Origin of the sequence: Flammeovirga sp. MY04, from assembly GCF_001682195.2 — a bacterium.
Classification (GTDB): Bacteria; Bacteroidota; Bacteroidia; order Cytophagales; family Flammeovirgaceae; genus Flammeovirga; species Flammeovirga yaeyamensis.
Window position 1 is genome coordinate 3,395,858 of sequence record NZ_CP003560.2, and the last position, 115,343, is coordinate 3,511,200.

General features: G+C 33.9%; 87 protein-coding genes, 7 tRNA genes, 1 other RNA gene and 1 riboswitch (2 of these 96 running past the window's edge). Of the genes, 53 read left to right on the forward strand and 42 right to left on the reverse strand.

Annotated features, from left to right (window positions below; translation table 11 throughout):
• Both MY04_RS13540 and dusB read right to left on the reverse strand, forming a co-directional pair.
• Positions 1–167: the 5' portion of a DUF6377 domain-containing protein gene (locus tag MY04_RS13540; RefSeq protein ID WP_066210343.1), read on the reverse strand. It extends 1,492 nt beyond the left edge of the window; only the first 167 of its 1,659 coding nucleotides appear in the window; its start codon is at positions 165–167; its stop codon lies beyond the left edge, outside the window.
• Positions 168–357: 190 nt separating this feature from the next.
• Complete coding sequence (gene dusB / locus MY04_RS13545) at positions 358–1,350, reverse strand: tRNA dihydrouridine synthase DusB (protein WP_066210345.1); 993 nt, start codon at positions 1,348–1,350, stop codon at positions 358–360.
• 188 nt (positions 1,351–1,538) lie between these two features.
• On the opposite strand from dusB, the gene MY04_RS13550 reads away from it, so the two are divergent.
• The 5 genes from MY04_RS13550 to MY04_RS13570 all read left to right on the forward strand — a co-directional run bounded on the left by MY04_RS13550 (position 1,539) and on the right by MY04_RS13570 (position 3,938).
• Complete coding sequence (locus MY04_RS13550) at positions 1,539–2,462, forward strand: CPBP family intramembrane glutamic endopeptidase (protein ID WP_066210348.1); 924 nt, start codon at positions 1,539–1,541, stop codon at positions 2,460–2,462.
• A 13-nt stretch (positions 2,463–2,475) separates the two neighbouring features.
• Positions 2,476–2,685, forward strand: a complete 210-nt coding sequence (locus MY04_RS13555; RefSeq protein WP_066210352.1) for a putative signal transducing protein — start codon at positions 2,476–2,478, stop codon at positions 2,683–2,685.
• On the forward strand, positions 2,669–3,508 hold the full coding sequence (locus MY04_RS13560; protein WP_066210355.1) for a phosphatidate cytidylyltransferase: 840 nt from the start codon (positions 2,669–2,671) through the stop codon (positions 3,506–3,508). Before MY04_RS13555 ends, MY04_RS13560 begins: the two co-directional genes overlap by 17 nt.
• 76 nt (positions 3,509–3,584) lie before the next feature.
• Positions 3,585–3,669, forward strand: a tRNA-Ser gene (locus MY04_RS13565).
• A 184-nt stretch (positions 3,670–3,853) separates the two neighbouring features.
• Positions 3,854–3,938: transfer RNA gene (locus MY04_RS13570), tRNA-Ser, on the forward strand.
• A gap of 576 nt (positions 3,939–4,514) precedes the next feature.
• On the opposite strand, the gene recG is transcribed toward MY04_RS13570, so the two are convergent.
• Positions 4,515–6,620 (reverse strand): ATP-dependent DNA helicase RecG, encoded by a 2,106-nt coding sequence (recG, locus tag MY04_RS13575; protein WP_084005879.1) that lies wholly within the window; start codon positions 6,618–6,620, stop codon positions 4,515–4,517.
• Positions 6,621–6,842: 222 nt separating this feature from the next.
• On the opposite strand from recG, the gene MY04_RS13580 reads away from it, so the two are divergent.
• Positions 6,843–12,143, forward strand: coding sequence for a C25 family cysteine peptidase (locus MY04_RS13580; protein ID WP_066210359.1), 5,301 nt, complete (start codon positions 6,843–6,845; stop codon positions 12,141–12,143).
• Here MY04_RS13580 and MY04_RS13585 read toward each other — a convergent pair.
• The gene (locus MY04_RS13585) at positions 12,132–13,283 is read right to left on the reverse strand and encodes a hypothetical protein (protein WP_169055535.1); all 1,152 of its coding nucleotides are present in this window, start codon (positions 13,281–13,283) and stop codon (positions 12,132–12,134) included. The two genes, MY04_RS13580 and MY04_RS13585, sit on opposite strands and share 12 nt — an antisense overlap.
• Before the next feature lie 165 nt (positions 13,284–13,448).
• Between MY04_RS13585 and MY04_RS13590 the strand changes: the two genes are divergently transcribed.
• Positions 13,449–15,521, forward strand: coding sequence for a hypothetical protein (locus tag MY04_RS13590; RefSeq protein WP_066210364.1), 2,073 nt, complete (start codon positions 13,449–13,451; stop codon positions 15,519–15,521).
• Between the two features lie 47 nt (positions 15,522–15,568).
• On the opposite strand, the gene MY04_RS13595 is transcribed toward MY04_RS13590, so the two are convergent.
• Positions 15,569–18,733: a tetratricopeptide repeat protein gene (locus tag MY04_RS13595; RefSeq protein ID WP_183363982.1), complete on the reverse strand. Its 3,165-nt coding sequence runs from the start codon at positions 18,731–18,733 to the stop codon at positions 15,569–15,571.
• Between the two features lie 191 nt (positions 18,734–18,924).
• Entirely contained in the window at positions 18,925–20,370 is a 1,446-nt protein-coding gene (gene dacB, locus MY04_RS13600) for a D-alanyl-D-alanine carboxypeptidase/D-alanyl-D-alanine endopeptidase (RefSeq protein WP_066210368.1), read from the reverse strand.
• Between the two features lie 170 nt (positions 20,371–20,540).
• Here dacB and MY04_RS13605 point away from each other — a divergent pair, with 170 nt between their 5' ends.
• The 6 genes from MY04_RS13605 to hpf all read left to right on the forward strand — a co-directional run bounded on the left by MY04_RS13605 (position 20,541) and on the right by hpf (position 25,233).
• Positions 20,541–21,527: a PhoH family protein gene (locus MY04_RS13605; protein WP_066210371.1), complete on the forward strand. Its 987-nt coding sequence runs from the start codon at positions 20,541–20,543 to the stop codon at positions 21,525–21,527.
• Positions 21,514–22,182 carry a rhomboid family intramembrane serine protease gene (locus MY04_RS13610; RefSeq protein WP_158297700.1) on the forward strand — a complete coding sequence of 223 codons (669 nt, stop codon included), beginning with the start codon at positions 21,514–21,516 and terminating at the stop codon, positions 22,180–22,182. Before MY04_RS13605 ends, MY04_RS13610 begins: the two co-directional genes overlap by 14 nt.
• A 4-nt stretch (positions 22,183–22,186) precedes the next feature.
• The gene (locus MY04_RS13615; RefSeq protein WP_066210375.1) at positions 22,187–23,275 is read left to right on the forward strand and encodes a potassium channel family protein; all 1,089 of its coding nucleotides are present in this window, start codon (positions 22,187–22,189) and stop codon (positions 23,273–23,275) included.
• Positions 23,276–23,398: 123 nt separating this feature from the next.
• On the forward strand, positions 23,399–23,593 hold the full coding sequence (gene rpsU / locus MY04_RS13620) for a 30S ribosomal protein S21 (protein WP_066210377.1): 195 nt from the start codon (positions 23,399–23,401) through the stop codon (positions 23,591–23,593).
• Between the two features lie 240 nt (positions 23,594–23,833).
• Positions 23,834–24,727 carry a tyrosine-type recombinase/integrase gene (locus MY04_RS13625; protein ID WP_066210379.1) on the forward strand — a complete coding sequence of 298 codons (894 nt, stop codon included), beginning with the start codon at positions 23,834–23,836 and terminating at the stop codon, positions 24,725–24,727.
• A gap of 191 nt (positions 24,728–24,918) precedes the next feature.
• The gene (gene hpf / locus MY04_RS13630) at positions 24,919–25,233 is read left to right on the forward strand and encodes a ribosome hibernation-promoting factor, HPF/YfiA family (RefSeq protein WP_066210380.1); all 315 of its coding nucleotides are present in this window, start codon (positions 24,919–24,921) and stop codon (positions 25,231–25,233) included.
• Between the two features lie 382 nt (positions 25,234–25,615).
• Here the strand turns inward: hpf and gldB are convergent, their stop codons facing one another.
• The 3 genes from gldB to MY04_RS13645 all read right to left on the reverse strand — a co-directional run bounded on the left by gldB (position 25,616) and on the right by MY04_RS13645 (position 31,409).
• The gene (gene gldB / locus MY04_RS13635; RefSeq protein WP_084005880.1) at positions 25,616–26,638 is read right to left on the reverse strand and encodes a gliding motility lipoprotein GldB; all 1,023 of its coding nucleotides are present in this window, start codon (positions 26,636–26,638) and stop codon (positions 25,616–25,618) included.
• A gap of 276 nt (positions 26,639–26,914) precedes the next feature.
• Positions 26,915–28,378: a sodium:proton antiporter gene (locus MY04_RS13640; RefSeq protein ID WP_442899788.1), complete on the reverse strand. Its 1,464-nt coding sequence runs from the start codon at positions 28,376–28,378 to the stop codon at positions 26,915–26,917.
• A gap of 400 nt (positions 28,379–28,778) precedes the next feature.
• Positions 28,779–31,409 (reverse strand): WG repeat-containing protein, encoded by a 2,631-nt coding sequence (locus MY04_RS13645; RefSeq protein WP_066210384.1) that lies wholly within the window; start codon positions 31,407–31,409, stop codon positions 28,779–28,781.
• A 348-nt stretch (positions 31,410–31,757) separates the two neighbouring features.
• Between MY04_RS13645 and MY04_RS13650 the strand changes: the two genes are divergently transcribed.
• From MY04_RS13650 to MY04_RS13685, 8 genes are all read left to right on the forward strand, one after another.
• Complete coding sequence (locus MY04_RS13650; RefSeq protein WP_084005881.1) at positions 31,758–33,134, forward strand: ABC transporter permease; 1,377 nt, start codon at positions 31,758–31,760, stop codon at positions 33,132–33,134.
• Positions 33,135–33,258: 124 nt separating this feature from the next.
• Positions 33,259–34,449 (forward strand): M20 metallopeptidase family protein, encoded by a 1,191-nt coding sequence (locus MY04_RS13655; protein ID WP_066210385.1) that lies wholly within the window; start codon positions 33,259–33,261, stop codon positions 34,447–34,449.
• A gap of 277 nt (positions 34,450–34,726) precedes the next feature.
• A complete protein-coding gene (locus tag MY04_RS13660; protein ID WP_066210387.1) occupies positions 34,727–35,329 on the forward strand; it encodes a nucleotide exchange factor GrpE in 603 nt (200 codons plus the stop codon).
• Between the two features lie 14 nt (positions 35,330–35,343).
• Positions 35,344–36,510: a molecular chaperone DnaJ gene (gene dnaJ / locus MY04_RS13665; RefSeq protein WP_066210389.1), complete on the forward strand. Its 1,167-nt coding sequence runs from the start codon at positions 35,344–35,346 to the stop codon at positions 36,508–36,510.
• 268 nt (positions 36,511–36,778) lie between these two features.
• The gene (locus MY04_RS13670; RefSeq protein ID WP_066210391.1) at positions 36,779–37,201 is read left to right on the forward strand and encodes an acyl-CoA thioesterase; all 423 of its coding nucleotides are present in this window, start codon (positions 36,779–36,781) and stop codon (positions 37,199–37,201) included.
• Positions 37,202–38,152 carry a YihY/virulence factor BrkB family protein gene (locus tag MY04_RS13675; protein WP_066210392.1) on the forward strand — a complete coding sequence of 317 codons (951 nt, stop codon included), beginning with the start codon at positions 37,202–37,204 and terminating at the stop codon, positions 38,150–38,152.
• Between the two features lie 88 nt (positions 38,153–38,240).
• A tRNA-Ser gene (locus MY04_RS13680) sits at positions 38,241–38,325 on the forward strand.
• A 208-nt stretch (positions 38,326–38,533) separates the two neighbouring features.
• A complete protein-coding gene (locus MY04_RS13685; protein WP_066210394.1) occupies positions 38,534–38,731 on the forward strand; it encodes a PspC domain-containing protein in 198 nt (65 codons plus the stop codon).
• 160 nt (positions 38,732–38,891) lie between these two features.
• On the opposite strand, the gene MY04_RS13690 is transcribed toward MY04_RS13685, so the two are convergent.
• Positions 38,892–40,031 carry an acyl-CoA dehydrogenase family protein gene (locus tag MY04_RS13690; RefSeq protein WP_066210395.1) on the reverse strand — a complete coding sequence of 380 codons (1,140 nt, stop codon included), beginning with the start codon at positions 40,029–40,031 and terminating at the stop codon, positions 38,892–38,894.
• A gap of 206 nt (positions 40,032–40,237) precedes the next feature.
• Between MY04_RS13690 and MY04_RS13695 the strand changes: the two genes are divergently transcribed.
• From MY04_RS13695 to MY04_RS13735, 9 genes are all read left to right on the forward strand, one after another.
• A complete protein-coding gene (locus tag MY04_RS13695) occupies positions 40,238–41,470 on the forward strand; it encodes a M28 family metallopeptidase (RefSeq protein WP_066210397.1) in 1,233 nt (410 codons plus the stop codon).
• Between the two features lie 103 nt (positions 41,471–41,573).
• Positions 41,574–42,176 (forward strand): hypothetical protein, encoded by a 603-nt coding sequence (locus MY04_RS13700; protein ID WP_158297701.1) that lies wholly within the window; start codon positions 41,574–41,576, stop codon positions 42,174–42,176.
• 143 nt (positions 42,177–42,319) lie between these two features.
• On the forward strand, positions 42,320–43,111 hold the full coding sequence (gene rlmB / locus MY04_RS13705; protein WP_066210400.1) for a 23S rRNA (guanosine(2251)-2'-O)-methyltransferase RlmB: 792 nt from the start codon (positions 42,320–42,322) through the stop codon (positions 43,109–43,111).
• A gap of 50 nt (positions 43,112–43,161) precedes the next feature.
• Positions 43,162–43,770: a DUF4254 domain-containing protein gene (locus MY04_RS13710; RefSeq protein WP_066210402.1), complete on the forward strand. Its 609-nt coding sequence runs from the start codon at positions 43,162–43,164 to the stop codon at positions 43,768–43,770.
• 165 nt (positions 43,771–43,935) lie between these two features.
• Positions 43,936–44,979, forward strand: coding sequence for a glycosyltransferase family 9 protein (locus tag MY04_RS13715; RefSeq protein ID WP_066213301.1), 1,044 nt, complete (start codon positions 43,936–43,938; stop codon positions 44,977–44,979).
• 11 nt (positions 44,980–44,990) lie between these two features.
• Positions 44,991–45,593 (forward strand): trimeric intracellular cation channel family protein, encoded by a 603-nt coding sequence (locus MY04_RS13720; RefSeq protein ID WP_066210404.1) that lies wholly within the window; start codon positions 44,991–44,993, stop codon positions 45,591–45,593.
• Positions 45,594–45,803: 210 nt separating this feature from the next.
• Positions 45,804–46,007: a hypothetical protein gene (locus MY04_RS13725; protein ID WP_066210406.1), complete on the forward strand. Its 204-nt coding sequence runs from the start codon at positions 45,804–45,806 to the stop codon at positions 46,005–46,007.
• A 220-nt stretch (positions 46,008–46,227) separates the two neighbouring features.
• On the forward strand, positions 46,228–47,589 hold the full coding sequence (locus tag MY04_RS13730; protein WP_066210408.1) for an MFS transporter: 1,362 nt from the start codon (positions 46,228–46,230) through the stop codon (positions 47,587–47,589).
• A gap of 231 nt (positions 47,590–47,820) precedes the next feature.
• Positions 47,821–49,764: a GAF domain-containing protein gene (locus MY04_RS13735; RefSeq protein WP_066210411.1), complete on the forward strand. Its 1,944-nt coding sequence runs from the start codon at positions 47,821–47,823 to the stop codon at positions 49,762–49,764.
• Between the two features lie 154 nt (positions 49,765–49,918).
• Here the strand turns inward: MY04_RS13735 and MY04_RS13740 are convergent, their stop codons facing one another.
• On the reverse strand, positions 49,919–50,647 hold the full coding sequence (locus MY04_RS13740) for an SH3 domain-containing protein (RefSeq protein ID WP_066210414.1): 729 nt from the start codon (positions 50,645–50,647) through the stop codon (positions 49,919–49,921).
• A 126-nt stretch (positions 50,648–50,773) separates the two neighbouring features.
• On the opposite strand from MY04_RS13740, the gene MY04_RS13745 reads away from it, so the two are divergent.
• A tRNA-Lys gene (locus MY04_RS13745) sits at positions 50,774–50,849 on the forward strand.
• 117 nt (positions 50,850–50,966) lie between these two features.
• Entirely contained in the window at positions 50,967–51,395 is a 429-nt protein-coding gene (locus MY04_RS13750) for a T9SS type A sorting domain-containing protein (RefSeq protein ID WP_066210417.1), read from the forward strand.
• 65 nt (positions 51,396–51,460) lie between these two features.
• Here the strand turns inward: MY04_RS13750 and MY04_RS13755 are convergent, their stop codons facing one another.
• From MY04_RS13755 to rsfS, 4 genes are all read right to left on the reverse strand, one after another.
• On the reverse strand, positions 51,461–51,919 hold the full coding sequence (locus MY04_RS13755; protein WP_066210420.1) for a MarR family winged helix-turn-helix transcriptional regulator: 459 nt from the start codon (positions 51,917–51,919) through the stop codon (positions 51,461–51,463).
• A gap of 141 nt (positions 51,920–52,060) precedes the next feature.
• Positions 52,061–53,278, reverse strand: a complete 1,218-nt coding sequence (locus tag MY04_RS13760) for a DUF418 domain-containing protein (RefSeq protein ID WP_066210422.1) — start codon at positions 53,276–53,278, stop codon at positions 52,061–52,063.
• Positions 53,279–53,424: 146 nt separating this feature from the next.
• Positions 53,425–55,479: an ATP-dependent zinc metalloprotease FtsH gene (ftsH, locus tag MY04_RS13765; protein WP_066210424.1), complete on the reverse strand. Its 2,055-nt coding sequence runs from the start codon at positions 55,477–55,479 to the stop codon at positions 53,425–53,427.
• 33 nt (positions 55,480–55,512) lie between these two features.
• Positions 55,513–55,881, reverse strand: coding sequence for a ribosome silencing factor (gene rsfS / locus MY04_RS13770; protein WP_066210426.1), 369 nt, complete (start codon positions 55,879–55,881; stop codon positions 55,513–55,515).
• Positions 55,882–56,047: 166 nt separating this feature from the next.
• Here rsfS and MY04_RS13775 point away from each other — a divergent pair, with 166 nt between their 5' ends.
• Positions 56,048–56,830 (forward strand): biotin--[acetyl-CoA-carboxylase] ligase, encoded by a 783-nt coding sequence (locus MY04_RS13775; protein WP_066210428.1) that lies wholly within the window; start codon positions 56,048–56,050, stop codon positions 56,828–56,830.
• On the opposite strand, the gene MY04_RS13780 is transcribed toward MY04_RS13775, so the two are convergent.
• Positions 56,827–58,140: a PDZ domain-containing protein gene (locus MY04_RS13780; RefSeq protein WP_066210430.1), complete on the reverse strand. Its 1,314-nt coding sequence runs from the start codon at positions 58,138–58,140 to the stop codon at positions 56,827–56,829. The two genes, MY04_RS13775 and MY04_RS13780, sit on opposite strands and share 4 nt — an antisense overlap.
• 375 nt (positions 58,141–58,515) lie before the next feature.
• Here MY04_RS13780 and udk point away from each other — a divergent pair, with 375 nt between their 5' ends.
• The 3 genes from udk (at position 58,516) to MY04_RS13795 (ending at position 60,886) form a co-directional block, all read left to right on the forward strand.
• Entirely contained in the window at positions 58,516–59,130 is a 615-nt protein-coding gene (gene udk, locus MY04_RS13785; protein WP_066210432.1) for a uridine kinase, read from the forward strand.
• 40 nt (positions 59,131–59,170) lie between these two features.
• Complete coding sequence (locus MY04_RS13790; RefSeq protein ID WP_066210434.1) at positions 59,171–59,872, forward strand: potassium channel family protein; 702 nt, start codon at positions 59,171–59,173, stop codon at positions 59,870–59,872.
• Positions 59,873–59,938: 66 nt separating this feature from the next.
• Entirely contained in the window at positions 59,939–60,886 is a 948-nt protein-coding gene (locus MY04_RS13795; RefSeq protein ID WP_066210436.1) for an NAD-dependent epimerase/dehydratase family protein, read from the forward strand.
• Between the two features lie 66 nt (positions 60,887–60,952).
• Here MY04_RS13795 and MY04_RS13800 read toward each other — a convergent pair whose 3' ends face one another.
• The 8 genes from MY04_RS13800 to MY04_RS13835 all read right to left on the reverse strand — a co-directional run bounded on the left by MY04_RS13800 (position 60,953) and on the right by MY04_RS13835 (position 71,481).
• Positions 60,953–61,222, reverse strand: a complete 270-nt coding sequence (locus MY04_RS13800; RefSeq protein WP_158297702.1) for a hypothetical protein — start codon at positions 61,220–61,222, stop codon at positions 60,953–60,955.
• Positions 61,223–61,356: 134 nt separating this feature from the next.
• Positions 61,357–61,881: an RNA polymerase sigma factor SigZ gene (gene sigZ / locus MY04_RS13805; RefSeq protein ID WP_084005883.1), complete on the reverse strand. Its 525-nt coding sequence runs from the start codon at positions 61,879–61,881 to the stop codon at positions 61,357–61,359.
• Positions 61,882–62,062: 181 nt separating this feature from the next.
• Entirely contained in the window at positions 62,063–63,235 is a 1,173-nt protein-coding gene (locus MY04_RS13810) for a LamG domain-containing protein (protein WP_084005884.1), read from the reverse strand.
• 287 nt (positions 63,236–63,522) lie between these two features.
• Positions 63,523–66,987, reverse strand: a complete 3,465-nt coding sequence (locus MY04_RS13815; RefSeq protein ID WP_066213307.1) for an efflux RND transporter permease subunit — start codon at positions 66,985–66,987, stop codon at positions 63,523–63,525.
• A 14-nt stretch (positions 66,988–67,001) separates the two neighbouring features.
• Positions 67,002–68,162 carry an efflux RND transporter periplasmic adaptor subunit gene (locus tag MY04_RS13820; protein WP_066210440.1) on the reverse strand — a complete coding sequence of 387 codons (1,161 nt, stop codon included), beginning with the start codon at positions 68,160–68,162 and terminating at the stop codon, positions 67,002–67,004.
• Between the two features lie 21 nt (positions 68,163–68,183).
• Entirely contained in the window at positions 68,184–69,605 is a 1,422-nt protein-coding gene (locus MY04_RS13825; protein WP_066210443.1) for a TolC family protein, read from the reverse strand.
• Positions 69,602–70,246, reverse strand: a complete 645-nt coding sequence (locus MY04_RS13830; protein ID WP_066210445.1) for a TetR/AcrR family transcriptional regulator — start codon at positions 70,244–70,246, stop codon at positions 69,602–69,604. Before MY04_RS13830 ends, MY04_RS13825 begins: the two co-directional genes overlap by 4 nt.
• Before the next feature lie 287 nt (positions 70,247–70,533).
• On the reverse strand, positions 70,534–71,481 hold the full coding sequence (locus MY04_RS13835; RefSeq protein WP_066213310.1) for a peptidylprolyl isomerase: 948 nt from the start codon (positions 71,479–71,481) through the stop codon (positions 70,534–70,536).
• Between the two features lie 76 nt (positions 71,482–71,557).
• Here MY04_RS13835 and MY04_RS13840 point away from each other — a divergent pair, with 76 nt between their 5' ends.
• The gene (locus MY04_RS13840; RefSeq protein WP_158297703.1) at positions 71,558–71,950 is read left to right on the forward strand and encodes a response regulator; all 393 of its coding nucleotides are present in this window, start codon (positions 71,558–71,560) and stop codon (positions 71,948–71,950) included.
• A gap of 60 nt (positions 71,951–72,010) precedes the next feature.
• Here MY04_RS13840 and fabD read toward each other — a convergent pair whose 3' ends face one another.
• Positions 72,011–72,880, reverse strand: coding sequence for an ACP S-malonyltransferase (fabD, locus tag MY04_RS13845; RefSeq protein ID WP_066210449.1), 870 nt, complete (start codon positions 72,878–72,880; stop codon positions 72,011–72,013).
• 263 nt (positions 72,881–73,143) lie between these two features.
• Between fabD and yihA the strand changes: the two genes are divergently transcribed.
• From yihA to MY04_RS13875, 6 genes are all read left to right on the forward strand, one after another.
• The gene (yihA, locus tag MY04_RS13850) at positions 73,144–73,749 is read left to right on the forward strand and encodes a ribosome biogenesis GTP-binding protein YihA/YsxC (RefSeq protein WP_066210451.1); all 606 of its coding nucleotides are present in this window, start codon (positions 73,144–73,146) and stop codon (positions 73,747–73,749) included.
• Positions 73,750–73,898: 149 nt separating this feature from the next.
• A tRNA-Asn gene (locus MY04_RS13855) sits at positions 73,899–73,972 on the forward strand.
• A gap of 23 nt (positions 73,973–73,995) precedes the next feature.
• Positions 73,996–74,069, forward strand: a tRNA-Asn gene (locus MY04_RS13860).
• Positions 74,070–74,082: 13 nt separating this feature from the next.
• Positions 74,083–74,156 (forward strand) — tRNA-Asn (locus tag MY04_RS13865).
• Positions 74,157–74,506: 350 nt separating this feature from the next.
• Positions 74,507–74,900, forward strand: an RNA gene (gene rnpB / locus MY04_RS13870) — RNase P RNA component class A.
• A 61-nt stretch (positions 74,901–74,961) separates the two neighbouring features.
• Complete coding sequence (locus MY04_RS13875) at positions 74,962–75,825, forward strand: glycerophosphodiester phosphodiesterase family protein (protein ID WP_066210453.1); 864 nt, start codon at positions 74,962–74,964, stop codon at positions 75,823–75,825.
• An 83-nt stretch (positions 75,826–75,908) separates the two neighbouring features.
• Here MY04_RS13875 and MY04_RS13880 read toward each other — a convergent pair whose 3' ends face one another.
• Entirely contained in the window at positions 75,909–77,945 is a 2,037-nt protein-coding gene (locus tag MY04_RS13880) for a hypothetical protein (protein ID WP_158297704.1), read from the reverse strand.
• Positions 77,946–78,475: 530 nt separating this feature from the next.
• Between MY04_RS13880 and MY04_RS13885 the strand changes: the two genes are divergently transcribed.
• Positions 78,476–80,791 carry a hypothetical protein gene (locus MY04_RS13885; protein ID WP_066210456.1) on the forward strand — a complete coding sequence of 772 codons (2,316 nt, stop codon included), beginning with the start codon at positions 78,476–78,478 and terminating at the stop codon, positions 80,789–80,791.
• A gap of 93 nt (positions 80,792–80,884) precedes the next feature.
• Here the strand turns inward: MY04_RS13885 and MY04_RS13890 are convergent, their stop codons facing one another.
• The 6 genes from MY04_RS13890 to MY04_RS13915 form a co-directional block, all read right to left on the reverse strand.
• Complete coding sequence (locus MY04_RS13890) at positions 80,885–82,054, reverse strand: T9SS type A sorting domain-containing protein (protein ID WP_066210458.1); 1,170 nt, start codon at positions 82,052–82,054, stop codon at positions 80,885–80,887.
• A 253-nt stretch (positions 82,055–82,307) separates the two neighbouring features.
• Positions 82,308–83,381, reverse strand: a complete 1,074-nt coding sequence (locus MY04_RS13895) for a T9SS type A sorting domain-containing protein (RefSeq protein WP_066210459.1) — start codon at positions 83,379–83,381, stop codon at positions 82,308–82,310.
• Positions 83,382–83,954: 573 nt separating this feature from the next.
• Positions 83,955–85,193 (reverse strand): hypothetical protein, encoded by a 1,239-nt coding sequence (locus MY04_RS13900; protein ID WP_158297705.1) that lies wholly within the window; start codon positions 85,191–85,193, stop codon positions 83,955–83,957.
• Positions 85,194–85,377: 184 nt separating this feature from the next.
• A complete protein-coding gene (locus tag MY04_RS13905) occupies positions 85,378–85,824 on the reverse strand; it encodes a DUF4199 family protein (protein ID WP_066210463.1) in 447 nt (148 codons plus the stop codon).
• A gap of 88 nt (positions 85,825–85,912) precedes the next feature.
• A complete protein-coding gene (locus MY04_RS13910; RefSeq protein ID WP_066210465.1) occupies positions 85,913–86,947 on the reverse strand; it encodes a threonine aldolase family protein in 1,035 nt (344 codons plus the stop codon).
• A 169-nt stretch (positions 86,948–87,116) separates the two neighbouring features.
• Positions 87,117–90,254: a PAS domain S-box protein gene (locus MY04_RS13915; RefSeq protein WP_066210467.1), complete on the reverse strand. Its 3,138-nt coding sequence runs from the start codon at positions 90,252–90,254 to the stop codon at positions 87,117–87,119.
• A gap of 166 nt (positions 90,255–90,420) precedes the next feature.
• Between MY04_RS13915 and MY04_RS13920 the strand changes: the two genes are divergently transcribed.
• Both MY04_RS13920 and MY04_RS13925 read left to right on the forward strand, forming a co-directional pair.
• Positions 90,421–92,226 carry an SLC13 family permease gene (locus MY04_RS13920; RefSeq protein ID WP_066210470.1) on the forward strand — a complete coding sequence of 602 codons (1,806 nt, stop codon included), beginning with the start codon at positions 90,421–90,423 and terminating at the stop codon, positions 92,224–92,226.
• Positions 92,227–92,230: 4 nt separating this feature from the next.
• The gene (locus MY04_RS13925) at positions 92,231–93,001 is read left to right on the forward strand and encodes a sulfite exporter TauE/SafE family protein (RefSeq protein ID WP_084005886.1); all 771 of its coding nucleotides are present in this window, start codon (positions 92,231–92,233) and stop codon (positions 92,999–93,001) included.
• Here MY04_RS13925 and MY04_RS13930 read toward each other — a convergent pair.
• From MY04_RS13930 to MY04_RS13950, 5 genes are all read right to left on the reverse strand, one after another.
• Positions 92,998–94,065, reverse strand: a complete 1,068-nt coding sequence (locus tag MY04_RS13930; protein WP_066210474.1) for a hypothetical protein — start codon at positions 94,063–94,065, stop codon at positions 92,998–93,000. The genes MY04_RS13925 and MY04_RS13930 overlap by 4 nt on opposite strands.
• On the reverse strand, positions 94,065–95,063 hold the full coding sequence (locus tag MY04_RS13935) for a hypothetical protein (RefSeq protein WP_066210476.1): 999 nt from the start codon (positions 95,061–95,063) through the stop codon (positions 94,065–94,067). Before MY04_RS13935 ends, MY04_RS13930 begins: the two co-directional genes overlap by 1 nt.
• 145 nt (positions 95,064–95,208) lie before the next feature.
• On the reverse strand, positions 95,209–96,636 hold the full coding sequence (locus MY04_RS13940; protein WP_066210479.1) for a T9SS type A sorting domain-containing protein: 1,428 nt from the start codon (positions 96,634–96,636) through the stop codon (positions 95,209–95,211).
• A gap of 155 nt (positions 96,637–96,791) precedes the next feature.
• Positions 96,792–98,462: a hypothetical protein gene (locus tag MY04_RS13945; RefSeq protein ID WP_158297706.1), complete on the reverse strand. Its 1,671-nt coding sequence runs from the start codon at positions 98,460–98,462 to the stop codon at positions 96,792–96,794.
• 91 nt (positions 98,463–98,553) lie between these two features.
• Complete coding sequence (locus MY04_RS13950; protein WP_066210482.1) at positions 98,554–99,831, reverse strand: anthranilate synthase component I family protein; 1,278 nt, start codon at positions 99,829–99,831, stop codon at positions 98,554–98,556.
• Between the two features lie 235 nt (positions 99,832–100,066).
• Here MY04_RS13950 and MY04_RS13955 point away from each other — a divergent pair, with 235 nt between their 5' ends.
• Positions 100,067–101,341, forward strand: a complete 1,275-nt coding sequence (locus MY04_RS13955; RefSeq protein WP_066210484.1) for an MFS transporter — start codon at positions 100,067–100,069, stop codon at positions 101,339–101,341.
• Positions 101,342–101,417: 76 nt separating this feature from the next.
• On the opposite strand, the gene MY04_RS13960 is transcribed toward MY04_RS13955, so the two are convergent.
• From MY04_RS13960 to MY04_RS13980, 5 genes are all read right to left on the reverse strand, one after another.
• Positions 101,418–103,223: a hypothetical protein gene (locus MY04_RS13960; protein WP_066210486.1), complete on the reverse strand. Its 1,806-nt coding sequence runs from the start codon at positions 103,221–103,223 to the stop codon at positions 101,418–101,420.
• A gap of 126 nt (positions 103,224–103,349) precedes the next feature.
• Entirely contained in the window at positions 103,350–105,140 is a 1,791-nt protein-coding gene (locus tag MY04_RS13965) for a hypothetical protein (RefSeq protein ID WP_066210487.1), read from the reverse strand.
• A gap of 4 nt (positions 105,141–105,144) precedes the next feature.
• Entirely contained in the window at positions 105,145–107,931 is a 2,787-nt protein-coding gene (locus tag MY04_RS13970; protein WP_066210489.1) for a hypothetical protein, read from the reverse strand.
• Between the two features lie 28 nt (positions 107,932–107,959).
• Complete coding sequence (locus tag MY04_RS13975) at positions 107,960–109,381, reverse strand: ATP-binding protein (protein WP_066210491.1); 1,422 nt, start codon at positions 109,379–109,381, stop codon at positions 107,960–107,962.
• Positions 109,382–109,582: 201 nt separating this feature from the next.
• Positions 109,583–110,197 carry a tRNA-(ms[2]io[6]A)-hydroxylase gene (locus MY04_RS13980; RefSeq protein ID WP_236941074.1) on the reverse strand — a complete coding sequence of 205 codons (615 nt, stop codon included), beginning with the start codon at positions 110,195–110,197 and terminating at the stop codon, positions 109,583–109,585.
• 585 nt (positions 110,198–110,782) lie between these two features.
• Positions 110,783–110,877, forward strand: a riboswitch (TPP riboswitch).
• A 101-nt stretch (positions 110,878–110,978) separates the two neighbouring features.
• Here MY04_RS13980 and thiS point away from each other — a divergent pair.
• From thiS to MY04_RS14010, 6 genes are all read left to right on the forward strand, one after another.
• A complete protein-coding gene (gene thiS / locus MY04_RS13985) occupies positions 110,979–111,185 on the forward strand; it encodes a sulfur carrier protein ThiS (RefSeq protein WP_066210493.1) in 207 nt (68 codons plus the stop codon).
• A 264-nt stretch (positions 111,186–111,449) separates the two neighbouring features.
• Entirely contained in the window at positions 111,450–113,294 is a 1,845-nt protein-coding gene (gene thiC, locus MY04_RS13990) for a phosphomethylpyrimidine synthase ThiC (RefSeq protein WP_066210495.1), read from the forward strand.
• 8 nt (positions 113,295–113,302) lie between these two features.
• Positions 113,303–113,920: a thiamine phosphate synthase gene (locus MY04_RS13995; RefSeq protein WP_066210497.1), complete on the forward strand. Its 618-nt coding sequence runs from the start codon at positions 113,303–113,305 to the stop codon at positions 113,918–113,920.
• Positions 113,893–114,660, forward strand: coding sequence for a hydroxymethylpyrimidine/phosphomethylpyrimidine kinase (locus MY04_RS14000; protein WP_066210499.1), 768 nt, complete (start codon positions 113,893–113,895; stop codon positions 114,658–114,660). The genes MY04_RS13995 and MY04_RS14000 overlap by 28 nt, the downstream gene beginning before the upstream one ends.
• On the forward strand, positions 114,653–115,276 hold the full coding sequence (locus MY04_RS14005; protein WP_066210501.1) for a thiamine phosphate synthase: 624 nt from the start codon (positions 114,653–114,655) through the stop codon (positions 115,274–115,276). The genes MY04_RS14000 and MY04_RS14005 overlap by 8 nt, the downstream gene beginning before the upstream one ends.
• A 15-nt stretch (positions 115,277–115,291) precedes the next feature.
• Positions 115,292–115,343: the 5' portion of a thiazole synthase gene (locus tag MY04_RS14010; RefSeq protein WP_066210502.1), read on the forward strand. 722 nt of this gene lie beyond the right edge of the window; only the first 52 of its 774 coding nucleotides appear in the window; its start codon is at positions 115,292–115,294; its stop codon lies off the right edge, out of view.

Here is a 115,343-nt window from a genome sequence, read left to right on the forward strand (position 1 = left end):
AAATCCTTAATCTTTTCCTCCCTTTTGTTTTTTAAAGAAGGACGTAACTCGATCGCTTTATCAAGTTCTCTAAATAGAGAATCAATTTCTTTATTTTGAGAATATGAAAAGTGAATTTGAAAAAAAAGAAAGGTAAAAAAGGCTAGTTTATTTAATTGATAACTCATCTATATCATAAAGACTAAAAAAGTGGAAGAAGCATAAAAGATATGGTCTTTTATACTTGCTGATTATTTGATGACAATTTAGGAGAAATCATTTTGAATAATACTTTTTCAAAGTCATAACTTTTGTCAAAATCAAAAAAAACAGATAGAATTCACTCCCACCTGTCTTTAATATCATATGATTTAACGATTAAAGAATTACTTCTTTGTCGTAATGTTCTTCTACATCAGAAAGAATATTTAATACTTCTTCGTGAGTCATCGCTTCCACCAAACGTGTTCTGAATGGTTTGAAGTGTGTGATTCCTTTGAAGTAAGCAGTATAGTGTCTTCTCATTTCGAAGATACCCGTACGATCACCTTTCCACTCTACGGAGAAGTTCAAGTGACGTTTTAAAGTATTAATTCTTTCTTCTAATGTTGGAGCATCTAAAATCTCTCCTGTTTCCATGAAATGTTTGATCTCGCGGAAGATCCAAGGATAACCAATCGATGCACGACCGATCATGATACCATCAACATCATATTTATTTTTGTACTCCAAAGCTTTTTGGGGTGAATCGATATCACCATTACCGAAAATTGGAATATGAATGTCAGGGTGATTTTTCACCTCAGCAATTTTCGTCCAATCGGCCACTCCTTTATACATTTGCTGACGAGTTCTACCGTGAATCGTTAACGCTTGTACACCCACATCTTGAAGACGTTTGGCTACTTCAACAATTCTAATAGTACTATCGTCCCAACCTAATCTAGTTTTTACAGTGACTGGCTTGTTTACTTGCTTCACAATTTCCTCTGTCATGCTCTGCATCTTGTCGATATCCAACAAAATACCAGCACCAGCACCTTTTCCAGCTACTTTTTTTACAGGACATCCGTAATTGATATCGATCATTTCTGGATTTGCTTCTTCTGCAATCGCTGCAGCTTCACGCATAGATTCTATCTTTTCCCCAAAAATCTGAATACCAATGGGACGTTCGTAATCGTATATATCTAATTTTTGACGGCTTTTTGCTGCATCACGAATCAACCCTTCGGCAGAGATGAATTCTGTGTACATCAAATCTGCTCCATTTTCTTTACAAACTGCTCTAAATGGAGGATCACTTACATCTTCCATTGGAGCCAGTAGCAAAGGAAAGTTTTTTATTTCTACGTCACCTATTTTTACCACGAGATGAAATCAATTTAAATGTTTAGCAATTATTGTAGTAAATACTCTTAAAGAAAAAAGTATCTTTGCTACAATATACAACTAGTTTTATACAACGCAGGTTCGTAAATCACTCTTAATAAGGCTGTTTGCTAACAACTATTAGGAAGTTACCCTGCTGTTGATAACTGCAAAGTTACATAAAGTTAATGATAGAGCATACAAATCAGCCTTCACAATTAAGTTCCCTTATCAAGTTATTGGGTATTTTTGTAGCAATTCTCTGTTTTACCTTAATTGGTCAAGCAGCAGTTGTGGCACTTTTAGCACCATTACATAATTACGATGCAATGGATGCTATCAATAGTTTACAAAGATTTGATAACCGTTTTGAACTACTTTTAGCTCAAGGAATTTCTGCCATTTTTACTTTTATTTTGGGACCTTTAGCCTTTGGGTGGAAATTTGATCGATCTTATATCAAACAATTAAGACGACCATCAATCGATAAGCAACAATATTTATTAGCCATCATTATAATGGCGATATTTCTACCACTAGGTGGATTGATATTGTATTGGAATCAAAATATTCAATTTCCAGAATCAATGTCTGCTCTAGAAGGTTGGTTCAAATCCAAAGAAATACATTTGGCTGAAGTCACTGCATATATTGTAGATTTTGATAGTTTTTGGGAATTCTTATTTGGATTAGTAGTTATAGCACTATTAGCTGGTATTGGAGAGGAGATCGTTTTTAGAGGTTTTATTCAAAGGTATTTTGAGGGAATATTCCAAAATGTCCATGCGGGCATTTGGTTATCTGCCTTCTTTTTTTCTTTTATACATTTACAATTTTATGGCTTCTTTGTGAGATTGCTGATGGGGGTATTACTAGGATATTTATTCCTTTGGTCAGGTAGAAGTTTATATCCTTGTATATTAGCACATATTACTAATAACGCAATTACAGTAATTAGTGTATATTTGAACAAAGAAGAGTATCTTCCCGAAATGAGAGATCCTTTTTCTGCAGAAGCACCAGAATGGTATATAGTAGCCATATTCACAGTCCTGGCTTTTGGGCTTTTGTATTATTATAAAAATATTGGAAGTAAATTACGAAACACATAAAAACCTATAGTATATGTCAAAGTGGGTAAAAGTATATTCGACTGATCAAGTCTATAAAGCTGAGATCGTAAAATCAACTTTAGAAGATAGAGGTGTCCCTGCTGTTATATTAGATAAAAGAGATTCGTCTTACAACGATTTCGGATTAAGAGAAGTAATGGTAGACGAGTCGAAGAAAGAAGAAGCTGAAACTATAATAAAACAAGATGTTGAACTTAAATAAACGATCTGAACTTACACAAAGAGTTATTGTAGGATTTTTAGGAGGTGTAGGTATGATCGGAGCAATCTATTATGGAGCATGGACGTACTTTGCCTTGTTCTTAGTAATTAGTATTGCCACAATTTTAGAATTCTATAAACTTTTAAGATTAGAGGAACACCTACCTTTAAGAACTTACGGTACTTCATTAGGTATTTTAATCTACTGTCTTACATTCTTTATCGAACTTGATATTATTTCGATGAAATGGATGTATTTAGTTTTTGTCGGATTTACTTCGGCATATCTGATTAAGCTTTACAATAAAGCAGACAAACAACCTTTTAAAAATCTTGCGTATACATTCCTTGGGGTAATGTATTGCTCTGTCCCTTTTGCATTAATCCATACCTACGTATTTTTTGATACACAGTACCACTATGAGATCTTGATAGGTGCTATGCTTATCTTATGGGCCAACGATTCTGGTGCGTACTTTTCAGGAAAAACATTTGGTCGTAGAAAATTATTCGAAAGAATCTCACCAAAGAAAACTTGGGAAGGTAGTATTGGCGGTGCAGCTTTAGCAGTAACTGTTAGTTTGGTATTCTCTCACTTCTATACCTCTTTAGAAGCATGGAGATGGGTAACTATAGCCATTATAATTGTGGTGACAGGTACTTACGGTGATCTTGTAGAATCCCTATTCAAAAGAAGTATGAGCATCAAAGATTCAGGTACAACATTACCTGGTCATGGTGGTTTTCTAGATAGATTTGATGGTTTATTATTATCTGCTCCATTTATTGCAGCATTTTTAAGAATATTTCCACCAAATTTTTAAAATTTATCGCCAAATATTTGGAAGTAATAAAACATTCCTACATATTTGCACCCGCTATCACAAACAGATAGCACATAGAGAGTTGGCAGAGTGGTCGAATGCGGTGGTCTTGAAAACCATTGTACCGCGAGGTACCGGGGGTTCGAATCCCTCACTCTCTGCAAACAATAAGGCTTCAGAATTTCTTCTGAAGCCTTTTTTGTTACGCTATATTTAACCTAAAATATTTTAATCTAACTAAATATCAATTGATTACAATAAACTTTAAAAATAATCCATAAATTACTTGTACTGTAAGATAAAATCCCACATATTTGCACCCGCTATCACGAACAGATAGCACATAGAGAGTTGGCAGAGTGGTCGAATGCGGTGGTCTTGAAAACCATTGTACCGCGAGGTACCGGGGGTTCGAATCCCTCACTCTCTGCAAACAATAAGGCTTCAGAATTTCTTCTGAAGCCTTTTTTGTTATATCAAGTATTATAGTGTGATACCTCACCAAAACATATCATTATGCAATAATTTTGACTTTCGAAATTAAGTACAGTTTAAATCAATTCATGATTAACAAAAACTCTACATACTCACTAATTCTCACTTTTTTTTAAATTCTTTTAAAAAGAAAACTGTTAGCGTAATAGTTATAGTTACACTGATAAATGAGAAAAGAGTATGCCAATTACATTCATTACTAAATTTGATAAATATCAATACGATAACTACACTGAACAGTATCATGATTACAATTGGAAGATTATTTTTCATATTCGTATTTTATCAATAGTTTGTACTCATTTTGATCAACATATGTCATCTTAATCACTTTTAAATACTATATACAAATTGATTTTTAACTAGAATACTTCAAAAAAATACATGTACCATTAAATGAATCTTAGGGTACTCAGTGGTACACATCCTATTAAATGATTGATTAATAATGTATTATAATTTCATGGAATGGTACATATTTTTTGATATCCTCATTAAAAAAACGGTAACATTAACTAATTCTACTCCAATTCGTTACCGACTTTTTCACCAACAAGGATTGTTGATGTTTAATAATCTGATGTTTCTCTTTCGAAAGATCAGGATCTTCGTCTAATATCTTTTCAGCCAATCCTCTTACATATTGTAATAAAGCAGCATCTTGACCAATATCTGCATGTCTTAAATCAAGTACTCCACTTTGTTGTGTGCCCTCGATATCACCTGGTCCGCGAAGTTTTAAATCAGCATCCGCTATTTTAAAGCCGTCTGTGGTATCTACCATGGTTTGAATCCTCACTTTACCATCCTTAGAAAGCTTATCCTTTGTCATTAAGACGCAATAAGACTGTTCAGCTCCTCTACCCACACGACCTCTTAACTGATGCAATTGTGCTAACCCAAATTTTTCTGCATTTTCAATCACCATAATAGACGCATTAGGAACGTTCACACCTACCTCAATTACAGTGGTAGCCACCATAATTTGAGTTTTATTATCGGCAAAACGTTGCATCTCTGCATCTTTATCAGCTGGTTTCATGCGACCATGAACTATGCTTACTTTATAATCGGGAAATGCTCTTGAAACAGCTTCATAACCTTCTTCCAGATTTTTATAATCCAAGGTTTCCGATTCTTCAATCAATGGATAAACAATATAGGCTTGTCTTCCCAACTCAACTTGCTCTCTGATAAAGCCGAATACTCTCAATCTTCCCTTATCAAACTTATGCCATGTGATAATAGGTTTACGTCCTGCGGGCAATTGATCAATAATTGATACCTCTAAATCACCATACACCGTCATGGCCAATGTTCTTGGAATCGGTGTAGCTGTCATCACCAACATATGAGGCTTGGCTTTACTTTTCTTTTTCCACAAGGCGGCCCTTTGTGCTACTCCAAAGCGATGTTGTTCATCGATGACACAAAGACCTAGGTTATGGAAATCCACTTTATCTTCAATTAAAGCATGGGTACCCACTATAATTTTAAGAGAACCATCTCTAAGGGTTTCGTCAATACGTCTACGATCCTTTGTTTTTGATGATCCTGTAAGTAATTCTATGGTGACACCCATCGCATCTGCAAAAGGCTTGAGGCCATTGTAATGTTGCTGAGAAAGAATTTCTGTTGGTGCCATTAATGCAGACTGTGCATCATTATCTAAGGCCATCAACATACACATAAAAGCCACAATGGTTTTGCCAGAACCTACATCTCCTTGAAGAAGACGATTCATCTGGAAACCACTTTTCATATCATTATAGATCTCTCGAACCACTCTTTTCTGAGCATCGGTAAGATCAAAAGGCAAATGTTCTTTATAGAATATATTGAAGGTAGGAATCTGACCAAAAACCTGTCCCTTAAACTTGTCTGTTTTTTTTCCGACTTTTGAGGCGATGATTTTTAACTGAAGGAAGAACAACTCCTCAAATTTCAATCGTTTTTTGGCTTGCTCTAATGTATTTGGATCTTTTGGAAAGTGGGTCCAAGCTACAGCCAATCCTTTTGATATCAATTGATTTTCTTCTATCAAATAATGGGGTAGTGTTTCTGATATATCGTGATATACTTTTTCGAGAAGTGTGCGGGTAATTTTAGCCAACATTCGGCTATCAATCCCTTTGTTCTTCATTTTATCGGTAGTATGATATACAGGCTGTAAACCACCTGTTTTAGGTTTAGCTGCACTAGGATCGTATTCCTCCATTTCAGGATGTGCAATCGACAACTTGTAACCATATCGCTGAGGTTTCCCATAGATAACATACCACGCCCCAATTTTCAGTTTCTTCTCAATCCATTTTGCACCTTTGAACCAAACCAATTCTAGTTCTCCGGTTTCATCAGAAATAAACCCAGCCAAACGTTTTGACCGACCATCTCCAACACTTTGCAAATTTGTTAGTCTTCCTATTATTTGAACGTAAGTAGAATCGTCAATCACTTCATTGATTTTATAAAAACGAGTTCGATCCTCATGTCGAAAGGGATATTGTTCCAATAAATCACCAAAAGTGTACACTCCTAACTCTTTATTTAGAAGCTCAGCCCTCATGGCTCCTACCCCTTTTAAGTACTCAATTTTAGTATCAAAAATATTTTTCACTGAAAATGATTAAATTTTTATATATTTTATTCGATAGTCAATATCCCGAAATTAGTGTATTCTGATGAATTCTATTAATTTTAAAAAAAGGCTTTTTAAAAGAGTTCCCAAGAAATATTAATTTTAGATAAATTATTGCTTCAAAACTTCAGTTTTTGGCAAAAATTAAAGCACCCTTTAATTTTCTTATAACTCATATTCATCCAATATACTGTTCTAAATATGCGACAAGCTATTGTCTTCATACTAATTACATTATTTTTTTTCAGTCAAAATATCTATTCACAAACTCCTGAATTAGATAGTTGGAGAGAAAAAACTCGTTCTACTGTTTTTTATAAAATGGAAGTAAGAGAGCGTGGAATTTACAGGGTAAGTAGTGATATTTTACAAGCTGCTGGCTATCCTGTTAGTTCTGTAAACCCAGATGATATTAGAATATATAGAAGAGGTGTAGAGATAGCTATTCATGTAGTTAAATCGGGTAATCAATTAAATTACGTTGAATTTTATGGTGATAGAAATGATGGTGGGTCAGACGCTGATTTCTTTTTAGATCCCAATGACCATATCAACCCCTACGAACCTATTTATTCTAGAACAGCTGTTTATTTTATATCTGCTGGTGATGTTCCATCAGAAACGACTCCTCCCAAAAGAATTGCAACTTCTACATATACTAACGCAGGAGCTACGATACCTACCAATCATTATTATACTGAAACTTATAGAGGAGTACCTGTAAACGGAAGTCCGGTACAAGTACCTTTCGGATCACTAAGAACTTCCTATTGTAGGGGTCATTCGGCTGATAATTTTTCTTTTAGTGATAATCGAAATAAATTCAATTCCAATTTTGACTCTCCACGTTCTTGGACCACTTATAATAACAATAATGTCACTGGTATCATGTCTTTTCAGTTACCGACAGTTGATTTAGCTGACTCGTTTAATGATGCTACTATTGAGATGCGTATTATTAATTATGCTACTCGAAGTGCCAATATCAATATTACCACAGATAATGGAGATGGCAATATCACTACTAAACAAAATAATATTGGTGTAAATCGTTATGAGGCAACAGGAGTACTTTCTTACACTTTAACAGACAGTGAGTTTGGATCGAGTAACTTCACTAGAATAGAACTACAAGATTCTAGAGAAGGATCAAATAATACGGATAGAAATCAGTTGGGGATGGCGTATATTAATTTAACCTATCCTCAAAAACATGATCAAATAAATAGCACAGAAGATAGGGTATTCCATTTATTCACTACTCAAGATTATAAATTATCAGTTGATGAAAATACCAACGGACGTTTTTATGACATCACTGATAATTATACTCCAATCCTTCTTCGAACAACTACTTCAAGCGGTAAAACAGAAGCGACACTTCAAGCCAATAGTGGAGCAAAAAAAGAAATTATTTTTTCTGCTGGAACAAGTGTACCTACTAATATAAGTGAGGCTGAATTTGAGTTTACAAACAACAATTTGAGTTCTAATTACCTCATGATCACTCATAGTGATTTAAACTCTGCTGCCTCTACTTACGCTAACTATAGAAGATCTCCTGAAGGTGGTAGTAACTCCGTTTCATTGGTAGATATTGATAAATTATACAATACGTTTTCTTGGGGAGAACAAAGTCCTTTGGCTATAAGAAATTGTATCAAACTGCTGCATCAAAACAACTTAGAGTTCATCCTTCTTTTAGGAAAGGGGTTAGATTTAAATTATGATCCTTATGAAACATCAAACATTAGTGGAGAAAGAGCAGTACATTATATTCCTGCTTATGGTTTCCCAGGTTCTGATGTGGCCTATACCATGAATTTAGAAGATGAAAATGATGTTGTTCAAACCTATCCACAAATACCAATCGGCAGGATGTCGGCTATCAATAATCAACAACTTCTTGATTACCTCAACAAGGTTATTGAACACGAAAGTTTAAATTTTGATGTTCTTTGGCGAAAAAAAGCATTGCATTTAAGTGGTGGTGCTACTCAAAGTCAGCAAATAGATTTTAAAGAAATTGTCAATCGATATGCTTCTATTTTTGTCGACACTCTAGAAGGAGGTACAGTAGAAACAATAAGTAGAGAAACAGATGGTTCTATCGAGTTTATTGATGTTTCAGACATTGTTAATGAAGGAATTGGTTTAATGACTTTCTTTGGACACTCTTCTTCAGAATCTGCAGATATTGATATTGGAGAAGCAAGTGATCCAACAAAAGGATATGAAAATCAAGGTAAATATCCATTTATTGTAATGAGTGGCTGTGGAGGAGGAAACTACCTTACTCACAGTAAATCTTGGGGGGAAGATTGGATAGAAACACCTAATAAAGGCGGAATAGGCTTTATGGCCAAGTCTGGCATTGGTAGTGCCAATGAATTAGAAGATTATGGTGATCAGTTCTATATTAATAGCTTTCAAAAATCGATCGGAGATCATATTGGAGTTCATATAAATAAAGTGCAAAAAGCTTTATTAGAGGAATATTCAAATAGATTAAGGCTTTCACATATAGAGCAATTCGATATGCAAGGCGATCCTTATGTTAAGATTGCTCCTGCTCAAGTAGATTTTGCAGTTTCATCAGAAGAAATCTCTATCATTCCAGAAAGTAATACACTTAATGAAAGTGATGATTTTTATAAACTCAGAATTAAGGTAAATAATTTTGGTAGGACTTCTGACAAAGAAAACATTTATATTCAAGTCAACAGGAGATATGCCAACGGTCAATTATCAAATAATGTTTTTGTAAGCGAAGCAATTCAAGCACCTAAAAACAATACAGAAGTACTCATTACCGTAACCAACTCAGCAGAAGATAAAATACTTGGCTTTGGTAATAATGAAATCATTGTTACAGTTGGTGATTCTATAGGAGCTGATGGATCAGTTTTAATTACTCAAAACGAAATCTCTGAAATAAATAACACAGCGACGCTTAGTGCTCAGTTTTATGCTAATAAAGTCAACTTTATCTATCCTCAAAAGTTATCTGTATCGCATGAAAATAATGTAAATCTTTATGCTTACGACTATAGCTTGGATAAGCAACAAAGAGGAGTAAGATTCCAAGCATCTTTAGATAGTGGTTTTACAATGGTATTTGCTGAAGAAATTGTAGAGGATAGACAATTATTTAAATGGAATTTGCCTGTTGCTTCATTAGCCGATTCAGCCGTGGTTTATGTTAGAATTAGACCTTCTGCCAACTCCAATGAAATATGGGATATCATGTCTTTTACAAAAATAAGTAATAGTAGTGGACATGGATGGATGCAAAGCTCTATTTACCAAATGGAACAAAATAATATCTCTGGAGTTACTTTAACTGGAAACGAAAAGGATTTAACATGGACATACCCTACCGATGATGTTATTGTAAATGTACAAGCCGGTGGAGGAACTTATAACAGTGGTGAATTTTATCAAGTATCTGTCAATGGACAAACTTACTTAGTTGAAGGAGAATGTGTAAGAAGTGGAGAGGGAGGAGACAAGCTATTATTCTTAGTTTTTGATCAAAATAGCGGTGAATTTAAAGGGGCTCAAGAACGAAATTGGGGAACTTTACAATGTGGTTCTGGTACGCCTGCCGTTGCCGTAATGTTTAATTCTACAGATTTTAGAGGTGGTAATATTTGCTGTGGAGATCCATATACTCGAAACGGTCCTCATGCATTATTCATTGACCCAACTTATAAATTTGAGTCAATTGAACCTGGAGATTATGTTCTAACAATAATGGCCGGATCATTTGATTTCCAAACGAATAATATACCTGCTGATGGTACTCCTCAAAAAGATGCATACGATCTACACCTTACCGCATTTACTGAAATAGGATTAGACCTTACAGAAATGCAAAGTAGTTTAACTCAGCCCGGCTTAGCTTTTATTGGTTGGAGTAGATTCCAAATGGCTAGTACTACTTCTCAGACGTTTTATGCAACTGCAACAAATCAATTGTTAAATGAATCTTTTACTATAAGAAGAAATATTAGTACTGCAACAGTATTGACTCCACCAATAGGACCTTCATCTTTGTTTTCTAGATATTGGTTAAATGTAGAAACAGATGCCAATGATATTATATCAACTACCGTATTTGGTTTAACAAGAGATGCTAATAACCAAATTATTTCAACAGATTCTATTTACAATTATGCTGGAGTTTCACCATCAAATGGCTTTGATTTATCAAGAATTGCTGCCATTAAAAATTATGAGGAGATTTCATTGAAATTAGAAATGACAGATGCAAGTGCTACCCCTACTTCAGCACAACTACGAAATTGGAGGGTAGCTTATGAACCAAGCCCTGAAGGAGTTTTATTATTGACTGATAATCTCACAAAGAAAGAGATTCAACAAGGAGAAATACTCACCTATAATTATGAGTTTCATAATGTAAGTACTAGCCCATTCAAGGATAGTATTATGGTAGAAATTGAATTTTCCCCTCTAAATAATCAATTTTCTACTTTCAGAGATACTATCGGAATCCAACAATTACCAGGAAACTCTTCTCAACCAATAAGTTTAGAAATTGATACTTGGAATAGAGACAATCCAAGTAAACGATTTAGTGGAGAAACAGAAATATCAACTCACGTTAACCCAGATAGGTCTACTCACGAAATTATCTACAGTAATAACAATGCAAATGAAAGAGTCAATGTATTAAAGGACTCCTTAAACCCGCTCATCGAAATATTATTTGATGGTGCAAGAATCATAAGTGGAGATATTGTGAGTCCTAGTTCTAAAGTAAATATTAGTCTTCAAGACGAGAATAACCACATTAATCTAAATGATAACTTCTTTAGGTATAATGGCACCGATACAACTACTTTACTCCAAGCATTTATACAAAAGCAAGGAGAAGATCAAACCTATACCATCAATTTAAACACTATTGGTTTCGATAATGTAGGAAGTAGTAACCATATTATGACAGACTTTAATATTAATGATGTTGTAGACCCCACTCTTTTAGATACAGATGGGACTTTATCTTCTGGTAGATATACTATTGAAGTATTTGGATCTGATCCAACAGGCAATGGATCTGGATATGATAGAACAGATGAACAAGGGTATAAATTAAGAGTTGATTTCGAAATTGTAAAAGAAGCAGCAATTACCAACTTCTATCCTTACCCTAATCCATTTTCTGATGCTGTTCGTTTTGTTTTCCAAATTACAGGTACTTCAGTTCCTGAAGATTTAAAAATTCAAATCATGACTGTGACAGGTAGAGTTGTTAAAGAAATCTTCAAAGACGAATTAGGGCCTATAAGAATAGGTACTAATATTTCGGATTATGCCTGGGATGGGAGAGATGAATTTGGAGATCAATTAGCCAATGGAGTGTATCTGTATAGAGTGATCATTCCACAAAAGGACAATGGAGACTTTAAACATTTAGAGAGAAATGGTGATAACTTGTTCAAACATCAAATTGGTAAATTATATTTACTGAAGTAAAAAATCACAAGGAATATTCACTCCTGTTTTTTGAGGGAGTTGATGATATAATTTGCTGTTTTTTATAGCTCTTGAACAAGGATAAAGCATCCATAAACTTAAAATAGATATAAAAAATATTTTCCTTTTATTCTTTATTTGTAGATCTATTCTTCGGAATAAATAGCACATAATAAAACAAAAAACAGGATACAAAGGTGTTAGAAAACGTTCCATTTCTTGGTGTCCATCACCTGCTTTTTTTAAGAATATTGTCACTATATATAATATCACATATCCTATGAAAACAAAAGAAAAAAGCTTGATCTTTTGTTCTCCTTTAATCAATCCAAAATAGAAAATAACAAATAATAGAATTACTCCAGCCAATAAAAAAGAATCATGAAAAACAGGAAGAAGGTACCTGCTTGTCACCAAAAAGTAATCGTAAAGAACAGTTCCTAAAAAGGATATATCAAATGTAGCTTCCTCTCTTTCTGACATTCCTCCTAGAGATTGAGAGAACCACAAAACAAATGGTAGCAACCCAATCAAACAATGCACTAAAAGTTTTTTATAATTTTTAATCACCACATCAATATAAAAAAGAACGCTACCTGATAATATTAAAATAATAATGTATAAACCTGCTATTCTTTGCAATGGCAAAAGAGCAGCTGATATAGTTGCTATTATCAAATAATTATTTTTTGATGTACTCAAAAACTTTAAGTAATTAATAAGTAAAAGGCTCGTAAGAAATACAAACACACATTCTGACCACACAAATTTCTCGCACAATAAAAAACCTGTTGATGTCGAAAGTAAAATACTTAATACAATAGTAAATTTAATTTCAGAGTAAGTAGATCTAAATATTCTTATCCACAATATGATACTTCCTAAAATAGAGAAATAGTGTAAAAGAATAATATTTAGTTCATTTAAACCTACCCATGATAAAATAACAGAATATAGAGGTGGCCAAATTGTATTTTCATTACCAAAGACATCTAAAAAAACACCTTTTGACTCCCAACTTATTGCAGAAGCTAAATATGTACAGGAGTCATTTGTTAATGACACACCTGTTTGTAATGCTATAATAAATAGAGGTGTAAAAAATAGAATTGCCGTTATGGCTCCTATATTTTTTTTCAAAAAGTTTTCTATCATTAAAAAAATGTTTGTCCTTTATCACCTAGATTGCTCTATGGATACAAAAATATAATCATTCAATTCTTATTATTAAGGCAATCTACTAATTTTGTAAATAACAACACTTTTTCATCTCCAAATAGTAACTAGGGAATCCAACATTTTTTAATGAATTTACTAAACAAAAACAGTTTCGGTACTGACCTAAAAATACAATTAGGAGGGTTTATCTTCCTGATACTATTTCTTTTCCTAAATTTTCATCAGATTATTTTTCACCCGAATAACTTCTTACTATGTGACATTGGAGTTGATGGTATAAAAAATTATTATTTATATGCTTGGGTCGCAAAATTTGGCAATGCTAATGCCATGAACTATCCTTTTGGAGAAGTAATCTTATTTAGTGATTCTGTGCCCATATTATCTTACAGTATTTATCTATTAAAATCTATAGGAATAGACCTAAACACCTATTCTGTTGGCATCTTACACTATAGCATGCTGATATGTTTCCCAATCTGTTATTTTGGTTGTATCAAATTGTTTAAGCACTTCAATTGTGATCCCATAATTAGTGTATTAGGGGCATTACTTATTACTTTAGGCAACCCCGTAAACAGTAGAATACTTCTACATTTTGGCTTATTCTACATTATCATTTCTCCCCTACTTATTTATTTTATTTTTAAATATACTTCTACGGCCCACTGGAAATATTTGATATACATTTCCCTATTCAATTTAATAGGATATTTTGCTCATGGATATACTGGAACACTTTGGGCAGCAACAACATTATGTATTTTTCTAGGTTTATTTATTCTCTCCAACTATTCAAAAAAGACAATTGCTATTGGTTTTACTTCATTTTTAATTCCTACAATTATTTATTATTTCTCTGTTCGTTTATCAGATGATCATTTATGGAGAACGAAACACTTTACGATTCTATATGATTTTGCCATATCATCAAAAAATATTTTTGATAAACTACTTTTCAAAAACCTTTATCTATTTGATAGTCTTCAGTTAAGGTTTTATTTCTGGATTTTTTTAGCAATAAGTCTAATCCTATTTATTAGAAATCTTTATATCAAAAAAGAGATTGATGTTTCTGTTTATATTTTAACAATTAGCAGTCTTCTCTTTTTCGGATATGGACTTACTTTATTTATTAGATTTGATTTCTTATTTAAAATATTACCACCACTAGAACAAATTAGAGATTTGTTACGTTTTGGCTGGATTTTCTATATTCTTATTCTATTAGGGATGCTTATTTTCCTACATCAAAATCTCAATAAATGGATTATATATTCAATTTTAATCTTAGGCATTTCTGAATGTTATTTTTATCATAAAGATATTATGAAAGAAAGCTTGATGAAGGAAAATATATTTTCAGAAAATAAATATGAACTTGATACAGAAAATATTGAAGTCTTATACGCTGTTTTCAATAGTAACAGTATAAGTGATAAAGATCCAAAAAACCGATTTGCAAGAGAATTATTATACTCTCTTTCTTATCATTTTGGTATTCCAAGCTTAAATACCTATTACTCCCGTTTATCGTTTGAAGAGGCTCATTATACCGACCAATTACTTTTACCTTCCATAGAATATAGTGAGCAATTGTTTTCAAAAATCAATTGGAAAAAGAATGTACTCGTCATCACTGTGGATTCTTTATTTGCACCTCATTGGAAAAATATTTCATCAGTTAAGACCGATTTAATGTACACTGTTCCAATAAGTGACTTTTTACCTCCAAAATCTTCTTTAAATCAACTTAGAGAGAATAGTATTCTCACTCTTAAAAAAGTAGATTCTCTTTTCATCGAAAATAACGAACAATTGATAATCGCGACAAAAGCAAATCAAGATTTAATGACTATAGAAATCGATTCTCTAGTTCTTGGACAAAATTACGAAATGAGTATCTGGAGTTATAACTACCATCAAGACAGTTTAAATTATAATCGATTAAAAATATATCAAAAAGATAAAATGATAGGCTATAATGGTAGTCCTGAGAGATATTCGGTTTTAGCGAATAAATGGGGTGTGCTAAACATTCCTTTTACACCAATTGATAACTCCAAGATTGTATTAAAAGTGACAAGGCCTATTAGTAAATCTCCTTACTACTATGATAAACTATTTCACATCACTTATGAACAAAAAGATAGAGAACAACCGCTAATATTCTCTGAAATCAATATATACAAAAAATGAGGTAAGCCGACTAACAACTTACCTCATTCATTTATCTATTAATGGTATTATAACCTCACTCCTAGAACTGTAATATCGTCCCTTTGAGGAATATCTCCCATATGCTCATTCAATGCATTTTCTAAAGCTGATTTTTGCTCTAGCATCGGTTTATCCGCATTTTCTAAAAGTAAATCTGTCAATTTTACTTTACCGAATTTCTTACCATCTTTATTGTTTTGATCTTGAAGACCGTCGGTAGTTAGATAAATAGATGAACCTGCTTTTGCTTCTACTTCTTTATTCGTGAAACTTACTTTTGATGATTTTCTTCTATGTACACCACCAATCGATTTGTTATCACCTTTTACTTCGATTAATTCAGTTCCTCCTGGCTCTTTGATGAACAACGATCGTTTCGCTCCAGAGAAGATCAATTTAGTTTCGCCTGAGATACTCTTCTCAATCATCACTAAACAAACGTCCATACCATCGTCATTACTCTTGTTTTCTTGGTGAAGGGCGTCGATTACACCTTCGTTTAGCATATCAAGAATTTTGGCAGGATCGTAAATACCTTTCTGGTTAATGATCTCGTTCAATAATGTGTTACCAATCATCGACATGAAACCACCCGGTACACCGTGTCCAGTACAGTCTAAAGCTGCAATAAATATTCTTTCTTCTATATCCGTTTTACTGAACGATAACTTATTCAGTTTCTCATCGATCTTAGTAAACCAGAAGAAATCTCCCGATACAATATCTTTAGGCTTAAAGAATACAAAGTTTTCCAATAGACCTGTCTGAATCTTCGCATTGGAAGGAAGAATGGCTCTCTGGATCGTTTGTGCATATCGAATGGAGTCGGTAATACTCTTGTTCTTGTTATCAATCTCTTGATAAGCGTTGGCGTTGGTTAAGGCAATTGCACAGTAAGAAGCAAGTGTTCTCAAGATGTTCAACTCGTTTCTTGTATATGCATGCTTGTTATAACTCTGTACCGTTAAAACACCTAAGTTTTTCTCCGTGATTAGTGGCAAGTACACCAACGAGTTTGGACGTTGAGAAGTTCTGAATTCCGGTTCTTGTCTCAAGTAATTATCAATCTCATATTCATAATCGTTGATCACAATTTCCTCACTCGTTTTATAACAAAGAGTAGTTAAACTATTTTTTGCTGATAAATCAGTACTAAATAGAGGAAGAGTTAAACCATTTTCCAAGAAATTGATATACTCGATTTTATCATAATTCTCACGGTAAATACCAATACCAAACACCGCTGCATCCATTAAGGTATTGATGTATGCATAAGCTGTCCAGTTAATTGATTCCAAATCAAGAATCGCGGTAATTTTCTGACCGAAGTCCGATAGTACCTGAATGTTATCGTAAGCTTTTTCAATTTGTGAGTTGGCCGCAGATAATTCGTCTCTTTGTTTTTCAATCTCCACATTCTGACCTAAAATCTCCTCGTTTTTAGAGGCTAATTTCAAGTTCTTTCTACGGTTTTGGAAGTAACCAATGATAATCAAGACCATCACGATGAATAACAAACCAAACATGCCAAGGTAGATTCTCTTGTTTTCTTCCTGCTGCTTAATTTTGTTATCACGGATTTGCTTATCTCGTTCAAGGAGTTCTAATTCTCTTTGCTTACGTTTCGCATCCGTTTCGTTTTCCTTAATCTTTAATTCGTTTACCTTCTTAATTCTTTGAAGTTGAGAGTTTTCTTTGGCAATCTGCTCAGCTTCTAAGGCTGTCATGGTTAACTGAAGTTCCTGTTGTTGCCTCTTTTGCTCAAGTTCTTTCTGAATAAGTTCTTGTTCCTTAATGTATTGCTCACGCTGCATGATCTCAAGATCTTTGGCCTTACGAGCATTCTGTTCTTCCAAACTTTTCATGGTCGCTTCATTCACCTTTTGGTTCATGATAAGAAGGTCAATTTCTTTTTCCTTTTTCTGAGCTGCTAAACGGTTTTCAGTGATTTTCTTAAGCTTAATACTCTCTATTCGAATCAAACTATCTTTTAAAGAAAGTCTTCTTGATAATGTATTATAGGCTCTCTTGTAGTCATTCATCGAACGGTAGATATCTGAAATGTGTTTCAAACTTTTTTCCACACCCGAAATATCTCCTGCTTGCTGTGCCATTTTACCACTTTTTTCGTAGTACTTAATGGCCTCTTGAAGGTTGCCTCTACCTGTGTGTACAGAAGCGATATAAGAATAAACTACTGCAATTTCTTTAGGTTTTCCTCCTGCTAATCTAATTTTTAATACATCGTTGTAGGCCTTAAGTGCTTCACCATATCTTCTTGACTGATTGGCCTGTGTACCAATGTTCATCAATAGAGTAGCACTTTTTTCTTCTGGCTTACCTAGTTTTCTGTTAATTTCTAAGGCCTTCTTAAAATATTGTAAGGCTTTTTCTGGCTTATGTAAACGTACGTAACATACACCGATATCATTCAGAGGTACAAATTTACCCTCTTCATCACCTAGTTTTTCTTTGTTAGCAAGAATTTCTTCGTTGATATTTTTTACAGTCTCGTAGTTTTTTCTTGCCATTTCGATACTGGCAATCTGAGCTAAAGCTGTGTTATAGGCCTGCAAATCGTTTGGATCGTGGTAATATGCCTCTCTTTCTTTCAGATAATCTGCCCCTTTTCTGAAATAAAATAATGCACGGTCATAATTTGCTAATCGCTGATAGGCATTACCCAATAAACTCCATATCTCTTGCTGACGTTTTTTATCATTCATTCTTTCGGCCACTCCCAATGCTTTGACCATGTATTCAATTGCATTTTCGTAAATACCCCAGTCTTGGTATAAGAAACAGATATCAGAATAGGCATCATATAAAGAAACGTCATCATTCACCACCTCAAAAATCTTAATCGAGTTAATACCGTACTCAATGGCGGTATTAAAGTCTCTTTTAAGTTTATACATGGTAGATTTTAAAAGTAAAGCATTTGCTTCTCCCAAACGGTATCCAATTTTTTGAGAGATGTTGTAAGCTCGATCCGTTGTGATTTTCATCGCATCGAAATTACTCTGCTCCAGCTCTATTCTAGAAAGCTCAATAAGTTTATCTACCTTCAATTTTCCATCAGGTAGTGATTTTATCTTTGTCTTCAGTTCATTTGTGTTTTGTGCATGGGTTTGATTAGTAAACGCAAGAAGACTGATGAGGACAAATGTTGTAGTAATTAATTTCTTCAAAAACATAGGCTTACCGTGAATTCGGGACAAAAGTTGAGGCCATTGATTAAAAAATGGTATATCAATCTGAAAATCAGACTCATTCCACCTCACACTTACAATTTAAACATGATTATATAATCATTCCAATTATTAGTATGATTTTATGTGCAAAAATCATGACGAAACATGATTTGATCATCAAAAAAATTCTATTTACTTAATTCTTCCATAAGAGGTTCTAAAGCCTTACGTAGGGTTTTATGATTACATGAAAAATTATTTATGATTATCGTAAATACTAAAACGTCATTATTTGTTTTAATATAACCTGCATAACTTCTCACTCTTCTCATAGATCCACTCTTTCCTAAAATCTTTCCTTTTGCCCCATTATAGCGACAAAAATACTTTAAGGTACCTGATTGACCTGTTTTAGCAAGAGATTTTTCAAAGTCTTCAAAGTAGTCTTTTTCTTTAATTCCAATTAAAAAATCGACCATATGACTAGCAGAAAATGCACCAAAAGGTGACAAACCACTACCATCTTCAAGAAATATTCCTTTAGAACTACCACCCAGAGAGCTCACAAAATCTATAACGCTTTTTGTTACACTATCAGGTAGAATAGAATTCTTTTCTTTTATAGTAACGGTCTTTGCTAGCGCTTCCGCATATAGATTGATACTTTTTTTATTTGTTTTATCAATAATTTTAGAAATTGGTATGGATTTCACCGATGTCAACTCATGTAAATCAGTAAGTTTACTTTTATGATAAATCACTTCAATACACCCTTCACCAATAGATACGCCCCTTTCTACTAAAGTGGTTTTCAACATATAAATTGCATGATAATCAGGATCCGTCACACCGCCTTTTACCTTAAAGTTTTTACGATTAGGAGGTAAAGTTCCTCTAATAATATGACTATTTGAATAAGGAGAAGAGAAAATAAACGAATTGTCACCCGTTCCTTGTTCTCCCGATAAAACATCAGCTTCTACGGTTAAATAAGGCGTTTTAGGTGTTATCGAAACGATTTCAGCTTTTTCTCCAGTATTACCCGTATTCAAATAAATATTATAGATATTATCATCAATATTTAAGCTATTGACACCTGCTCCATAATAGTTTCCTAAATCTTCCCAAACCCATTTATAAGGAGTGGTTTGTTTACCATATAGGGTAGCATCTGCCACAATTTTTCCTGTAATCTTTTTCAGATCGGGTAAACTTGCAGCAATAGCACTATCCAATTGAGCCAATCTTAAGGTCGGATCTCCACTACCATGAATAATTAAATTACCATCTAATACACCATTTTGATAACTCCCTGAATAAGAAATTTTAGTTTCGTACCTATAATTACTCCCCAATTTATCAAGTGCATTCGCTGTGGAAAATAACTTAGTAATGGATGCTGGTGTTAAAGAAATATTGGATTGATAGTCATAATCGAAATTCTTATTTTTTATTGAAGTTACTTTAAACGATACCGAGGCACCTTGCATCCATTCTTTGGAAAGCAATAGTTTCAATTCTTTATCAACTAATTGATGTTTATTTTGAGCAAAACTTTGAACAAAACAGAAAAAGAGGCCAAAGAATATCAGTTTAGTAGAATCTATATTCCTATTAATATAATTATTCATCATAGATCTAAAGATAAATTCGTTTATAATACAAAATCTCGGTAAATTTGAGCCTACAATTTCATATATTGTTAGCCGTATGTTTGCCTACATAAAAAGTAACCATTAATGTTCCAAACATACCCGAAATAATAATAAATTAGAAACAAGATTAAATTTAAAACACAAAACGCTTGATAGAAAAAGTAATTCCATTAGAAGATGTTGCCTTAGTAGATTTTTTAGGGGTAGATAATAGCAACATCAAAGAGTTATCAACTGCATTTCCAAACAGTAAAATAATTGCGAGAGGTAGTGAAATTAGAATTCAAGGAACAAGTGCCGAGATTATTAAGGTACATAAGGCCATCAACGAACTTCTTATTCATTATAGAAAATTTGGAAAGGTAACCGTTGATAATATCCTTGATTATGTAGAGATGAATGCCGACTTACAGGATGCAGATGTTAAAGATGAAATTCTGTTGTACGGTGCAAAAGGAATTGCCATTCGTCCTAAAACAAGTAATCAACAAAAATTAGTTGACGCAGTAAAGAAAAATGACTTAGTTTTTGCTTTGGGACCTGCAGGTACCGGTAAAACTTATGTGGCTACTGCATTAGCTGTGAAAGCGTTAAAAAATAAACAAGTAAAAAGGATTATTATTTCCCGTCCAGCAGTAGAAGCAGGGGAAAGTTTAGGTTTCCTTCCAGGTGATCTAAAAGATAAAGTTGATCCTTATTTACGACCTATTTATGATGCTCTTGATGATATGATTCCATCAGAAAAACTTAAATTCTACATGGAAAACAGGGTCATCGAAATTGCACCTCTTGCTTATATGAGGGGTAGAACCTTAAGTAATGCTTTTGTATTGTTGGATGAGGCTCAAAACACCACAGAAATGCAAATGAAAATGTTACTGACTCGTCTTGGCTTAGATTCTAAGATGATTATCACTGGTGATATTTCTCAAATTGATTTGCCTCCAAGACAAAAATCGGGTTTGGTTACAGCATCAAGAATTCTGGAGAATGTACAAGGCATTAAAGTACTTCACTTAAGTCAGAAAGATGTGGTAAGACACCGATTAGTTAAGAATATCATCTCTGCGTACAAACGTTTTGATGATAAAAAGAAAGAACAAAAAGAAGAAATCAAAAAAGATGCTCAGAAATAAAGAAGTACGCATACCGTTACTTCTCATCTCCATAGCATGGTTTCTCTATGCCTTGGAGTTATCTTTAAACATACAACTTTTCCATCTTGGTATATACCCAAGAGAAAGGTTAGGGTTTATTGGTATATTTCTTCATCCTTTCATACATGGTGGTTTTAACCACATATTCAGTAATACCATTTCTTTTGGGATATTAAGTTTTGCACTTTATTATTTTATCCCAAAGGTGGCCGACAAAATATTAATACAACTTACTATTTATAGCGGTTTTATGGTATGGCTATTCGCACGACCTTCTTTTCATGTTGGGGCAAGTGGTATTATTTATGGCATAGCTTCGTTTTTGTTTTTTATAGGGTTATTCCAAAAAAATCCAAGATCATTAATTGTCTCATTATGTGTCGCTGTATTATATCACGGCATGTTAACAGGATTGGTACCTAACGAAAAAGGAATTTCATGGGAGTCACATTTATCAGGCAGTATTGTTGGTTTTTTTCTAGCCTTTTTTTACAGACACGTAGAAACCACTTTCTCCCAAAAAGTGCATACAGACTTACAACACGATTTATACAAAGAAGGCTATCAGCCTTTGGAAAACGAGAACATAAAGTATCATTATACTGAAATAGATAAAAAGAAAACTAAACAATAAAAATATGATCCTTAATCTAATCAAAAGGTTTAGGGTACACAAAGAAGCTGAACCACTCATTTGGCTTAAAAAAGTGTTCTTCTATACCATAGGGATTAATCTATTGTTTGCCATACTTTTTAAATACATCGAATCCGTAACTTGGAACGAGGCAATATGGCAAACATGGCAAACTGCCACTACTGTAGGCTATGGTAATGCACCTGCTGAAACACTCGCAGGAAGAATAATTACAATGCTATTAAGTACAGTAAGTATTGCTTTTGTTGGTGCGTTATTTAGCGCCGCTTTCGATTACAAAGAATTTTACAAGACTCAAAAAAAATTAGGCTTTATGAAAAATCCACATAAAGACGGATATATCATTTTTAACTTTCCGGGGAATAATGTAGCAAAACATTTTATCGATGAACTAAGAGTAGTTGAAAAGTCGGTGGGGATTTGTTTTGTTGATGACAATATCAATGAGTTACCTGAAGAAATAGCACACTTACCTAATATACATTTTATTAAAGGGTGTCCTCTTCAAAAAGAAACGTATCAAAAAGCCGAAGTTCAAAATAACAAAACAGTAATTGTATTCCCTGTGGATGCTTCAAAATCTAATTCTGATGGAAGCACGAAAGTCACTTTAGATTTACTTGAACGTTTTGTAGATACTTCTAAAACGAGACTATTATATATTCTTGTTGACATGGCGAATCTTTGGATGTTCGAAAAGAACAAAGCCACTTATATCAGCTCTGATTTATCGGTATTGGCCATAGTACAAGAATGTCAAGATCCATATAGTGCTTTAGTCATCGAAGATTTACTCTATAATACGCAAGGTGCCAACCCTATGACGGTAACTGTCGACAAGATTGCTGGCATTTCTTGGAAAGAGTTACAACTATCTTTATTTCAAGTTTTAGAAGGTACAAAACACAGTTGTAACCTTTTAGCTATCATCAGAGATGGTCAAAGTAATTCGTGTCCAGAAGCTTCTGAAGTACTCAAAAAAGGGGATTTATTATCTTTAGCAACCTATTTGGACTTCCCATGGGAAGAGATCGAAGCGAAAATTCAAGCCTTAACTATTGATAGTCAATAAGAATCATTTAGAAATCAATTTAATTATTTTTGGAAATCATTTTCGTTTTATATAATTCTTGATTATATTTGCGATCCGAAATAGGAATAGAATTTGAAAATACCTTATTAAAAGGAGAATATAATGATCGAAATTAAAGTAAAAGACAACGAGTCTATCGACCGTGCTCTTAAGCGTTTCAAAAAGAAATTTGAAAGAACAAAAGTACTTCGCGAATTACGTGGACGTGCGTACTACGAGAAAGAATCTGTTGCAAACAGAAAGAAAAACATTAAGACTGCTTACAAGATCAAAATGAGAACTGAAGCAGGTGCTTAATTAGTACTGTTCTATTAAAAGCCTATCATATCTTTATATGATAGGCTTTTTTTGTTTGTTTGATTTTCAAATCAACAAGAAATATATTATTTTGAAGAAGAGATAGAATGAACCACCGCTGGGTTAATTTAAAATTTTGATTTAGACCATTTTACTATCTCCTACTTTTTGATTTTGGGAATGATGCCTTTCTAGGTAGGATTTCCCTCTTAACAATAATAACGTTTAGTTTATCGTCAAATGAACAAATCACTACAATCTTTCTTAGCGTATTTACAGTATGAAAAGAAAGTGAGTGAGCATACTTTAACAGCTTACACTATCGATTTAACCCAATTTGAAGATTACTTAACCAAGGAACAAGAGGACTTTCAAATAGATCGTGCTAATAAATCAGAAATTAGGCTATGGATTGCTTCTTTAATGGATCAGAAACTTAGCGCTAAAAGCGTTAACCGAAAAATCGCATCTTTAAAAAGCTTTTTCAAATACTTGCGTAAAATCAATATCATTGATGTAGACCCTGCCAAAAGTGTACATTCTATCAAAACTCCCAAACGTTTGCCACAATTCGTAAAAGCAAGCGAGATGGAGTCCCTCTTCAATAAGGATACTTTTGATACATCTTTCGAGGGAATTAGAGATAAATTAATTTTAGAATTCCTTTATGGAACTGGTTTAAGAGCTTCTGAGTTATTAAGTATAGAAGTGAATGATATCCATTTCAGCAGCCACTCGCTCAAAGTGATGGGGAAACGAAATAAAGAAAGGATAGTACCACTACATCAAGTTTTAATTGAACAGCTCAAAAACTATTTAAAAGAAAGAAATTCATTTGATACAACTGCATTATTCGTCAATAACAAGGGTACCGCCTTGAACTACCCTCAACTATATCAATTAGTAAAAAAGTATTTGAGTCTACACACGACAACAAGTAAAAAAAGTCCTCATGTACTTCGACATTCTTTCGCGACAAGTATGCTGGAGAATGGTGCTCAACTAAATGATATAAAAGAACTCCTTGGGCATTCGAATTTATCTGCTACTCAGATTTACACTCATTCTACTCTAAAAAGAATGAAAAACATTCACGCTCAGGCACATCCAAGAGGAGGACAAAAAAAGTCTTAAATCTGATCAAAATATCTTGAAAAAATACAACTAATGTGAATGAAAACCGTTATATTAAATATTAATAAACGGACGATAATTCACTTTAAGGACAAGGTATTTATTATCAATAAATTGCGTTTTTAAGGTAATGAAGGCATCTTTTGGTTTATAAATAAAATTTTTCACAACACATTTTAAACTGTAAGAATATGAAACTCGACATCCAATCAATACATTTCACAGCAGACCAAAAGTTAATCGATTTTATTCAACAAAAAGTAGACAAATTGGAGACTTTTTACGATCGATTCGTAGACGGGGAAGTATTCCTAAGAGTACAAAAAAATAGTGACAATAGTCGAGACAATAAAGTTGTGGAAATTAAGCTTCGCATTCCAGGTGATACACTTGTTGCTAAAAAACATGGCGTATCTTTCGAAGCTGCTACTGATGAAGCAACAGAGTCTTTAAGACGTCAAGTAAAGAAATATAAAGAGAAAATATTAGACAAATCAGGCGCTTAGTCCTGATAAAAACGCATAAATCCTTAAAGTTGTAAAAAGATGCCGAAGAGGTTGTTTCAAAAAAATTGAAGCAACCTCTTTCTTTTTGCAAACCTTTGAAAGTTTGGAAAACAAAAACCTCCACATCTCGAATATCAAGATGGGAGGCTCAGTAAACGAGGATATAAATAATACCTTTACAGTATCGGTTATTATACATTATAATATCCTGAGTACTGAATAAATTCTTATCTGCCTAAGTTCTACGAACTCAGGCTATAACCTTGTTTGAAGATCAATTTTGATGACCAATATTAACCATAAATACTGGAGTTCTCACTATCCTTTAAGAGGATTTAATATAGTCTAATATTTGTTTAGCTTTCTACAGAAAGTATTAAATTTATTTACGATTATTTGGCTTATACTTAGACTTTTGCAGAATTTTCCGAGCATCTTTTTCCTTCATCAAAGAGACGAAATCTTGCTCCTTGTTATTCCTTAAATAACTTTCTACAATTTGCCAACCTAACCATCGACCTAATCTACCGGGACTATCGCCAGAAATCTCTGATGTCGTAGGTCGATCATCTACATATCTTTTTACTGTCATTCGTTCTGACTTGTACAACAACTCGTTTTCTACGAAATGACTCCATATATATCCTTCATTGTATTGAACTTCGTAAAGCTCTCTTTTACTATACCCTGCCTTTATGGTATCAGGTAGGTATGGCATTGCTCTATCCACGAACTCGTAAGCTTTACCCCAGGCAACCATCTGAGCCAAAACCGTTCTATCTCTATCATTTACCTGATTAAAACGATTTGATAATATCTGTACAGTAAAAGGGACAATATACTCTGGTGTATAACGCTTTAAAATGTATCCTGGCGTTTCTGGAACTGTAAAAGTAGCTGTTGGTCCCGTGAAGTAATCAATACCTAACACAATCATGTCTCCGAAATCAAGAACATCTCCACCAAAACCCCAATTTCCAAATCCTGATACACTTGTATATACCTTAGGAACCTTAAATTCTGGATAGTAATACTTTATATACTTAAAAGCATCTTCTAATTGCTTTCTTTCCTTTTCAAAATCGCCATAAACGTTTTTAGCATCCATTCTTAACGTATCGTTTTCTGGCTTGGATAAGAAGTCGTATAATGCTTCTACTAATACTTCTCTTGTAGGATACAATCTTGCTTGAAGGAAATACTTTTGCTCAATTTCTGGATTTTCCACTAGATATTTCACAATCTGATCTCTAGTTTCTAAAGCGAAAAGTTCGTCTTCAAGGTGACGTACTTCGACATTCACTTCAATAGATGAAACATCTGGAATCGTTTCTTCATTATCAGTGCTACAACTATAGAATGATAATGTAAAAAGTAAAATAAGTAGGTAAGTATATTTGTACATTTTTATTCTCAAAGTGCTAACACCCACGATTGAAATCATGGGTTGGTGATAAATTGATTTTGACAACACTAAAGTATTGTCAAAATTAGGTTAAAACTCAAATTTATCTCGACTTCAGTCGATATATATTCAACCTTTATTAACCCATGATTTCAATCATGGGCTTAGAAGAACTTGTTTCTAAAATAAACCCTTTAAAAATCTATAATCAAAAGTTATACAAAAAAACCTCTTGCATGGAATACAAGAGGTTTTTTTTGAATATTTTAAACTCGCTTACACAAAAGCAAAGAATACTAACCAAACTACAATTAAGATACTAAATAAGATTGGTAAAGAGTATCTTAAAATGTATCCAAAGAATGATGGCATCTCAACGCCTGATTGCTCTGCAATTGATTTCACCATAAAGTTTGGACCGTTACCAATATAAGTCATCGCTCCGAAGAATACTGCTGCAACAGAAATCGCTAATAACTCTAATTGTGCTTCATGATTCGGTGCTCCATTGACGATACCATTCGTAAAGTCTAATACTTGCTGTGCACTGTTAATGTCTGCTCCTTTAGAAGCCATTGCAGCGGTTAAGAAGTTCAAGTATGTTGGTGCGTTATCAAGAATTCCAGATAATGAACCTGTTGCCCAATACAGTGTATTGTGTGTAATTAGAGGTGCTCCTGCATCAGATGCTGCAAATCCACCGACTAATTCTAAGGCTGGCATCATTGTACCGAAAATACCGATAAAGATAAATGCTACTTCTCTAATTGGTTCGAAGTTGAATTCGTTACCTTTAATCGCTTTTTGATCAGCAAATTTATAGGATAAATATGCTACTGAAAGCATAATAATTTCTCTGATGAATGAGAATAATGTTGCTCCTTCATGGTGTTGTAAATCACTTAAGAAACCAATTGACATTCCTTCGTGTGTTTGAAGAATACCTGGTAACCAAGAGATTTTTGATGGATCGAAGAATACTGCTGCTACTAAAACTGCTAACCAAGCAAAGTTCTTAGAACCAGTAATCGTGATTTTATTTGAGTATGTTTTCTCTGTTTCTTCATCAAAAAGCAAGTTCTTTTTGTTGACAAAACGTCTATCGAAGAAGAAGAAAACTACCGCCAACATTGCAATTGTAAATGCCCACATTGGTACTGAGTGAATCAAAGTCCACTCAAACGGCACTCCTTTAAGGAAACCTAAAAACAATGGAGGATCACCAATTGGAGTTAAAGCACCACCTACGTTACTTACAATAAAGATAAAGAATACTACATGATAAGGTTGGATTCTTTCTTGATTCAGACGCATAAACGGACGAATCAATAACATAGATGCACCTGTTGTACCGATAATGTTAGAAATAACAGCACCGAATACCAGTAATATTGTATTAGCTAGTGGTGTTCCTTTTCTATCTACATTAATCATAATACCGCCTGAGGCGATATATAAACCAGATAAAAGTGCAATAAATTGGAAATATTCAAAGAAAGCATGAATAGGACCATGTGTATTGTGCAATCCAAAAATGTAATAACCAACTACAATAGCAGCTAGTCCAACGGCAACTTTTGGATAATTGTGATGCCAAAACTTTTCGTAAAATAAAGGACCTGTTGCGATCATAATCAATAAAGCCGCAAAAGGGATTACCGACCATGGAGCAGCTTCCGGATGTCCACCTCCAGATGCAAACACAGGTGACACTCCTACTGTCAACCCTAAACCGAGCATAACAAAAAGAAGTAATATTTTCTTTTTCATAATCTTAACTTAATTCTTAACTACCTATTCTCTTGGTGTAATTAGTCCAAGAGACCTATTTGAATGTTAGTTTGTACTAATTTAATTGTTCGTTAATTTTCCGCCCTCATTGAAAATCATACACACACTTATAGTACTGACATTTAATTGATGTATCCGAAAACCCATATAAATATTGGCTCCCGGTTTCTTAACGCTATTTAGGAAATATTACTCTCATAAAACAATGATAAAATTCAGCATATTTTTTTTTGCTTATAAATTTACTGACTATTAACATATTTTTTTGAGAAATTAATAAGACCCTATCTTACATTTTAAATTATTTCACATTTTATCGGCATCTTGTTTACATATCTCTAATATCACTTTATTGACACTTAATTTTATTATATCCCTCTTCGTTCAACATTGAGGTAAAAATCACCTCTCCTTTAGTGTTAATGTACATGACAATATGTAAGCGAGCTTGATGAATGTATTGCTGAACCTTAAATAATGGTGCTTTTAACGTACCTATATTATCTATCTCCTCAAACTCCGGATAAATGATATCACCATATAAAGAGTGATACGCCCCGTATTTATTTCCTTTTTTATATTTCAACCAAAAAGAATCTTTATCCTTTTCTATAATCTGATATTCCTCGCAAGTCATCTGAATATCATTTTTCGATACATCCAACAACTTCCACTGTTCATCCTCTAATACAAATACTTTTGAGGAATCTAATTGTAGCAACTGCATATCATCATAATAGAAAGAAGCTTTTTTTACATTGTTGATATCAAACAGCCCTTTCTTTCCTCCTTTTTGACCTAGCCATAAAGCCACCCCTTTCTTTCTTAAAGTAGTCGCGACAATGGCTTCATCAAACATAGGTGCTATTTGATGTTGGTTTCGAGTATTATAATATCCAAACTTCTTTTTAAGTCGTAAACTCAGCTCATTTCCATCACCTTCAATTGCATCGAAACCTTGACTGAGTATTCTTTTTCCTTCTAAATTATAGAGATACATCAAGTTGCCATATTTGGCTACCACTGCATTTTCTACAATCCTCATCGAAGAAAACTGCGGAGTCATCACCTGATGTCCTTTTTCATTAAGCAATGCGTATTTTCCATTTTTCTTAGATTTTGCCACAATAAATGGAACTTCAACCGAATCTTGTGGAACATAAGTCACATTCCACTCATTGTATTTATCGAGAGCACAAACAATTCCAGTAGTAAATCGAACAAAAGTCTCCTTATTTAACTCGTAAACAATATCTGCAGTATTTCCATTGAAATACATGGTATCAGCAGTGGTTCTAAACAAGCTATCTCCTACCCAATTGTACGATTTCCATTCGGCACTATCCTTAGAAATAAAACCTTTTTCATATTCATATGGGTAGTTTAAACTATCAACCACTATTTGATTCTGATAATTTAACATTGCATATATGCTATCGTTTCTTACCCACCAAAAATTGTGTTTTTTCACATCTTTAACTTCATCGTAAGCATCAGAATACTTTTCTCCGTTAGGCGTATATAAACTCCACTTTTGATATTGTTTTAAGAGAAACCAAGAATCGTCTATAATCTTATAACTATTATAGACAAAATCTTCTGATGTACTCTTTATTTTCCCTTCAAACACATCGTCTTCACTGTACATTGCCCAACGGCCCTTCTCCATTACCAACATTCTATTTTCTGATAATTGGATCAGCTGACCTGCTTCTATTGGAAATTTAAGTGTGCCGTCTGAAGATATTATACCCCATCTATTTTTTATACGAACACCATACAATCTTCTGCTTAACTGAATAATCTGATCGTAAGTAGGTGGCACCCACTCGCCTTCTCCTAAACAGTAAAGTCCTACCTTATTATTTGATGTTACCGTATAAATTCCTTTTGAAATAAATTCTACTTGATTGTATTGAAAAGGGATCATCACCTTCTCAAATCGGTCAATAAGTCCTCTTTTTCCTGTAGAATCTGATAACAACAGAAATAATTCATTGGTACCATGACAATTATAAGTCACATCAGCTTCTTTGTATTTTGCAGGAATTTTTAGGGTACCATAGTTATTGATAAACCCAACATTACTATCAATCGCTACGGGGATTTTAGTATAGTCTTTATCTTGTAAAAGTTGAGTGTAGTAATCATTTTGCTCCCAATCTGTATAAGTCTCAAGTACTGATTTCTTATCATCAGACATCAAAAACAATTGAAAAATAGCTGAACTTGCACGTTTAGATGAGGGATAATCACGAATAAAATACTCATAGGCTACTTTTGATTTATTTTTTGTGAGTATCCAATACAAATCCCTTTCTACCTCCTCTTTATAAGGAGAATTTGGATGTTCCATCAAGAACAATCGTAAAGATTTCTCGTTGGCGTCTTTGGTCTTGTGTTGAAAAACTAGCTTTTCGTATTGTTCCAAAGCAACAGCAGCTTGTTTGGCATCAGGGTAACTTCTTAAAAACAGTTCATACGACTCGTAAGTATGCGTTCTTTTAGCATTTTCAAATCCCAGACTATCTCTTTTATGAATAGCTTGAGGCAAGATTAAAGAATGAGGATATTTCTGAACATAGGTCACAAACGCTTCTTCCGTATTTTGGCTATTCGCTTGCTTATAAGCAGTTGCTTCGACATAGGTAATCCATGTTTTAATAGAATCGTTATTCACATATTGTTTGATGAACTCTCCTTTTAAATCGTCGTTCGCATTCCTCCATAAAGTATCTGCCGTTTGTAGGAATTGATAAGCTGTATCTAAATCAAAGACCTCTTTATTTTGAATATAATAAAGTCCCCAAACATAATTTAAAGCGGCACTTTCGTCCAACTCCCCATTTTCTTTGATAAGCTTTTTATAGATTTTCTCGTATTCTCCTTTATTAGACAACTTCCAAAAACTTCTAGCATTTTGAGCGAATAATTGTCCTGAAAGAAAAATTAATAATATTGTAAGTATTTTTTTATGCATAGTGAAATACAATCTTTTTCAATTGTCGCCGGTTACTTGTTTTCATCTGAATGTATTTAAATCAGATTTCTAACATGATCAGGATAACCGTTCTACAATGATCATTTCTCCCCTCGTTTTCATTCGCAAAAGTAAAACGTAATATCTTTAATTTCTAAAAATCACTCCTATCTGATAAAATATATAGCATAAAATAACCTTCATCTTATAGGTAAAGTCTAGTTTTTTAAAAAGTTTAATAGAAGTAATTCAATAATTGTGTTGAGATTTCATCTCTTAGCTTAACTTTGTGGTAATTTGAACCTCTAAAACTTCCTAAAATACAGGAAGTGGAAATTAATTGTGTTGATGTCAAAGTTTAGACTTCCATTTTTTATATCTAAAAGGTATTTCCTTTCACAAAGAAACATCAAGAATATACCTTTGATGTTGTTGACTTTAGTGTTGCAAATGTCTTTTGGGCTTGTGATCTTTCTTGGGAAGGCTATTGGTGTGCTGTTTACTTTTTCTCCAAAAAGAATTCGTAAAACCTATAAAGGAATGGCGGAACTATTTATCCGTCAAAACTTTATTCAAACTTTATCTAACATCGCAATGGTGGGTGTTGGCTTCGGTACTGCCGCTTTGGTGATTGTGCTTTCCCTATTTAACGGTATGGAAAGAACGTTAACAGGAATGTTTAATCGACACAATCCCGAACTAAAAATTGAGGCCACCTTTGGTAAATCTTTCCCTTACGAATGGACGCTAAGAAATAAAATCGAAGAAATTGAGGGAGTAGAAGCAATTACTGAAGTGATTGAAGACAAAGTCTTGATTTTATACAACAACAAGCAAAAAGTCGTCAACATGAAAGGTGTTAGCGATAATTTTGCGATTCAAACACAAATTGACACCACCGTTGTATTAGGAACCAATACTCTTTTTAATAACGATAATCAATACGCATTGGTCGGTTCGGGAGTATATCAAGAACTTGGGTTGAGGCTTAGAGACAGTATGTATCCCCTCCAATTCTGGTATCCGAAAAGAAAAGGAAAATCTTCTTTAGACCCTGCCAAGGCGTTCAATAAAAAAATCATACAAGCTGGAGGTGTCTTTGTGGCAGAACCTCAGTTTGATCAATCTACTGTTATTGTTCCTATCAAATTTGCTAACTCATTATTGAACTATGGAAATTTAAGAACAGGGCTAGAAATAAAAGTAGCAGATGGGTACAATGCCCACCACGTAAAGAAATTACTAATAGACAGTATTGGTGATAAATTCACCATTAAAACTCGACCAGAACAGCAGTCTCAAGTTTTAAGAGCATTAAAAATTGAAAAGTTCTTTACCTATGGAACTTTTGCCCTTATTCTAGGAATCGCCTCATTCAACGTATTCTTTGCATTAGCAATGCTTTCCATAGAAAAGAATGACGATATGAATGTCTTAAAATCTATGGGAGCGACGAATGGAATGATCCGTAAAATCTTTGTTTTTGAAGGTAGCTTAGTGGCGGTATCAGGAGCTATTTTTGGGTTGATTTCAGGTTACACATTCTGCTTTATTCAAGAGAAATTTAAATGGATTAGCACCGGTGCTAACAACGGTATTCTTGATGCTTATCCCGTAGAAACGAGATGGCAAGATTTTCTTATCATCTGTATCACAGTCACCACAATTACATTACTCGCTTCGGTCATTCCGGCGAGAAATGCAGCAAAAAATACAAGGAGATAGAATAACAAAGTGGAATTAACACTCCGTTATTATTAATTCATTAAATTTGTATCAAAATTTATATCAATTCCCTAATTACCATTTACATTAATTAAGGATTTATCAATATATCCAATCGTTTGACATGAGTCTAAAAGATCAAATAAAAACATTAGTTCAAGAAAACTTAGAAGAGATTGTAGCTAACAGACATCATCTTCACGCCAATCCAGAACTTTCTTATCAAGAATTCGAAACCGCTAAATTTGTGGTAGAAAAACTAAAAAGTTATGGCATTGAAGTACAAGAAGGTGTGGCTAAAACTGGTGTAGTTGGTTTGATCAAAGGAAAAAATCCAGACAAAAAAGTGATTGCCTTAAGAGGTGATATGGATGCACTTCCAATTACTGAAGCCAACGATGTTCCTTACAAATCAAAAAATGAAGGAGTAATGCACGCTTGTGGTCATGATGTACATACGACATCATTATTAGGAGCGGCAAGAATTCTTAACTCCATCAAAGATCAGTTCGAGGGAACCATTAAATTGATATTCCAACCGGGTGAAGAAAAACTACCTGGAGGTGCTTCTTTGATGATCAAAGATGGTGCTTTACAAAACCCAGAACCTACAAAGATTATTGGTCAACACGTTATGCCATTTATCGACTGTGGCAAAGTAGGTTTTAGAGAAGGAATGTATATGGCCAGTGCCGACGAGATCTACTTTACAGTAAAAGGTAAAGGTGGACATGGTGCAATGCCAGAAAAAAATATAGATCCTGTAGTAATCACATCACATATTATTGTGGCATTACAACAGATTGTGAGTAGATACGCTGCTCCAAAAATTCCATCAGTTTTATCTTTTGGAGATGTAAGAGCAATTGGTGCTACCAACGTTATTCCTAACGAAGTTAAAGTGCAAGGTACATTCCGTACCATGAACGAAGAATGGAGAATGGAAGCACACGAAAGAATTACTAAAATTGCAGAAGGCATTGCAGAAGGTATGGGCGGATCTGTAGAAATGGACATTCAAAAAGGATATCCTTTCTTGGTGAACGAACCCGAATTAACTAGACGCAATAAAGCTGCTGCCATCGAGTATTTAGGTGAAGAAAATGTAGTGGATCTAGACATTTGGTTAGCTGCAGAGGACTTCTCTTACTACTCTCAAGAAATGGATGCTTGTTTCTACCGTTTGGGTACTAGAAACGAGGAAAAAGGCATTATTTCTTCTGTACATACTCCAACTTTTGATATCGACGAAGATGCCTTGCAAATTGGTGTTGGTCTGATGGCTTGGTTGGCGTTGTCGGAATTGAATGCATAACCTTTAATTTTCCCACGATTGAAATCGTGGGCTAGTGATATTTGATTTTGAAAACACTGAAGTGTTATCAAAATTTTTAAGAATACCTTGATGTTGTTAAACTTCATCAAGGTATTTTTTTCTGACAATTTTTCAGTTGAATTTTACAATATCAGAAGATTACGTAGTAGAATCTCACCTTTGTCAGTAAAATGCCGACAAAATGACCCAGAATGTCAGTTGGCAATATTGTTGATAAAAACGGAGTGTGTATTTCAACCAAGAAATAATTACGAAAATGGCAGAAAATAAAGAACAAGACAATATTGAAAATAAAGAAGAGCAAGTAACTGAGGAGTCTCAAGAAACTACTGAGGATACTGCTTCTGAAAATACAACTGAAGAAACTAAAGAAGAAGCAGCTGAGGAAGCTTCTGAAGAACTTTCTGAGGTAGACAAATTATCACAAGAACTAGCAGAAATGAAAGACAAATATCTTCGTCTTTACTCTGAGTTCGACAACTTCCGTAGACGTACTTCTCAAGAGAAATTAACGTTGCAAAAAACGGGTAGCGAGAAAGTGATGAACGCTATTATTCCTACTATTGATGATTTCGAAAGAGCAATTGCCAATACAAAATCAGATAATGAGGAAGTAAAGCAAGTACTTGATGGTGTAGTGATGATCAAAGATAAAATGTTGAAAACACTAGAAGGTCAAGGATTAAAGCAAATGGAAGATGCTACTGGTAAAGAGTTGAATACTGATTACCACGATGCAATTACTCAAATTCCAGCACCAACAGAAGAATTTAAAGATAAAATCGTTGATGTGGTAGAAAATGGCTACATCCTAAACGATAAAGTGATCCGCTACGCGAAAGTAGTTGTAGGACAATAAGAAAACACACAACGATGTCTAAAAGAGATTTTTACGAAGTACTCGGCGTTTCTAAAGATGCTTCAGGAGGAGAAATTAAAAAGGCTTACCGTAAAGTAGCCATTAAATATCACCCAGATAAAAACCCTGGGGATACTGAAGCAGAAGAAAAATTTAAAGAAGCTGCAGAGGCTTACGAGATTTTAAGTGACGACCAAAAAAGAGCGCAATACGATCGCTTTGGTCACCAAGCTTTCGACGGATCTGGCGGATTCGGCGGCGGTGGGGGTGGTATGAATATGGAAGACATATTTAGCCACTTCGGTGATATCTTCGGCGGTGGTGGAGGAAGCCCATTCGGCGACTTCTTCGGCGGCGGCGGTGGCGGAAGACGTCAGCGTAAAGGTTCTAACTTAAGAATCAAGCTTAAAATGACTCTTCAAGAAATGGCTCAAGGTGTGGAAAAGAAAGTCCGCATTAAGCGCTATACTTCTTGTGAAGCATGTAACGGTACTGGTGCGAAAAACGGTACAGACATGACCACTTGTAATACTTGCCACGGTTCTGGTCAGGTACAAAAAGTAGTCAACACCATGTTGGGTCAGATGGTATCTAATTCTACTTGTCCTACATGTAATGGTGAAGGAAAAATCATTAAACACAAGTGTGATAGCTGTGGTGGTGAAGGTAGAGTATATACTGAAGAAGAAGTGTCTATCAATATCCCTCCAGGGGTAGATGATGGAATGCAACTTTCTATGAGAGGAAAAGGTAACATGCCTAAAGGTGGCGGAGTTGCTGGAGATCTTTTGATTGTGATTGAAGCCATCGAAGACGAACATCTTCATAGAGATGGAGAAAACATCCATTACGAATTACACCTTAGCTTTGCTGATGCAGCTCTTGGTACAACAGTAGAAGTTCCTACTTTAACCGGTAGTGTTAAAGTTCCAATTGATGCTGGTACACAAAGTGGTAAAGTATTAAGACTAAGAGGTAAAGGTATTAGAGATATCAACGGTTATGGAGTAGGTGATCAACTGATTCATGTATCAGTATTTACTCCAGTAAAATTAACTTCTGAGGAAAAAGAACTTCTGAAGAAATTAAAAGAATCGAAGAACTTTAATCCTTCTCACGAGCACAAAGAAGAAAAGCGTAAGAGCTTCTTCTCAAGAATGAAAGACTTCTTTGCTCAATAATTAGAAATCAATATCAGATATTCTGATAACTATATTGGCATTACTCAATTCTTTTGGGTAATGCTTTTTTTATTCCTACTCTTTTGATAATGGTATTATTAAGGCATTATAAATCATATTTATTACTGTTGTTTATCATTAAATAGCGTTAATCATAAGTGTAGTTTTAAGCCTCTCAATCAAAATATTGTATCTTTGTGGATTACAAGCCTTTGTTTGTTGAAAATTATTTTTTCTTTCATCAAAGGATGATAATAAAAGCTGAAAGATGTTCACTCACGAAACACAATTAAGGATCTGTTATGCAGATACAGATCAAATGGGATTTGTTTATTATGGTCATTATGCCAAGTTTTTCGAGATCGGAAGAACAGAATCTATTCGATCTTTAGGCATGACCTATAAGGAGATGGAGGAAGATGGAGTGATGCTCCCTGTTTTAGAAAACTTCTCGAAATACATAAAACCTGCGAAATATGATGATCTAATCACTATTCGCACCAAATTATTGGAGTTGCCGAAAGTGAAACTTCAGTTTGAATACGAGATATACAACCAAGACAATGAGTTGTTACATACAGGTTGGACAAAACTAGCCTTTATGAGTAAAGATACTTACAGACCGTGCCGTGCTCCTCAAAAGTTTTTGGAGCTCATTGCGCCGTTTTTTGTTGAACCAACAGAAGCTTAAGTGAGTAAAAATAAAATACATAATAAGATCCGAAATCACGATCGTTATCAAAAGCTGAAAGAAAAATTAAATTCTTCTAGAGTACCTCACACTGAAGTCTCTTTTTATACTTTTGGTAAAGCTTTGATTCATAGAGTAGATCAAAATGATTTATTGCAAAGAGGACAGGCCATTGGCTTTAGCTTTAGTTTGGCCATGCTTCCGTTTATCATTTTCTTCTATACCCTAATTTCATATATACCATTCGATCAATTCGATAGCATTCTTCAGATTTTTAGAGAAGAGATTTTGCCTCATTATGTGTATCAGGCCATTGAAGGACCAATACAAGATTTAAAAGGCAGGTCGAGAGGTGGATTTCTCTCCTTTGGTTTTATTGGTGCAACCTATGTGGCCACAACGGGTATGAGGACACTTATGAATGCTTTCAATAGTTGTTATCATCTAGAAGATAAGAGAAGCTATCCGATGCAGTTTATGACGGCATTAAACCTTACTCTCTTATTTCTGCTTACTTTATGTGCTTCCTCATTACTGCTTATTTGGGGAAAGCATTCCTTAGAGTATTTACATGAACACGGTTTCCTCAATAATCAGTTTACTATTTATAGTTTACTAATCCTTCGATTCCTTATTGTGGTGTTGATGTTCTTCTTCAATATTGTGATGATTTTTAGATATGCCCCAAGTGATCAGCTGAAGAAAAAGATCTTCACTCCTGGATCTATTGTGGCTACCACCTTGTCCATTTTGGTCTCCCTCCTATTTGGAATATATTTAGACACCTTTAATTCATACGATATCCTTTACGGTTCCTTGGGTGCCTTTATGGGAATGATGGGCTGGGTTTTCACCATCGCTATGATCTTACTTATTGGTTTCCAAATCAATACAACTATAGAGGAAGCACAATTATGGTCGGAATCCAATCCTCCTGAAGAATTCAGATAAAATAATTTAATTTTATTTGTATTTTTTATGGATTAAGGCTTTGGAAAATTAAAATCAACCGTGCATATTTGCACACGTCAAATGACACAGAGAGTTGGCAGAGTGGTCGAATGCGGTGGTCTTGAAAACCATTGTACCGCGAGGTACCGGGGGTTCGAATCCCTCACTCTCTGCAACTAATAAGGCTTCAGAATTTTCTGAAGCCTTTTTTTATTTTCAATTTTTGAGATTAGATTTTTAATTAAAAGCCCAAAACAAGATTTCCAACAAGCTTGAACTCTTTAAAATTTCAATAAAAAACAGTGAATTTGATGCATCCTTTTCAGTCAAATTCACGTATATTTACATAAGTGTCAAATTACTAGAATAAATATTAATAACATGTCAAGAAAACTCGTAAAATCAACAAGAAACTCCGTCTTAGCGGGTGTTTGTGGTGGTATCGCAAACTACTTTAACATTGATCCAGTATTACCTAGATTAGGATTTGCAATTGCAACTGTCGTTGGTGTTGGATCACCAATTCTAATTTATATAGTCGCTGCATTAGTGATGCCAAAAGATGAATTAGAATTCTAAAGAATTGCATAGAAAAAAGGGTAGATTTTTAAAAAAAACATCTACCCTAATTAAATATAAAAGGTTGTTTTATAATGTGGTCAACAAGATGTTGCAATGCAACGTCGGTACGTTAAACCATTTTATTATAAAACAACCTTTTTGTATTTAATCACTTATTCTATTTAAAAAGGCATCGGCTAATCACTAATTTTTGTATTTCCGATGTTCCTTCTCCAATAGTACAAAGCTTACTGTCGCGGTAATATTTTTCTACAGGATAGTCTTTGGTAAAACCATATCCTCCAAAAATTTGTACTGCCTCATTGGAAGTACGAACAGCCACTTCAGAAGCATAGTACTTTGCCATAGCTGAAGCTTTATTGATATCCTCTCCACGGTTTTTCTTTTCAATTGCTTCTTTAATCAATAAATAAGCCGCTTCTACTTCTGTTGCCATATCAGCCAATTTGAAAGAGATTCCCTGAAAATGAGCAATCGGCTTTCCGAATTGTTCTCTCTCTTGTGCATATTCAATCGAACATTTTAAGGCACCTTTGGCGATGCCATATCCCAATGCTGCAATAGAAATTCTACCACCATCTAAAATTTTCAAAGCCTGTACAAAGCCTTCTCCTACCCTGCCAAGTACATTTTGCTTTGGTACTTTACAATCGGTAAATATCATTTCGGTTGTTTCGGAAGAACGCATACCTAGTTTCTTTTCTTTACGACCGCCTTCAAAACCAACGGTGCCTCGTTCAACGACAAATGCAGTCATCGCATGCTTATCACCTTTATCACCGGTTCTTGCCATTACCACAGCAATATCTCCGCTTTTGCCATGAGTGATAAAGTTTTTGGCTCCATTCAATAACCAATAATCGCCTTTATCTTCAGCGACAGTCATCATGTTACCGGCATCAGATCCTGTGTTGGGTTCAGTAAGTCCCCATGCACCGATCCATTCTCCGGTTGCCAATTTAGGTAGCCACATTTGCTTTTGGGCATCGTCTCCAAACATCAAAATGTGATTGGTACATAAAGAATTGTGTGCTGCCATGGACAAGGCAATACCCGGATCGAAGTAAGCCAATTCGGCAATCGCAGAAACATAGGCATGATAGCCTAATCCTGAGCCTCCATACATTTCTGGAACGAGCACTCCCATGAGTCCTAATTCACCCATTTGATGGAATAATTCTTTAGGGAAGTGTTCGTCGTCGTCCCATTGTTCTCTGAAGGGAGCAATGTGTTTTTCTCCAAATTTCCTGACCGAATCTTCGATCATCTTTTGTGTTTCAAAAATATCTTGAATCATGTGTTTAGGTATAGTTAGTAAGTGAAATCAAGGCAGAGACCTTTAATTCTTGATTATTTATTTCAATGATTTAATTATTTCTGCGTTTTTGGTTGTAATAAATTAAGAATTAAGATTTTAAAAATTAAATTTATGGAGTGGTATTTTTCATATTTTTTAATCTAGGTGATATGACTTCTTTAAAAATAAACTTCTTGATATTCATAATGTTTATATCGACCATTGGTGGCTTTGGACAAAACATGGACGAGGTAAATAAAAACATCGAGCATTTATGCAGCAAACAATTGTTCGGTAGAGGTTATGTAAAAAATGGAGATCAGAAAGCGGCACATTTTATTCAAATGCAATTTTCTAAACTTGGTCTTCGTGCTTTAAATCATGAAAATTATTATCAAGATTTTTCTTTTGATGTAAATACCTTCCCACAAAATATCAGTTTAAAAGTGGATGGCACATCTCTAGTTTTAGGAAAAGATTATATACCTGCGTCTGACAGTGGTTCAGGAAAATCAACAGGAAAAATTCATTTTCTCAACGAGGCCATATTTTCTGATAAAGAAGCCCAACAAGAGTTTATGAAAAAAGATTTGTCAGGACTCGTTTTAGTCTATGATCAAAAACAAGAGCAAAATAAAATGAGCTGGGGTCGATTGCTTTTTCCTAAAATGATGGAAGCCAATGCTACTATCGTGCTAGTGGATAAAAAACTAACCTCTGGGATATCACAATATCAAATGCCACAACCTCGTTTTTTTGTCTTGAAAGAGAAGATCACTAAGGAGAATAAAGAATTGAGTTTAGATATTTTGGGGTTGATGAAACCACAATACAAGTCTCAAAATGTTATTGGGGTGATCAACGGTACAACATCCCCTGAGGAATACATCTTCATCACCGCACATTATGATCATTTGGGAGGCATTGGTAAGAAAACCTATTTCCCCGGAGCAAATGATAACGCTTCTGGAGTGGCTATGCTTTTAGAATTAGCGAAACATTACCAACAAAATCCTCCAGAGAAATCTATTGTATTTATTGCTTTTGGTGGTGAAGAAGTCGGGTTAATCGGATCGAAATATTATGTAGAACATCCTCTTATTCCCCTAGATCAAATCAAATTCTTGGTGAATCTCGATTTATTTGGCACAGGTGAAGACGGCATGATGGCCGTAAATGGAAAAGTATATACGGAACAATATCAATTACTCGATTCTTTGAATACGGAAGGCAATTACTTATCCTCTATTCAATCTAGAGGGAAGGCAGCCAACTCTGATCATTATTTCTTCAGCGAAGCGGGAGTACCTTCTTTCTTCTTTTATTTGATGGGAAAATCTTGGACGCATTATCACGATATCAATGATAAAACCCCATTGCCTTTAAGTGATTTTAAAGGGGCATATCAGCTGATAATCGACTTTTGTGATCATCTTTAAAAGGTGTTAAAATGTATTAACCGAACAAGTATTAACAATTTCAATTTTTAGGGGTGATAATCAGTAAAAAGAGATATAAGAACTATTTAATTATATATCTCTCATGCAACATCGCTTACTATTCATACTCGTGCTATTTGTTTCGCTTCAGTCTTGTGTTTTACTAGACGAACACGTTCCTGCTGATGAAGTTAAGGTAGAATACAAAGATCAAGATGCTTTAAAATTAAAGCCTATGGTCGATCGATATATTCAAGAAGCCTCAAAAAGAAATGTCTTCTTTAAAAATAAAAAAGTCACCATTCATACAACATCTTATTCAGGCATTAATGGTAAGGGTAATCCAATGACCAGTAATGTCAACATCAATAAGACTTCTAAAAACTGGGAGAAATATATGAAAGGAGATGAAGCTGCGATGCTTTCTACAGTTTCTCATGAATTATGTCATGCACTATTAGGTTATCACCATAGAGGAAATGGAAAATTAGAATATCACGGTGAACTGTATAGAAATAGTATTATGACTTCCACCAATTGGGGAGTCCCTTCTTTAGATAAAGAAAATAACGAAATCTGGGAGTACTATTACGATGAGTTATTTCGTGTAACAGATATTCAAAGTAACTACGAAGAAATTTCAGCAAATGGCAAAGAAGATATGTCTCAATTCGATGTTTGTGAACATCATGATGAAGTAAACTAAAAAAAACAGGTCTTTTATAAAATGATTATGAGAAGTTTACAACTATTCTAATCAGTTGTTAAATTCTTCCATTACCTTTGCATGTGGAACCTCGTGCAATTTGAGTTATGTGCTGGGTTCATTTCCAAGTTCATTACAACATTATGTACGATAATAAAAAGAAACATTTTAGAAGATCACCACGTCCAAAAACAAATGCTGAAGATATCATGTATGGTATTCAGCCGATCTTCGAGGCCTTAGAAGCAGGAAAACAATTCGAGAAATTATTTATACAAAGAGATTCATCTAACGAGTCTGTAGCAGCTATTCATAAAATGGCCAATAAAGCAGGTATCGTGGTTTCTCGTGTTCCTCAAGAAAAATTACAACGTATTACTTCTAAGAATCACCAAGGGGTGATTGGTTTCGTACCAGCCATCGACTATGTGGACCCTCAAAATGTAATTGCTACTGCTTACGAAGAAGGTAAAGTGCCTTTAGTTCTTGTATTAGACAGAGTAACTGATGTTAGAAACTTTGGTGCCATTGCTAGAACAGCTGAATGTGCCGGAGTAGATTTAATTGTGATTCCTAAGAAAGGTTCTGCACAAATTGGTAGTGATGCTGTGAGAACATCAGCAGGTGCCTTAAACCATATTCCTGTAGCAAGAGTAGACAATTTGACTCAGGCAGTGATTGAAATTCAAGAAGCAGGTCTTCAGTTGGTTTCTTGTACTGAGAAAGGTTCTAAAGATGTGTACTACATCGACATGGAAGGACCAACGGCTATTATTATGGGTTCTGAGGAAGACGGTATCAACAGTGAATTGATTCATATCTCTGATAAATTGGCTAAAATTCCAATGACAGGTAAAGTGAGTTCATTGAATGTTGGTGTTGCTGCCGGAATCATCATTTTTGAAGCGAATAGACAAAGAATGATGAATGCTTAATGCATTTTTCTATCTTTGTGAAAAATTATAGATAACAAACAAAAGCATCTATGCAGTTTACTGAAAATTGTAATAAAATCTTTGCACAAAGCATCGATACTTATCATGTAAAAGACCACGTAGATACTCCTATCGAAAACCCATTTGATAAGGAAGATATCCAACACCTATTATATCTTAAAAACTGGATCGATACTGTGCAATGGCACTTAGAGGACATCATCCGTGACCCTCAAATTAATCCAGATGAAGCGTTGAAAATCAAAAGACGTATTGATGCTTCTAACCAAGAAAGAACAGATGTAGTAGAATACATCGACAGCTGGTTCTTGGAAAAATATAAAGATGTTGCAGCGGTAGAGGGTGCAAGTATCAACACTGAATCTCCTGCATGGGCTATTGACCGTTTATCTATTCTTGCTTTGAAAATTTATCATATGCAAGAGGAAGTAAACCGTGAAAACGCTACTCCTGAGCATAAAGAAGCTTGTCAAGCAAAATTGGATATTCTTTTAGAGCAAAGAGTTGACTTATCAACTGCTATCGAAGAATTAGTAAATGATATTGCAGCAGGTAAAAAATACATGAAGGTGTACAAGCAAATGAAAATGTACAACGATCCTTCGTTAAACCCTGTACTTTATAAGGAAGGTAAATAATCCTCTCTTATCCTATGATATAGATCCTCTAATAAGGATTATTTTAAAAGTTGTTTTCATATTACTCTTTGTATTTGGAAACAACTTTTTATTTTTATGACGGGTTATGCTTTTCAATGGTCTAACCTTAGAATTACTAAAGTTTATCAACATTCTGTTTATTTCATGTCAAAAAAAATTCTAGCATTTCGATTTTCAGCAATGGGCGATGTGGCTATGACCGTTCCAGTGCTTAAAGAGGTTTTAAAGCAGAATCCGGATACCGAAATCGTCATGGTTTCTCGTCCGTTTCTAAAGCCTTTTTTCGAAAACATTCCTAGGTTAACCTTTTTTGGAGCTGATTTAAACGGGGAACATAACGGCTTTAAAGGACTTAGAAAGCTATACAAATCGCTTCAGGCACAAGGTCCATTTTTAGCAGTAGCTGATATACATTCCGTATTAAGAACCTTTATATTGGATGCTTTTTTCCAAACATCAGGTACTAAGGTCGTTCGAATTGACAAAGGGCGTAAGGGCAAAAAACAGCTTACTAGACCAAAAGATAAAGTGATGCAACCGCTTAGGCCAATGCCCGAAAGATATGCAGATGTCTTCAGAAAAATTGGTTTAACGGTAGAACTTCCTCATCAATTAAGTCCTAAAGTTTCTGATGCTTTAAACCAGGCAGAGTTAGAGCTTTTAGGCGGAAAAAATAATTCTTGGATTGGCATCGCCCCTTTTGCTCAACACAAAGGCAAAGCTTGGGGAGAAGTGAAAGCAGTCGCTTTGGCTAAATTGCTTCAGGAAAAAGAAAATGCAAAAGTGATCTTTTTCGGTGGACCTGGAGAAGAATCAAAGCTTTTGGATAAATGTGTGGAGCAAGTGCCTGGAAGCATTAACCTTGCTGGAAAAATTAAATTAAAAGAAGAGTTGGATATTATCGAACATCTCGATGTGATGGTCAGTATGGACTCTGCCAATATGCATATGGCTTCCTTAAGAGGAACGCCGACAGTATCGGTTTGGGGAGCCACTCATCATTATGCTGGATTTATTGGCTACGGTCAAGATAAAGCGAATATCGTAGAGTTATCCACTCAGGAACTTCCTTGCCGACCATGTTCGGTCTTTGGTAACAAACCTTGCCTAAGAGAAGACTATGCTTGTTTGGAGGGAGTCACTCCAGAGATGGTCTATCAGAGAGTGGCAACAGTTTTAAATAAATAAGGATTCATACCATGTCTCTCATCTATTTTCTTGATTTAGTAGGAACGTTTGTTTTTGCTATTTCTGGATCTTTAGCTGCATCGGAAAAGAAATTTGATATTTTCGGTGCCTTGTTTGTCGCGAGTGTAACTGCTGTTGGCGGAGGTACCGTTCGTGATGCTATTTTAGGCAGTACTCCTGTTTTCTGGACAATGGATACCAATTACCTTTTGGTCATTACAGGAGCGGTAGCTTTTACTGTGTTGTTTAAAAAAATAGTGACCAGGTTACGCACTACCCTTTTTCTTTTCGACACCATGGGATTAGGTGTTTTCACTTTTATTGGTGTAGAAAAAGCATCGCTTATGGGGATATCTCCTGCAATTTGTGTCATAATGGGAACATTTACAGCTGTACTTGGAGGTGTTATTCGCGATACTTTATGCAATGAGGTCCCTCTTATTTTTAGAGAAGAGATCTACGCTACTGCTTGTATTGTGGGCGGGATTATTTTTGTACTCCTTTCCTACTTAGGATTAGCGGACAACATAACTACTTGGGCAAGTGTATTTTCTGTCATTTCGATTCGTATTCTAGCCATTAAGTATCATATTACTTTGCCTAAGATGAAATAGTTAAGTTTGTTTTGTTCTTTCAGTGGTCACATCAAATACTCTTTTTGGAGCTTAAAGAACAAAAAAACACATGAACATTTGTTAATTTGTTAGTAAGTTCTGATGATTATCTGCCAATTATCATCATTTCCCATAAACATTTCATTACATTTGTGATAACAAAAGAAAAAATTACACCGTCTTCTAAAGACAAATAACTATATAAATCATATGGAAACTTTCTTATTAGGTGTAGGCATTTTTGGTCTATTCTTTATTTTGATGTCAGTAAAACTGATTTTCAAGAAAGATGGAAAATTTGAAGGTACTTGTGCTTCTCAAAGCCCATTTCTAAATCCAGAAGGTAAATCTTGTAGCTACTGCGGTAAAGATCCAAGCCAATGTAAAAACAAGCAAAAAGCGGCTGGAGCATAATCTTATCAAAAAATATTTTGACGGTCCCTATCTTTAAAAGGTAGGGACTTTTTTTGTTTATAAAATTACAACCGATTGCAATATTTTTTTATCAAAAATCATCAAAATCAATCGCCAACTTATCATAATTGTTTCTTTTACATTTTTATATTTGTCATTGGAGATAGGAAAAAAAAGATTCTACCTCTTGTATGAAATTAAATAATCGAAGATAACTTATATGTCAAATAAAACTCCTAAACCCGATTTATCCTTTTGGCAAATTTGGAACCTTAGTTTTGGTTTCCTTGGTGTACAATTTGGATTTGCCTTACAGAATGGTAACGTGAGTAGAATCTTACAAGCTTTGGGTGCAGATGTGCATCACTTGGGCTATTTCTGGTTAGCGGCTCCTATTGCGGGTATTATTATTCAACCAATTATTGGTGGTGCTTCAGACTTTACTTGGAACAGACTTGGACGTAGAATTCCTTACATTGTAGGTGGTGCAATTATGGCGACATTGGCCATGTTCTTAATGCCGAATTCTGAAGTTTTTGTAGCATTTCTACCTCCAATGATTTTTGGTGCCATTATGCTATTAATCATGGATGCCTCTTTCAATATCACCTTCCAGCCATTTAGAGCTTTAGTTGGTGATATGGTTAACGATAAACAAAGAGATTTAGGTTATTCAGTTCAATCATTCTTGATTAACACTGGTGCTGTTATTGGTTCAGCATTACCATTTATACTAACAGCATGGGGCGTTTCTAACGAACCGGATACCGCTGCTGGTCAAAAAGTAGCTGATTCAACAGTATGGTCGTTTTATATTGGTGGAGCAACGTTAATCTTGACGGTGATTTGGACAGCAATGAGAACGAAAGAGTATCCTCCAAAAGAATATGCAGAGTATAATAATGTTGATCTTGAGGCTAAAGCTCAAAAAGAAGATAAAGGTGGTATTAGGGAATTTATGGATACTCTATTAGGGTCTCCTAAAGTAATGATACAATTAGCAGCAGTGCAATTATGTTCTTGGGTAGCACTTTACTTTATGTGGGTGTACTCTACTCCTGCTATCGCTCAACACATTTGGGATACAACAGACACCACATCAAAAGCGTATAACGAAGCGGGTGACTGGGTAGGTATAATGTTCGCTGCTTACAGTTTAGCGGCTGCATTATTCTCTATTGCGATGCCAATCCTAATTAAAACTTTAAACAGAAAAGCAGTTTACTCAGGTGCTTTAATCTGTGGTGGTATTGGTTTAGTAAGTATCAGTTATATTCAAGATCAGTACATGTTGCTTATTCCTATGATTGGTGTAGGTATGGCATGGGCTGCTATCTTGGCAATGCCTTTCAGTATTTTAGCAGAAAACTTACCGGCTGAAAAAATGGGATTATACATGGGTATTTTCAATGTAACTATTGCAGGTCCTCAAATTTTCGCTGGTCTTTTTGGAGGTTCAATCGCTACAAGTTTCTTCGATGGAAACACAGTAGGTCTACTTACTTTCGCAGGTGTTTTACTCATTATTGGTTCATTCTGCGTAGGTTTAGTATCGGATAAGAAACCTTCTACTGAAGAATAAATCAAACAGATTTACCTATATACCTTTTTTTAAAAGAGCATTTTGGATGGAATTAGTTTTCCTTCTGTCATGCTCTTTTTTTGGTTTAAACAGTATAACTTCAAATTTGGCACACATTTTACGCCTAATTATATCTAATCAAAAGTATCAATTTGAGGAATTTGAACGTTATCTCTCTAGTTGATCTACTCACTTTTTAAAACGACCTACCTTTTTCAGGGATAAAATATAATGATCGAGAAATACTTTAAGCAATTTTCTATCAAGCAACTCATCTTTTGGGTGGGAGGTATTCTTATTGGAGCAGTACTGTTCACGGTCCTCACTCTTGTAGGACTTTACACTAATGAGAGTTTAGAAGTAGATGTCTCTGCTCGTAATTCAATGCTTTCCCAAAGAATTGTTTTGTTGGCCAATATTTATGTAAATACTGGAGATCAATCGGCTAAAGATGATCTAGAAAATGCTTTAAACCTGTATGATGGATCTTTATTGGTGATGAAACACGGTGGTTCTGTTCCAGAGATGGAAAGCAAGAAGATCCGTCCTGCTAATGAACGTGTAGACGATTATATTGAGCGTATTGAGGAAGTTTGGAAGCCATTTAGAAATAATGTTAGAACCATACTAGAAGAGCCTCTGAATACATCAAATTATTCTTTCAACATGGATATTGATATGGCGCTATACTTATCGGATAGTGTGGGGCTTTTGAGTCGTTTTGAAGAAGAAAACATCACTGTAAGAAATAGCTTAACGTATCTGGAGAAAAATTCTGGAGCGATGCTTAAAGTCAATCAGGATTTAGTAAAAGCCTATGTGAATGATTCAGAAGAAATCGAATATCAATTGGTTCGTTTTATTCTGATTGCCATTATTCTGATCTGCATTGTTGTATTTGTCAATGCACTTTTACTCAACAACCTCATCATTAAACCTCTAGAAGAATTATCGGAAAAAGGGAACCTTATTGCGGCCGGTAATCTTGATGTTGAATTTAATTCAAGAGGTACCAAAGAAATGACCAAAATGCGTGGCTCTTTAATGAGTATGCGTCAGAAATTGGAAGACATTTCTATGTATGTGATGGAGTTTAGTAAAGGAAATTATGATGTCGAGTTTAGTGCTGAAGATAAAGAAAGTTATAAATCCGATCCTTTTATTCAATCCTTAGTAGAGACGAAAAACCGTCTTAAATTAAACTCCGATGAACGAAGTGAAAGAGAATGGGTAAACGAAGGGTTGGCTCGATTAAACAAAGTAATACGTGTTCATAGTGGCAATTCTGTTGAATTAGGTCATGCCTTGGTCAAAGAATTGAGCCGTTTTATGAATTGTACACACGCGGCCTTCTACATTCATAAAAAAGATCCTGTCACTCAAGATGAATTTTTAGAGCTGACTTCATTATATGCTTTTGATACTTACAAAGAGGAAGAAGGATTGAAGATCAGAAGAGGTGAAGGACTTATAGGTGAAATTTGGCAAGAAGGCGAGCCTATTTACCTTACAGAAATTCCGGATCAATATATCAACATTCGTTCTGGTTTGGGTGATGCTTCCCCTAACTCTATCACCATATTCCCATTCAAATCGCATGGTATCGTAGAAGTAATTCTGGAACTTTCATCATTTAAACCTTTAGAGAAAAAGGCACTTCAGCTATTGAATGAGATCGGTGGAGCTATAGCGACCTCTGTAGTAACCTCAGAAAACACTTCTAACGTAAGTAAGCTATACAATGACAGTAAACGCCTAACAGATGAGCTTCGTACCAATGAGGAGGAAATAAAGCAAAGTATGGAAGAACTTCAGGCTACGCAAGAGCAATTGGTAAGAGAAAGAAGAGAAACAGAATCTACGAAGAAGCTTCTTAACGAAATTGTTGACTCAACTGCGGGCCGATTACTTATTGTTGAGGATAGCGGACAAATCTATTTTGGTAGCCTTTCTATGCAAGAGTTCATTGGATTTAATGCTGATGAATTAAAGCAGATGGATATCAAAGAAATCATCCCTGGCTTCACTGAAACAGAAGAATGGCAGAATCTACATCAAAAAGAAAAATATGATATTCTCAATAACTTAGGAGAAAGAAATAAAATGTCTCTTGAAGTTCGTAAAGTATACTTCGAAGATGGAGAACGATGGTTGATTTCTATTTCGAAGGCTTAGAAAAAAATTGAAACAAGATTACTTAAGCAATTAAGCTGCTTAATTGAGTAAACAAAATGCCTGATACAGTTAAAATGTATCAGGCATTTTTATTTATGCATTGAAGTCTGCAAAGTCATTATTATACTGTTACGTCTATAAGAATCACAATACTCTATTTGACTTCAAATACTCTCCTTTTTCTAATATAACCCTCGGCATCGTTAGGAAGAATTACTTTGTACCAGATATCATTTTCACTCTCGATCTTCAAACGTTCGCCCTGAACAATCTCTGCAAGCTTCTTACCACCGGCAGATGGCTCATTCATCAATAACGCTCCATGATTTCTCACAATCGCTTGTTCTCTTTCAATTCCTCCATTAAAAGCCCATAGTCCAATAATAGAAAAAACTGCAACAAAGAAAGTTAAAGTTGTAATTGACAAACTTTGTTTCCTTCTAATGAACATTAAAACCAAACATACCGTTATCAAGGTAATTAAAACGGCTGCAAAAAGTGTTTGCATGTTATTGAACAAGGAAACAAAAAATTCTTTATCGGAATACTGATATCCCAACAAGTTGTTTTCCTCTGCAATTTTTGTCATTTTATTTAACGTCTGACGGTCAGCCGTAAGGCGATATTGCAGATTTAAATAGTACAAAGCAGTGGAATAATTGTCTTGTCCCTCTTGAATAAAGGCCATTCGAAGCAACATTCTTGAAGAATACGCTTGATCATTTGTCAAAATATCTTCGTAAATAGTGTAAGCATCAATGTACTGTTGTGATTCAAAAAGTGAATCTGCTTTGGAAATTTTCGTTTCTAAGGCCGAAAATCCAAATCCTAATTGACTGAAAGTCAATAAATATAAACTTATTAAGGATAAAATAAATCTCATTATTTGCTTGATGTTGAAAATCATTCTACATTTGCACTCGCAAAAAAGGAAAGACAAACGAGTTTTTCAAATTTAATAGGTCGTTTTAATTTTCTAAAATTACTTGCGATCTTTTAGAAAAATTATGATTCCGTAGCTCAGTTGGTAGAGCATCTCCCTTTTAAGGAGAGGGTCCTGGGTTCGAGCCCCAGCGGGATCACCAAGCCAATACAGAAATGTGTTGGCTTTTTTTATGCCTTGATAAACTCAACTTTTTTTCGGATATTATAAACAACACGAAATTAAACTGCCTATAGAACACCTTTACTAAAAAAATACTATGATTTATGAGAAAAGTAAACTACTGAGAACATACAAATATGTGTTGAGTAGTAGCCTATTAATTATTTTAGGATTTTTTATCTCTTTAGAAGCATCCGCTTCAGAAAGAAGAATTCCCTTAAAAGAAAATACAATTACTACTTATCAAACTTTAAGTTTGGTAATTCTACCAAACCCTGTTGTAGCAGAAGAAAATGGTCTAAATGTCTCAATGGAAATTGATGGTATCGATCGTTCATTCCCTGTACAAGTATTGCTCTATAATACCATCGGAAACTTGATTTACCGTATGGATATATCTGTAGATAATTCTAAAGTACAATTAAAATATAAACCTAAAGTAGAAGTTTCAGAAGGCTTATATTTCGTTTCTGTATTAAACGGAAATCAAAGAGTAACAAAACGCTTGGTAGTAAACTCCCATTAAAAAAAGCTTGTCATCTCTTTAGTTGGAATAACAAGCTTTTTATATCATCAATGTATATGTATTATCTATGCCACTGAACCTCTCAGACGATCTAACAAATTACTTAAAGTCTCTGCTTCCTCATCAGTTAGGTTATTAAACATATTCTTCATCTCGTCCTCTAGTGGATCAAGTTGCTTCAACTTATCTAATCCTTCCTGAGTAATAATCACGTCTACTTTTCGTCGATTACTTCCACACGTTTCTCTTTGAACATATTTTTTCTCAATCAATCGGTCAATAAGACGGGTTAAATCCGGGCTTTTATCAATCATTACCTCCTTAATACTTCCCGGATTCATGCATTTAGGATGAGCACCTCTTAGTATTCTCATCACATTATATTGTTGATGAGTTACTCCGTGTTCCTTAAACCAAGATTTAGTTTGGTTAAGCATCCAATTATTGGTAAACATTAAATTGATATAGGCTTTCTGAAAAGCGTCTTTAAAATTTTTCTGATTTATATCTTTTTCAATCGACATGACAAAGGAAGTATTTGTTTGAACAAAATATGTTAACTCGCAATAAATGATATTTTTCTAATAATACCAAGAATATCAAATTTTGTTTAAACAAATTGTATTATTTATAGAGAATTCAAATAATCTATTTTGATCATTCGCTTAGTTAGAACTAATTGAATGCTGTTTATTTGAATCGATTTCTTTCGTAAAAACAGTTGGTGCCCAAGTCCATTTATGCCATAACATTTCAAATGGTCCTTGTTTATACTTTTTCAACCAAAGGTGACAGAAAAACATTTGGAAGAATAAGAAGACAAATCCAATTAATAAACTAAATGCCACTCCACAAGTATCGGCTAAATGGAATCCATATCCGAAATAGATAATACCTCCAAAAATGGACTGAGTGATGTAATTGGTTAAACTCATTCTACCATATGTCTTTACTACTTTAGTCGCTTTTTGCACCGCTTTAAATTGATATAGCCACACAATTAAGGAAATCCATATAAAGGTGAAGCTTAACTTCCACCACATATCGAAAATAACTCCTAAAGTTCGTTTTATCGCAAGAGCTTCTTGCTTAGTAAGAAATATATCTTTTAAGTACAATAATGGAATCATGACAATAATAGAGATCACAAAGACTTTTTTCCAACCGCCTATAAACTCATCTCTAAAGTAGCCTTTTTTCCCTATCCAGAACCCTAAAGTAAACAAACCTATCGTTTGTTCTGCCCTGCCATTTTCTACTGCCCATAGGAAAGAAAATCCTTGTCCATCGGTAAGGTTACTTTTGACCGTCTCCCAGAAAGTGCCATTTTTAACGACTTCCATGCTCGACTTCCATAATGGAACAAATAATTGACTTCCGACTTCGTATGTAGGTACTAATTTGATATATATAAAATGAAGAATTTCGTAAGGTTGTGCTAAAAAGAATAAAGCGATTATGAGTAACGATTTATTCGATAGATGTCTCATAAAATATAAGGAAACACCACATACAGCATAGAGTAAAAGTACTTCACCAGGGAAAAAGGCGGCATTAAATTGGGCAAAACCTACCAATAATAACAATCGCCACAAATACCTAGGCCCAAAATCAATCCCTTTTTCTTTTTGTTTTTGATACATAAGGTAAAAGGTAAACCCAAATAGTAAGGCAAAAATCGAATAGGTTTTACCTCCAAAAAAGAAGAACATCCAATGGAAAACTTCAGCGTTTAACGTATTCAACCAATCTGGATTGATGGATTTATCTGGATAATGATAATAGTTAAAATGCTCGATATTATGAATTAACATAATGGCCATGACAGCATATCCTCTTAGGACATCAATGACCTCAATTCTTTTATTTAGTACGCTACTCATTTCAATTCGAAGTAATTTAATTTCGTAAGTTTAGTTTTTACCGTCGCAAGTAAAGTATTTATTTATAGATAAAAAGTGATTTTTAGCGGGCATTAAAAAAAGGACTACATTTCTGTAGCCCTTTTTATATTTTTAAGACAATTACCTTATACTTCTTCTGTAGTATCAGGCTTTTGCTCTGTATCCGTCGTGTTTTCTTCAGAAGGTTTTACTTCAACTTGAGCCTGTTCAGCTTCAACTTCCGCTTTTTTCTCTTCTGCTTCTTCAGTAAACTCTTGATAAATCGTTTTCTTATCAAATGGTCTTTCTCCGATGAGTTTTACTAAATCTGATTGATACAATACTTCTTTCTCTAAAAGTTGTTGAGCTAGTTTCTCTAAAGCATCACCGTGTTCTCTTAATAAATCAAGTGTTCTTTGGTAAGCACCTTCGATTAACTTTTTCACTTCCTCATCAATCTTCTCCGCTAAAGCTTCAGAATATGGTCTAGAACTAAATTCGCTACGGTTTGGATCGTAGAATGATAAATGACCAATTTCGTTGTTCATACCATAAATAGACACCATGCTGTAAGCCATTTTGGTTGTTCTTTCCAAATCACTTAATGCTCCAGTTGAAATTCTACCGAAGATGATTTCTTCTGCTGCACGACCACCTAATGTCATACAGATTTCGTCCATCATTTCTTCTGTAGTATTTAAGTATTGTTCTTTTGGTAGGTATTGTGCATAACCCAATGCAGCAACACCACGAGGAACGATACTTACTTTCACTAAAGGATTGGCATGTTCTAAGAACCAACCTGTCACCGCGTGACCTGCTTCGTGGTAAGCAACAATTCTCTTTTCTTCTTTAGAGATGATTTTATTTTTCTTCTCTAAACCACCAATTACTCTATCAATTGCTGCCATGAAATCGTCCATCTCTACAGCTGATTTGTTATTTCTTGCAGCAATTAGTGCAGCTTCGTTACAAACGTTCGCTAACTCAGCACCCGCAAAACCTGGTGTTTGAGTAGCCAATTCTTTTGCATTCACATTTTCCGATACTTTGATTGGATTTAAGTGAACTTTAAAGATTTGCTCTCTACCGTTAATATCTGGTTTATCTACAGAAATCTGACGGTCAAAACGACCCGCACGCATTAAGGCGTTATCCAATACATCTGGTCGGTTGGTAGCTGCAAGAATAATTACTCCTGAATCTGTACCGAAACCATCCATTTCTACTAAAAGTGAGTTCAATGTGTTTTCTCTTTCATCATTTGAACCCGGCATAGAACCCTTGCCTCTTGAACGACCGATAGCATCAATCTCATCAATAAAGATAATACAAGGCGCTTTTTCTTTAGCTTGTTTGAATAGGTCACGTACACGTGCTGCACCTACACCCACAAACATTTCTACAAAGTCAGAACCTGACATTGAGAAGAAAGGTACACCTGCTTCTCCGGCTACTGCTTTTGCTAATAATGTTTTACCTGTACCTGGAGGGCCTACTAGTAAAACACCTTTAGGAATTTTACCACCTAGGTCTGTATATTTCTTTGAGTTTTTCAAGAAATCGACGATTTCTTCTACCTCTTCTTTTGCTTCATCTAAACCTGCCACATCTTTGAAAGTTACTTTCATGTGGTTGGCATCAAACATTTGAGCTTTTGATTTACCAATATTGAAAATTTGTCCACCAGCACCGCCAGTAGCCATTCTTCTCATCAAGAACCAGAAACCGAATAAAAGAACTAGTAGGAAACCAGAACTCATAAACCATGTGGTAAAGCTTTCTTTTTCTTCTACTAAGAACTGTACTTTCTTATTTTCTGGAAAATCTTTTTGAAGCTCATCAATTTTTTCTTCAAATGCTGTCCCTGAAGTTATCATAAAACGGTAGTTTGGCTCACGTTTTACAACACTCAAAGGACTTCTCTCCTGTTGAAGTTTTTTGTATTTATTTTTCTTTAATGCTTCATTTGATAAGTAGATTTCTGCCCATTTATCATTGAGAACAACGACTTTTTCTACGTCGCCGTCTTTCAGCATTGTCTTGAATTCATTAATGTTTGTTGGTTCGGTAGCCCCACTTTTGTTACTAAAGTATGCCAAACCTAAAACCACTAAAATTAAGGATAATAAAATCCACAATTGATAGTTGTTTCCCTTTGGCATTGGGTTTTTAGGCGTGTTCCTCTGTTTTTGATCCATTCGAAAACTATGATCTTAAGTGTTTATTAATTCTTATTCGGTAGGTAATTTAAATACCTTAGCATCTCCCCAAAGTTCTTCTAGAGCATAAAACTCTCTTTTCTTTGGTAGAAAAACATGTGCTACTACTGTAACATAGTCAAGCAAAGCCCAACCGTCAGAGCCTTTACCTTCAGTAGCCCAAGGTTTTTCTCCTACAGTATCTTTTACTTCTTTTTCGACACTGTCTTTTACTGCGTCTAATTGAGTATCAGAAGATGCGGTACAAATTACGAAGAAATCTGTTACGGCATTCTTTACTTTTCTTAAATCTAATATTTCTATATTTTGAGCTTTTTTCTCTTGCATCCCTTTAGCAACGATGTGTGCTAACTCCTCTACATTTACGTTCTTCTTACTCATATTATCTTGTTAAGGATACTTCCTCAAATTTTTTTCTTAATTATTAGGTCGACAAAAGTCGATTTGTAATTTATATATTCTTTCTTGTATAATTGTACTGCAAAATCAATACTCAAATAATAAGAATTGTCATATTAGGTCAATTCTAAACAAAAGTAATAAATAGTTGTATAAAATTTCTGCCAATACGTCTATTATCGGTAAAAGTGTCATATATGTGCCTAGTTGTCACTCTACAAATGACCACCTAAATACCCTAGTTTCCCAACATCAATTAGCTGAAGGAACTACTGTCGTAACCTCTGCTCAAACCAATGGAAGAGGACAGAGAGGAAATATTTGGGAATGTGAATCTGATAAGAATATCACTTTATCATTTCTGCTTCACCCCAACTTTCTCCGAGCACAAGAACAATTCAATTTAAATATAGCAGTTTCTTTGGCAGTTTTTGATACTTTTTCGAAAGTATTGAACGGGGAAGACATAAAAATTAAATGGCCAAACGATTTAATTATCAATAATAAGAAAGTAGGAGGTATTTTGTTTGAGAATTATATTGTCGGAAAAAATATTTCGCACTCTGTTATTGGCATTGGCCTAAACATAAATCAGACAGGTTTTTCGGGTAATTTTTCTGCCACTTCTTTATTCCTCTTAACCGATAGAATCTTTAATCTTAGAACGGTGACTGAATCGCTTTTGGAACGTTTAGATTTTAGATACGATCAGCTTAAAAACAATAAATTGGAAATTCTTAAAAGAGAATATTACGATCATTTGTTTTGGTATCAAGAAGAAGGGTATTTTGAAGAAAGAATTCCAAATCAGGTTCCAAGAAGGTTTTACGGACACATCATTGGGGTAAATCAAAATGGTTGTTTATCTGTTATGACGGACGATAAAGAAGTAAAACACTATGGCTTTAAAGAGATAAAACATCTTTATTAATCGTTTGCTTCGTATTTAAAAGGATCTTCTAAAGTTAGCGTGAGTTTTTTACTTTCTCCAGAATTACTTACGATTCCAAGTGATAATTTTTGTCCATGTTTACCTCTAAATAATTTTCTTACTTCTTCCATAGATAAAGCACTCACCGAAGTACCATTTACTTTGAGTAAACGATCTCCTTTTTGTATTCCAGCTTTTGATGCTGGAGATGCATCTCTTATTTGAGAAACCTCATAATAGGGCAATTGAGGGAATGGTTTTATAAAATCAAGTCCAAGAAGATTGTATTGAAAAGTCTGTTTAAAATCTCTATTTTTTCTTAGTAATATTTCTTGGTGTTTGTAATCAATAACCACCGAAAATCTTCGTAAAATCTCAGATCCTATACTTCCATGGCGATCCTTTCCTATTTTATTTAAATGAGTAACATCAAAATCTGGGTATTTTGCAATGGGATCTTCAATAATGAAATCACCTATCTTCCAAAGATCCAATTTACTCACTTTTCCATAAAGGTCTCCGTTTATTCCAACTCCCAAATGATCCCGGATGGCTTGAACAGAAGCACGCATAGGCGAGTTCTCTTTTTCTAAAATCGATAAAGCATGACTTGCTCCAGTATCAACTAGTAACTTTAGTTTATAAGTGGTTTCCTCTCCCTGTTTTTTAGCTGTTGATACTATGTAGCTTCTATTTTTATTGACCTCCAATGGAAACTTATCATATCTTTTATGGAATTTACTTCTTCTCTTTTTAGCGTAAAAATCTTGATCATACAAAGTGATTTTCTTTTTGATATAATCAATATGCACAATAAAATGATTGAAAATAGTCGCACCAATAAGTCCATGCACGTGCATTCCCAGATTTTTTGATAGCAGCAAAATATCATGATTAGCAAAAATGATATCCTGGTTTAATCCCACAATACCATCTAAATTAACCGTATTACCCCAAGAATGATAAGCTATAATATCTTTTTTTGTTCCCCAGCCTTTAATATCAATTTCTCTCACCCTTCTTTGATCAAAGCCTATTGATTTAACAACATTAGGATCACTAATAATGGGATAGGTCACTCCTGTGTCAAGAATCAATTTTAAAGAGTCTGATTGATTGATCACAACAGAAATGATCATCAAATTATTGATAAGTTCAAATGGAATTTGCACATAGTTACTTCTCTCATTTTCGAAAACGAGGTTTTTCAAATGTGCTTTTGACTCTTGTGCAATGGTTTGATGTATGGTTGGTGAAATTATCAAAAATAGCATTCCCAACAACATCATTTTTGATACGTTGGTTTTCATAGTAATGTTAGTGGTGTTGTCTTTAATATAATGATTTATAAAGACTTAAACAAAAAAGGAAACCTTAAGGTCTCCTTTATTTTTTGATAATCTGTTTTAAAGTAAGTCGTGATACACAAAAGTAACTTTTCCACTTGTGGAAAAACATTAGTCGAGGTAAAAAAATCATAGTATAACAAAAGTAGCTGATACAGTAAAGCACATCAATACCCAAAAGTAGGTATTTTTACTTATGCAATTCTTCGTATAAATCAATTACCCAACTAAAAATCAACGATTTAATATTTCTAATTATTTATTTAATGAATATTTAAGAGTTATGATTAAATTATATCAATTGCTTATTTTTGTCTCTTTAATCACATAAAAAAGAAAATGGAACAAGCCTTTATAGTCGGTATCACCGGCGGAAGTGGATCTGGAAAAACTACTTTCATTAAAAATCTTACCAAGCTCATTGGAAAAGAAAACGTATGTACTGTTTCTCAGGATAACTACTACATTGATAAAGACAAACAACCTGAGGACAAAAAAGGGATTAAAAATTTTGACACTCCTTACTCAATTGATCTAGAGAAATTCTACCAAGATATCACCAAACTTAAAAATGGTGAAGAGGTACAAATTCAAGAATATACTTTCAATAATGCTAGTGCTACTCCAAAGATGCTCACGTTTGTTCCAAAGAAAGTGATTATCCTTGAAGGTATCTTCGTATTCCACGACCCAAGAGTGTTAGAAATTATCGATTTGAAACTATTCATTGAGGCAAAAGCACACCTAAAACTAAGTCGTAGAATCAAAAGAGATAACGTGGAAAGAGGGTACGATATCAACGATGTTTTGTACAGATATGAAAATCACGTGATGCCTGCTTACGAGAATTATATCAAACCACACAAAGAAAATGTGGATATTATCGTAAGAAATGACAGAAATTTCGATGTTGCACTAGATGTTGTTAAAACATTCTTGCTTGGAAAAATTTAAGGGTTTAATTTTCTGATTGAATTTTTCATTACAGGAAACTATGCCCGAAGGAAAATATGCTATTATTGGCCTAGGTCAGTTCGGTTCCTCTGTTGCAAGAAACCTTGCAGGATTGGGAGCCGAAGTGATGGCCATCGACAGAGAATTAGAACTTGTCGATTTAATTAAAGACGACGTTGCTTACGCCGTTGCGCTAGATTCTACAGACGTGAAGTCGCTCAAATCACAATCTATTACCGAAATGGATGCTGTTTTGGTGGCTATTGGCGAAAATGTAGAAGGTCTATTACTCACCACCGTTTTACTTCTCGAAATGAAAGTAAAACGTATCATTGCTCGTGCGATGAGTGAACAACAAAAAGTGATTTTACAAAAACTTGGCGTGACCGAAATTCTTCTCCCCGAAGATGAGGTGGGTAAAATGACTGCAGAAATGATCCTCAATCCAGAGATACAATCTTTCATGCAGCTTCCCGATGAACACGAAATTGTAGAAGTTTTAGCTCCGAAAAGAACAATTGGTAAGTTTATTGATGATTTAGATCTAGAGGGAACTTTTAATGCAGAAATTATTGCATTAAGAAGAACTCATGAAGAAGTAAATGCATTAGGTTTCGTAGAATTTAGAGATCATTTGATACGACATCCCAAAGAGGTCAATTCTACCATTCAGAAAGGTGATAGACTCGTTATTCTTGCTAAAAAAGCTGATATCCAAAAGTTCATAGATATCAATAATTAATTTGGTACTTTCGTAATATGCATTACTGATTTTTTAATTTAATAGACCCACTAGATAGGTAAACTTATGAATAAATTTTTAATTACCGGCGGTGCTGGATTTGTACCAAGTTCCATTGCTGACCGTTTATTAGAAAACCCCAATAACTTTGTTGTTTGTGTTGATAACTTCCTCACAGGCGAAGCTTGGAAGGTACCTGATCATCCTAACTGTAAATTTATTAAGTGTGATGTGAATCGCTATGAAGAAATAGCGGCGATCATGACTTCCTATAAATTTGACTTTGTATTTCATTATGCAGCGGTTGTTGGTGTGAAGAGAACATTGGCCAACCCTGTATTGGTGTTGGAGGATATTCAAGGTATTGAAAATGTCTTGAGGTTATCAAAAAATACGGGTGTAAAAAGAGTATTCTACTCATCATCATCAGAAGTATATGGAGAACCTGTTCATTTACCACAACACGAACATACTACTCCACTAAATTCACGTTTACCTTATGCTATCGTAAAAAACGTGGGTGAGGCCTATTGCAAATCATTCAAACAAGAATTTGATTTAGATTATACTATTCTTCGTTTCTTCAATACGTATGGGCCAAAACAAAGTACAGACTTTGTAATGTCTAAATTTATTGATGCGGCATTGAGAAATGAACCTATTACAATTTATGGTGATGGGTCTCAAACAAGAACATTCTGCTTTATTAAAGACAATGTTGATTCTACAATCAAAATGCTTGAAGAGAATTTGATGGTTAATGATGTAATTAATGTTGGTAATGATCATATCACAAGTATCAAAGAACTTGCGGAAATCATTATTGAGACAACAGGATCTTCATCAGAAATTGCATACCTAGATCCGCTTAAAGAAGGTGATATGACAAGAAGACAACCTGATATTGAAAAAATGAAAGGTATTCTTGGTCGTGACCTTACACCCTTGAAAGAAGGTTTAAAATTGGTTATTGAAGCGAGAAAGAACCTTCTAAATAAAGGAGAATTGGTATAACATAAATTGAAAAAGGCTTAGTTTCACAATGATGAGACTAAAGCCTTTTTTCTTATATTTAAAAACTTAACAACAAGTTGAATTATCACAACAGTTACTAAAAATTCCTTCTTTTATTTCTTCATTTGTTATCGTAAATTTTGTTTCGCCACCACAGCAATTCTCGTCTTTGCATTCCTCACAATCACATTCGCAGATACAATTACCGTCTTTATCGCATTTGCAAGTACAAGTTGCATCTTTACACTCTTCACAAGTACATACACAATTTCCTTGAGCGTCTTTTTCGCAAGTGCAGTTATATTTTTCGCAACATTCTTTGATAGATTCTTTCATGACTTTGTATAGATTTTAAACCCGAGTTAAAACTCAAGTGCTAAGCTTTGCTGATCAACTTCACTTAATGATTAAATGATTTTCACACTAAGAGACGGGCTTTTTTAAAAAAGACGCAGGAAAAAGAAAAAAAATTAATTTCTATCCGAACAACACTCATTATCTCCTTGATTATCAACACAACATGTCTCAAAAGATTTTTTTAACTGGTCGCGCCCACGTTGCACTCTAGACTTCACTGTAGAATAAGCCAAACCATTTTTCTCAGCATACTCTTTTTGAGAAATATTCTCGTATGTAATTTTTAGAATAGCATCTTTATAATCTTCCGGAAGTTCAAGAATAAACGGACGAACACATTCTTTGCAATATCTTTCGTCTTCTGGACTATCTTCTATGAAAAATTGATTTTCCATCCCTTCCACATCTTTAAAAAGCAATTGCTTCTTTCTGTAGTAGTCAATAATGGTATTTCTAGTCAATTGATAGACCCAACTACTCAGTTTTTTTTCATCTTTTAAATGATCTAGATTGCTATGGATCTTTATAAATACATCCTGAAGAATATCATCCGCTACAGAAGTATCATTTACTTTAAATTTGATAAACCTGTGCAAATCACCTTTGAATGTATTCCATACTTGTTGTGTATTCATCATGTCTTTATGTATTCTAAATCGACGAAAAATTATTTCTTGAATAGATAGACGAATAAACTATCAGAAAGACGCAATAAATAGAAAGTTTTTTGATTGGTGAAATTGAAAAGGGTAATAACTCTTAAATAATCAATTGATTATAATTAAAAAAGGCTGTCATTTTACTGACAGCCTTTTCTATTTATTTTTTATAAAGTTGATATACTTCGTATTCTGATAATGCTCTATCATATACTCTATATTCGTCCATTGAGCCTTTATAATATTTAGTTAAAAGACCTGTTGAAGGAAATGCTCTTGTTCTACCAATTTCTAATGGGTAAGAATTACCTAACAACTTATTTGATTCTATTTCGTGTCGACTAATTTCAAAGCCATTAATATAATTTACCCATACTTCACCATCATACGTAGACACATAATGCACCCATTTATTTGGTTCATCATCATAAACAAATCTAGTATCGAGCCACGAATAATCTTGGAAGTTAATTGTCCATCCAAAACCTCCATAAGTTGGATGATACTTACTTCTAGTAAAGTAACCTATTACTTGATCCCTATTTCCATCTTCACTCACATAATAGTCAGGGCTTTGATTAAAGAAACCTACATATTCAACATCAAAATTGTCAGGTTTTAACCAAACAGAACATGTGAATTTTTCATAGTCTTTTACTAATGAATTACTCATTGAAATGTATTCATCGACTCCATCAAAAGAAATTGCATTATTTTCAACACCATCTCTATCTGTTGAAAACTGTACATCTCCATAAGAAGTAAATACATGATTATTTGTACTAGAATCAGCAACAACTCCTCCGTCAAAAGACAAATAAAGCTGTAAACCTACTTTAAAATAATCAACTATGTTGAAGGTAAACGAAGAATAACCAAACTCTTCTAATGAAGCTAATTGAGCATCAATTACATCTAACACAACAATAGTAGACTCTTCACTCTCTACATTAAATAGATGTGGAAGAGGAGTAGTTACAAAATTTTCAAAGTCTGAACCTACTTTAGGAGTTAAGTAAATAATAGAGTTACTATCATCAGTTACAAGGAATTCAGTCACTGAAAAATCTCCCCCTGGCAATTCCAATTCTTCTGAAATGTAAGAGCCATTAGAATTATACAATTCTAATGAAGTTAAGTTTTTAATCTCATCACCATCTTGTTCTATAGAAACAATTACTTTAGTTGGTGTCAAAGAATCTCTTGACGAACTGTCAGTAACATCAAATGAAAATGATACTTTTTGGTTTGGATTAGACGTTTCTTCTGAGCAAGAAAAAAGCAAAGACATTAGGGACACTAATGTCATAATTTTAATAAAATGAAATTTCATTGTTTTTAGTAAAAAGTTAAAGCTAGTCTGTATAGCATAAAAAAATGTTCACTTAAAAGATTAATTTAAAAAAGTAGTTATAATCTTTTTGAATCGAAGGCAAATACAGTAATTTATTTAGACTTACAAAATACTTATGATATAATATTTTATGTAACACGCTTTATCTAATAATAATCAAAACAAAAATCTATATGTTTATATTTTTTACTATGTCAGAATAAAAAAACCTAACCAAAAATTCATTTGATTAGGTTTTTAAATTACTGGTCTACTAATTTCTTTTCTTATTTACCACGCATCACGTTCACTATTCTCTCAGTTAACGTTAACATTACTGGTACTACCACCAAAGTAAGGAAAGTAGCGAATGTTAAACCGTAAATTACGGTCCATGCCATTGGTCCCCAAGTATCTGCGTTAGGTCCACCAAAATAGATATCGGCGTTAAAGCTTTCGAATAAGCCAATAAAGTCGATGTTCATACCGGTAGCTAAAGGAATCAAACCTAATACGGTAGTAATTGCTGTTAACAATACCGGACGTAAACGAGTAAAACCTGCTCTCTGAACACATTCGATGTATTCTTTAAATGGAAGACGATCGTCTGGATCTATACCCATTTTTTCCTTCTTCGCTGCTTCAAGTTGATCCGCACAGTCGATCAAAACAATAGCGTTGTTTACTACAATACCTGCCAATGAAATGATACCAATACCTGTCATGATAATTACAAATGATGAATTCGTTAAAATCAATCCAAGTAATACACCAATTAAACTGAACAATACAGATATTATAATAATGAATGGTTTTACAAATGAGTTAAATTGTGATACTAATATCAAGAAGATAGCACAAACGGCAATCATCATTGCTTTCAATAAGAAGGCCATTGATTCTGCTTGATCTTCTTGCTCACCAGTAAATTTATATTTGTATTGAGAAGGCATTTTATAATCTGCCAATAAAGTCTTTACATTATCTACAACCTGTTGAGCATTGTAACCTTCAGTGATGTTTGAACTAAGTGTTACTACTCTTTCCAAATCTTTACGCTTGATTTCTCCAACTGTAGTACTATAATCCATAGCAGCTACAGAAGAAACTGGCACTTGATGGAATTGTCCTTTATTATCTCTAAACGTAATTCTTTGATCTTGTAAAGTAGATAGATCATATCTATACTGATCTTTTAATCTCAATTGAATTGGATAATCATCCTCTCCATCTTTAAATTTAGATACTTCTTGACCGTAAATCGCAATTCTCATGTTATTGGCTAACATACCCGTAGAAACTCCAAATCTTCTGGCTTTGTTTCTATCGATGTTCACTAATAACTCCGGCTTACTTACAGAAATATCAATGGATAATTTATCTACACCTTCAATATCCGATTGCTCAATCAATGCCTTCATTTTGTTGGCTTCATTGATCAATACTAAATATTCATCACCTGATAATTCGATATTGATAGGCTTACCTGTTGGAGGTCCATTCTGATCTTTGTCCGTTACGATTTCAACACCTGGGATTTCTTTAGCAATTTGCTCACAAAGTGCTTTCACATCTTTAGAGCTTAAATCCCCTCTTTCTTCGTAAGGAACAAAACCTACTGCAATACGTGCTCTGTTTGGTGTTACAGTATTACCTGCTCCATCTTGAGGATCGTTTGTGTTTTCACCAACATTACTTACAATAGATTCAATAATTGATTTATAAGGAACTAGCTCTTTATATAAACGTTTCTCTAAATCTAAAGCAATTTTATTCGTTTCTTCCACATCTGTACCTTGAGGAGCCTCCACATACATGTAGACATATCTAGGATCAGATCCAGGGAAGAATTCTATTTCTACGTTACCAGAACCTAATCTAGCACCAAACCACATTACGGAAAGAACTAAAAAGATCACGTTACCACCAAGAATAAAGAATGGTCTTTTCCCTTTTAGAGCGTAGTTTAAGGTTTTAAGATAAACTGACTCTAATCTTGCAAGGATAACATTCTGGAATAAATAAGCTAAACGTTTTAAAAGGATACCATCTACTAAAGCGATGAATGCACCAACCATCAAAAGGTTTCCTAGTAAATAAGTTTCTCCTACAAAATAACCAGGAATAGCTAATCCAAATAGTACTAAACCAACAGTTACCTTAGTTTTATTGATCGTTTTATATGCATCTGCATCATCCACTTTCATGTAACGATAAGCGATCACTGGGTTGATCACTAAACCAACAAATAGAGAGGATGTCAATACGGTAATCAAAGTAATCGGTAAGTATTTCATAAACTCACCCATAATACCTCCCCAAAAAGCTAAAGGAACGAATGCAGCTAATGTTGTTGCTGTTGATGAGATAATGGCTAATGCTACCTCACCAGTACCTTGTTTAGCCGCTTGCTTACTCGACAATCCTTGTTCCCTCAGTCGGTAAATGTTCTCGATAACTACAATAGCGTTATCCACCAGCATACCTAAGGCGAGAATCAATGCGAATAATACTACCATGTTGATGGTCACTCCCATTACACTCAAGATCAAGAATGAAAGGAACATCGACATAGGAATAGCAACACCTACAAACAAGGCGTTTCTTAGTCCCATAAAGAAAAGAAGTACCATAACCACTAGAATCATACCCGAGATAATTGAGTTTTCTAGGTTAGTTAATGAGTTCTTCATCTCTTTCGATTGAGACTCCGTGATCACAATATTTAAGTTGGGAGGTAAGTAAGACGATTTTGCTTGCTCTAATAATTCATTGATTTTATCAGTTGCAGCAATTAAGTTTTCTCCACCTCTTTTTACTACTTTTAATGATACTACTGGGTAAGCTCCCTTATCAGAGAAATCAGATGTTGCTAAACGAGCATATGATTTTCTTTCCACATAACTATCTTCAACATCTGCAATATCTTTAAGGTAAATCGTATTCTGATCTTCAGATTTGACAATAACATTTCTGATTTCCTCTACTTGCTTAAACTCACCGTCAACGCGCAATGCTCTTCTGAAACCATTACCCATTTTCACATCACCACCAGACATAGTAACGTTCTCTCTTGATATCGCATCCGAAATATCTGAGAAGGCCACTTGCATGGCGTCCATAGAATAAAGATCTGCATTAATTTGAATCTCTCTTTCTACAGAACCTGTGATATCCACACGAGATACCTCACGGAATTCTTCTAAATCATCTTGTAGATCTTCTGCATAATCTTTCAGTTTTTGAATTTCAAAATCACCTGAAAGGTTAATTACCATAATTGGAATCTCTGAGAAGTCCATTTCCTGAACATCTGGATCTTGATCCAAGTCGGTTGGTAATTCACTTTTGGCTTTATCTACAGCATCTTTAGTGTCCTGAACAGCTTTTGATGTTTCTACATCTTCATTAAATTCTACCGTAATTACAGAAAAATCTTGAGCAGAAGTTGAGATAATCTCCTTTACTCCTTTCATTGATTTCAATTCCTTTTCGATAGGTCTCGTAATTAAAGATTCTATATCTACAGGAGAGTTACCAGGGTGCATTGTTCTAATATACACCATTGGTATCTTGATCTCTGGAAATTGCTCTTTGGGCATTCCGATATACGAAGCTAATCCAAACGCAGCAATAATGATGGTCAAGATAAAAATCGACGTACTGTTATTGATCGACATAGAACTTAAACCAAATTCTTTTGATTTTTCGTCTTGCTGATCGTTACTATTTTTATTAAAATTTGACTCCATATCCATTATTTAGATTAGATTTTATAGTCTACAACACGAACTTCCTCTCCTACAACTACTTCAGAGTAACCTTTATCAATTACTACCATACCCGCAGAAATTCCTTCGGTAATCATTGTTTTACCTTTGTATGATTTACCTGTTTTGATTTCAACTTTTTTCACGATGTTTTTCTTACCTCCATCGTTAGTTAAAATGTAAGTGAAAGTTTCCCCTTGAGTATTTTTTTGAACCAAGTTAGAAGGAATAGCGACAGCGTTGTCTTTAGAGTAATCATTAATAGTAACTACTGCCATTGTATTTGGTTTAACATCCAAACCTTTTTCATTCATTTTCATTCTGATTTTGAATGTTCTGTTTGTTTGGTTAATAGTCTGACCAACTACATTTACTTTCATGGCTTTTTCGAAATCAAGCATAGGGAACTTTACGTTTACCTCATCCCCTTTCTTAACATCACGGCTATATTTCTCAGAAACCTCTGCAACTACTTCAACATTATTGATATCTACCACTCTAGCGTATGGCTGTCCAGCAGGTGCCATCTCTCCTTCTTTCATGTAAATTTCATCAATTTTACCTGAGATAGGTGCAATGATATATCCTTTAGCTTCTTGCTCTTTTAAACTAGCCAATTTAGCCTCAAGAGATTCTTTATTATTCTTAGCTTGTAAATACTGTACTTCAGAACCAATATTTTGTTCCCAAAGCTTACTTTGCTTTTCGTACATGATATCAGCTAATTCAAGGGATTTCTCTACTTCTTCAATTTGCTTTTGAAGAATCTCAACATCCAATTTTGCTAATCTTTGTCCTCTTCTAACATAAGCACCTTCTTCGAAAAATCTTCTTACGATACGTCCTGTAGTTTCTGGAGCAACTACTACGTTTCTGTTTGAGATTACGTCGCCAGGAACATCTACAAAGTGACGGAAAGTGTAAGCTTCTACATTAAATACTGTTACAGGCTTAAGTACTACTTTACTTTCTTTCGGACCTTCAATTTCTTCAATTTTTGTTTCAAGATCCTTTATTTCTTTTTCAAGTTTCACCAAAGCATCTTGCTTTTGATGAAGCTCTTTTTTCTTGTCTTCTAGTTCATTACCACCACAAGCAACCAATACACCTGCAAGTGAAATAAGAGCAATACCTTTTTTATATTTATTCAATAACATGATTATATCTATTTCTTGTGATTATTTTCCTTTATTATGTTTTTGCAACGTTTCCTCATCTTTAGATTTATCCTCGCTTTCGATGTAGTTTAACAAACGGCCATTCGCTTTTTCGAAGGCTAATTTTGCTACCAAAACATCATATAAAGAAGTATAGAAACTGTTGGCTGCTGTTTGATAATCTTGAGCAGAAGTCGTAATTTCTAAAGAGGAACCTACCCCGTTTTTGAACTTCACTTGAGTATTCGTGTACACCTTGTCAGCTACATTCATATTCTTCTCTTGTAAGTTCAAAGTAGAAAGATTTGTTTCGTATGTAATTCTAGATTGTTCTTGTTCGATAGAAATCTGACGTTCTAAATCAGTTTTTGTATTCTGTAACTGTTGGCCTTTTAATTTCTTTTGCTCGATTCTTTTTGATCTGTTGAAACCATCAAAAATCTTCCAAGAAAGAGAAACTCCTACAGATAAGAAATCTCCAGTAAGCCCATATAAATCAGTAAACTGAGTACTTGCTGTATTGACACCATAATTACCAAAAGCATATAACTTAGGCCAATATTCAGCTTTTGTCGCTCTAATATCAAAGTTATTCAACTTGATATTTGTCATCATGATTGAATATTCAATTCTTCTAGATGCCTCTGCTAAATCTGTTGGAGTGACAATAAAATCTCTGAAGTCTTCTAAAGATTGAGCCAATTGAAGAGGTGCGTTGATATCCATACCCATTTGAAACTTCAATAGCTTTTTAGCAATAATCTGAAGTTGTTCTAATTGTGTTTGTTGGATAAGTATACTGTTATAAGTTACTTCAATTCTATTGAACTCAATTTCTTCGACCATACCCGCTTCGTAAGTCGCTTTCGTTTCGTTGTAAAGATCCTCTAGAATTTCTTTATTTCTATTGATCAACTCAAGGTATTCTTCTTGAACTAAAACATAATAGTAAGCTTGAGTAACTGCTTCTACTACATCAATTTTTGATCGAATCAATTCTTTTGCAGAAAGTTCATTATATACTTTCGCCGCTTTTACACCGATAAAGAAAGTACCATCAAAAAGTAATTGATTAGCAGTTAACTGAACATTTGATAAAAATGGAGTACCGAATTCTAAACCGATAGTTTCATTAGGATCTCCATTCGGGTCAAAAGTGTTTCCAGGTACATACGATTTTTGAATTTTCGCATTATTAATCAGCTGACCTTCCATATCAATTTGAGGAAGACCCATTGAGATAATTTCACCTACTTTTGCTTGAGAAATTCCTTGCTCGATAACAGCATTTTTGATTGTACCAGTATTGGCAAATGCATAATCAATACAATCTTGGAGATCCATCATATCTCCTGTCTGATTAGAGTCTGTTTGTGCTATTAATTGAGATGTACTAAAGAACAGAGTTAGTACAGTGACCCATTTTAAGGCCGTTGTTTTCATATGTTTGATGATTGAGATTCGTTGATAAAATTTTTAAGATATTTATCTAATAGTAGTATTCCTTCTGTCGTAGCGATTCCCCTTATAAAGTGCTTGAACATTTCTAGCTGTATAGTTTCTACACTATATTTTGAATGATCGTACACACTTGTATCCAATGCTGTTTCTAATTGCCACATTCTCATAGAAACTAAGAGTGGGACATTGATATCTTCCAAAAAGAATTTTTCTTTAATTCCTTGGCTCATGATTTTTTCCATTGAATCAAAAAAACAACCCTTCTTATGACATTCGAACTTTCGATACATTTCTGGATAAAATTTCTTTAAATCCATAAATGTCAAAGGATTGATATCTTTTATTCTAGTGAAAAAGAAAAAGAATATACTAGCCAATTTAAAAACGCCGTCTAATGATTGATCATCCGTTACCTTATCTACATATTCTATATCCTCAGTAATATGATGTTCAATAGAAGAACTTATCATTTCTTCTTTGTCCTTAAAGACGTTGTACAATGTTTTTTTTGAGATTCCCAACTCGTTAGAAATCCCCGACATAGTGACTCTTTTTATACCATAAGCCTTGAACTGCTTTCTGGCTTCATCAATGATTCTGATTTTAAGTTGATCAGTGGTCATTGTGTCTGAAATGAGTTAAATTTTAGTGAATTATTGAGATGAATAAATGTACTATTGTAAAATAAATGAACAATCGAAACATAATAATTAGCGTCCATTTTATTTCAAGAGCAAATGTATGGAAACCAAAAATAATAAAAAAGTTTCCAAGGTTTAATTTTTAATTTTCAATCTATAAACTGAAAAATTCATCTTATGTTTTTATCGTATCATAAAAATTAATGAATTGATAATCACTTATGGGAACTTTTTTATTTAGGTTAATCTTATCGTATGAGAATATGTGATTATAAACCCACCTGTTTCAGATAGTTTTTAGTTTGTGTTTTGGGTACTTCTTCAATTGTAATAGACATTTTGATATTCTCCAAAGGTCTATTTCTTCTATTTACTTTTTGTGTTGCAATTTTATCAATTACCTCTAAACCTTCTACTACTTGACCAAAAACTGTATATTTTTCGTCTAAAAACGGTGCTCCTCCGACAGTAGTATATGCTTCTAACTGTTTTGATGATAAACGATTGATCAACGAAACTTCATATTTCTTCTCTACCATTGGAATACACTTTCTCATTAATCGCTTTTGTCCTTGTTGGTCCCCATTACTCCCCATTGTTTGATAAGCAGTAGCAATTTTTTTATACTCAGGTTCTTGAATCATCATTTCAAAATACTTGTACAGTTTTAAATGATCGATTCTAGAATCAATTAAATCATCTTTATTCCAACTACGTCCATCTACAATATAAAACTGACATCCGCTTGATGCCCTTTCTGGGTTTACATCATCACCTTTTCTGGCCATAGCTAACGCTCCCTTTCTATGGTAATGTGTTTTCATTATTTCAGAATCGATAGTGTATCCTATCTCCCCTCTACCTAAATCTTCTTCATCATCTGCAAAACGAGAATCGGGATCTCCACCTTGAATCATAAAGTTTTTCATTACTCTATGAAAAAGTAAACTATCGTAATAATGCTGCTTTACAAGAGTGACAAAATTTTCTCTATGAAGTGGTGTGTCTTTAAATAACACCGCTTTCATATCACCATAATCTGTGGTTATTGTCACTAAAAAATCAAGGTCTTCTGAAGTAGGTTCTACCTCTACTTTTTTGTTGCGTTCCCAGTCTCCATCGCCTCCATTTTTACACCCGGCAAGAAATAGTGTTAACCCACTAATAATCAATAAATAATTAATTAATTTCTTCTTTGTATTTTTTTCAATATTCATATAATAAAACATTCTCTATTTCGTTATTGATTTGAAGCGATAGATTTTTTCAAAACCAAGAATAAATAATATGACGATGGCGTTAGCAAACAGCCTCGATAAGCCAACTACTCAAAAAGCAATTGTGGTTGATGATAATATCATTAATGCACATTACTTAAAAAAAATGCTGGCCGATGAGGGCATGATCATCACTGTTGTATCTGACAGTGCAAATCTAACTCAATTAATCTTAGAAAGTGATACAAAAATTGTATTTCTAAACTCTGAGACGTTGAGTTCACAGTTTCAAGAAACCGTAAATAGTATCCGTGTAGCTGCAGATTCTGTAGTTATTGTGGGCACTACACCTTATAGTTTAGAAGGAGCCAGAAAAAAATTAATTAGTATGGGAGCTGAGTTTGCTTTGAGTACTCCTATCTATAAAAAACACCTTAAAGGAATTCTGAATAAAGTGTCTATAGCATAAATCCTCATCACTAATTAAAGTGACAAGGATTTACTTTATTATTATAATGACAATTTCTTCTTATAAAGAAGATACTGGCATTTTACGATCTACTTTTTTCACCAACCCTGATAATACTTTACCCGGACCACATTCAATAAATTCAGACGCACCATCCGCCATCATTGCTTGTACTGTTTGTGTCCAACGTACTGGAGCTGTAAGTTGAGCAATTAGATTCTCTTTAATTACTTCTGGCTCAGTTTGAGGTTGAGCATTTACATTTTGATAAATAGGACACTTTGGTGTATTCAAAGTAGTACCTTCTATAGCCTTTTGTAATTCCTCTCTTGCTGGCTCCATCAAAGGCGAGTGGAATGCACCACCTACAGGAAGAGGTAAAGCACGTTTTGCTCCTGCTTCTTTTGCTGCTTCACAAGCTGCTTCAATTCCTTCTTTAGTACCTGAGATTACCAATTGACCAGGGCAGTTGTAGTTTGCTGCAACTACTCCCTCAACACTTTCGCATACTTTCTCTACATCTTCATCAGAAAGACCTAAGATTGCAGCCATTGTTGATGGGTTCATTTCACAAGCTTTTTGCATTGCTGTAGCTCTTTTAGCAACTAAACTTAAAGCATCTTCAAAATTTAAAGCACCACAAGCTACTAAAGCTGAAAATTCACCTAAAGAGTGACCAGCTACCATATCTGGAGTAAATTCTTCTGCACATAAAGCAGTCACTACAGAATGCAAAAATACTGCAGGCTGAGTTACGTTTGTTTGCTTCAATTCGTCTGCTGTTCCTTCGAACATTACGTCTGTGATACGGAAACCTAAAATTTCGTTGGCTTTTTCAAAAAGTTCTTTTGCTTTAGGATTAGCATCATAAAGGTCTTTACCCATACCAGTAAACTGAGCACCCTGCCCAGGGAAAACATATGCTTTCATAATTTATATTGATAACGTTGTTGTTTTTTTGCCGGTCGCAAAGATAGTTAATTAAGTAAGGAGTAAGAAAAAGATTTGTCATATAAACCGAGAATATGACATGAAAAACCAATTGCTTTGATGGATATCACCATATTCTATCAAATAGACATTTCTTAATGATTCTTAGACATTAACGATCCTTATGTCTCTAAACGACATCAAACTATACTTTCTTTAGTAGGACTTCATTACCTTTGTATTTCAATTATTAAGGAATCATCATGAAAATTAAAGAAGCCGTTTTTGTTACAAGTAATACTGATGTGGAGAAGTGTCCTGCTCCCGACCGTCCTGAATATGCTTTTATTGGACGTTCGAACGTAGGTAAATCATCTTTGATTAATGCTTTGACCAAACAAAATAAATTGGCAAAAACCTCTTCTACACCGGGTAAAACGCAATTAATCAACCACTTTTTGATTAATGAGGAATGGTATTTATGCGATTTACCAGGTTATGGATACGCTCAAGTAAGTAAAACTGAAAGAGAGAAGTTTATGCGTATGGTAAAAAAATACATTGCCACTCGTGAAAACTTGATGAATACTTTCGTATTGGTGGATATCCGTCATGAACCTCTAAAAAACGATCTAGACTTTATGCAATGGATGGGCGAAAAAGGCCTTCCTTTCTGTATTGTCTTTACTAAGGCCGATAAATTAGGTCAGGGAAAAGCATCAAAATTGATTGCTTTATATAAAAGAAAGTTAAAAGAGACGTGGGAAGAATTTCCTCCAATGATTATTACATCTTCAGAAACTAGAGAAGGATGTAAAGAAATCCTTCAATATATTGATGAAATCAACGATTACTTTGTCAAAGAATAATTTCTTAAAATCTTTTTCAGTCTGATTTTCAATATTATTTAATTTAGTTTGCAATTTATTTTATAAATGATTTTGCAAATTCAAATTCACACACTACTTTTGCATCGCTTTAAAGGAAAACGATCCTTTAAGCAGAATTTGAAAAATCTTCTCCTTTAGCTCAGTTGGTTAGAGCATCTGACTGTTAATCAGAGGGTCCTTGGTTCGAGTCCAAGAAGGAGAGCAAAAATATATTTTCAAATTCATTCTCCTTTAGCTCAGTTGGTTAGAGCATCTGACTGTTAATCAGAGGGTCCTTGGTTCGAGTCCAAGAAGGAGAGCTACAAAATATATTCCTCTTTAGCTCAGTTGGTTAGAGCATCTGACTGTTAATCAGAGGGTCCTTGGTTCGAGTCCAAGAAGAGGAGCAAAAGCCTCAACAGAAATGTTGAGGCTTTTTTGTGTTTTAGGCTTACGGGTAGACGCTGTACTATTACTTTCAAAGTTGCTTGTCATACATCGAGAGTCCTCGAGGGGCCAAGGCCGCCTCGTTGGAGACGGAGAAATAATGATATTCGTATTTACTTTGATTAACTCAACAAACTAACTTTCTTAGTTTCTTAGTTAAAATTCCCTCTTCCCTTTCACCTCTTACTTCAAAAACGAGCGTCAATTCAGTACCTCCTAATTCCTATCTCCTAACTTTTCACAGAAACAATATTTCTTAATTCTCCCCCACATTCCTTCTTTCCTAAAGCATAATGTTTACTTTTGTGTTTGCGTACGCCGCTCTGTCGCTTCAGCTAGACTGAAGAGGAAAGTCCGAGCATCAGAGAGCATCACACTTCCTAACGGGAAGGCACTTGGCAACAAGTGACAGAAAGTGCAACAGAAAGTAAACCGCCTTCGGGTAAGGGTGAAACGGTGAGGTAAGAGCTCACCGCGTTTGTGGCGACACAAATGGCATGGTAAACCTTGTGAGATGAAAGACCAAATAGGCCTTATTTTCCTTTGGGAGTGAAGTTGCTCGCTTCACAGAGCAATCGGATAAGGTGGGTAGGTCGATGGAACCTGTGAGTGATTGCAGGTCTAGATAAATGACAGGGGTTGGATCGCTTTATGTATTTAAAGTATGAACGACACAGAACTCGGCTTATAGGCGTACGCATTTTTCTTTTTCTAATAATAAGTTGAAGAATTGCGATTCATTTAGCATCAAAAACTATTTGCACAATGAAAAATCTCATTATCCTCATCACTTTCCTTTTGGGTAGTACTACTATTTATGCTCAAAAGTTGAATTTCGAATCAGTAGAAGATTTCTATCAGTTTATGGATTATAACGCACAACCAAAACAATTGGTAAGTGCACATAGAGGAGGTCCTTATCCAGAATATCCAGAGAACTGTATTCCTACTTTTAAACATTTGGTAAAAAATATCTATGCTCCAGTGATAGAATTGGATGTAGAGATGAGTAAGGACTCGGTGATGTTTCTAATGCACGACAATGCATTGGGGAGAACCACAACTGGCGAAGGCAGTGTTAGAGATTATACTTGGAAGGAACTTCAAAAAATTCGCCTAAAAGATGATGACGGAAATTTGACAAAATATAAATTTGATCGTTTTGATAAGGTCTTAAAATGGACATCAAAAGGGTATGCGGTATTGACTGTTGATGTTAAAAAAGGTGTTCCTTTCGAAATGATAGTTGATGCTATCCGTAAAGCAAAAGTGGAAAAATATGCAGCTGTCATCACTTACAATTGGGAAGACGCTAAACTTGTCCACAAATTAGCTCCAGAATTGATGATTAGTGTAACGATCATGAATAATCAACATTGGGAAGAAGCGAAAGCATCAGGAATTCCTTTCGATCGTATGATTGCTTTTACAGGCGTGAGATTATGTGATAAAGCACTTCTAGATACATTGCATGAAAAAGGTATTTTCTGTATTAATGCAACTTTCCATACCTCTGATAAGGTGAAAGATGAAAAACAACGTGCAAAAGAATATCAGGAAGCTTGGGATTTAGGTGTTGATATTATTGCTACAGACCTTCCTATTGAAGCTGAAAATTCAAAAAAATAAATAAAAAAAAGCATCTTCACAGGAAACCCGTGAAGGTGCTTGACAATTAATTCACTCGTTATATACTTCTCTTACCTAAACTCTTAATGAAGCACGAATTTGCTTCGAGATATCTTTACTCCCGAACTTACGTTAAGGTGATACATACCCGCAGGTAAGTGTCCTGGAATTGTAAATTCTTGTAATATATTTTCTTCTGAGGTTTGCTTAATGATTTGATCTACCACCAAGTTTCCGTGATGGTCATATACTTGGATCAAAATATCAGATCCTTTAGTCAGTCCCTCAAGGGCTAACTTAGTTGATTGACTCCTATCAAAAACATTAGGGTGTAATTCAGCATTAAACTCATTAGCCATAGATAGAAGACTCACTTGAATTGGCCCAAAAGTTTCTGATGTACCATCTAAATCATATTGTACCAATCTATAATAGGCATTTTGTAACGGTCGCTCATCTGTAAATTCATAGTCAATACTGACACTAGAATTACCTCCTTTTGCATCAACTCTTTCAATAACCTCCCATGATTTTTGATCAGACGATCTTTCTATATCGAAATGAGAGTTATTAATTTCTGTGGCTGTGGACCATGAGATGTCTACTTGATTATTATTTGGAGAAGCAGAGAAACTACTAAGGGCTACAGATAAATCATGATCCGAACCACCTCCGAAAGTAAATGGGCTAAACGTTAGCGTTTGAGCAGAGATAAATCCTTCTCCACCACCACTAGACTGAAGAGTAAAGTCACCATGTGTACCATCTGCTTCTGAATCCCAATGAGAATCCCCACTACTATAATGGAATAAATGTAATGTACCAGATTTTGTTTCATCTATTAACGAGGATGAATTATAGGAAATGACCACTTTAAAGTTTTCCGCAAAACCTGTTTGATCAGTACCCGAAACATTGATATCCCAATATTCGACATTACTCACTTCTACCTCATTTAAACCAGGATCTAATGTAGAAGTACCATGAGATGTATTATTATAGGTAACCGTAAGCGTATGTGCTGCAGTAGCAGCTAAATTCTGAACACCTGCTTCTCTTAAATTGGTTCCATCACCCACAGGCAAAAGAGTATAATTACCTGTAGTAGCAAAAGTCATAGACATTTGACCGTTAATATGAGAAGCATCAGATCCGCCAGATGCTATTGATCCTAAACTTGTTGAATAAGTTGCACTATTAATACTACCACCAGAATTAATTACAAATCGGTTTCCTCCTCCATTTATAACTCCATTCGTCAATGTCAACTCTCCTCCCATATAAAAATCACTACCCAAATTTATTGTAGTATTCGTATTAACAGTTACATCATTAAAAGGATTATTATTAGCTAATGTTACTGTCCCAGAACTGTTGGAGCCAAAAATTAAACTACCATTATTTGTTTCATCAGATGCATCAGTTCCAGCTGATAAAGTAAAATTCGATGGAAGAGTATTATCAATAGTTAATACATAATCTTTATATAAAGTAATGCTTACAGTTTCAGATGCCATTTCAGAGGGTATCTCTGATGAGTATGTTCCTGACGAGGCTGAAACTGGTAAAAACAATTTATTTCTAGTGTTGTCAGTTCCATCCATAAATTCTTCTAGCTGTCCATCACTTGAAATAAAACCACCATTTAAAGTACCTACTGTAGTACTACTAGAAACATACAACAAACCTGAATGCTGTAAAAGTATGTTAGCATTTGTATTAACAAATGAGGACGATGCTCCAATAAAATATAAATTCGTCATCCTTAATATATTTATATCAGCACCGTTCAATAGTAAATTACCAAGTACAAATAAGTTTTCAATCTGTACATTGCCAATGGAACTTGGAAAATCTGCCAATGTTCCTCCTGCTTTAACAGTTATGTTTCCTAGAGTTAAATTGGTACTACTTGGTAAAGTAACAATATTTGTTGCAAGAATTGTAAAATTATTAGATGTATTAAAATCACCTGAAGACAAAGCAGCCCCACCAGATCCATCCGAATTAGTCGACCACTTCAGTGTATAAAAATCCCCACTTTCTGAGGAATAATATTCAGTCGCCCAACTCACCATAGGCAACAACATGGTTAATAATATTAGGTATGCACGTTTCATTTTTTAAATAAGTATAAGAGTGTAAAAAAATTGAGTCACATTTTTTTTAGGTTTCACTTCCCATAACGCACATATTATTGAATCGTTTCCTGACCAAAATCAGAGGGTGTCAATTTTTCTCTATTTGTTTGATTTTGATGATTTATTTGAAAACACTATCAAGATATTTTACATGGATTAATCTTATATATCACCATTATTATTGGGTTTAAACACTTTTTTGAGATGATAAAATTTAAAGAATCTCAAAAGACTTACATAAAAGAATTTATCATCAAATGAGTAAAATTATAAGTAATACCCTCCTAAATATCAATCATTTAAATTGTAATATTAGAATAAAAAACTACTTTTTGATCTCCATAGTGAAAGTTTTATCACCTAAATTACAATTGTTTACATTTAATAGTTAACTTGTTTTTCACATTGTTATTAAGCACAAACATTCTCTACCCAATCCTTAAACTAACGAGAAATGTGCTTACTACTAATATCATTGATACTTAATCTTATCTAACGTATTTAACCGAATGAAAAAACTATTCTCTAGAATTATTATTCTTCTGATTTCTTCTGTCCTTTTCTATTCCTGCAACAAACATTACGAAGAAGTCCTTGATGAGACTACAGAAAGTTCATCACTAAGAATGCCTTTTAATCAGCAAGTTTATATTTTAAACTCCTCTTCAGCTGGTTCTGAAATCTATGAAGTAAGCTACGACTTTCAGGGTTTGGAAGATGAAGCTTACTTGAAAAAGATGTCCCTCTTTAAAGAAAATGGGCAACCGTTTACTATTCCACAAGGAGGTCATATGTGTGTAAGTCCTGAAAACGATTACCTCACAGTAGTTGTTAGCAGAAAGAAAAAAATCTACCTTGTCGATCTCACTACACACAAAGTAAAAGTTATTCATCTATTTAAGTATGATCCTAACGTTTCAGTAGATCAAATGAAACGGAATGTAAATAAATATCGCTTCAGAGGTAAAATCACTCAAGTAGATGTGGATAAAGACGGCTACTTATTTCTTGCAGGTAAAAGTGGTTTCTATAAAGTGGTTGCTGATTGGGGAACTGCACAAAATGGCGGATCCGATATTTGGAATGATGTAGATGTTTCTTTAAACGGGACAAGGTATGCAGGACAAGTTTGGGCACATGTCGTAAAATTTGAATTTGATAGTGAAGTCGCTGTAGAAGGTATTGAAGATGAAGATTTCGTGGAACCTGAGTTCTATTTTGAAGAAAATACCATTCAACAAACAAATACTGTCAAATTCCAAGGTGGAGACATCTTGTTTACACAAAATAGTGACGAAACAGATGGTTTTGAAAGACAACGCCTCATCTCTTTCAGTCAATGGCAAGGAGGTACTGCTATCTATTTAAATAATATGGACTGGGACTGGTCAGACAACAAAGTATCTTTTCAAGCAGGTACTATCTACGGTGGTTTAAATGCACGTGACGAATCCAATCTCATCGGTGGCCGTGTAACAGGTGCTGCACTAACAGGCGATAATATGGTGTTCACGTCTCATCACTTTTCTGATAAACTGCAATTGAGAACCTTAAATGGCGAAATAATTAAAAATGATATCAAGATGATATTATTAGATGACAGCGGTAACCCAACTGAAAATACATTATATCACAATTGGGGAGACATGGCTTCAACCCAATCATTTGATGTAAACTCAGACAATCCTATCAGCAATGATAACAATAGAGAAATTGTTGGAGAATATTATGATCAGTGGTATAGAGGTAACTTAGAAGGATACCAATATGCCGAAGTTAAATTGTACCGTCCTGAATACTTTAATTATGATGTAAAAGACTTGTCTCATGATAATTACAATGTAAGTAAGGAATCTCGTAAAAATTCTGCCAATGCAGATTTAGCGGACTTTAGAAAAAATGCCAATAAATTTGTTTCACTTGGTGGTGAAGGTGGAATGGTACTAATGCAATTACCTCAACCTTTAGAATTAACTATAGATGCTACACTTCAAGTCGTAGAAACTTCATGGGGTAAAAAAGCCTTTTACGAAGATAAAGAAGAAGCTTTTAAAGCGTATGGTGAAAAAGCTGAAGTATTTGTTCATAAAAGCTATAATGGTAGATACTATAAAGATGACTTAGAAAACAGTGGTGAATGGGTGAAAGTTGGAGATGCCTACATTGCCAATAACGAATTCCATTTAAGCTATGTTGATGGTCTTCAAGATGTCAATCAAATCTCTTGGATTAAGATTGTTGATAGTGGATCTATAACTGGGGATGGTTTTGATGTTAACTTTGTTGCGGGTTATCAGAAACCTATGTTATCCGATTCTCACAAAGATAAATTAGCTTTGTATAAATTATATGAATCAGCTGGTGGTTCTAATTGGTGGATAAAAAATGAACAAGGTGTATTCGAAATCCCCGAATCACAACAATGGTCAATGGACAATGATTTGGACAATTGGTTTGGTGTAAGTACAAATAGTGAAGGAAGAGTAACTAGTATAGATCTATACAATACCAATTTAATTGGATATTTACCTGAAGAAATAGGTAATTTATCTGAACTAGTTAGTATAAACATTATGGTAAATCAGTTAAGTGGTGAATTACCTTCAACCTTAACAAATTTAACTAAACTCGAAACCTTATTAATTAGTGAAAATCAATTTGAAGGAAATAATTATGGGACTATTATTTTGAGTATACCAACATTACAAAATGTATTTATATTCTTCAATAATTTTGATTGGACATTAATGTATTTAACTCCACTGTTCAATCACCCCAACTTTAATAATGAGTTCTTCTGTCCCATCTTAAAACAAGTTTTATAAATACGATGTAGTCTATTATTTTGATTACAAAAGTATATAAACGAAAAAGGCCACCATTTTAGGTAGCCTTTTTTGCATATACATTTTTTTCTATTAATCAATCATGAACTTAGTTCTACTAATTTCAGATCCGTTTTTCGTAATTAGAAAATACAAACCCTTCCTCAAATTATCAGGTAGTTTTTGTGAAATCACAATGCTATTAACATTAATAGTATTCAATAAAGAATTATCAATAAACTTCCCATTAACGTCATAAATTGTCATTTCAATAGAACTTCCAATACTTAAATTATTCAAAGCAACTTTAAATGAACTACCATTAGATAATATGTTAGGGTACATTGCAACATTGAGTGTTTTAGATATGACAGATATTTCAATCGGACCATAAACAGTTTCTGTTTGATCAAAATCAACATGAACTAAACGATAAAAATTTATTTCATTAATATCTTCATCAACAAAAGAATATTCTATAGTTACCGAACTGTTTCCTGAAGTTTCTAGATACCCTATTTCTTCCCATGATGTTTTATCCGAAGACCTCTCAATAAGAAAGTGTGAAGAATTAATTTCTGTAGCAGTTGACCAATTAAGTACTACATAATCTTCAATTTTTTCACCAGTAAAAGATATTAACTCGACCGGTAAATCATTATCACCTCCAACGGATAAATTTCCTAAATTATTTATTGTTATACTTGATATCAAGGTATTTGCATATTCTTCTTCAGCAGCCTCTCTAGTTGGATTATCTAAACTAAGACAATCATCACAAAATAATAGACTTGAAGCTAATGAAATATCACCAGTTATTTCTAATGTTGCATCTTCTTCTATAGTAATTGTAGATCCATAATGTAAAAATAAATCGCCATCTAATATTACATGAGTATTTGATTTAATAATCCAATGCACAGCATAATCTGCTAGACTATTACCATCCACCTCTGTAAATTCACCAGCTCCTGGCCTCAACGATAATAACCCTTCGCCTGCAACATTTAAAAGTGAAACGGTATTTATGATATAATCAGGTCCATCGTTAGGATCATTATCACCGTCTTGGTGAGTAATTGTGATATCTTGACCGGTAGCAGAAAATAAATGAAATGTTTCTGGTGTGGTTTCACATGCTACTACGCCCGATTCATTAAAAGTAAAATCAGTAGTTTGACCTGTTTCACATTGGCTAAAGCCATCACTATTTATGAATAAAATAAACAGTGCTGTAAAGGAGTAAAAAATAGTTTTTGTCATAGTTAATATAGCAATGGTTTAGAAATAGAAAGATTAAGTTTAGAATTGAACATTCTTCGTTCTTAGTATGATCTATTTAGTTGGGGATAGGGATATAACGAGTAAAGAAAAGTTCAATTTATATTATTAAATTTCAATAATTCTGAATTGAATACAAAATTATCCTTCAATAAATATATGATTACAAGTGTTTTATCACTAAAAAAGGTGATCCCTTCCGAGATCACCTTCTAATATCTTTATAGCTAACTAATTATTTTATAACCAATCGTTTTCTTTTTACTTCTGCTCCGTTTTGGAAAACCATGTAATAAACTCCTGGCTGTAAATTTAATGGTAGCTTAAACTCTTTGAATAAGTTCACTGCTGATGCTTCAAATTGTTCTGTATACAAACCTCTACCGTTACCATCATATAATTGAATTTGCACTGCAGAATTGATATTCAAACCACTAATACTCGTACGTAGATCTTGACTTGGTAAGATGCTGTTTGGCATTAAGACTACATCAAAACCTGATAAATTATTTGAATTCATATGAACCTCAACGGGTCCGAATATCTCATTTTGACCATCAAAATCAAATTGGTGTAACCTGTAATATGCATGAGATAATGGGGAGTTATCTATGAATTTATATTCAATAGCAAAATTGGTATTCCCATTTGCTTCTACTTTTCCAATTGTTGACCAATTAGTCTTATCTGTAGATCGCTGTACTAAGAAATGAGAAGCATTAATTTCTGTTGCTGTTTCCCATGCTAATATAACCTCGATAGTATTTATTGAAGCATTAAAATAAGTAAGTTCAACAGGAAGATCACTGTCATTATCAACTATTGTTCCTGACCACCCATCAGCATTACCTAGTATATCCCAATCAAACGCCCAACCAAAATTAATATCATTTCTAGCTTCAATTTTTCCTGATCCAGACAAAGTATTTAAACCTCCTCCATTTAAAAAACCGGAATTATCCATTTCTCCATAAATATGAAGAACTCCATCAACAACTAAATTCACATTATCTCGAAGGCTAAAATCTCCATTAACTATTAAAGTATCGCCAGCTGGTATTGTTAGTGTAGTGGCTCCGTCTAATAACCCTCCACCGTAAATAAAAGTATTATTTTCAACATCAATTGTTAAAGAACTTCCACCTAAATTTAAAGTAAGATCAGCATTTAATATATAATCTCCAGGTGAGATATATGTACAGCTTTCTGTCCATGTACCGGAAGGTGCTGAGCTACATTGAGCATATAAGTCATAACGAATAAGCAGTAAAAAAACTGCTATTAAATAGTAGTAATTTATATTTTTCATAGAATAGATGTTTAGCAGTAGTTTATTCTTACTTAAGTCAGAATAAAAAGTGAATAAATTGTAGATGTATTTAAGTTCAAATAAGTTCGTTTAATTACATCTGTGAACAAGAACCTTTCCATTTTATAATATTTGAGTTGTAATTATCTAGAAAAGATCCATTTAGCTCGAACTTATGCTTATTTTTTACCTTGTCAATATATTTAAAGTTTCAATTCGATAAAATAGTACAAACTATTATTTATATATTAATTTAATCTGTATGTTTTCTGCCCATTATAAAAATTAATCTTAAGTCACAAACATTTCTAAAAACTTAAAAAAGTTCCATAGACTTCTAATATCATGATACTTTATAAACAATAATAATATGTTTTTATTGTCTATTTTCATCAAAAAAGTGAAAACAGACACAATCTATAATTATGACATATTTATTTCATTTTTTGATTTTTTTATCATTATCAATAAGATATTAAAGAGAAAATACATACTTAGAAAATAAAAAAACTGTCACAAAATCTTTATAGATATAAAATCCTGTAACAGTTTATTATTGTCTATCACTTAAATTTATTTAAATAACATCTTCTTTCTTTCAATACTGCTTCCATTTTGGAATATCAAGTAATACATTCCTTTTCCCATTTGATGAGGGTATTCTAATTCTTCTAGTAAACTCGTATTCCTTGTGGATTGAATAACATCAGAATGAATTAATTTACCATTACCATCGAACATCTGATATACAACATCCTGAGAAGTATTTATTCCTGATATACTTACTTTTACTTGGTCACCAATTGTTGTGTTATTTGGCATCAATACGACATTGAATTTCTTTTCATTTCCAAAAGCAACGAATAAAGGACCAAAAAACTCTGATTGACCATCAAAATCAACTTGTTTTAAACGGTAATACACATCGTTGTATAAGTTGTTATCATTATATTTATAATCGTGTCTTGTGTTTGAATTACCAAATGCTTCTACCTCTCCTATTTCTGACCAATTTGATCTATCATATGATTTTTGAACAACAAAGTGAGATGCATTTTTTTCTGATGCAGTCGCCCAGTTTAATTCTACATCGTTGTTTATTTTCTCTGCGTTGAATGAGATTAGTTCGACTGGAAGGTCATCGTCTTTCAAAATATCACAGAAAATTGAAAAGCCTTTATCAACACAAATATCATCTAAATCTTGATTTTCATCGATACCTGGAGTATTTGGTTTTAAAATAGAGTTTGTAACCAATCCGTTTATTAAAAAATAATTATTATAATTCCTTGATTCATTCAGATTATTAAAATTATCTCTATTGGATATTTGAACATCATGATATGAAATTATTGCATTTATATTAGGACTTGAATCTTCATAATTAAAAGTAGAAGTTCTAAATAATTCTGATATTAGGTATACATTATCAAAAGTAAAAAAGTGTGAACCACCTTCTAGGTTTACTGTTGCATCATAGCCACCTAAACCAAAAAAACCTTCATTTCCTAAAATTACTTCTCCTCCCACCTTACTTTTATTTACAATATATAAATTTGATGTATTTAAGTTTATATAACGAAATACTAAATCATAACCATTCAAGTCAACATAAATAGTTGTATTTTTCATATCTAAAACTTCACTTGCTCCCTGAATGATATCTCCACTCAGTCTAAGAAATAATTCCCCATCTGAATCATATTGTTTATTAAAATCATTAGCGGTTGCATCTTGCCAACCATAAGCACACATTGAGCTAGTACATATAGCGATCAGTGTACTAATAAAAATTAGATTTATGAATTTCATAGAAGTCTGAATATTAATTTCTAACTCAGCTGGAATAGAGTTAGATTATTAGGTTTATAAATTAGTTTCGGTAAGCTATAGATTAGTTTATTTATTAGGTTTATCAACTGATTGTTAGCTTACTCAGAAGCTTAAAACGCAAAAAATAAACCACAGTTGCGAAAAAAACTGTGATTAACACTTATTAATTTTTTATTGTAGAAGGTTGCTTTATTAAGGTGTATCTCATTATGACATAGGAGATTAAAAAACCTGATCCGACGGCTTCGAAGACCAAACCTATAAAGACAGTCATGGGATTTAAATAGGCTCCATTTAAGGCATATTGTTGAAGATAGGTCATAAATTCGGGTTCTACGGAGGTGAGATAAGTTACCATGAAAATGGCGAATGGAAGTGCTCCTGCCATTGTTACAATTATTCCCTCCAGAAAAGCATTGAGATATCCGTAATTGGATTGGTCTTGCTGTCGCAATTCTTTTAAGGCGAAATAAATACCTGTTGATTGAATGAGAAAATTTAGAACTCTAAGTTCCACAATGTGATAAAGATTGAGGAATTTCATGATGAAGAATAAAATAAGGTAACCGATAAACATGAGGCTACCATATTTCAAGGCGATTTTAAACATAGTATTAAAAGTTTGGGTCCTCCTTCATAACTAAAAAGGGCTTGAGGATGTTTAATTCCACAAGCCCTTTTTAAGGTGATAAATATTTCTATGCTTCTACTACTTGGTATTTTTCCAAGGTAGTAATAAACTGATTGATCTCTTCTTCTGTCGTATCAAAAGAACACATTAACCGTACTTCATGCGTCTGTTCATTCCAAACATAAAAGGGAGATTGTTCTTGTAAAATTGGAATTACTTTAGGGTCGAGAATAGCAAATACGCCATTGGCTTGTACTTTTTGAGTCACCTTAGCCCCTTCTGCTTTTTGAAGTCCCTCTGCTAACAACTGAGCCATCTTATTCGCATGTTCAGCATTCTTTTTCCAAAGATCTCCATCAAATAAAGCAACAAACTGAGCAGATATGAAACGCATTTTTGATAAAAGTTGCATTCCTTGTTTTCTGAGGTATTTGTAATTTTCTGATAAAGAAGTATTCAAGAAAATTACAGCTTCACCAAACATTAATCCGTTCTTTGTTCCTCCGAATGAAATAAAATCAACACCAGTATCTACTAACATTTCTTTAAATGTTGCTCCTATAGAAACGGCTGCATTACTAATTCTTGCTCCATCAACATGTAAAAGAAGATTATTTTGATGTGCAAAATCAGCGATTGCTTTAATTTCTTCGCATGTGTAGACCGTACCATACTCCGTAGCTTGTGTAATGGAAACTACTTTGGGTTGCGACCAATGTTGCTCTCCCAAATTCACTAGAAAAGGAGAAATATCTTCAGGTGATATTTTACCGTCTTCTTTCTCTATGGTTAGGATTTTAAAACCACCAAACTTTTCTGGAGCACCACACTCATCAACATTAATGTGAGCTACACTAGAAGTAATAACAGCACCATAAGAAGGACAAACAGAACTTAAAGCAGTAACATTCGCTCCTGTTCCATTCATAGTAAAGAAAACATCAATATCCTCTTTTAAAAGTCTTTTGAACATCTTGATAGCTTCTTTTGTAGCATCGTCTGCTCCATAGGCTCCTTGATGTCCATTACTTACTTTTGCTATCGCCTCAATTATTTCAGGAGATGTTCCCGCATAATTATCACTTGCTAATGTCTTTTTCATTGATTGAATTAATTCGATGGTTAACCTGAATTGTTTAGTATAAATAACGCACAAATATACTTTTTGATTGAATTAATTCATCAATAAATGTTAGGGTTTTCGCACTGTTAGGTATAGTGGTACAATGTATCACTCTAAAATCATTTATTTAATTCTTTCGGATTAATGACTACTCAGCAAATAAAACCAGTAGTTTATGTTTGATGTCATCGAAAAGTGGCACCATGATCATCGTATGATTTACTCCTTTTAATTTTACTTGACCCTCCATTAATTTAGCCTTACTAATCGCCTCTTTAATTTGATCTTTTTGAAGATCTGATAAATAATCAGGTAAATCAAAAATACGAACGACTTTATCTGATATCTCCGAGAGAGAAGAATTCATTTTGACAATATCAAAACCAGTATCGACAATTGCTGCGTAACACGGCAACTGATCTAACCAATTGTCATTTTCAAAATCTATCTCTTTATTATTAAAAATTTCTTCTATTAAGCTTTGTCCAGAATCAGAGAAATTACTTTGAATTCGAGTTAAAGCATTTCTTGCTTTTTGTTTCTCTAATTCAATACTGAGATTCATTTCTTTTTCTATTCTTTCAGTAACATCAAATATGATAAAGATAAACTTAATTGGCACCTCATTTTTGATTACAACAGAAGCACTTGTATCGCCCCATAGTTTTTTCTTCTTGGGAGTTCTAAACTCTAAAGTTCTCTGTCTCACCCCAGCCTCATTTGGTTCTGAAAGTAATCCAGAAATAGCCGTTTGATAAGATGTTGTTACCAAATCTCCTAAAGGATGACCGATAAGGTTTTCTATACTATATCCTGTCCACTTCTCAACCACATTATTTCCAGAAAGTACTCTACCGTCTAAACTCACCTCAAGAACCATCGCCATTTCATCGATAAGCGTATTACGTGTTTCCATCTCACTCCTTAACAATGAAAGCGTTTCCGTTTGGGTTTCTAATTCTTTCTTAACAAATTCCTCAGAGGTACTATCTTTTATAAATAATGTAAATCGATCAACATCTCCGTTTAGTTTCTTTAAAGGAGCCAATTGAATATCACAAATTTTAGATCTTCCTTCTGAATCTAAAAACACAAATTGTTGAGTAATCATTCCTCCTGCTTTTGCGTCTCTTAATGCTCTTTTAAAGACTCTTATTTCATTTGCATTCTCAAGGAATTCAACAATTGGAGTATTTCTGAATTCTTTCCTCTTATACCCAAAGATATCTGTAAATATGGTATTAGCTGCTTTAATCACTCCATCCAAATCCAAGTCTAGAACAGGGAAATAATGTCCAAAATGTGATAACCGTTCTGAATTGGTAAGGTCTTTTGCTTTTTGTTCTGTCGTAAACTCTGCAAATTTGATGATTTTGTAAGGTTTTCCATCTAAACCAAATATTGGATTGTATGTACCGTTCATCCAAACATCCACTCCCTTCTTACTCATACGGCAGTATTCTCCGGAAATAAATGACCCATTTGATAAACTATCCCATAATAATTTATATCGCATGGAATTCACTTCTTCAGAAGAAACCAAAATACGTTCATGTTTACCAATAATTTCTTCTTGCTTATAACCCATTACAGAAAGATACATATCATTGGCCGTAAGAATCTTACCTGACATATCAAATTCGATAATGGCCATCGTCTTACCAATGGCAGACAGTATATTTTTATTCAGATTAGATTCTTTAGAAAGTTCAGTCAGTTTTGTGTTTAACTGATCTTGCACTTCCTGCATCTCATCTGTTTTTTTGATCAACGTTTCTTCTTTGTTCTTTAGAGAATCGTTTACCTCCATAGATTCCTTAAGTAACTTACGGGTATTTTCATTCATCATATATACCGCAATAGCAGAAGCAAATCGTTCACAAGCTGCATTAGCATATTCTTGTTCATGTGGTAATAGAGAATGATATGAGGCAATTTCTACGGCACCATACACATCGTCGTTACCATGTACCACTGGAATAATAATAATAGATCTTGGCGGAGCCTCACCCAAACCAGAAGAAATAGCGGTATAATGCTGAGGTAAATCTTCTACATACACGTATTGTTTTTCGAGCATGACCTGACCAACAAGTCCTTCGTTGGCTGATATTTTTCTTTGAGGAAAACGTTTCTTACCATAAGCATAACTCGCTACTTGATGCACGATATTTTCTTCTTCTGCATTCATCTTTAAGAAAACACCTCCTTGAAGTGCACCTAAATGTCGAGTAACAAAACGAACAAACTCATAAGCCATTTCTTCGATGGTATCAAATTGTTGTCCATTTAATGTTTCTGTAGTTTTCGCTAACCCTTCGGTAATCCATTTACTTACAAATTCCTCCTTAGATAGTTGCTCCAATGTATTTCTAGCTCTTAAGAAAGAGTCGGATAATCTAGAATTAAGACCTTCTGTGTTTACCTCATAATCTTTATCTCCAAGATATTCGATCATCTCAGTAATTCTATTAAAATCGTCTTCTAGGGCAAATACTTTATTTTCGATAATTTGAATATCAGGGATTTCAGAACTTTCTTTCTCCCCTGTAAATTCCTCTAAGTTTTTACGAAGAAGTCGAATATGTACAAGAATCTGATTTCTAAAAAAGGCTCCTTGTGTTAACAAAACAATAACACCAAAAACAACAAGCAAACCGTTAAAGATTAAACTCTTTGTACGAGTCTGACGGATATTTTCTTCTAATTGAAATCTTGTTTCTCTATTGTGTAATAGTAATGATGAATTTCTTCTTTGCAGGAAATCTAAAGCTTTCCCGATTTTATCACTTCCTTCTTCTTCATCAAGTGCTCTGGCCCTGCCACTTAATGATCCTGTTCTTGATTTTGCTTGAAGATCTACAGATGAATTTGATTCAATACTGGCATCCCACATCAAATCAATTTTTGTATAATAATCTTCAAATCTTTTTCTGTAAAGTTCTAATGCATGAGAAAGTTGATCGTCACCCAAAGAGGTAAGTACTAATACACTTTGCTTTTCAGTAGAATTAGAAGAAATACCTTTTTCCATAGCTAAAATTTGAGAATAAATTTTATCGGCCTCTTGCTTTAACTGCAAAAGTGTCTTTCTATCCTCTGAACGATAATAGTCTTTAGCATGAAATGGAATATTGGCAATTTTGTATTCCTGATTAAGTAATATCTCTGAAACATCTCTTTTTTCTGCCTGTGAAGATCTCAAAAAAGAAACGAAACTCGTTAGTAATAACAAACTAAGAATCACAATAGTGGCAATTCCTCTAAATTCTGCACTTACTTTCATCTCTTATATATTAAATAGGATTTTTTCCTAGATCAATTTAAAATTTCAAACTATGCGATCAACTATTCGTCAAAAAAATCAGTTCATAACAATATAAGTATGTTATTTGTATAACCAATCTTATCGCTAAACTATATACCTTTTAAGTTATAACTGTCATTATCCTATGCCTAACCCATTGCTACTAGCTCAAAAGAACATACAGTTACTACCTCAAGAATACGACAGGTGGATCGTGTTGATTACTGTTATAAGTGTTATCATCGCCTTACTAAAAGAATGGGAAAAACCCTCTACCATTTTCTTTTTAGGAGTCGTTGCTCTATTGGCTACAGGGATCATTCATGTAGAAGATGTTTTAAACTCTTTAAGTAACTCTTCAATAGCTACAATCATTGTGCTAGTTATTGTGACTACTCATCTTTATCATACATTCAATGTTTCACTTATATTAAATTACTTAGTAGGTGATTCTAAAAAGCCACGCCTTTTTATGGCTAAGATCATCACTTTCTCTGCCCTGTTTTCTTCATTCACCAATAATACACCTGTTGTAGCGGGCTTAACGCCATATGTTTATGATTGGTGCAAAAAAATGGGAGCACATCCATCTAAGCTCCTTATACCTTTAAGTTTTAGTACCATCCTTGGAGGTATGATTACTGTTATTGGTACTTCTACCAACTTAGTATTGGTTGGTTTTATAGAAACGAACAAACTACCTCCTTTAGCCTATTCCGACTTCCTTTATTTAGGACTTTTGGTTACTTTTTTCGGAATTATCTATTTGGTCACGTTGGGGTATAACTTATTACCGGAGAATAAAGAGGTTTTTGATGATGCCAAAGCAATTGCACCAGAATATTTGATGGGGCTTCAAATTCGTAGAGCCTCCAAGTTAATTGGTAAGGAAGTACAAAATACCAAAATGAAGAATTTCGATGGGGCTTATTTAATTGAGGTTCATAGAGAAGGCGAAGTGATTACCCCGATACCAGATGATTTTGTTTTTGAAGAGAGAGATATATTAATGTTTATGGGGCAAACTGAAAACATTATGGTCATTCTAAATTCTGATGCTGGTTTAGCTGTTCCTAATAAGAAGGAAGAAGAAGAAATTGTGGAAGCCGTAATTCCTGCCAACTCTGCTCTTACTCGTAAAAAAATTGCAAAAATTAAATTTAGAGAAACCTATGATGTTGACCTTGTCGCTATTCATAGAAATGGTCAGAAAATTACAGGAGAACTAGACGATGTCTATTTACAATCGGGGGATATGCTTTTACTTTCTGCTGGGGATACTTTCTTCTCAAATATTAAAATGTACAAAGAGTTTTATGTATTGAGTACAATAAAAAATAATAAAGCACCCATTTCAAATGCAGCAAAGTGGTCGTATTTTATGCTTCTTTTCACTATTGTTATTGCTGTTGGTTTAGGAGTTATTCCATTATTGGTAGGAGCAATATTTGCTTTTTCTGGACTTCTGATGATAAAAGCTACCAACTTTAATATTGTAAATAAAGAACTCGATTTAGATTTGCTAGTTCTGCTTACCTCTGCCCTCACCTTGGGAGAGGCCTTTATATCATCGGGAGCAAGTGATATTGTCAGTAATGTATTTATAAAAATATTTCTACCTTTTGGTGTGTACGGAGTACTTATTGGGTTGTTCCTTTTTACTGTTCTACTTACCTCATTTGTTACAAATGTAGCGGCGATTTCAATTTCTTTCCCTATTGCTTATTCCTTAAGTCAGATGCTTCAGGTACATAGCACTCCTTTTTTTGTGGCCATTGCTTTTGCAGCTTCTGCCGCCTTTTTAACCCCTGTTAGTTATCAAACCAATTGGATCGTTTATGGACCTGGTGGTTATCGACCAAAGGATTTTATGAAAGTTGGTTTACCATTAATGGCAATTTATACTGTAGTTTGTATTACCTTTATTTCATTTTATTACCAACTACAATAATCCAATGATGGATGACCAATATATCAATTACCTTATTTGGTTTTTGGGATGTATATTTTCTTCTGTAATCACAGCAATCTCTGGGGGTGGCGGTATGTTTTCCATCCCTTTATTGATCTACCTCGGACTTCCCACACATTATATATTAGGAACCAACAAAGTAATATTAACTACAGCTTCGGTAACAGCCACTTGGCGATATTATAAAAATGGCTTATTACAATTGAATCAAGAATTATTGATTTCTTTTGTTTTATGTATTGGTATGGCCATTTTTGGAGCAGAAATGAGTGATGTTCTTTCAACTCATTCCATGCTCATATTACTCCTCGTGATGATCATAGTACTATTTACTATGGACAGATACAAAAAGAAGGAATCTACAGAAAATAATAAAGCTCACTTACGACCTAAAATTATTTATCCAACAGCTATCCTTCTTGGTTTTTATAGCGGATTTTTTGGACCTGGTACAAGCGTGATCTCCTTTTTTATCATCTCCTTCTTTGCTTCTGTACCCACTATGGTGAACGTTGCTTTTTCCAAAAGCTTAGCCATGATTTCTTCCTTAGCTGCATTAATTACATTCGCCATAGAACAAAAAGTACTTTGGGACTATGGAATCATAGGACTTGTCGGTGCCTTTATTGGTTCATGGATTGGTGCCGGATTAGCGATGAAAGTAGATCCTAAGAAAGTAAAAACCTTCTTTAATGTGATGTTGATTGTTTTCCTGATTAAAACATTATACGATCTATGGGTTGAAAACAGTTAGTTATTCTCTATTTGAGGTAAAATCTGATTGATCTGAGATTCTTGAATGATAGTTCCTAACGTAACAGTCACTTTTCCCTTATCATCATAAAACCTCAATATTTTTTGTCCATTTTCACTTTCAAAGAGCATTTGATATACATCATCAGATAAATAATTCCCATCCAAAGAAGTCACTCCTTGATGTCTACTTACAAAGTAATACTGCCCTCCATTGTATTTTAATAATCTTGCTTTTTCCAACATCACTTCTTCCTCATCAATAAAATCTTCTATTAAGGAAGTATTTGCTGGAGATTCTAAAAAAAGAAACTTTCTATTTACCAATGGATGATAGTAAAGTGATGTATCACCAACTAAAGAAAAACAATAAGAAATCATACCGTTATCCCATTCTGTTTGATACGTTTTATCGACAAAATAGTCCTCTCCTTTTAATGTAAATACACCTTTAGTTCTAATATCATCTAAATCTTGATCAAAGACTTTAAAGAAAGAGCGTTTCTTTTTGGGTACAAAATTGGCATTTTTATCAGGTAATTCTATCTCCTCTACTTCTTCAGGAATAGTATTATAAAAATCATGTACATAATCTTTTACATCCATCATTTCACGAAGATGCTTCTCATCAAATTCAAGTAAATCTAATTGTTGTCTTACACCATTCTTCTCAAAGATTAGATTTAGGATATATGTATTTTCTTGTTTTTTTTGAATATACAATTGCTCAAAAATATCAGTATTATGTGCCTCTCTATAGTCTAAATCTTTATCCATTGAAATAAAATAGATGACTCCATGGTTAAGAATAAACTTAAAATAGGTTTCTCTATTTATTTTCCTTGCAGTAAAAGAGAGCAAGTAAGTTACTATACCTAAAATGATTAATCCAAGTATCCAATGAAGGGTAAAAAAATAAACCGAGAAAATTATTCCGACAAAGTAAAACAGATAATTAATTCCCATTGGATTGGTATTTTTTCTGATTTTACTTTTCAATCGCTCAGTTAACTTTCCCTTAAAAGTTAATATGGCTGCTCCTGTTCTTGTTTCAACTACCTTCATTATGCGATTTCAACTTTACTTACTTCAAAATTATTTTCAGAAAACTGTCTTATTGTGATCCATTCATAAGTGCTTTTATACGTTTTCTGTTGGATACTCACCAAGTTTTCCACAGTATGATCTGGAAAAAATTGTCCTTTTAAATCCTCTACTATGGTGTAATAATTATTCTGATAGGTGAAATCGTATTTTAAATCTTCCCAAACCACTTTATCCTTGAAGAAAGCATTTAAAAAGAATTTAGTTGGATTGATTGATTTCTCTAAATAATACTTCTCGTGTTTTCTCTGAAAAACTTTCTTTTCACTACCATTATTTGTCCATAACAAATGATCTACTCTTTGGTTATCCCATTCGAATTGATACTTTTTTTCTAAAATATGAGACTCTTCATTAATATCGATTACATCACCAATGGCAACTGTTTCATCAAATGATTTTACTTGTTCGATTGATTTCTTTTGAAGTCCATGCAATTGATATTCTCCATCAATAGAATAATCATCAATCCCTAAAAAATCTTCTATTGCACTTTCTAATTTTCTGCCACTATAGGCTGATATGGTTCTGTCTTCTAAAAGAGGAATATCATTATCGTCTTTAGTTCTTAGTACTAAATTTACTTGAGGAGTATTAGAATTTAGAGATTTTGTTTTGTGATAATCTAGATATAACTGTGCGATTGTATTCGTTGGAATACTAATTTCTTTTCCTCTTGGATGTTTTACTATTAAAGTCACCCCATCGCATTCTATTTTAGTATTTCCAATTACTATAAGAGATACAATGGTGATCAATACATTAGTTATGACTGTTGCAAAGAGTACATAATACCCCCATTTAGGATTTTCATCTAAAAGTAAATTTGGAATCAGACCAGTGAAGAAAACTAGGATTACAAAATAGGTTGGAATCAGTTTTAATAAATACATCACCCAGTCTTCTTTAAACCAAGAGATAGAAGCCTTTAGCTCAAGATTATCGATGTTTAGTTTCATATTGTTTGCTTTGACACTATAATATTTACATTCATTTATAGTGTACGTATTTTTCGGAAGTTTAGATTTAAATATAAATAAAAAAAGATGTTATTTGATATAAAACCAAATAACATCTCATTTACAATAAATTCTATTAGTTGACTTAATGTAGCACAACTACCTCTGAATGAATATTTTTAGATCCAGCATGAGCATTTAGCACATAAATGCCATCTTTTAAATTGGAAGTATCAATATCTACTTCATGTACTTCTCTATACTGTTTATCAAATACTATTTTTCCAGTAGATGCCTCTACAAGATCAAATTTTACTCCACTCATCTCTGAATTATTAAGCGATACATGCAAGATATTATTCGCGGGAACAGGGTAGATCTGCTGATAACTAAACTCATTTTCAATAGCATGAATTTCACGAATCCATGACTGACTCACTCCATCAAAATCAACTTCTGTCAAACGTACATAGGCATGATTAGAAGAAAACGGAACGTCATTTATTGTATATTCTTGATGTGTATTACTATTACCAAATGCCGGAATATTCTCTTCTAATAACTTATAATGAATATTATCTGATGATACTTCTAAAGTGAAATGATCTGCATTGATTTCTGTTTCTGTAGACCAAGTTGCATCAAAAGTATGCTCACTATTTCGTTCAACCTTAAAATTTGATAACTCTACAGGTAAATCGGTATAAGCATGTTCAAGCTCAAAATAAAAATGTGAAAAATTTGTCCATGGCCCCATATGAAGGAACCTTACCTGATTATCAAAAGTGTGGAATAGTTTTCTAAACAATTCTCTGATCTCAGTTAAAGACATATTATAACCGCTTGTTTCCGAAGGTAAAACTGATAATGTATTGTTGGCTAACCTTGGGTTTGGTCTTGCCTGCATAAACTGTAGAACACCTCTATCTATATCATCGTCATTGGTAATATCAACCATTGGATTTGCAATAAGAAATCGACCAATATCAGTCAACAATGCTAACTGATATTTATTGAGTTGGTTGACATGGTTCGTCAACTCAATTGGTTTAAGATTAATATCGGTCTTTCCCATTGCGATAATCTGAGAACCACTTCCAAAAGATATTACGTGATCAGGATTGGCACTCTCCAAGTTAAAAGTGAAAATATTGTTCACTATGATTTGTGAATGTTCCTTTAATATAATACTCAATTGTGTAGCTAAATCATGAAATCGACCATGAATTTCTAAATGTGCATTAGGTTCTAAAATTACAGTACAACCATTTCCTATATGATGGTATCCAGATAAAGTTGTTGTATCAGAGATAATCTGATCTCCATATTCAAACATCTCTTTTGACCCTATGATGAGATCACTTAATACTAAATCTCCATCAATAATTACTCTTGTATTCGATTTTACTCGAATAAACTTATAAAATCCTTCAGGTAGGTGAATATGCTGTTCTCCATTATAATTGATTATAGAATCTGGCTGAACAATCTTAATACTAGGTGATGATTGACCGTAAGCTTGAATCGTTAATAGAGTTAATAATAAACTCCAAAATAAAATTTTCGTTTTCATAGTGTTAAAACATCCTATAACATTTTTACTATAGAATGTTGTTTAGTTTAAACATTTCTACAAATATATTAAATCTTAAATTATCTTAAATATTTTATTAACACTCTTTAAATCAATCATTTACAACACATAAATATTAAGAAAAATCTACTACTTCAATTAATAGGTACTTTTATTATGTTTATTGATCTTTTTATAAGACTTAAATTCAGCTCATTATTCTCAATTTTTAAAGACTGTTTGTTAGAACATAAATAGTGATTATTTTTGCTATCACATGGAATTGAATTACTGTAATTACCCGTTAAACTAAACAAATCAGCAGTAGATTTTTTTAAATTCCAATTAGACAGGTCCACTGTAATCTCCACATTATCATCAAATGCTCTATTAATGATATGTACATAAACATACTTTTCATCAGCAGACGATACGATATCCAACACAGCTACACTATCTGCGGGAGCAATAGCATTTACTTTATATGGCTGTTGATATTTGGGGATATTTTCTGTGATCACCTCTATCATTCTATCTCCATGATGTTGAGCATATAGACCTGTCACCTGTCCTGTAGGTAAAGGATATGGGGCAAATTCCTCATTTTCTGAGACTCGAATTCCTGTAATTCCCCATGAGTTACCCACTAATAATGATTGGATACCTAATTTAATTTTATGGGTATCTCTCATAATGGCGTGAAGAAACCCTGCTGCTCCAAAACCTTTGGCTACTACAGAACCTGTATTGTCTTTTTCATATTTTGATTTTATGTTCCACCAACCATTCCAATTCCACTCCGTCATAGCCACAGGGTAACCTGCTCCATAAGCATTTTTTACCTGAAGATTATCTTTAAAGACTGAATTCCCTTGTTCATCAATTTCGGGTACGGCTATCCAAGCGTTCCACACTTCTTTTTCTGTTAAGCTATCTCTAGTGATAAATTGATCGCCTTTTTGAAAGGGGTTTACACCCCATGGCAAGTATTGATGTAGGGCCACATAATCCACCCTATTTCCATAGCGTTCTTTTAATAAAGGACTAATGGATAAACAATTGGCATCTATTATAATTTCTAATTCAGGAAAATAAGTATTGATCGCCTCTACATATGCATCTAAACAGGTAAAATAATGATCTAATGTTTCTTGAGTAAGAGTATCACTTAATGAAATATTCTTTTTATCCATCACCCAAGGTTCGTTAGCGACTTGGACATATTTGATTTTGTAAGGTAATTCATGACCATTTTTCTTTCTTAATTCCGGCCATTTTTTTAAGGATTTTGGTAAATCATTCTCTATGTTAGAAGACATGTAAGCGATTAACCCCATTTCGTGCATCACCGCTTCTTTAAGAGGTTTCTTTTTAAAGTAACCATCACCAAAATTAATGACTAACATAAATTCAGAATTTAGCTTTTCGCTTAATTTACCAGCTTCATCATAACCGAAATACGTCGACACAGTGTCCCCTTGATTACCAATTACTAAAGGTCTTTCTTTTCGATTGGGCAAATCTATCATGCTCGTCCATTCTGAAAAATCTACATCAGTCCCTCCTGGAAATCGTAATAGTGGAATATGCATATCCTCCATCAACTCAAATACTCCATCTTGAAGTTGATGTGTCCCCTGTTTTAATGCTGCCTCAGGTCCTTTCTCTCCTCCCCAACTGGGTTTTTCTAAGAATTGGCCAAAGATTTCATCGTTTAAGTTTGCTCTAACCTCTTGAGTAATTCTCACTCTTGGTTTTATTTTTTTATTTGAAGTACACGAAGTGACAAATAAAATTAGGGAAATATAAAAAAATAGTAGTCTCATTACTTTTTAGAAAATTGATGAACTTCCCAAAAGTATTCCTTTAAAAATGAATAGAGGTTTATTATTTAGTAAAGTAGTCTTGATTTAAAAATCAGAATAAAATCTCAGCATCCAAAGCCGACAACATTCCTTTAGCTTTCAACAAACACTCATCGTATTCATCTTCAGCCTTAGAATCAATAGTAATTGCAGATCCGATCTGGAAAGAAATATACTTTGATGCTGCATTATAAAAAGCGGAACGGATTACCACGTTAAAATCAAAATCTCCATCTGGAGTGATATAACCTATTGAGCCAGAATAAACACCTCTTTTGGTACGTTCGTAGGTTTCGATTAAAGCCATTGCCATCACTTTAGGTGCACCTGTCATACTTCCCATAGGGAATGCCTTTTTGATGACTTCCGAGAAAGGTTGAAAATCTTTCATTTCTCCTTCAATAGTAGAAATCATCTGATGCACCGTTTTGAAGCTGTAGATACCAAAAATCTCAGGTACTTTAATCGTCCCTGCCTTACAAGTTCTTGCTAAATCGTTACGTACAAGGTCAACGATCATCATGTTTTCTGCTACCTCTTTTTCGGAATTACGAAGTTGTTCTTTTAATAAGACATCTTCTTCCTCTGTAGCTCCCCTTTTTATCGTTCCTTTGATAGGTTGAGAAACAATTCTTCTTCCCTCTTTTTTCATGAATCGCTCAGGTGAAGAACTAATCACAAATTTATCTTCTACCCTATGAAATGCAGAAAAAGGAGCTGGTGATAATGATGAAAGTCTTAAATATAAATCAAATGGATCGAGGTCTGCTTCTTTTGAAAGAAACTCCATACAAATGTTCACTTCATACACATCCCCTTCAACAATATGATTTTGGATTTTCTTGACGGTATCCAAATACACTTCTTTAGAAATCTTTGGAGAGACTTTTCCGCCCCATCCATCTGTCATTTCAGGAACTTCTGTAGACATAATTTCATCATAAATCTTATTTTGATCTTCGTCTGAAATAATTTCTACTCCGTTTTCATCAAATACAAAAACCGTTTTGGGAACGTAAAAGAAAGCGTTAGGCAGTTCGATTCCGTCCGGGTGATCAGAACAAAGAAGTTCCACTTCATTCTTTAAATCATATCCCCAATGACCAAATAACCACGATTTATGTTCTCTATGAAACATCTCAACACTATCAAAACTGTGTCTTTCTTTCATAGGACAAATATGTTTTGCTCCTACAGCCAAAAGGTGCTTAAATCCCGATTCCGGGTAAGCAATTTGGTGGTCATACAGGTAAGTACAGTGAGATTCTGATTTACCCCAATACCATGCCTTTAAGCGAAAAGACTCTAAATTTTTAAGTTGAAAATGCATCGTTGTGTTTGATGTTTCTAAAAGCTCTATCATTATAATTGCAAAACTACACAATAGTTTAGTTAACGACACTTTTGTTTCAATTATTTTGATAATAATACTGATGATCAACTCATCAAATACTATTTGATTCTAATTCAAAAAGGTAATTCAGTACATAAATTGGTCAATTTTGAGGTAATTTTCCTTTCCTATTTTTTTGATATTGATAGCATCATTAACCAATTTTTTGAACATGACAACAATTGCCGTAAATCAAGAGAAAACATCTTCATTAAGAGCCTATTTAGCCGTTTTCTCAGCTGGTGCATTTTTCTTTTATAGTTTCATTCAGATGACATTATTCAGCACTGAAGCTATGAAAGAATATTTCATCGATCGTCTAGCCTTAACGAGTGCTTCTGAATTTGGTAGCTTTGCCGGAACATTTTTATATGGAACTGTACTTTTATTAATTCCAATTGGTGTTTTATTAGATAAATTCTCAGTAAAAAAAGTGGTACTTGCTATGGCTACCATAGCCGTTTTATGTGTATTTGGAACTACATTTTCGAGTAATGTTACTGTATCTAGTGGATTTAGATTTGTGCTTGGAATTACACACTGTGCCGCATTTATGGCTCCTTTCCGTTTAGCTCCAAGATGGTTCCCATCGTCTAAATTAGCTTTAATATCGGGGCTGTTAGTCACTTTTGCTGTATTCGGCGGATGGGTGTCTGGTACTCCATTATTACTATTATTAGAACATTTTGGTGGACAAACTACTATGTTAATCAATGCCTTTTTAGGTTTAGCCATATTGATTTGTATTGGTGTATTTGTAAAAGATAGCCCTAAAAAAGAGGAAGAAACATCTACATCTTCAGAGGGATTATCTTTAGTGGAAGGATTGAAAAAAGCAGGATCAAACCCTCAGAACTGGTTGGCAGGATTATTTATTGGTTTACTAAACCTTGCTGTACTTTTACTTGGAGCCATCTGGGGAACCACCTATTTGAAATTTGTCAACCCCGATTTTTCTGAAGCAACATACACTGGTATTATCGGTATGATCTTCATTGGTACAATGGTCGGTTCACCTATCTGTGGATGGGTTTCAGATAAGATTCAATCTAGAAAGAAAGCAATGTTAGGAGGAGCAATTCTATCATTAATCGTGATGTTATTAATCATGTATCCACTATCTACAGAATCTACCTATTTCTTTATCGTTTTCTTAGCTTTAGGCTTTATCACTTCTGCTCAAACAGTGGGTTATCCTGTCATCGGAGAATCAAACGATGATGACGTTTTAGGAACAGCCAATGGACTTTCTGCTGTGGTACTTATGGGAATGGGTGCAGTCGGTCAACCACTTTTCGGATGGTTAGTGACTTATTTTGGAGGTGGAGAAAACGCTACCCCAGAATTATTACAGTCAGCTTTTCAAGCCGCTATTTGGATTATGCCAATTGCATTTATAATGGCTGGAATCTGTGGGTTATTTATCAAAGAGACTTTTAAAAAGTAAAGTGTATATAGATTAAAAGGTTAAGGCTGATTTTGGTTGTTCAAAATCAGCCTTTTTATATTCATCTTAATATAGTTTACCCTGCAGGCTCAAACACCTTCTTACGCTCATACTGATTATTCAACTGAGGATAGATATCATCTGACTTAAAATAAATGATTTTCCCATCTCGTAATTCAAAATAGAAACGTTCGCGTGATGATAGATTAAAAAATCCTCCAGGGCAAAATAATCGAAATGTACCCAACTCATTTTTCAAATTTCTGGCAAATAAATCTTGGTCTATACAATTTGAACTAGGTGATTTTGTATAATACAGCAAAATTATATCTCCATAAAACTTAAATGGTGAAATTTGATATCCATCAAAAGTAAAAAAAGCATAACTATTGTAGTCCTTACTTCTAAAATACCCAAATAGATACTCTTCCTTTTGTAACCATAATCGCCCAAACTCTTCGTTATAATTAACTATTGTCTGACCTAAGGTATCATAAAGATATTCGTGCCTAGGGTTATCATACCCCTTTTGATATCCTTCAATGAAACGACCTTGAACACTTGTATAATCAATATCATTTCGAAATTTATTTCCACTAGGTGCTAGATCTTCAAGGTTTAAAACTTCATAATCATTAAACTCACTCCCATACTTTTTATTGTACAAAATTTGATTGCAACCAAAAGATTTGCCGTTGAAAAATCTTTTGTCTTCTATTTTATCTCCTTTAGAGTTCACATCATAAATTGGATTATGATATAATTGATTACTTGTACTACTCCAGTTAGCTTCATAGATAGAATATCTGTTTTTCATGGCACTTCCAATACTTATACTAAGACCTCCTTCATTACTTTTAATTAGATATTCTTGTAATAACTCTCCTTTTATATTATATAATGCTGATTTTGTCTCTGCTACATCAAAACTTTTCCCAAACCCTTTTTTATTAATCGCATTTTTATATTTAACAACTATTTTATCACTTTCAAAAGGATTTCCTTTAATCTCACTTTGAGCTGGTATTTTATGTTTCTCACCTAAAATTATATCTCCTTTGTAATCTACTAAATACATACGTTCTGCTTCATAAACCTTTTGTACCTCTTCCAAAGGTTTATCTTCAATACCCATGAATACAGCATTTCTTGTAAATCCTTTCTTAAAAAAGCGTAATTGAATCGTTTGTAAACCATTCTTAAGAATAAATTCTTGATTCCTAGTAAAAGTTATCTGAAAGTCTTTTTTATGATATTCATTCACTTTTTTACCCTTTGGATTAAAAAATAAATAACTATCTTTTTTTACATCTAATATCATATAATGACCATTAGCTGTATATATTAAAGTTTCATATACACGACGAATATCATCATCCGATTGTGGATACCATTTAGAGATTTTTTCTCCACTATTGGCACTAAATAATGCTACTTCTAATTCTCCTTCTTTATTTTTTCTTATGCCCTTAAAAAAATTGATTGTCCCATTTGGTTCTATACACTGCTCTAACTCAATAAATGGCAAATTATTACCCTCTTTATCAAATACGGCCTGATATAATGTATCTGGAAAATCTTTACCATAAGTTCGTTCTCTTACACTTACATATCCTAATTTAGGAACAATACCTAATATTTCTACTTGATGAGGAAGTTTTACTTTCTTCTCAAGCGTATATCTATCCACTAACCAATTAGAGGTATCTGCATCTAAATAGGGTACCAAAAAGTTGTGCTTTTCTTGAGTTTCTGTAAAATATTCTGATGGTTTTAAACCTCTTTGGACAGGTTGTTGAGAACATGAAACATGGCTCAGGATTAGGAAAAACACTATTGAGAGTAACGTGTTTGCTTGTATTTTATTAGTTTTTAGGTTCATTTTGTGATGAAAAAAATATTTTATTCAATAGGAATGAAAATTATTAAAAACTGTGTACATATTTTTAATATTTAAGGCTGATTCTGTTCGTTAAAATCAGCCTTTTTATATTCATCTTAATATAGTTTACCCTGCAGGCTCAAACACCTTCTTACGCTCATACTGATTATTCAACTGAGGATAGATATCATCTGACTTAAAATAAATGATTTTCCCATCTCGTAATTCAAAATAGAAACGTTCGCGTGATGATAGATTAAAAAATCCTCCAGGGCAAAATAATCGAAATGTACCCAACTCATTTTTCAAATTTCTGGCAAATAAATCTTGGTCTATACAATTTGAACTAGGTGATTTTGTATAATACAGCAAAATTATATCTCCATAAAACTCAAATGGTGAAATTTGATATCCATCAAAAGTAAAAAAAGCATAACTATCGTAGCGCTTACCATTAAAATACCCAAATAAATATTCTTCCTTTTGTAACGATAATCGTCCAAATTTTTCATTATAATTAACTATTGTCTGACCTAAGGTATCATAAAGGTATTCGTGCCTAGGGTTATCATACCCCTTTTGATAACCTTCAATAAAACGGCCTTGAACTCTTATATAATCAATATCATTTCGAAATTTATTTCCACTCGGTTCTAAATCTTCAAGATTTAAAACTTCATAATCATTAAACTTACTCCCATACTTTTTATTGTACAAAATTTGATTGCAACCAAAGGATTTGGCTTTGAAAAATCTTTTGTCTTCTATTTTATCTCCTTTAGAGTTCACATCATAAATTGGATTATGATATAATTGATTACTTGAACTACTCCAGTTAGCTTCATAGATAGAATATCTGTTTTTCATGGCACTTCCAATACTTATACTAAGACCTCCTTCATTACTTTTAATTAGATATTCTTGTAATAAATCCCCTTTGATATTATATAATACTGATTTCGTCTCTGCTACATCAAAACTTTTTCCTAACCCTTTATTATTAACAGCATTTTTATAAATAACAATTATTTTATCACTTTCAAAAGGATTTCCTTTAATCTCACTTTGAGCAGGTATTTTATGTTTCTCACCTAAAATTATATCTCCTTTGTAATCTACTAAATACATTCGTTCTTCTTCATAAACTTTTTGTACCTCCTCCAATGGTTTGTCTTCAATGCCAAAGTCAATTGCTTTTCTTGTATATCCTTTTTTTATAAATCGTAATTGAATTGTTTGTATACTGTCTTTTAAAATAAATTCTTGGTTATATGCGTATGATATTTGGAATCCTTTTTTACGATATTTATTGACTTGCTTACCTTTTGAATTAAAGAATAAATAGCTATCATTTTTTACATCAAATACCATATAATAACCCTTTCCTGTATATATTAACCCTTTAAACACACGACGAATATCATCATTATGCTTTAGATACCATTTAGAAATTTTCTCTCCATTATTGGCATTAAATAATGCTACTTCTAATTCTCCTTCTTTATTTTTTCTTAAGCCCTTAAAAAAATTAATTGTCCCATTTGATTCTATACACTGCTCTAACTCTATAAATGGCAAATTATTACCATCTTTATCAAATGTAGCCTGATATAATGTATCTGGAAAATCTTTACCATAAGTTCGTTCTCTTACACTTACATATCCTAATTTAGGAACGACACCTAGTATTTCTACTTGATGGGGAAGTTTTACTTTCTTCTCAAGCGTATATCTATCCACTAACCAATTAGAGGTATCTGCATCTAAATAGGGTACTAAAAAGTCGTACTTTTCTTGAGTTACTGTAAAATATTCTGTAGGTTTTAAACCTCTTTGGGGAGGTTGTTGAGAACATGAGGTATGGTTCAGGAAAAGTAGTAATGCTAAAAATTGAAGTATGTTTGTTTTTTTATTCATAGGATTATAATTCTAATGTCATATTTTCTAATATGTGATTATATAATTTATTATCATCATTATCAGCATTAATCTGTAAGAAGTTCAACAAGTTCGATCTATTAAAATATTTAGATAAAACTTCTGCTAAATCAGCTTTATTATTATCAGTAGTTTGCCAAAATACTTTTAGTGTTGCACTTCCATCAGCCTGCCCTTTTAAGCCTGCCCCCACCTTTGCTCCTGCTGCCATAGAAAGACTACCCTCAATTCTAAAATTCCAACCTTTACCTTCTATTAATCCTTGAATTACTGCATTAATAAAAGAGAAGATTTTTTCTTTATTAACACCATTAATTAATACTACTAGTTCATCATATAAAGGTTGGAAATTACAATTTTGGAAACCATCTAATATTAATTGACATAAATTATCAGTTATTTCAGCAAAAGGGCTTCCAAGTACATGTATAGAAAATAGCTTACCTACCTGTACATTCGCCTTATCAAAATCAAGATCAAAATAGGCATTAATATTAGCCCCCCAATCGTTATAATCGCTAGGTAGAGAGTGTTTTAATGTAAGTTGTTTTTGTATTTTCTTTTGTATCGCTTCTGATTTCAATGTTCTAGTTAAAATAGAAATCGGAACCTGATATCTTAAGAAACTAGGGTTTATCATAGAGTTTATTAACTTATCTCTTGTTCCTTTACTAAAAACTACATTAGCAAAATCTGCAACTGACTGTACATTTTTTAATACTTGTGATAGTATATATAAACTTTTTAAATCAAATTTTAATTTATGAATAGAACTCTGACCATTATACCATTCGGTTTCTCCTTTTTGAATAAAAACATTTAATGAATTAAAATTAATTTCATCATTTTTCTTCTTAAAGATAAACTCAATACCTACCGTTACATCTTGATCAATACCTGGTAACATAGGTAAAGATAATCCTCCTTTAATATAACCTTGTAAATATGCTTTTACTTCTGTTACATTATCTCCTTTCTGATCAAAAGCAAGATCCCCTCCTACTTCAAAACCAAGTCCAAGAAATGCATTAGCACTTAAACCTAACTGTGAAGGAAGCATATTTGTAAGGATCAATTCGCCTGCTTTATTATCTGTTAGATTTTTAGCTAATTCATGACCTTTCGCAATAGTTGCAACATCTGTTTTTCTTTCTGTACCCGAATAAGTAGTAGTAGTATATGAATGGTCTTTAGCCTCAAAATCTTTTCCTTTTGTACTTTTTGTTGTTGCTCCAACTTGAGCTCCTACGGTTCCTAATGCATCCACTTTATAAGCTAGAACTGCCCTTTGTAATACTTTACTAGGTTCTGCAGTATAATTATCTAGAAATAGGGCAATCAATTTTTCTATTCCATAACTTATTAAATAGCTAACAATAGAGCCTCCAGATAAAATTTTAGAAGATATTAAATAAGCAATAAGATTCTCTATTGTTAACGGAATTTTATATTCCAAGATCCCATATAAACTTCCTTTTAAGGATGCATCTGCTGATGCACCTCCACCAAACCCTAAATTTTTAGCAGGTGCATCACACTTAAAACCAGCTCCAGCACCTACTTCGACACCAGCTCCAACAAGAAGCATCTTTTTTAAATAAATATGTTCCCCATCTCTATGCACAAATGTCTTTCCTTCAATATGTCCTTCTATAAAACCAAAAACTGCTCCTATATTCGCTCCCAAACCATAACCTAAACCTTCAATCCAATAGTCTTTAATCAAGGTCTCAATAACGTAAAGTCTATCTCCCCAATCTTTTGTAAAATCTCCTTTTTTAGGTAATTTATCATATAAGCCATCAGCAAATTCTTGGCTAGGAATCCATAATGGAACATTAGGATTAACGATAATATTAGAATGCGAAAAATTCATCCAGTTCATTAACCTTTTTAGTGGTGTACTTTCACTAGTATATATACCAATAGCTGATCCTTTTTGTATATTGTCTGGATTATTTACAAATAATAAAACTTGAGCATAGTACCTTATATCTTTTTCGTCTTTTTTATTACTCCATTTATAGTTATCAGCAACAATTTTACCTATAGTATCACCTTCTTTAACTTTATAACTTCTACAATTGGCATCGTTTGGTCTTGGAACTAACGTTTTTAATAAATGCTTTACTTCAACCACACCCTGATATACTTTTCCATCAACATTTCCTACCACCTCTACTTCAACACATTGGTTTTCGGGGGTTATATCTGCCAATTCTCCGACTTTAACAACAGTATCTTTTTTAAGGTTAACTAGTGATTTCCCTCTGACAGGATGAGTAATGTTTCCTGTATTTTGATATAATGTACAATCTTCATTTAATACTGTATTATCACCATTATGAAAAGGTAAAATAATTGACACCTCTGGCAACATTATGCTATAGTCAATAATCCCATTGTCATAGTAGTTTTTTGTATCTTCTACTTTTACATAACATATTTCTTTGTCACCGGCAGAATCAATTAATTTACATTGGTAAAAAGAGCCAAACTGTTGAAACCGGTTTACCATTAATAAATCTTCACGGTAATTATATGATCGACTAACTAAAACTTCTCCTTTTTTATTTTTCTTATAAATCAATAATTTTTTTACGGGAACCTTCATTTGTATGTATTCCCATTTGGGGTCTAATGCAACTTTCTTATTTGCTTTATAATCATAATTATGATCGTAAGAAGCTTGATAAAATGCCTCATCATTAGTAGTCTTATTGTATGAAGATGTATTTTTCTTTCTAGTTTGTTTTTGTGTGTATTCCATTGATTTTTGTTAATAGCTGCTCATTTTTTTACATTCTTCTACCTGTATGAACAGAAGATCTTCCTAAACGTTGTTCCATAAGTATGGCACCTGGAGACTGATCAATACATTTACTATATGTAGAATCTCTTTTAAAGAATTCACGTTTTAATGCAGGTTCTATTTTTTCAAATGAAATATCAGTAACATTATCTGCAAGTAACTCGATCAATACTTGGGTAGACACACTTTTTATATTTGCTCCGCTCAACTGGTAATTTCTTGCCAAATCTGATATTAATTCAGATGAAATTGTGTATTGACTTGGAAAAGCATTCTCCCATAATACTTTGCGTTCTTCTTCCAATGGGAAAGGAAATTCAATTATATAAGATATTCTTCTTAACATCGCTTTATCAACATGACTTCGAATATCTTGAACATTACTGGCTAATACGACAACACCATTAAATGTTTCTATTCTCTGAAGTAGATAAGACATTTCCTGATTGGCATACTTTTCTTTTACATCACTAACATTCTCTGTTCTTTTAGAAAAGATAGCGTCTGCTTCATCAATAAATAAAATACAATTGTGATCGTCCAATCGATTAAAAACCTTTTCCATAGCTTTTTCGAATTCACCAATATATTTAGAGACTACTTTTGAAATATCCAATCTGTAAGTTGGCATACCGTATTTTTTTCCTATTGTAGTCGCTGTAAAAGATTTACCTGTACCTGGGGAACCTGTAAAAACAACTATTTGATTAGTATTGATTTTAGAGGATAGATCAGGGTATTCTGTTAATTTAGGTCTTATTGAAAGTAGCTTTTCGAAAGGTTCAATGTCTTCTTTTGTTTTTTTATTTAAGACAACATCCTCAAAACTTGCTTTGGTATCTATTAAACGAGCAGGGAAATCTGTTTCATGATCTAACCTAGGTTCTCCACCACCTAAAATATACTCTTGGAAAGACAGTGATAAACGGATACCTTTATTAAATATTGATTTTGTGGTATCAATATAATCCACCCATTCAATTACCCCATTTTTTACAAGATGATATGTAGGATCTATTACCTTTAAATAAAAGTCATTTCTCTCCACCTCATCATGAAATAATAGCTTAATTACCGTTTGCACAGAAGGAATAAAAAATTGTCTTTCTTTTTCAAGATATCCTCCAAATATCGATTTAAATTTTAAATCTTTAAATGCTTTGATAAATGGTTCAAAAATTAGCGGCTTATACTCCCAAGCATATGCAATTATGATTAAAAGTTCTTCTTCGTAAGATAAATTATATCTTAGTGAAAGTTTTCCAAAATTACTTTCTGGGTCTAAAGGTGTTATTCTTAACTCTTCCCTTTGTTCCACATTAAATAGATTATTGACGATTATTTCTAGTTCGCTTAATCTGTCGTTTAATGTTTTAGTTAAATAGTCTGTTTTTGTTTCAGCAATCATTGTTATTATTATTTACCAGCTAAAAAATTCATTATTATCCAGCCCAATTTTTTTGTCGTATTTTATTTGGGGAAATAAAAAAATAAACGGTATTTAGTTCATCATTGGATTCAGAATAATAATAGATGTCAAATATATAAATGTAATTTTAATCAACAAAGAATTAAGTTACTAGAAGTTATAGTCTTAAAAAGTAACATGCTAATGCATCCTATCCGCTCTCACTCCCAAAGATTTCATCAACTCTGCTTCCATCTTTAGTATCTCTTGCCAACGTGCATCTACTTTATCTCTATCTTGATATTTTCTGGCTAAATCGATAAAAGTCACATAATGCCCTGCCTCAGAAACCATCAGTTCGTAGTAAAAAGCTTTAAGATCTTCATCGTCTAACCCTTTCCATAATAGTTTGAAACGTTCACAAGATCTTGCTTCAATTAAAGCACTTACCAATAGTTTATCTACCAATTGATCTGTTCTTGATCCACCTTTCTTTACAAACTTGATGATACCGTTTACGTAATCGTCTTTTCTCATTCGACCAAGTGACATTCCTCGTTTACGAAGTTGTTGTAACACTCTTTCAAAATGTTCCCATTCTTCGGCTACAATTGGAGTTAAGGTATCTACTAACTCGTCTAACTCTGGGTAATTCACAATTAACGACATACTAGCTGATGCGGCCTTTTGCTCACAATAAGCATGATCGACTAAGATATCTTCTATATTATTATTGGCAACCATATCTACCCACCTTGGATCGGTTGGCAGTTTTAGGTGTAACATATGACCTTGCCCTTTGAACTCTTCTTGCATGAGGTTAAAAAATTAGATGTTTAAAGTTGTGGCAAATGTAAAACATTACAATAAAAGTGTTCTATTTTTAAAAAGATTGATAAGTGATTTAATGAAAATTGTACTATTAATTTGAGATCCCCTTGTAAAGACCAGTTTTTGTACAATCTCATCTTGTTTTCATCTAATTCGTCTCGGTTTTTACGCTATTTGAGTCAGTTTTCGTCCAATTCGTCCTCAATTTCATCCAATTCGGGTCGGTTTTCATTGTATTCGGGTGAGTATTCGTCTAATACCATCTTGATTTCATCCTATTTGGATCGGTTTTCATCCAATACGTTCTTGGATTTGTACAATTCGAGTTGGTGGTTGAGTTATTCGACTTGGGTTTTACGCTTCACAGGTCAGTTTTTAAGCACTTTAATTTGGTTATTATCCGATTAGATAACTGTATATCAAAAACTGATATTTATATACCCGCAATCTACATACAACTAGACCACTTTAACACATCAAAACCAATAGTTTAGCCAAAAAAAATTAAAAAGTGATGTTTATCTAACTCAAAAAATGGTTTTTAATTATTATTTACTAATTTTGTCGCATCATACACTTTAGGGGTGTTCGTTGAATCGAACTGAGAAATACCCTTTGAACCTGATGCGGTTAGTACCGACGAAGGGAAAAGTCATTTCTACTCATGCACGAATTCTGTGCATCCTCTCCTAAGGTTTATTGGTTGTATTGATTTTGAGTTATTCATTACTCATGATAGCTCTTACATTTCAAATTTTTAAAAGAAATGAATATCACTGTAAACAATAAGTCTATCACACTTCCGAGTGCATTTTCTATTGCACAGTTATTAGAACACATGAATATTTCTGTGGCTAAGGGCACTGTTGCCGTGGCCATTAATGATGAAATCGTTTCCAAGGATGTATGGGATAAGCATGCCCTTTCGGAAAACGATCATGTGACCATAGTTGCTCCTGCTCAAGGAGGTTAATTGAATTAAGAATAAATTTGAAGAATTAAGAACAACCTGATGAAATATCAGTTATCTTAAAGTTTAATTCGGTTGGAACACAAAAAACATCAAGACTTTAGTCTTGATAGTTTTTCACTCTATCAACCCATGATTTCAATCATGGGCACTAAGGTCTAAGGGCATACTAGAACAATGACTCAAAGAGCTAGAAACCAACCCGAAAAAACAACCAAGTAAATCACTAAATTCTTAATTCTTCACTCGAATAAACACTTACAAAGAATGAAAAAGCAAGACAAAATCCCTAGTCAGGACGTCATCAGCCGTGAGCCTTTCACTGGATCGAAAAAGATCTATGTAGATGGTACGATTCACAACATTAAAGTTGCGATGCGTGAAATCGAGCAAGCTGATACTAATCACAAATTCTTAAATAAGGTAGAAAAGAACCCCTCTATCACAGTTTATGATACATCAGGACCTTTCACAGATCCAGATATCGAAATTGATGTAAGAAAAGGTTTGAACAAACTACGTAAAGATTGGATCCTTGACAGAGGTGATGTAGAAGAATTACCAAAACTATCATCTGAGTATGGTATCGAACGTTTAGAAAATTCTGAATTGGATCACTTACGTTTCGAGCATATCAAAAAGCCATTAAAAGCGAAAAAAGGACAAAATGTTTCTCAAATGCACTATGCACGTAAGGGAATCATCACTCCTGAAATGGAATATATCGCTATTCGTGAGAATCAAAGAATCGAAGAGCAAGAAGGAAAATTCGGTACTCAACACCCAGGTAACAGCTTTGGTGCAAACACTCCAGTAGGTAAAATTACTCCTGAGTTTGTTCGTGATGAAGTAGCTGCAGGACGTGCCGTTATTCCTAACAACATCAACCACCCAGAATCTGAGCCAATGATTATTGGTCGTAACTTCTTGGTGAAAATCAACGCTAACATTGGTAACTCAGCGGTGACTTCATCTATCGAAGAAGAAGTAGAAAAAACAGTTTGGGCTTGCCGTTGGGGTGCTGATACAATCATGGACCTTTCTACTGGTAAGAACATCCACGAAACACGTGAGTGGGTAATCCGTAACTCTCCAGTGCCGATCGGTACTGTGCCAATTTACCAAGCATTAGAAAAAGTAAATGGTAAAGCAGAGGACTTAACTTGGGAGATTTTCCGTGATACTTTGATCGAACAAGCTGAGCAAGGTGTCGATTACTTCACTATCCACGCAGGTGTATTATTACGTTACGTTCCAATGACTGCTAAGCGTGTGACTGGTATCGTATCTCGTGGTGGTTCAATTATGGCGAAATGGTGTTTAGCTCATCACAAAGAAAACTTCTTGTACACTCACTTCGAAGAGATTTGTGAGATCATGAAAGCATACGACGTAGCCTTCTCATTAGGTGATGGTCTTCGCCCAGGTTCAATTGCTGATGCAAACGATGAACCTCAACTTTCTGAATTGAGAACATTAGGTGAGTTGACTAAAATTGCTTGGAAGCACGACGTACAGACAATCATTGAAGGTCCTGGTCACGTTCCAATGCACATGATTAAAGAAAACATGGATGCTCAGTTGCAAGACTGCTACGAAGCTCCTTTCTATACATTAGGTCCATTAACTACGGATATCGCTCCAGGTTATGACCACATTACTTCTGCAATTGGTGCTGCTCAAATTGGATGGTACGGTACTGCAATGCTTTGCTATGTAACACCAAAAGAGCACTTAGGTTTACCAAATAAAGCTGACGTAAAAGAAGGTGTAATCACTTATAAAATTGCAGCACACGCGGCTGACTTGGCAAAAGGTCACCCAGGTGCTCAATACCGTGATAACGCTATGTCAAAAGCTCGTTTTGAATTCCGTTGGGAAGATCAATTCAACTTATCGTTGGATCCTGATACTGCTCGTGAATATCATGACGAAACACTTCCTGCTGAAGGTGCTAAAGTAGCTCACTTCTGCTCGATGTGTGGACCAAACTTCTGTTCGATGAAGATCACTCAAGACGTTCGTGATTTTGCTGCTAAGCAAGAGCAAGAACAAGGCTTGAAACAGAAGTCTGAGGAATTTAAAGAATTAGGTGGTGAAATCTATCACTAAAAAATAATATGCTAGTAGGAATCACAAAGCCGACATTTTTTCATGATGAAGCTGCTCAAATCTGTTTTTGGTTAGAGCATGGCATCGATGTGATTCACATTCGAAAGCCTGAAGCTTCTATCAAAGAAATGAGAATGTTGCTTGAGGTGATTCCTACTGCTTACTTTCCTCAACTCACTTTACATCAACATCATGATTTGGTGGAAGAGTTTAATTTAGGCGGAGTTCACTTTAGAGAACCTGAAAGGATTAAGATTTCTGAAGATCAGTTAATTTATTGGAAAAATAGGGGCAAAAAGTTGAGTTCTTCTGTTCATCAAACAGAAGAGATTGTCTACATATCAGAACTTTTTGATTACCTCTTTCTGAGTCCTGTCTTTGATAGTATCTCTAAAAAAGGATATCGGTCAAACAAAGCTATTCTTAACACAATGAAAACCTCTTCGTTTTCACGTCAAATGATCGCTTTAGGAGGCATATCTCCTCAGACAATTCCAATGCTAGACGGCACTTCTTTTAATGGAGCTGCACTTTTGGGATATCTATGGGAGGATTCATCCGCTAAATTACTTTCAAAATCAACTGAATTATTAACAACATGGAGAACTTTAGACCTTTCGCTTTAAGCCTTGCTGGTTTTGATCCTTCTGGAGGAGCAGGTGTATTGTCGGATATCAAAACTTTTGAAGCACACGATGTGCAAGGGTTTGGTGTAACTACTGCAATTACCTATCAAACGGCAGAGGATTTTATTGGCATGAACTGGATGAGCGCCGATGTTGTTACCGCACAATTACTTCCGTTGATTGAGAAATATCCTTTATCGGCAATGAAAATTGGTATCGTGGAAGATTTCCATTTGATGTCCAATTGGATTGGTCTAGTAAAAGGCTTCTTCCCCACTTGTAAAATAGTACTTGATCCTGTATTGAGAGCAAGTGCCGGTTACGACTTTCATGATGAAAACACCATCAAATGGTTAGATAAAGTGTTGAACTCTATCGACTTGATTACGCCAAACTGGAAAGAAATGGAGATCTTAGCCAATGGTGGCGATGTTCTTGAAAAAGCAAAAGAGTTAAGTCAAAAAACGCATGTTTTGCTAAAAGGCGGACATCACCCTACCCATAAAGGCGACGATATTCTGTTGTATAAAGGTCAGGAGATAGTGATTGAAGGAAAGGACATTAACGCATATGAAAAACATGGTTCAGGTTGTGTGTTATCTTCAGCGATAGCAGGACAACTAGCGCATGGTAAATCTATTGAAGAGGCTTGTCGAAGAGGTAAAGATTACATCGAAAAATTTTTAGAGAGTGATCCTAGCCGCCTTGGACAACATACCGTTTTAGTCCAACATGATTAGTAAACTGCACTACATATCCACAGAAAAAAAAGACAAAAACCACCTTCAGCACATCAAAGAAGCATGTGAAGCAGGTTGTCGATGGATACAATTAAGAGCAAAGGAAGTCACCGAAGAAGAATACATCGCCTTAGGAATTGAGGCGAAAAAAATTACAGATCAGTACAACGCTGTTTTACTGATTAATGATAAACCAGAAGTAGCCAAAGCAATTGGCGCTGATGGCGTTCACGTAGGTAAAGAGGATATCTCTCCGGCAACAGCTCGAGAAATTCTAGGTGAAAATAAAATTGTTGGAGGCACTGCCAATACGATCGAAGATATTCAGCGATTGTATGATTTTGGTGTCGACTACATCGGTCTTGGTCCTTTTAGATTTACACAAACAAAGAAGAAGTTAAGCCCAATTTTAGGACTTGATGGTTACCAAAGCTTATTAGACGAATGTAAAAACAGAGGTATCGATACACCAATCATTGCCATTGGAGGTATTGAAACTGCTGATGTTAAAAGCATTTTATCGACAGGTATTTATGGAGTAGCCGTTTCTGGTTTAATTGCCAACGCAACTCAGCCAGAAAAAGTCGTTTCTGAATTGGAAGTAGAATTGGCATAGTAAAACTTTAGAAAAATGGATCAATTAGTAATTGCAGATAAAACATTCAACTCTAGATTATTTACAG

Bases quoted from the DNA above. Each gene is read 5' to 3' on its own strand.
- thiS (WP_066210493.1), top strand. From the start codon at position 110,979: ATGAATATCACTGTAAACAATAAGTCTATCACACTTCCGAGTGCATTT.
- MY04_RS13820 (WP_066210440.1), bottom strand. From the start codon at position 68,162: ATGTTATTGAATAAATATAAAAAAGGTATTGCTCTTATTTCACTTGCA.
- MY04_RS13670 (WP_066210391.1), top strand. From the start codon at position 36,779: ATGTTCACTCACGAAACACAATTAAGGATCTGTTATGCAGATACAGAT.
- MY04_RS13955 (WP_066210484.1), top strand. From the start codon at position 100,067: ATGACAACAATTGCCGTAAATCAAGAGAAAACATCTTCATTAAGAGCC.
- MY04_RS13880 (WP_158297704.1), bottom strand. From the start codon at position 77,945: ATGAAACGTGCATACCTAATATTATTAACCATGTTGTTGCCTATGGTG.
- MY04_RS13930 (WP_066210474.1), bottom strand. From the start codon at position 94,065: ATGAAGGTAGTTGAAACAAGAACAGGAGCAGCCATATTAACTTTTAAG.
- MY04_RS13790 (WP_066210434.1), top strand. From the start codon at position 59,171: ATGCCCGAAGGAAAATATGCTATTATTGGCCTAGGTCAGTTCGGTTCC.
- MY04_RS13725 (WP_066210406.1), top strand. From the start codon at position 45,804: ATGGAAACTTTCTTATTAGGTGTAGGCATTTTTGGTCTATTCTTTATT.
- MY04_RS14000 (WP_066210499.1), top strand. From the start codon at position 113,893: ATGGAGAACTTTAGACCTTTCGCTTTAAGCCTTGCTGGTTTTGATCCT.
- rpsU (WP_066210377.1), top strand. From the start codon at position 23,399: ATGATCGAAATTAAAGTAAAAGACAACGAGTCTATCGACCGTGCTCTT.
- MY04_RS13890 (WP_066210458.1), bottom strand. From the start codon at position 82,054: ATGACAAAAACTATTTTTTACTCCTTTACAGCACTGTTTATTTTATTC.
- MY04_RS13710 (WP_066210402.1), top strand. From the start codon at position 43,162: ATGCAGTTTACTGAAAATTGTAATAAAATCTTTGCACAAAGCATCGAT.
- MY04_RS13720 (WP_066210404.1), top strand. From the start codon at position 44,991: ATGTCTCTCATCTATTTTCTTGATTTAGTAGGAACGTTTGTTTTTGCT.
- MY04_RS13980 (WP_236941074.1), bottom strand. From the start codon at position 110,197: ATGCAAGAAGAGTTCAAAGGGCAAGGTCATATGTTACACCTAAAACTG.
- MY04_RS13740 (WP_066210414.1), bottom strand. From the start codon at position 50,647: ATGAGATTTATTTTATCCTTAATAAGTTTATATTTATTGACTTTCAGT.
- MY04_RS13795 (WP_066210436.1), top strand. From the start codon at position 59,939: ATGAATAAATTTTTAATTACCGGCGGTGCTGGATTTGTACCAAGTTCC.
- MY04_RS13660 (WP_066210387.1), top strand. From the start codon at position 34,727: ATGGCAGAAAATAAAGAACAAGACAATATTGAAAATAAAGAAGAGCAA.
- MY04_RS13920 (WP_066210470.1), top strand. From the start codon at position 90,421: ATGCCTAACCCATTGCTACTAGCTCAAAAGAACATACAGTTACTACCT.
- MY04_RS13685 (WP_066210394.1), top strand. From the start codon at position 38,534: ATGTCAAGAAAACTCGTAAAATCAACAAGAAACTCCGTCTTAGCGGGT.
- MY04_RS13650 (WP_084005881.1), top strand. From the start codon at position 31,758: ATGTCAAAGTTTAGACTTCCATTTTTTATATCTAAAAGGTATTTCCTT.
- udk (WP_066210432.1), top strand. From the start codon at position 58,516: ATGGAACAAGCCTTTATAGTCGGTATCACCGGCGGAAGTGGATCTGGA.
- MY04_RS13835 (WP_066213310.1), bottom strand. From the start codon at position 71,481: ATGAATATTGAAAAAAATACAAAGAAGAAATTAATTAATTATTTATTG.
- MY04_RS13640 (WP_442899788.1), bottom strand. From the start codon at position 28,378: ATGCTCGGTTTAGGGTTGACAGTAGGAGTGTCACCTGTGTTTGCATCT.
- MY04_RS13715 (WP_066213301.1), top strand. From the start codon at position 43,936: ATGTCAAAAAAAATTCTAGCATTTCGATTTTCAGCAATGGGCGATGTG.
- MY04_RS13910 (WP_066210465.1), bottom strand. From the start codon at position 86,947: ATGAAAAAGACATTAGCAAGTGATAATTATGCGGGAACATCTCCTGAA.
- MY04_RS13960 (WP_066210486.1), bottom strand. From the start codon at position 103,223: ATGAACCTAAAAACTAATAAAATACAAGCAAACACGTTACTCTCAATA.
- MY04_RS13975 (WP_066210491.1), bottom strand. From the start codon at position 109,381: ATGATTGCTGAAACAAAAACAGACTATTTAACTAAAACATTAAACGAC.
- MY04_RS13965 (WP_066210487.1), bottom strand. From the start codon at position 105,140: ATGAATAAAAAAACAAACATACTTCAATTTTTAGCATTACTACTTTTC.
- MY04_RS13800 (WP_158297702.1), bottom strand. From the start codon at position 61,222: ATGAAAGAATCTATCAAAGAATGTTGCGAAAAATATAACTGCACTTGC.
- MY04_RS13700 (WP_158297701.1), top strand. From the start codon at position 41,574: ATGCAACATCGCTTACTATTCATACTCGTGCTATTTGTTTCGCTTCAG.
- dnaJ (WP_066210389.1), top strand. From the start codon at position 35,344: ATGTCTAAAAGAGATTTTTACGAAGTACTCGGCGTTTCTAAAGATGCT.
- MY04_RS13830 (WP_066210445.1), bottom strand. From the start codon at position 70,246: ATGACCACTGATCAACTTAAAATCAGAATCATTGATGAAGCCAGAAAG.
- MY04_RS13730 (WP_066210408.1), top strand. From the start codon at position 46,228: ATGTCAAATAAAACTCCTAAACCCGATTTATCCTTTTGGCAAATTTGG.
- MY04_RS13690 (WP_066210395.1), bottom strand. From the start codon at position 40,031: ATGATTCAAGATATTTTTGAAACACAAAAGATGATCGAAGATTCGGTC.
- MY04_RS13750 (WP_066210417.1), top strand. From the start codon at position 50,967: ATGATTTATGAGAAAAGTAAACTACTGAGAACATACAAATATGTGTTG.
- MY04_RS13885 (WP_066210456.1), top strand. From the start codon at position 78,476: ATGAAAAAACTATTCTCTAGAATTATTATTCTTCTGATTTCTTCTGTC.
- MY04_RS13900 (WP_158297705.1), bottom strand. From the start codon at position 85,193: ATGAAATTCATAAATCTAATTTTTATTAGTACACTGATCGCTATATGT.
- MY04_RS13815 (WP_066213307.1), bottom strand. From the start codon at position 66,987: ATGGAGTCAAATTTTAATAAAAATAGTAACGATCAGCAAGACGAAAAA.
- MY04_RS13760 (WP_066210422.1), bottom strand. From the start codon at position 53,278: ATGAGTAGCGTACTAAATAAAAGAATTGAGGTCATTGATGTCCTAAGA.
- MY04_RS13915 (WP_066210467.1), bottom strand. From the start codon at position 90,254: ATGAAAGTAAGTGCAGAATTTAGAGGAATTGCCACTATTGTGATTCTT.
- MY04_RS13625 (WP_066210379.1), top strand. From the start codon at position 23,834: ATGAACAAATCACTACAATCTTTCTTAGCGTATTTACAGTATGAAAAG.
- MY04_RS13655 (WP_066210385.1), top strand. From the start codon at position 33,259: ATGAGTCTAAAAGATCAAATAAAAACATTAGTTCAAGAAAACTTAGAA.
- MY04_RS13755 (WP_066210420.1), bottom strand. From the start codon at position 51,919: ATGTCGATTGAAAAAGATATAAATCAGAAAAATTTTAAAGACGCTTTT.
- MY04_RS13905 (WP_066210463.1), bottom strand. From the start codon at position 85,824: ATGTTTAAAATCGCCTTGAAATATGGTAGCCTCATGTTTATCGGTTAC.
- MY04_RS13925 (WP_084005886.1), top strand. From the start codon at position 92,231: ATGATGGATGACCAATATATCAATTACCTTATTTGGTTTTTGGGATGT.
- hpf (WP_066210380.1), top strand. From the start codon at position 24,919: ATGAAACTCGACATCCAATCAATACATTTCACAGCAGACCAAAAGTTA.
- fabD (WP_066210449.1), bottom strand. From the start codon at position 72,880: ATGAAAGCATATGTTTTCCCTGGGCAGGGTGCTCAGTTTACTGGTATG.
- MY04_RS13735 (WP_066210411.1), top strand. From the start codon at position 47,821: ATGATCGAGAAATACTTTAAGCAATTTTCTATCAAGCAACTCATCTTT.
- sigZ (WP_084005883.1), bottom strand. From the start codon at position 61,881: ATGATGAATACACAACAAGTATGGAATACATTCAAAGGTGATTTGCAC.
- MY04_RS13610 (WP_158297700.1), top strand. From the start codon at position 21,514: ATGCTCAGAAATAAAGAAGTACGCATACCGTTACTTCTCATCTCCATA.
- MY04_RS13615 (WP_066210375.1), top strand. From the start codon at position 22,187: ATGATCCTTAATCTAATCAAAAGGTTTAGGGTACACAAAGAAGCTGAA.
- MY04_RS13970 (WP_066210489.1), bottom strand. From the start codon at position 107,931: ATGGAATACACACAAAAACAAACTAGAAAGAAAAATACATCTTCATAC.
- rsfS (WP_066210426.1), bottom strand. From the start codon at position 55,881: ATGAGTAAGAAGAACGTAAATGTAGAGGAGTTAGCACACATCGTTGCT.
- MY04_RS14005 (WP_066210501.1), top strand. From the start codon at position 114,653: ATGATTAGTAAACTGCACTACATATCCACAGAAAAAAAAGACAAAAAC.
- MY04_RS13895 (WP_066210459.1), bottom strand. From the start codon at position 83,381: ATGAAAAATATAAATTACTACTATTTAATAGCAGTTTTTTTACTGCTT.
- MY04_RS13940 (WP_066210479.1), bottom strand. From the start codon at position 96,636: ATGAAAACGAAAATTTTATTTTGGAGTTTATTATTAACTCTATTAACG.
- MY04_RS13875 (WP_066210453.1), top strand. From the start codon at position 74,962: ATGAAAAATCTCATTATCCTCATCACTTTCCTTTTGGGTAGTACTACT.
- MY04_RS13560 (WP_066210355.1), top strand. From the start codon at position 2,669: ATGTTGAACTTAAATAAACGATCTGAACTTACACAAAGAGTTATTGTA.
- MY04_RS13695 (WP_066210397.1), top strand. From the start codon at position 40,238: ATGTTTATATCGACCATTGGTGGCTTTGGACAAAACATGGACGAGGTA.
- thiC (WP_066210495.1), top strand. From the start codon at position 111,450: ATGAAAAAGCAAGACAAAATCCCTAGTCAGGACGTCATCAGCCGTGAG.
- MY04_RS13580 (WP_066210359.1), top strand. From the start codon at position 6,843: ATGCGACAAGCTATTGTCTTCATACTAATTACATTATTTTTTTTCAGT.
- rlmB (WP_066210400.1), top strand. From the start codon at position 42,320: ATGTACGATAATAAAAAGAAACATTTTAGAAGATCACCACGTCCAAAA.
- MY04_RS13780 (WP_066210430.1), bottom strand. From the start codon at position 58,140: ATGAAAACCAACGTATCAAAAATGATGTTGTTGGGAATGCTATTTTTG.
- MY04_RS13995 (WP_066210497.1), top strand. From the start codon at position 113,303: ATGCTAGTAGGAATCACAAAGCCGACATTTTTTCATGATGAAGCTGCT.
- dacB (WP_066210368.1), bottom strand. From the start codon at position 20,370: ATGATGAATAATTATATTAATAGGAATATAGATTCTACTAAACTGATA.
- MY04_RS13645 (WP_066210384.1), bottom strand. From the start codon at position 31,409: ATGCATAAAAAAATACTTACAATATTATTAATTTTTCTTTCAGGACAA.
- MY04_RS13840 (WP_158297703.1), top strand. From the start codon at position 71,558: ATGGCGTTAGCAAACAGCCTCGATAAGCCAACTACTCAAAAAGCAATT.
- MY04_RS13810 (WP_084005884.1), bottom strand. From the start codon at position 63,235: ATGAAATTTCATTTTATTAAAATTATGACATTAGTGTCCCTAATGTCT.
- ftsH (WP_066210424.1), bottom strand. From the start codon at position 55,479: ATGGATCAAAAACAGAGGAACACGCCTAAAAACCCAATGCCAAAGGGA.
- yihA (WP_066210451.1), top strand. From the start codon at position 73,144: ATGAAAATTAAAGAAGCCGTTTTTGTTACAAGTAATACTGATGTGGAG.
- MY04_RS13950 (WP_066210482.1), bottom strand. From the start codon at position 99,831: ATGCATTTTCAACTTAAAAATTTAGAGTCTTTTCGCTTAAAGGCATGG.
- MY04_RS13825 (WP_066210443.1), bottom strand. From the start codon at position 69,605: ATGAAAACAACGGCCTTAAAATGGGTCACTGTACTAACTCTGTTCTTT.
- MY04_RS13945 (WP_158297706.1), bottom strand. From the start codon at position 98,462: ATGAGACTACTATTTTTTTATATTTCCCTAATTTTATTTGTCACTTCG.
- MY04_RS13935 (WP_066210476.1), bottom strand. From the start codon at position 95,063: ATGAAACTAAACATCGATAATCTTGAGCTAAAGGCTTCTATCTCTTGG.
- gldB (WP_084005880.1), bottom strand. From the start codon at position 26,638: ATGTACAAATATACTTACCTACTTATTTTACTTTTTACATTATCATTC.
- MY04_RS13550 (WP_066210348.1), top strand. From the start codon at position 1,539: ATGATAGAGCATACAAATCAGCCTTCACAATTAAGTTCCCTTATCAAG.
- MY04_RS13555 (WP_066210352.1), top strand. From the start codon at position 2,476: ATGTCAAAGTGGGTAAAAGTATATTCGACTGATCAAGTCTATAAAGCT.
- MY04_RS13590 (WP_066210364.1), top strand. From the start codon at position 13,449: ATGAATTTACTAAACAAAAACAGTTTCGGTACTGACCTAAAAATACAA.